Source organism: Streptomyces sp. NPDC020780, from assembly GCF_044334475.1.
Taxonomy (GTDB): Bacteria; Actinomycetota; Actinomycetes; order Streptomycetales; family Streptomycetaceae; genus Streptomyces.
In genome coordinates this window covers 55357-167771 of sequence record NZ_JBIRTB010000009.1, presented here as the reverse complement: position 1 = coordinate 167771, position 112415 = coordinate 55357, and the positions used below count along the sequence as shown (strand labels likewise).

Below are 112415 nucleotides of genomic sequence, written 5' to 3'. Positions count from 1 at the left end.
GGGACACCCCCCGGCCTCCCGGCACCGCGAGTAGGGAGGCACCCGAAGTGAGTGAGCTGCGGTTTGTCCGTCTGGGGTTCGGCGAGGACGCGGTCGACTACCAAGAGGCCTGGCAGAAGCAGCGCGAGGTGCACGCCGCCCGGTTCGAGGACACCGTCCCCGACACCTGCCTGCTCCTCGAGCACCCGCCCGTCTACACGGCGGGGCGGCGCACGACCGACAGCGAGCGGCCGCTGGACGGCACCCCGGTCATCGACGTCGACCGCGGCGGGAAGATCACCTGGCACGGCCCCGGCCAGCTCGTCGGCTACCCCATCCAGAAGCTGCCGCGCCCGGTCGACGTCGTCGCGCACGTGCGGCGGCTGGAGGACGCCCTGATCCGTACGGCCGCCGACTTCGGCCTGGAGACGTCCCGGGTCGAGGGCCGCAGCGGTGTCTGGGTGCTCGGCGACCCGGTCGACGAGCGTCCCTCATTGGGCGGACTCTCCCTGGACTTCGACCCCCGGCTGCGGGACGAGGAGTTCGACCCCCGGCTGAACGGTCCGGAGTACGCGCCGTCCAACGCCGGTCAGCGCCGCGAGGACCGCAAGCTGGCCGCGATCGGCATCCGGGTCGCCAAGGGCGTGACCATGCACGGGTTCGCGCTCAACGTGAACCCGGACAACACGTGGTTCGACAGGATCGTGCCGTGCGGCATCCGGGACGCGGGGGTCACCTCGCTCTCCTACGAGCTGGGCCGTGAGATCACGATCGAGCAGGTGCTGCCGGTCGCCGAGAAGCACCTGAGGGACGTCCTGGAGAACGCCGACCTCGCCCCCCGTGTCGTCGCGCCGAAGGAGCCGGCCGCCTCGGCGTAGGGAATAGGCCCCGTCGGTCACAGGTTGGCCGGACGCAGGGCCGTTCTCACCGCGGGCGTACCCTGGTGTTCGCCGAAGAATCCAATGCAGCGAAAGCAAAGGGGTGCCGGAGTGTCCGGTGTCGCACCCGACGGGCGCAAGATGCTGCGCCTGGAGGTCCGAAACAGCCAGACCCCCATCGAGCGCAAGCCCGAGTGGATCAAAACCCGGGCGAAGATGGGCCCCGAGTACACGAAGATGCAGAAGCTCGTGAAGGGCGAGGGTCTGCACACCGTGTGCCAGGAGGCCGGCTGTCCGAACATCTACGAATGCTGGGAGGACCGCGAGGCCACCTTCCTCATCGGCGGCGACCAGTGCACCCGGCGTTGCGACTTCTGCCAGATCGACACGGGCAAGCCGCAGGCGCTGGACCGCGACGAGCCGCGCCGCGTGGGCGAGTCCGTCGTGACGATGGACCTGAACTACGCCACCATCACCGGCGTCGCCCGCGACGACCTGGAGGACGGCGGCGCCTGGCTGTACGCGGAGACCGTGCGCCAGATCCACGCGCAGACCGCGGAGCGGGAGGGCGGCGCCACGAAGGTGGAGCTGCTGATCCCCGACTTCAACGCGGACCCGGCGCAGCTCGCCGAGGTCTTCTCCTCGCGCCCCCAGGTGCTCGCGCACAACGTCGAGACGGTCCCGCGGATCTTCAAGCGGATCCGCCCCGGCTTCCGTTACGAGCGGTCCCTGGACGTCATCACGCGGGCCCGCGAGGCCGGCCTGATCACGAAGTCCAACCTGATCCTCGGCATGGGCGAGACCCGCGAGGAGGTCAGCGAGGCGCTCCAGGACCTGTACGACGCGGGGTGCGAGCTCATCACGATCACCCAGTACCTGCGCCCCTCCCCGCGGCACCACCCGGTGGAACGCTGGGTCAAGCCGCACGAGTTCGTGGAGATGAAGGAGGAGGCCGAGGGCATCGGCTACTCCGGCGTGATGTCCGGTCCGCTGGTGCGGTCCTCCTACCGTGCCGGGCGCCTCTTCCAGCAGGCGATGGAGCGCCGTGGAGAGACCTCCGGCGCGCTCGCCGGAGCCCCTGCGGGCACGCCCGCCGTGTGAATCGGCGCACAAGAAGCTACCGAGCAGTAACCGAAAGTTCGACGCGGCCCGTACGCTCCCCGCAGGTCGGGGCCCCGTATGGGCCGCGTCGGCGTGCGCGGCGCCGATATCAGGGTTTCATTGGTGTTTGACCGACCGGTCATGCACTGGTAACACCGAGCAGTGACCCTAGGTACACAGACGGCAGCGGCCTTCCGGCCGCTGCGGGTCCGCTTCCCGCTACTCCGTGCGCACCGGGTGCGCGCATCCGCTCCGAGGGGGAACATCCACATGCAGGCCGCACCGGTTCGCGCCCACGCGATCCCGTCCGTCACCACCGCACTCCGCGCCGTCGAGTCACTGCTGCTGAGCAGTGGCCAGCGCACCGCCCGCCGGAACGCCTGGACGGCCGTCCTGGAGGACCGCCGCCGGGCGAAGGACCGTGTGGAGGCCGAGCACGTGCTGGACGCCGTGGCCGCCCACCGTTCCTAGGTCGCTCCGGGGCCACGTAAACTTCGCTGCATGGCGAGGAAGGCACACACTGAAGGCGCGGACAGCGCCGAGAACGCGGGGCGGCTCAAGCAGATCGCCCTGACCTACAAGATGACCAGGCGGACCGACCCCAAGATCGGTCTTGTCGTCGCGGGTGTGGGAATCGTCACCTTCGGCGTCCTCCTCGGGATCGGTTTCCTGATCGGGCACCCGGTCTACGCGGGCATCCTGGGCTTCGTCCTGGCTTTCCTCGCAATGGCGATCATCTTCGGGCGGCGTGCCGAGCGCGCGGCCTTCGGGCAGATGGAGGGGCAGCCGGGCGCCGCCGCGGCCGTGCTGGACCGGGTGGGCCGCGGCTGGACCACGACGCCGGCGGTGGCGATGAACCGCAGCCAGGACGTCGTCCACCGGGCCGTCGGCAAGGCGGGCATCGTGCTGGTGGCCGAGGGCAACCCCAACCGGGTGAAGAGCCTGCTCGCCGCCGAGAAGAAGCGGATGGCCCGCATCGTGGTGGACGTGCCGGTGCACGACATCATCGTCGGTGACGGCGAGGGCCAGGTGCCGCTGAAGAAGGTGCGCACCACGATGCTGAAGCTCCCCCGGGTCCTGACCGGCCCGCAGGTCACGGCGGCCAACGACCGGCTGCGGGCGATGGGTGACCTGATGAGCAACATGCCGCTGCCGAAGGGGCCGATGCCGAAGGGCATGCGGATGCCGCGCGGCGGAAAGATGCGCTGAGGCGGGCACCCCTCTCAGATGCGTGAGGGCGGCCCCGGACGATCTGTCCGGGGCCGCCCTCACGTATGTGTGCCGTCGGGGGCAGCCGTCGTGCGTGGGGCGCCGGTTCCACCGCCCGTGAGGAGGCCGCCGACGGCGCCGCGTGTACCGGCCCGGTCCGCGTACGCCGCGGCGCGTGCGGCCGTCCGGTGCGTCCGCCCCGCGTGTCCGGGGCGTCCGCCGCAGCCGGCGGACGCGGCCCCGTACGTCAGATGCGCACCTGGACGGCGTGGGCCAGCCGGTCGTGCAGGCCGCGGCTGTCGCGGTCCCAGACCAGGGCCGGGATCACCAGGAGCAGCAGTACGGTCCGCAGGAGGACCCGCACCGTGCCGAGCCGTCCGCCGTCCTCGGCGACGACCCGCAGGCCCATGATCCGCTTGCCCGGGGTGGACCCGATGGTTCCTACCGTGAGCAGGCTCAGGACGAGGAAGACGCCGAGCGCCCAGTTCCCGGCCGACTGCTGGTCACCCCGAGCGATCAGCCCGTATGCGATCAGCATGCAGGCGGCCCAGTCGATGAAGAGGGCCCCGAAGCGCCGGCCGAGCGGAGCGATCGAGCCCGGGCCTTCCCGGGGCAGACCGAGACGCTCGCCCCGGTAACCGAAGTCGGCGCCCATGTCCTCGGCCGCCGCGCGCGGGCCCGAGAGCCACGATCCGATTGCTTGCCTGTTGTCCACCCGTCCACGGTACTGCGCCCACGTTTGCGCCCGGACGCGCGGGGCACCGGAGACGTCGCTGAGGTGCCACCGAACCCCGGCCCGGTTAACTTGGGCGAAACAAATGGGTCACGCCGGAGAAATCCTGGCTGCCTATGGTCGGGGCCGGTGTGCCACCGCACTGGCCGCACAACGAGCTGCAACCCCGCCCTTTCCCGGGTCGGGAGTAGGAGGAGTTGGATGTTCCAGAACGCCGACGAAGTGCAGAAGTACATCGCCGACAACGACGTCAAGTTCATCGACGTCCGTTTCTGCGACCTGCCGGGTGTGATGCAGCACTTCACGATCCCGGCTGCGACCTTCGACCCGGCCGAGGAACTGGCTTTCGACGGCTCGTCGATCCGCGGCTTCCAGGCCATCCACGAGTCCGACATGGCGCTTCGTGCCGACCTGTCGACGGCCCGTGTCGACCCCTTCCGCCGCGACAAGACGGTCAACGTCAACTTCTTCATCCACGACCCGATCACCGGCGAGCAGTACAGCCGTGACCCGCGGAACGTGGCCAAGAAGGCCGAGGCCTACCTCGCCTCGACGGGCATCGCGGACACCGCCTACTTCGGCCCCGAGGCCGAGTTCTACGTCTTCGACAACGTCCGCTTCCAGACGTCGGCGAACGAGAGCTTCTACCACATCGACTCCGAGGCCGGCGCCTGGAACACCGGTGCGGTCGAGAACAACCGGGGTTACAAGGTCCGCTACAAGGGCGGGTACTTCCCGACCCCGCCGGTCGACCACTTCGCCGACCTGCGCGCGGAGATCTCCATGGAGCTGGACAAGAACGGCCTCCAGGTCGAGCGCCAGCACCACGAGGTCGGCACGGCCGGTCAGGCCGAGATCAACTACAAGTTCAACACGCTGCTCGCCGCGGCCGACGACCTGATGCTCTTCAAGTACATCGTGAAGAACGTCGCCTGGCGCAACGGCAAGACCGCGACCTTCATGCCGAAGCCGATCTTCGGCGACAACGGCTCGGGCATGCACGTCCACCAGTCCCTGTGGGCCGGCGGCTCCCCGCTGTTCTACGACGAGCAGGGCTACGCGGGCCTGTCGGACATGGCGCGCTACTACATCGGCGGCATCCTGAAGCACGCCCCGTCGCTGCTGGCCTTCACCAACCCGACGGTGAACTCCTACCACCGCCTGGTCCCGGGCTTCGAGGCGCCGGTCAACATGGTGTACTCGCAGCGCAACCGCTCCGCCGCGATGCGCATCCCGATCACGGGCTCCAACCCGAAGGCCAAGCGCGTCGAGTTCCGCGCCCCGGACCCGTCGTCCAACCCGTACCTGGCGTTCTCGGCCCTGCTGATGGCCGGCCTGGACGGCGTGAAGAACAAGATCGAGCCGCCGGAGCCGATCGACAAGGACCTCTACGAGCTGGCTCCCGAGGAGCACGCCGGCGTCCAGCAGGTCCCGACCTCCCTCCCGGCCGTTCTCGACGCCCTGGAGCAGGACCACGAGTACCTCCAGGCCGGCGGCGTGTTCACGCCCGACCTGATCGAGACGTGGATCGACTACAAGCGCACGAACGAGATCGCCCCGATCCAGCTGCGCCCGCACCCCCACGAGTTCGAGCTGTACTTCGACCTCTAGGAATCCCTGTGAGGGCCGCTGTCCCGAGCCGGGGCAGCGGCCCTCATGCGTTGTCCGGGCGGCCCTCTCCGGGCCCCGTGCCCGGAGAGGGCCGCCCTCAGGCGCGGGTGGGCCGCCTGCCTCGTGCCTGTCCGCCCCTCACGCCGGGGCCGCGCCGACACAGAACTCGTTGCCCTCCGGATCGGCCATCAGGACATGGTGTCCGTCGAAACTCTCCAGGACGGTCCCGCCCGCCCGCACCAGGCGTTCGGACTCCGCCCGGATCCGTGCCCACCGCTCGTCGGGACTGCCGTGTCCCGGCACCCGGACGTCGATGTGAAGCCGGTTCTTCGCCGTCCTGGGCTCGGGGACCTTGAGGATGCACAGACGCGGGCCGACGCCGTCGGGATCACAGAGCCACGCGCCGTCGTCCACGGAGTCGCCCTCCGGCAGGTCGAACTGCGCGAACCACTCCTCACGGGTGGCGAAGGGGGCGGGCGGGGGCTCGTCGACATAGCCCAGAGCCGTCTTCCAGAAAGCGGCGAGAACCTGCGTGTCCGCGCTGTCGAGTGTCAGGTCGATCATGGCTGCCATCGGGCGACCGTACTGCGCGCCTCTGACAGTCGGGGTACGGCCGAGGGAGCGACAGGTTCCCGGTGGGGTGGTCGCGGCGTCGTGACGCGTCCCGGGCGGACCGCCTCACGGGTGCGGGCGCCGTCGTGCGGAGCGTGGAGGGACCCGGGCCGACGGCCCCCGGGCGCCCCGTACCGGCAGTGAGCACCGCGCGGGCGCCGGCACACCGAGTCCGCACACCAGCGTGACTGCCGAGCCGCTGCACGACGGCGCCGCGTGGGACCACCGCGAGGGTGCCGACCCCGCCGGCCCGGTGGTGCCGGACGAATCGGTGAGCACGGCCTTCCTCGTCGTCCGGAAGTCGATGACGCCCCGTTCCCGCGGCGGTGACGGCGGCGCGTTCTACCATCGGCGGATGCCGCGCTCACAGTCGTTCACGCGTCGGGCCCTGCGCCGTGCCGGGCGGGTGGTGGCCGTCCTCGTCAGTTGCTGCGCCGTCCTCGGGACGGTGCGGCTCGTCGTGCCCGCGACCGCCGGTCCCGAGGGCGACCCGCCCGGGGTGGCGCGTCAACTGGCCTTCGTACGGCAGGCGCTGGACGCCGGGGCCGGGGACGAGGCGCAGGAGCTCTTTCCCGAGGGGTACTTCTTCCTGCACGTCCTGTACGGGCTGGGCCGGGCCGAGTCCGGGATGCGGCTGCCCGAGGGGGAGGCACGGGGCGAGGCGCTGCTCGAAGCGCGCTGGGCGCTGGGGCGGTTGGAGTCCGGGGCCGGGCGGGCACCGTTCAGCCCCGCGCTCGTCCCGGAGTACGGGGTCTTCTACCGCGGGTGGACCAACTGGCTGCGGGGCACCGTACTCGCGCTGCAGCCCGCCGGGGCGAGGGACCCCGCCGAGGTGCGCCGCTTCGACGAGGACTCCGCCGCACTCGGGGCCGCCTTCGACGCGTCCCGGACGCCCTTCCTGGCGGCCTACCCCGGGCAGGCGTGGCCGGTCGACTCGACCGTGGCCGTGGCCTCGCTGCGGCTGCACGACACCCTGCGGCCGCAGCGGTTCGCCGGGACCGCCGCACGATGGCTCGACGCCGTGCGGGAGCGGCTGGATCCCCGTACGGGGCTGCTCCCGCACCGCGTGGACGTGATGACGGGTGAGCCGGTGGAGGTGGCCCGCGGGACCTCGCAGAGCATGATCCAGCGGTTCCTGGTGGACATCGACCCGGCGTTCGCCCGCGAACAGTACCTGCGCTTCCGGGGGTTGTACGTCACCACCCCGCTGGGCCTCGGGCCGGCCGTACGGGAGTACCCGAAGGGCGTGGACGGCCCGGCGGACGTCGACTCCGGGCCGCTGCCGCTCGGGGTGAGCCTGTCGGCAACCGTCGTCACGCTCGGGGCGGCACAGGTGGAGGGGGACGCGCCGCTGGCCGGCGCGCTGGCGAACCACAGCGAGCTGCTGGGGCTGCCGGTCGGTACACCCTGGACCAAGCGGTACGCCTTCGGGCTGCTGCCGGTCGGCGACGCGTTCCTGGCCTGGTCGAAGACGGCGCGGCCCTGGGTCGCCCCGGCGCCGTCCCCACCGCCCGCGGGCGTGCCGGGCTGGTGGCGGGTGCCGTGGGCCTCGCTGCTCCTCCTCCTTGCCGTCGCCCCCTGGGGGCCGGCGGTGGTGCGGTGGTGGCGGCGCAGGGGCCACGCGGAGCCGGGACCGCCTGTGCCCCCGGCGGTCCCGGGGGCACAGGCGGGCGTGGGTCAGCGGCCGTAGCGGATCAGGGCGCGGACCATGCGGCAGGTGGTGTCGGACGGCGGGTGGATGGCGAGGCGGTCGGCGGTCGCGCGGATCCTGGCGTTGTCGGCGGTCGAGGGCTGGTAGACGCCCGTGTCGAGCAGGGCGATCGCCAGGCGCATGGCCTTGAGACGGCGGTTGTGGGAGACGTACCACTCGCGGGGCCGGCCCGCGGGGAGCCTCTTCTTCTTCAGGGGCGTGTTGAGCGGCTCGGTCGTGACTGCGGCAACGGCCATCGGCAACCTCCTGGCACGGTGGTGGAACCCTCACGAACTGCCTCCATTCTACTGCCCACCACTGACAATCACCCCTGGCCAGAGGCCATTTCGGGAGTCCCTCCCGTACCCTGGGCCCCATGGAGATCTGGATCAATCCCGCCTGCTCGAAGTGCCGCAGCGCGGTGGACCTGCTGGACGCCGAGGGCGCCGAGTACACCGTCCGCCGCTACCTGGAGGACGTGCCGTCCGCCGACGAGATCCGCGCCGTCCTGGACCGGTTGGGCCTCGAGCCGTGGGACATCACCCGGACCCAGGAGGCGGAGGCGAAGGAACTGGGGATCAAGGAGTGGCCGAAGGACGACGGTGCGCGTGAGCGGTGGATCACGGCGCTGTCCGAGCACCCGAAGCTGATCCAGCGCCCGATCATCACCGCGCAGGACGGGAGCGCCGTGGTCGCGCGGACGGACGAGGCGGTCCGGGACGCACTGGGGCGGTGAGGAAGTCCTCCATGTGACGGGCGAGTTCGTCCGCCTCCGGGGAGTGCAGCGGCAGTGAGTGGTGCGTGGCGTCCAGTGTCGCGGCCTCGGCGGACGGGAGCAGCCGTTCCGCCGTGGCGGCGACGCGGGTGGCGTCGTGCGCCCGGCCGCGCCGCGCCGTCAGGACGAGCGTGGGTACGTCGAGTCCTCGCAGCGCCTCGGCAGAGGGGCGCGGGCCGGTGACCGGGCGGGCGGCGGGGAAGCGCACAGCGGCGTCCCGCAGGCGGGCCCAGGCCGGGTCGAACTCCGCGCCGCCCGTCTCCCAGGCCAGGAAGGCGCGGGTCCGCCGCTCCGTCGGGCGCAGAAGCACGGGCAGCGCGTGCAGCAGGTAGCCGGGTCGGAAACCGGCGAAGCATCCGGTCGGGTCCACCAGGACCAGCCGTCCGACGCGCCGGGGGGCGTGCAGGGCGTACCGGAGGGCGATCCACGCGCCGTACGAGTGGCCGCAGAGGGCGGCGCTCCCGGCGCCCAGCGCGTCCAGAACCGCGTCGAGCCAGTCCGTGAGGTCGGCCGCCGTGCGGATCGGACGGTCCCCCACCGTGCTGCGGCCCGGTTCGCCGACGAGGTCGACGGCGTGGACGCGGTGGGTACGGGCGAGGCGGGCGGCCTGGGCGAACCACACCGTGGAGGTGGCGCCGCTGCCGGGCAGCAGGAGCAGTGGCGGGGCGTCCTCGGGGCCGCAGCTGTTGAGGTGGGTGGTGCCGTACGGGGTGGGGATGTCGGTGGGGATGGTCGCGGCGGGCCAGTGGCCGGTCAGGACGGCGTCGTAGGCAGCGAAGAACCGGTGTAGGTCCTCGGGATCCGGTGTGCGCATGTGTACCTCCCGCCCCCATATTATCTCGCTGGGCGAGGTAATATGGGGGCGTGAACACAGCGGGCGGTTCCCCGGCGGACCGGGGCGCGGAGATGGACACCGTTCATCTCCTGCGCCGGGTGACGATCGAATTCGGTCTGCGTCAGGCGGAGTTCGCTGCCCGCCACGGGATGCACCCCACGGACGTGCGGGCCTTGATCTGTCTGCTCGACGCCGCCCGCGCGGGCACCCCGGCGACCGCCGGCCGGCTAGGGGCGCAGCTCGGTCTCAACAGTGCGGGGACGACGGCTCTCATCGACCGGCTGGAGCGCCTGGGCCATGTCACCCGCAGCCGCGACGAGCGTGACCGCCGCCAGGTGCTGCTCACGGTGGACGCTCGGGCCGTGGAGCTGGGGCAGGAGTTCTTCGGTCCCACCCTGGCCGCGATGGTGGAGCTGCTGAGGACCTTCGACGACCGGGAGGCGGCGGCCGTACGGCGGTTCCTGCGGGGGGCGTACACGGCGCTCGCCGGGGCGACCGCGGAATGAAGCCCCGGCGGGAACCGCCCGCCCCGGCGAGCACCTCGGTGACCCGCAGCCCGAACCGCACGTCGCAGGGATGCGCCACCCCGGACTGCGGGCCGGCCGGAGCTCCCGCCACGGCCGACCCGGCGGACGGCCGGGCGCCCTGCCCCGGCGGCAGTGCGGCGGCGGGGAAGCGTGGGTCAGGCGGCCGTCACCGGTCCCAGTTGCGCCTCGGCCCCGACGAGCACCTCGGTGACCCGCAGCCCGAACCGTACGTCGCAGGGGTGCGCCACCCCCGTACGCGCCGCGTCGATCAGCGCGTCCACGGCCGCCCCGAACGCCCCGAGCGCGTCCCCGCCACCCTCGGGCAGGGCCGTCGTCCCCCGCTCCCCCCGGAATTCGACCTCCGTGCCCACCGCGCCCACCGGCGCGTCCAGGGCGAGCGTCACCGTGCTGGAGGCCCCGGAGGTGTGCCGGAGCAGCAGATGCGTCGCGTCGGCCGGTCCGCGAGCGGCCACCACCTCCGTCACCTCGCCCAGGACCGGGATCAGGACGGAGAGCGCGTGCGGGCCCACGTCCCACAGGCCGCCCTTCTCGCGGCGCCAGGGCGACGCGGCGAACTCACTGCTCGTACCGGGGGCGTACAGCGCTCCGAGCCACAGGGCGCGGGCGGTGAACCAGCCGCCCGCTGCCGCCTGTTCGGCGATCCACCCGGCCGTGCCCCCGGCGAACCGAAGCGTGCAGAAGACCACGGAGGCGACCGACGCCCGCTCGGCGGCCTCGGCGACCTCGCGGGCCGCCGCCACCGTCGTGGCGACCGGTTTGTCCATCAGCAGGTGGCACCCGGCGGCCGCGGCACGCGCGGCCAGGGGTGCCTGGACGTCCGGCGGCACCGCGAAGGCCACCGCGTCGCTCGCGTCCAGGAGCGCGCCGATGCCCGCGTCGCCCGTGTAGGCGCGGGTACCGTGGGCGGCGGCCAGTGCGTCCGCCGCTTCGGGCCGGCGGCCCCAGACCCCGCTCAGTACGACGCCCGGGTGGGCGGCGAGCGCGGGGGCCTGGGTCATGCGCGCCCAGGGGCCCGCGCCGAGGAGTCCGATCCGCATCTGCGTACGGGGGCACGGTCCGGGCGTGGGTGCGGCAGGTGTGGTCATGGCGCCAGTGTGCCCGCTCCCCGTCGGCGGCACGGGTCCCGGCGGGTACGCGCCCGCGGCCGTGCCGCGCGCCGGACCGTATCCAGTGCGCCGCGTGGTGAGAGGCCTGCGGGCGGTGGGCACATGTGGTCGGACACCCCGGGGAAACAGCGGTAACACGGGGTTCACACCAGGGCAACGGACGGGAAATCGCGTCTTGCCAAGCTGCGCACCATAGACCGCAGCACCCGCAAAGGATGGCTTCCGTGACGTTCAAGGCTGAGTACATCTGGATCGACGGCACCGAGCCGACCGCCAAGCTCCGTTCCAAGACGAAGATCATGGCCGGGAGCCCCTCGCAGGGCGTGGCGGAGCTGCCCATCTGGGGCTTCGACGGTTCGAGCACCAACCAGGCCGAGGGCCACGCCTCCGACCGGGTCCTGAAGCCGGTCTTCTCCTGTCCGGACCCCATCCGCGGCGGTGACGACGTCCTCGTCCTGTGCGAGGTCTTCAACATCGACATGACGCCGCACGAGTCCAACACCCGTGCCGGACTGCGCCCGGTCGCCGAGCGGTTCGAGGGCCAGGAAGCGATCTTCGGCATCGAGCAGGAGTACACCTTCTTCGACGGCCACCGCCCGCTGGGCTTCCCCGAGGGCGGCTTCCCCGCCGCGCAGGGCGGCTACTACTGCGGGGTGGGCTCCGACGAGATCTTCGGCCGTCAGATCGTCGAGAAGCACCTGGACAACTGCCTGAAGGCGGGTCTGGGCATCTCCGGCATCAACGCCGAGGTCATGCCCGGCCAGTGGGAGTTCCAGGTGGGCCCGCTGTCCCCGCTGGAGGTCTCCGACCAGCTGTGGATCGCCCGCTGGCTGCTGTACCGCACCGCCGAGGACTTCGACGTCTCCGCGACGCTGGACCCGAAGCCCGTCAAGGGCGACTGGAACGGCGCGGGCGCGCACACCAACTTCTCCACGAAGGCGATGCGCGAGGGTTACGACGCGATCATCACGGCGTGCGAGTCGCTCGGCGAGGGCTCGAAGCCGATGGACCACGTCAAGCACTACGGCGCCGGCATCGACGACCGCCTGACCGGCCTGCACGAGACCGCCCCCTGGAACGAGTACAGCTACGGCGTCTCCGACCGCGGCGCCTCCGTCCGCATCCCGTGGCAGGTCGAGCAGGACGGCAAGGGCTACATCGAGGACCGCCGCCCGAACGCCAACGTCGACCCGTACGTCGTCACGCGGCTGATCGTCGACACCTGCTGCACCGCGCTGGAGAAGGCCGGCCAGGTCTGATCCCGCCCGAGGACCGACGGGGTGCCCACCGGAAGACGTTCCGGCGGGCACCCCGCCGCCGTTGACGGGGAGTTCCGGCGCCGGCCTGCCGTACCGACAGGTGGGAGAAGGCTGCTGCCGGGCCGCGTTGTCTGCTTCAATGGGCCCATGGTCGGCTTCCAGTACACCGCATCGGGTCGCAGCGACCTCGAGCCGTTCTGGCCCTCTCGTCAGCACCACGACTTCGACCGGGTGTGTTGCCGCGCGTGGAACGCGCAGGCCCTCTAAAGCCGCTCACCCCGGTCTTCGGCCCGCGCGTACGACGTACGTCCTCGACGACTCCTCGCGCGAAAGAGCTGACTCCCATGGCGAACAGCCGTACCCTTCCCGCCGCGTCCGCCGCGGCCACCACCTCCCGTACCTCCCTCTCCGCCCATCGCCACCGGCTGCGGGCCGTCGACCGTGACGACGTCCTGGAGCCCGCCGGCGGGCAGGCAGCCCTCGGCTTCCTGCCGCCGGGGGCGACCTGGCTGCCCGCACCGCAGCACACGCTGCCGGCGCTGCCGGGCCGGCCGCCGATGGTCGGCTACCTGGTCCTCGTCCCGGCCGACCAGCAGCCGGCCCTCGCCGGGGCCGCCGCCTCCTCCGCGTACGGGCAGCCGGTGCCGGAGCAGACCGCGGACACTGCGGCGGACGGCCCCGTACGCATCGACACCACCCGGCGCACCGCCGCCGTCGACGGCGTCACGCTCGACCTCACGTATCTCGAATTCGAGCTGCTGGCGCACCTGGTGGCGCATCCGCACCGGGTACACACCCGGGACCAGCTGGTCACGACCGTGTGGGGGTACGGGCACGTGGGCGACGGACGCACCGTCGACGTCCATGTCGCCCGGCTGCGCCGCAAGCTGGGCGCCGAGCACCGGCGGTCGATCCAGACCGTACGGCGCGTGGGCTACAAGTACACGCCCTGACGTAGGCACAGCGGGAGGCCCGGGGTCCCGGGGCCTCCCGCCGCAGCCACCCGGGACGCGGGGAGAGTCCGCGGGGGTGGTGCCAGGTACACCCCGGCCGGGTGGTGAACCGGCTGCCGGCCGGACGGTCCCGCGGGTCAGACTGGGGGCCGGACGGGATCCGCCGGATCCTGGTGAGGGAAGAAGACAACATGACCGCGACACGCGCGATACGGGGCCGCGTAAGGGCCTCGTTGCTGGACGCCTGGCGGGCGTTCGGCCTCTCCTTCGTGAGCCTCGCGGGGTCGGTCACCCTCTTCGTCCTGTCGCTGCTCTCGATCACCTTCGTCCTGCTGGGCGTGGGGCTGGTCACCACTCCGAAGGTCCTGGGGGCGGTCCGCGACCACGCGGACCGGCGCCGGAGACTGGCGGCCGCCTGGTCGGACGTCCGTATCCCGGCCGCCTACCGGCCGTTCCCGCCGGATCTGCGCACCGGGTTCACCGGGCAGGTGGAGCGCACGACGCTGCTGCTGAAGGACCCGGCGACGTGGCGGGACCTGCGGTGGCTGCTGGTCGACATGACGGCCGGCTACGCACTGCTGGCCCTGGCCTTCGCGCTGGTGGTGTATCCGGTGGAGGCGCTGGCCCTGACGGCGGGGCTCTGGCGGGCCTTCGGCGACGACACGTACTGGTACGGCTTCGTCCCGGTCACCGGCCAGGCGTCCGCACTGGCAGCGGGGGCCCTCGGTCTCGTACTCCTCGTCCTCGTCCCGTGGACGACCCGGCCGCTGCTGAGGCTGCACTTCGTACTCGCCCGGGCGGTACTCGCCCCCACCCACGAACAGGAGCTCGCCCAGCGCATCGACCGGCTCACCGAGACCCGGCACGAGGCCGTGGACACGGCGGCCTCCGAACTCCGGCGCATCGAACGGGACCTGCACGACGGTGCGCAGGCCCGGCTGGTCGCCATGGGCATGAACCTGGGCACCATCGAGGCCCTGGTCGAGAAGGACCCGGCGCAGGCGAAGAAGCTGCTGGCCATGGCCCGGGAGTCGTCCGCCGAGGCCCTCACCGAGCTGCGCGACCTCGTGCGGGGCATCCACCCGCCGGTCCTCGCCGAGCGCGGGCTCGGAGACGCGGTGCGGGCCCTGGCGCTGCGGCTGCCGCTCGCCACGGAGGTGTCGGTGGACCTCCCGGGACGGGCCGAGGCACCCGTCGAGTCGGCCGCGTACTTCGCCGTCAGCGAGGCCCTGACGAACGCCGTGAAGCACGCCGGCGCCGACCGCGTCTGGGTGGACATGCACCACGCCGAGGGCATGCTGCGGGTCTCCGTCACGGACAACGGCAAGGGCGGTGCGGCGGTCGGGGCCGGCTCGGGGCTGAGCGGAATCGAACGCCGACTGGGTACATTCGACGGCGTACTGGCCGTCAGCAGCCCTGCCGGCGGCCCCACGATGGTGACCATGGAGATCCCTTGCGCGTTGTCCTAGCCGAAGATCTCTTCCTGCTCCGCGACGGCCTGGTGCGCATGCTCGAGGCCTACGACTTCGAGATCGCGGCAGCGGTGGAGACCGGGCCCGAACTGACCAGGGCCCTGGCCGATCTGGAGCCGGACGTCGCCGTCGTCGACGTCCGGCTCCCGCCGTCCCACACGGACGAGGGTCTGCAGTGCGCGCTGGCCGCCCGGCGCGCCCGGCCCGGCCTCCCCGTGCTCGTGCTCTCCCAGCACGTGGAGCAGTTGTACGCGCGCGAGCTGCTGGCCGACGGCAACGGCGGCATCGGCTACCTGCTGAAGGACCGGGTGTTCGACGCGGACCAGTTCATCGACGCGGTGCGCCGGGTGGCGGCGGGCGGTACGGCGATGGATCCGCAGGTCATCTCGCAACTGCTCTCCCGGAGGTCGCAGGACAGGCCGATGGCCGGGCTGACCCCCCGGGAGCGCGAGGTCATGGAGCTGATGGCCCAGGGCCGCTCGAACGGGGCGATCGCCTCGCAGATGGTCATCACGGAGCGGGCGGTGGCCAAGCACACCTCGAACATCTTCGGGAAGCTCGGCCTGCCGCCCTCGGACGACGACAACCGCCGCGTGCTCGCGGTACTCGCCTACCTCGACCGGGGCTGACCGGCCGGACGTTCCGGAGGCACGGGCCCGAGGGCACGGGGGGCGGGACTCCCCGGGCAGGGAGCCGGTCGTGCGGGGTGCGCCGGGGTGACCATCGCACCATTCGCTCGTTCAGCTGAATGTGCCCTCACTGCGAGCAGTACCGTCATCAGCCGGACGCCCCCGTGCGGACCGGGCCGGTGCGGAGCGGGCCGAGGCCGCGCTCATGGAGCACTACGCGCGGCTGGTCAGGATCGGATACCTCATCCTGCCTCCCTCCCTCGGGCGCAACCGCCGGGTCCTGACCGCCCACTGGCTCGTCCAGCGGTCCCTGCGCGGGGCGCACCGCCTGGAGCAGGGGGCCCTCGGCCCGGCCTCGGTGGCGCCGGGGGTTCGGGACACCCCGGGCGCCTCCGCCGCCCCTGAAGCCTCTAAAGCCCCCGGGGTTTCGTCCCTCTCGGTGGACGGCGGGCGGGCCTATGCCTGTGCGCGGCTACGGGTGGTGCGTGCCGCCCTGGAGGCGGGGCTTCCGCTGCGCCGGTTCGCCCGGCCCCGCCGGGCGCAGCTGCCCCCCTCGCTGCCCCAGGTGTGGGGGCTGCGGCTGTTCCCGCACTCCTGCGGGGCGGAGGAGCTGGCCCTGGAGCAGGCCCTGGCCGAGGTCTCGGGCCCCTGCCGGGCCGCGCAGGTGCTGCGGGGGCTCGAAGGGCTCGGGGACCCGGAGGTGTGCCGGATCCTGGGCGCGGCAGGGGTGGCCGGGCCGGAGGCGGCGCTGCGGGAGGCCGACGCGCTCCCGGTCCCGTACCGGCTCCTGTCGTCGCCGGAGTTCGACGCGTGTTCGCTGCAGGTCAGGCCGGCCGATCCGGCGCGCCGCCGACGGGTCGCGCGCACCCTCGCCGCCGGGTGCGCCGCGCTTCTGGTCTGCGGGACGCTGCTCCTGACGCCGGGCGACGGCCTGGGCGGCCCGCAGGCTGCCTCCGCGCCTCTCTACTCCCGTCATCCCGCCGCCGAACAGGCCCTGGAACCGGAGGCGCTGCTCCGGGTTCCGGCCGGTTTCTGGCGCAGCTCGGCCCGTACCGACTTCACCGTCTGGCCCACGCGGGGCGACCGGGCCGGGGACACCCGGCTGCTGGGCCGCGCCCTCGCCACGTGGGCCCGCCCCGGCCCGGCGGTGGACTCCTCGGCGGCCCCCGGGACACCCGTCGGACCGCCGATGGGCCCCCCGCAGCTGCTGTTCGCGGGTGAGGTCGGCGGTGCGGCGGTGGTCCTGTTCCACGACGGGCTGCGCGTCGTGCGCTACGCGGAGCCGCGCAACGCGGATCCGGCCGGGAGCGTCGCCCTCGACTTCGCCCGCGTGGACGGCGCGGACGAGGTGACCGCGAGCGCCCTGGTGGTCCAGCGACGCGGCGGGATCCGCTTTCTCACCGCCCCCTGGGTGCGCGGGGCCGCCGTACGCGACCTGCTGGCGCCGCAGGCCCCGGCGCGGCCGTTGCGCCGGGACGCGCACGGGGTGACCGAGGCGTCGACCGGGCCGGGGAGTTCCGGCGGCTGCCGCTCCTGGCCGGCCCTGGAGGTACGTGACGCCTCGGGGGCCCGGCTGCTGACGGACCTGGGCGAGCTCACGCCCGCCCGCCTCACCTCGGGCCCGCCGTCCGCCCCGCACGACGTGTCGGGCCCGGCCGACCGGGCGAGCTGGGCGCGTACCGCCTGTCTCCTTCCGGCGGTGCGTGCGCACGGGGTCCGGTCGGTGAACTCCTGGGCGTACGCGAAGCAGCGGCTCCCCGAGGGCGAGGGTGCCGCACTGTGGCTGTGCACCCGGGCCGAGACGTGGCGGGGTACGGGGAGCAGGGTGCTGGCGCAGTTCCAGGCGCCGCCCGAGGTGTCGGGCGGCGTGCGGGCCCCGGCGGCGGTCGCGGCCCGCGCCGAGGACTCCCCCGACTGCGGGAGACGCCGGCCGCGGGTCCTGGCGGGCGTGCTGTGGAGGTCGGACGGCGGGCGGTGGTACGTACTCGCCGCAGGATCACGGCAGTTCGCGTCTCTCTCGGCGACCGGCGGGGTCCGCGGCCGGGCGGACGGACGGCTGCTCGCGGTGCCGGCCCGGGCAGGCGACCGGGCCCGGCTGGAGGGGGTCCTGGCGGACGGCAGACGGGTCCGGGCCCTGCGCTGACCTGGGCCCGGATGCCTGGCCCGTCCCGTTAGGCTGTCGGTATGACGACCGGTGCGCGGCGGAGGATGGGCGTCGACGAGCGCAGGCAGCAGTTGCTCGCCGTGGCGCTGGAGTTGTTCAGCCGCCGCTCGCCCGACGACGTGTCGATCGACGAGATAGCGGCCGCCGCCGGTATCTCGCGTCCGCTCGTCTACCACTACTTCCCGGGGAAGCAGAGCCTGTACGAGGCGGCGCTGGCGCGGGCCGCCGACGAGCTGGCCGGCAGCTTCCTGGAGCCGCACGAAGGGCCTCTGGGGGCACGGCTGTTGCGGGTGATGGGCCGGTTCTTCGGCTTCGTGGAGGAGCACGGACCGGGCTTCGCGGCGCTGCTGCGGGGCGGTCCGGCCGGCGGCTCCTCGACGGCCGACGCGTTGATCGACGGGGTGCGGCAGGCGGCGTACGCGCAGATCGTCGCGCACCTCGGGGTGGAGTCGCCGCCCGCCCGGCTGGAGCTGGTCGTGCGGTCCTGGGTGTCGCTGGCGGAGTCGACGGCCCTGCTGTGGCTGGACGGGAAGCGCGTTCCGCGCGCCGAGCTGGAACTGCAGCTGGTCCACGACTTCGCGGCGCTGGCCGCCGTGAGTGCCGCGTACGACCAGGAGATGGCGGAGATCGTGCTGCGGGTTCTCGCGCAGGAGCCGGCGGACGGGCCGTTCGGCGATCTGCTGGCGCGGCTCTCCGTGCTGGCGCCCGCCGTCGGGGCCGTCCCGCCGCAGTGACGTACGCGAGCTCGTCAGCTCTTGCGGTAGGACGGGTCGAGGTCGCGGGTCTCGGCCGAGGCGTGGACGGCGAGTCCGCCGGTGGGCTTCAGGTGTCCGGCCAGCAGCTCCAGCACGGACTCGGTGAGCCGCTCCTTGATCTCGGGGGTGCGGCCCGCCAGGAGGCCGATGGAGACGTGCACGATCGCGTCGCCGGCCGGGGCGTCCCCGACGACGGACTCCTCGACCCGGCGGAAGCGGGTCTTGCAGCTGGGGACCTTCGTGGTGACGGTCTCGGCGACCAGCGGGTGCAGGGCGAGGGCGAAGCCGCGGCGGTCGAAGGCGTCGTCGAGCTCGGCGGAGTAGTCGACGGTGATCTGCGGCATCATGCGCTCCTGGGTGCGGGGTGACGTCGGTCGGGCCGACGCCTGTGGGACGGACGCCGGCGGGGCCGACGCCGGTCGGGTGTCGCGCTCAGCTTTACGTGATCGGCACCGGCCGCACAAGGGAGTCCCGCCGTACGGACCGGCCGGCCCCGGCTCCGTCCCCCGGTGGGGGTGCGGAGCCGGGGCCGGCCGGTGGACGGTGCCTCAGCGCCGGGTGAAGACGGCGACCGTGCGGCCCGGGACGGTGAAGCCGCCCGTGGCGGCGTCGTACGACGCCGTGCGCACGACCGGGTCGGAGCCCGCCGCCTGCACGGGGTGCAGCGCGTACGCCGTGCCCGCCAGCTCCGGGACGCGCTGGCTCTCGGCCCGCGGGGTGGCGTTCATGACCACGACCAGCTTGCCCAGGCGCATCGTGATGACCCCCGGTGTCTCCTTCGTGCCCGAGAGCGGGAAGGACAGCGTCTTCTGCACCTGCTCCGCCGTGGCGAGGGAGAAGTCCTTCTCGCCGGTCCGGAGGGTGAGCAGGTCCTGGTACGCGGCGGACGCGCCGGTGATGTCGGCGCACCCGGGGGTGAGGGCCGGTGCGGTGAGCAGCGGCTTGCCGTAGGACCACTTGGCCTGGTTGTCGGCGGCGGGCGGCAGCCCGCGGCCGAAGCCGTTGCCGTCGCGGCAGTCCCAGTGCAGCGCGTTGAACCAGTCGCCGCTGTCGTAGGAGTTGCGGTCGAGCGACTTGGAACGCAGCAGGTCGGAGCCCGCCTGGGAGAGCGAGGGTCCCTGCGAGAGGGCCGCGGTGGCCATCGCGAGTACCTGCATGCGGGCCCGGTCCGCCGCCGGGGTGCCGGCGGGCAGTTTGAAGGCGAGGGCGTCGTACAGGGACTCGTTGTCGTGCGCGTCGGCGTACGCGAGGGCGTCACCGGGGGCGGCCGCGTATCCGGCGGGGGCACCGTTGTAGTCGACGGCCGATCCTTTGACCGTACGGCCCTGGGTGTCGGTGAAGGTGTAGTCGGCGAGGTTGCCGGTGAGGCCGACCTTGATCAGGTCCTGGTAGTGGAGCAGCCGGGCCTTCTGTTCGGCCTCGGTGCCGTTGGCGGGTGAGCTGTTGGGGTCGGTGTACAGGCCGGAGGCGAAGCCCTGGACGCGGGGGTCCTCGTCGAAGGGGCCGCCGCCGCGCACGGCGTCGCGGGCCCGGTCGGAGAAGGTGGCGATGCCGGTGCCGGCCATGTTCTTCTGGGTGGCCTGGACGAAGCGGGCGTCGTCGGCGATCTCACCGAAGTTCCAGCCCTCGCCGTACAGGATGATCTTCTTCCCGTCGACGCCGTCCTCGGCGAGGGTCAGCTCGTCCAGTGCCGTGCGGACCGCGAGGATGTTGGCCTTGGGGTGGTGTCCCATCAGGTCGAAGCGGAAGCCGTCGACCTTGTACTCCTTGGCCCAGGTGACGACCGAGTCCACGACGAGCTTGCCCATCATGGTGTTCTCTGGCGCGGTGTTGGCGCAGCAGGTGGAGGTGGCGACGGTGCCGTCCTCCAGGAGGCGCTGGTAGTAGCCGGGGACGATCCGGTCGAGGACGGACTTGTCGTCCTGGCCGGAGGCGACGGTGTGGTTGTAGACGACGTCCATGACGGTCCGCAGGCCCGCCCCGTTGAGCCCCTGGACCATCTGCCGGAACTCGACGGTGCGCTGAGTGCCGTCGGGGTCGGAGGCGTAGGAGCCCTCGGGAACCGTGTAGTGCAGCGGGTCGTAGCCCCAGTTGAAGGCGTCCTTGCCGGCCGCCTTCGCCACGCAGGCCTGCTGCTCCTCGGAGTCGGGGGCGTACACGGACAGGTCGCAGGCCGGCTTCCGCTGGTCGGACTTCTTCTCCGGGATCGTGCCGATGTCGAAGGCGGGCAGCAGGTGCACGTAACCGGTGCCGGAGTCCGCCAGCTCCTTGAGGTGCTTCATGCCGTCGGAACGGGTGTCGGTGAAGGCGAGGTACCCGCCGGGGTGCTTGGCCGTGGGGTCCGCGATCGAGAAGTCGCGGATGTGCAGCTCCTGGATCTGCGCGTCGCGCAGCGGGACGGCCGCCGGCTTCTTCAGTCCGGACCAGCCGCGCGGCGCCAGCTCCGGGTCGTCGAGGTCGACGACGAGGCTGCGGGCGGAGTCGGTGGTCAGGGCGGTGGAGTAGGGGTCGGTGACCTTGTTGGTGACCATCTTCTGGACACTGGGCGCCCAGACCGTCACCTGGTAGCGGTACGGCTTGCCGTTCCAGCCCCGGTCGCCCGTGGCGGACCACACGCCGGTGCGGTCGTCGCGGCGCATGGGGACGGTCCTCCCGCCGAGTTCGAGCGAGACCGTGCGGGCGGTGGGCGCCCAGACGGAGAGGGTGGGCCGGCCGTGGCGGAAGACCGGTCCGAGGGCGGTGCCGGCGGCCTTCGACCCGTACAGGTCGTCCAGCACGCCCGCGGTCTGCACCCCGGTCGCGGCGAGCAGGGCGCCGTTGGCGGCGCGCTGGGTGGCGATCAGCTGGCCGCGCAGGGACGCGCGGACCCTGTCCCGGTCACGGGGGTCGACGGTGAACGCCGGGTAGCTGCTGAGGTGCGGGTACTTCGCCTTCTGGGCGGCGGTGAGTTCCGTCGCGCCGAGCCGCAGCCACTGCCCCTCGTCGGACAGGGCGCCGTCGACGACGGAGATGCCGCCGTCCCTGGCGTACACCAACTGCTGGCTGGTGGCGTCGGTGGCCTTCACCTTCCAGACGACGGTGTCCGCGTCGATCCACTGGGCCTCGGCCTTGGTCAGGTCGGGGGTGGGTACGCCGCCCGCCTGCGGAAGCAGGTATCCGGGCTTTCCGCCGAGCATCCAGACCTCGTGCCCGTAGGTGGCGATGTCCAGGGACTGGTCGCTGGGCAGGTCCTTCTCGTCACCCTTGTGGAGGATGTAGCTGAGCGAGGTGGCGCCCTCGGTGAGCGGGACCTCGAAGGTGGCGCCGTAGGCGTCGGTCTTCACGGGCTGCAGCGGCTTCGCCCAGTCCGTGGGCGAAGCGGCCCCGGTCCAGGTGTGCAGGCCCCAGCCGTCGTAGTTCCCGTCGGCCCGGTGGTAGTGCAGGACGGCCTTCGACGTGTCCTGCGGCGGTTCGGCACCCTCGGGCGCCTCGGTGGCCTGGCCCTCCTTGCCCTGTTCGACCCAGACCTGTCCGGTCCGCGCGAGGTCGATCGTGCGCTGCGGGCCGTCGGCGGTACCGGCCTTCTCGACCGTGTACGGGACGGTGGAGGCACCCTCGTCGAGGTCGATCCAGGCGAACGCGCCGTAGGCGTCCCGGCCGATGAAGTCGGCGCTCTTCCCGCCGGACTTCAGCTGCCAGCCCGCGTAGTCGCCGTCCGCGCGCCTGTAGTGGACGAGGGCGTGGTCGCGTGCGACGGCGACGGGCTTGGGCGCCGGCAGGGCCTGCCCTGCGGTCGTGGAGGCGAGGGCGCTCGCGGTGCGTCCGGCCCGGTCGACGACGACGGCCTTGTAGCGCAGTACGGTGCCGGCCGCCACGGAGTCGTCCAGGTGCTGGGTGACCTTGTACGGGGCGTGGTCGGCGGAGCCGAGGGTGCGCCACTTCCCGTTGCCGGTCTGGGCGGCGAAGACGACGCGGTCGAGCCCGCCGCCGTCCACGTCGGCGGTGAGCTCGACGGTGCCGGTCGCTCCGGCTGCCGGGGCCTTCAGGGTGAGCGACGGCTCGGTGGCCGGTGTGCCGAGCGGCTTGTCGGCGCGGAGCACGATGCTGGAGAGCGCGGGCACGGTGACGCTGACCGTGCGGTCGGCGGCGCTGCGGACGTTTCCGGAACCGCCGTACACGGTACGGAAGTCCATGCCGGCGGACTCGGTGGCCAGCTCGACGGTCCGCGCCTGCGCGGAGTTGTTGGCGGCGACGACGTACTCGTACGGGCGCTTCGGGTCCGTACGCGAGAAGGCGTAGACGGAGTCCTTGGCGTAGCGCTCGGTCTGCACGCCGTCGCGCAGGGCCGGGTGCTCCTCGGTGAGCTTCGAGAGGGCCGCGATGGAGCGGTAGAGCGGGTGCTCCGTGTCGTACGCGTCGACGGCGTGCGTGCGGTCGGTGCCGAGCTGGTCGTCGTCGAGGTAGTCGGCGGTCTTCGAGGCGAAGAGCGGCTGGCGGGCGTCCTTGTCGCCGCCGGCCCCGGTGTAGCCCTGCTCGTCGCCGTAGTAGATCACCGGGTTGCCGCGGCCGAGGAACATCAGCTCGTCGGCGAGGCGGGCGCGGGCGAGGAGTTCGGCGTCGTCGGCCTTCGGGTTGTCCTGCTTCAGGAAGGTGCCGATCCGGCCCATGTCGTGGTTGCCGAGGAAGGTCACCTGCTCGTAGGCGTTGGCCTTGTCGGTGGTGTAGCGGTAGTCGTCACCGTAGACGGCCGCGAGCTTGGAGGCGGGCGCGCCCTGGGAGGCGTACTGGCGGGCGGCTTCCTGGAAGGGGAAGTCGAGCGTGGCGTCGAGCCGGCCCCGTGTCACGTAGGGCGAGGTGATCGCGGTGTCGGCGGAGTAGACCTCGCCGAACATGAAGAAGTCGTCGCGGCCGTGCCGGGCGGCGTAGGCGTCCAGGGTGGTGGCCCACTGCGTCCAGAAGTCGAGGTCGACGTGTTTGACGGTGTCGATGCGGAAGCCGTCGATGTCGAAGTCGCGGACCCACTTCTCGTAGATCTTCTCCATGCCGGAGACGACCTCGGGGCGCTCGGTCCACAGGTCGTCGAGGCCGGAGAAGTCGCCGTACTCGGTGGACTCGCCGGCATAGGTCGAGTCGCCGCGGTTGTGGTACATCGTGGGGTCGTCGAGCCAGGCGGGGACCTTCTTCCCCGTGGTGACGGGGGTGTACGGGAACGAGCCGGCGTCCACCTCCGCCATGCCCGCGCTGTCGTCGAACGGCCTGCCGTCCTTGTCGAGGTACGGGAAGGCGCCCTTGGGCTTGTAGCCGTACTTCTTCTCGGCGTAGTCGACGGTGTCGGCGGTGTGGTTGGTGATGACGTCGAAGAAGACCTTCATGCCCTTGCCGTGGGCCTTGTCGATCAGCTTCGACAGGTCGGCGTTGGTGCCGAAGTGCGGGTCGACCTGGGTGAAGTCGGTGATCCAGTAGCCGTGGTAGCCGGCCGACGCGTTCTCCCCGGTCCCCTGGACGGGGCGGTTCTTGAAGATCGGCGCGAGCCAGATCGCGGTGGTGCCGAGGCCCTTGATGTAGTCGAGCCGCTGAGTGAGGCCCTTGAGGTCGCCGCCCTGGTAGAAGCCCTTGTCCGTGGGGTCGTAGCCGGTCTCCGACCGTGACCCGGTCAGGCCGCCCCGGTCGTTGGAGGTGTCGCCGTTGGCGAACCGGTCGGGCAGCACGAAGTAGAACTGCTCACGGGTCAGGTCGTGCCTGGCCGGCTCCCGGGCCAGCTTCGCGTCCGAGGGCGGGGCCGGAGGTCTGGGCGCGGCGGCCGCTGTGGCCGCCGGGACGACGGGCAGCAGCGCCGCGCACAGGGCGGCGACGGCTCCCCGCCGGAGGGTGGTTCGGGGCACGGGCGGGTTCTCCTCGGCTTTCGGGGGTCTGGCGGTGTGGAGCGGTGTGGGCCGGGGACGCGTGTCCCGCGTCCCCGGCCCACACGGTGGTGTGTTGTCAGCTGCGCCAGACGTCGCTGGTCAGCGCGATCTTTCCGGAGGACGGCACGGTCCCGGTGCGGTTGGCGCCGCTCTCCCAGGTGACGTTGCCGCTCGCGTCCTTGCGGAGGTACTTGTACTCGAAGGAGGTCCCGGCGGGCAGGGCCACGTCGAGCTTCCAGACGGGGTACGCCGCCGGGTCGAGCTTGAGCGCACTGCCGGCGGACCAGTTGCCGAGCGCGGCCTGGTTGCCGGTGACGTAGATGTTCTGGCCGGGCTGCGTGGTGGCGTTGACGCCGAAGGAGGCGCCGGAGGAGGTCCCGGGGTCGGGGGTCGTGCCGCCGCCCGTGCAGGTCCGGGCGCCGACGTGCAGGGCGACGGCGGTGCCGGCGCCGACGGTGGCGGTGAACTGTCCCGAGCCGTTGACCGTGACGCCCTTGCCGGACTGGACGTCGCAGTAGTCACCGGCGGGCAGTGCCGTCTGGAACGTACGGGTCAGCGAGGAGCCGGCGCGGTTGATGGCGACGTACGCCTTGGAGCCCCGGCCGAAGGCGATCTGGCTGCCGCCGTTGTCCCACCAGTTCGAGACGGCCTGGCCCCGGGCGGCGTTGCGGAAGCCGACCATGGAGGAGATCTCGCGCCAGGCGTGCTGGCACTTCCAGCCGTCGGTGTAACAGGCGTTCACCTGACCGCCGTTGGGCGGGCCGGCGTCCTTGTCGGTCCACTCGTAACCGGAGTGGACGTCCGGGGAGCCGTAGGGGTAGGCCAGCATGAAGACGCTCGCCAGGGTGTAGTTGGCGCCGTCCTTGTAGTTCAGGGTGTCGCCGCCGCGCTCGGTGTCGTGGTTGTCGACGAAGACCGCCGACTTCCCCGACTCCATGAAGCCCCAGCCCTCGCCGAAGTTCTTGAGGCTCGCGAGGTTCCCGCCGGTGAAGGCCTGCTTGAGACCGCGTCCGTAGCGGAACTCCTGGACGTCACCGCTCCCGAGGTACTCGGAGGGAGAGACGGCTTCGCCCGCCCCGTAGATGGCCTCGTGCTTCCAGTACACGCCCGGGTTGCTCAGCCGGGACTTGATGTTCGCGAGGTCGGCTGCCGGCATGTGCTTGGCGGCGTCGATGCGGAAGCCGTCGACGCCGAGGGAGAGCAGGTCGTTGAGGTAGCCGGCTATCCGGCCGCGCACGTACTCCTCGCCGGTGTCCAGGTCGGCGAGGCCGACGAGTTCGCAGTTCTGGACGTTGGCGCGGTCGCCGTAGTTGCTGATCTGCGCCTGGCAGTCGTTCATGTCGCTGACCGAGTAGGTGCCCGGGTAGTCGTACTTCGTGTACGAGGAGCCCCCGGTGCCGGTGCCGGATCCGGCAGACATGTGGTTGATGACCGAGTCGGCGATGACCTTCACGCCGGCGCCGTGGCACGTGCTGACCATGTTCGCGAAAGCAGCACGGTCACCGAGGCGGCCGGCGATCTTGTAGCTGACGGGCTGGTACGAGGTCCACCACTGGCCGCCCTGGATGTGCTCCTGGGGCGGCGAGACCTGGACGAAACCGTAACCGGCCGGGCCGAGGCTGTCCGTACAGGCCTTGGCGACGGAGGCGAACTTCCACTCGAACATCACGGCCGTGACGTCCTTCTCGCCGGGCGGCGCGGCCTGGGCGGTTCCCGCGGCGCCGAGCCCGGTGGGGACGGCCAGGACGGCGGCGCCCGTGGCCATGGCGAGCGTGGCGGACAGGGATCTGCGTGCCATGTCTGTTCCTCCTGCGTGGGGGAAAGTGCGGGGGGTGGCGGAGCAGCCTCACCTGGCAACGCGCCGTGCCGTCAAGGCTCATGAAGGTTCTTGCAGCAAGAATGCAAAACCTCGATGCGCAGCGACGGTACGAGCCTGACCTGCCCCGGTCAACCCCCTGGACATGACGCGATAACATCCCGATCACATCCGCGAAATCTCGCAGATTTCTCCCTGCAAGGACTTACGCAAGATATTGCGGTGCTGTTACGTTCATCCCGACTCCGGTCCGGCCGGCCGGGGGTCCGGTGCGCCGGGTCCCACGCGCCCGGCCGGCCGGGCCGGTCACGCCACGGAGAGGTCCGGACGTCGCTTCCCCGCCGGCCCACCCTGGGCCGACCTCCGGACCTCTCCTGGGCGGGCCACCCTCGTCGCGTCCAGCTCGCCGCATCCGGTCGGCGTGAGGTTACGGACCGTAGTCCGGGCGACATGCCAGGTTTCCCCGTCTCTCGGCTCACGATGACCGCAGTCGGCCGACGGCTCAGTAGGTGTGCCCCGGCCAGTGGGGGTCCTCCCAGCGGGCGGGTCCGGTGAGACCGAGGAGCCGGACCGCGTGGTGCAGCTCTTCGGAGGCGCCCTGGGCCGTCAGACGCGCGGGGGCGTTGCGGGCCAGCCAGATGCTGAGCCCACCGACCCTCTCCTTGTCGTTTTCCCAGGCGTACCACGGGAGTTCGTCACCCAGCAGGTCGTACTCCCAGCGGTCCACGGCCTCCACCAGCCGCCGGGCGGCCTCCGGGTGGTCCGTCGCGCCCCATACCGCGAGCCAGGGAGCCACCGTGCCCGAGGCCTCGGCGCACGCCGCGAAGACCTGGTACGCCGGCACGGGGGCGTCGGGCGCCGTGAGGCTGTCGGCCCACCACGCGTGCAGGAACTCCCGTACGGAAGCGGTCTGCGCGGCGGGCCACTGCTGCCATCTGCCACGTGCGAAGGACTGGCCTACGTCCCCCATGTCGAAGAGCGGTTCCACCCGCCCCCCGACGAGCGCTGTCGCGAACTGAGGCAGGATGCGGCGCAGTACGGCCCCGTGGTCGCGCCAGTCGACCGCCTGCCACGTGCGCCGCAGGAGGTCGGGGTCGAGTTCGACGTCGGGTGTCTTGAGCTGCTCGAGGTCCTCGGCGCTGCCCCAGTGGCACGCGCAGTTGTCCTCGTCCGGGACGGCCGTCATCCCGCCGAAGGTGACGGCGAGGTCGTGCAGCGCGGCGTCGAGGCGCGGTGCCGGAGTCCGGTCCGGGCGCGGTACGGGTATGGGCATTGGCTGCCGCCTTCGTGACTCCGGAAGGTCGCGCCGACCGAAGAACGCAACGTTACCGGTAGCCGGCGCACCGCGTCGCCGGGGGCGGAGTCACCGTGCAAGCGGGTGCGACCGGGCCCTCCGAGGTGGCCGGTTACGCTCGTGCCGTACAGCGATGAGACCGAGGAGTACAGAGTGCGCGACGCCACCGTCACCCCGGGGGGAGACCGGATCCGCTGGGTGGAGCTGCCCGGGCAGGAGCCTGCCCGTGTCTACGTGCACGGCCTCGGTGCCACCTCCCCCGCCTACTTCGCGCAAGCCGCCGCGCACCCGCTGCTCACCGGCCGCAGGTCCTTGCTCGTCGACCTTCTGGGCCACGGCATCAGCGACCGGCCGACCGATTTCGACTACCGCCTCGCATCGCACGCCGACGCGCTGGCCTCGGCCCTGACGGACGCGGGCGTCACCGGCGCGGAGCTGGTGGCGCACAGTATGGGTGGTTCCGTCGCCGTCGTCCTGGCGGCCCGTCACCCCCGACTGGTGTCGCGCCTGGTCCTGGTGGACGCGAACCTCGATCCTCTGACACCGGTGCCGGGAGCTCCGGGCAGCAGCGGGATCGCCGCGCTCTCCGAGCCCGAGTTCCTGGCGGGCGGCTGGCAGCGGATCCGCGACCTGGCGGGTCCCCACTGGTGGTCCACGATGCGCCTGGCCGGCCTGGAGGCCCTCCACCGCAGCGCCGTGCACCTGACCCGCGGGACCACGCCCACGATGCGTGAGCTGCTGCTGGAGCTGAGCATCCCGCGGACGTTCCTGTACCCGCAGGCCGACGGTGCGCCCGCCGGGACCGAGGCGCTCACCGAAGCCGGTGTGCGCGTGGTCCCGGTCCCGGACTGCGGGCACAACATCATGCTGGACAACCCGGACGCGTTCGCCCGGGAGACTGCCGCCGCGCTCTCGGCGGACGGCTGAGGATCAGCGGCCGACGGGCTCGTCATCGCCGAAGATCTCCTCGGCAGTGGTGGCGAGGACCGCGCGCCTGAGCCACTGGCGCATGAGCTCCGGGTCGCCGCAGGTGCTGACCTTCTCGCGGGTGGCGTCCATGACGTCGATGCCGCGTTCATCGAGGATGAACAGGATGGTCTCGGCGCGGCCCTGCAAACGGCCCTGCACGCGGCCCTCTTCCCGGATTTCCTCGGAGAGGGGCGAGATGTAGAAGGAGAGATCGGCCACCAGGTTCCTCTGCTGTTGTGCGGGCGGGGCCGGCGCCGGTACGCCACGCAGGGCAACCGGCACCGGGACGACTCGTCACCGATCGGCGGAGGTCTCCTCGCCGAAGACCTCCTCGGCCGTGGTGGCTACGAGTGCGCGAGCCAGCCACCGGCGGAGGAGTTCGGGGTCACCGCAGGTGGTGACCTTCTTCCGGGTGGCATCGGTGATGCCGATGCCACGCACGTCGAGGGTGAGCAGGAGATCCTCGGCGCGGCCCTGCGCGGTGCCCTGCACGCGGCCCTGCGCCAGGCCCTGCACGAGGCCCTGCACGAGGCCCTGTTCACGGCCCTGCGCGCGGCCTTCGTCCCGGATTTCTTCGGAGAGCGGCGAGGTGTAGAAGGAGAGATCCACGGCCACCAGGTTCCTCCACTGTTGTGCGACCGGGCGGTTGCCCAGGCCTTGTGCGATGAGTTCGACGAAGGGTTCGGCGATCGATTCCGGCGTGTCGCGCAGAGCGGCCGACATCGTCTTCAGTATCGCATCGACGTCCGGATTGTCAGCGTGTGTGATCGCCGAGAGTGTGGCGAGCGCGAGGTCCTTGCGCGCTTCGGCCACGTCGGTGATGACGGGCATGTTGTGGGGGCCCGCCACCAGAGGGCGGGTCGTGACGGTCGGCCATTGGGGCAGGCCGATGGTGAGGGGGCGGGCGGCCCACGCGGCGGTGGCGTGGTCCTGGCAAATCACGAGGAGCAGGACGGGCAGCCGGTACTTGTTGTTGAGATACGTGACGTAGTACGGCCAGCTGGCTGTCTTTCCGGGGTCCTTCTTGCCCTGGGCCTCGACGACGAGGAGGTAGGGCCCGTCGTTCCGCGTCTCGATCCGCAGGAGGGTGTCGACACGCCGTTCGAGCGGCTCGTTCTCGGTGAGGTCGACCGTCAGAGGCTCTGCCGACACCGGGGGCGGAATCTCGAGCCCGAGGACTTCGGGAAGCCGGGAGAACAGGCCCGGGTCTTTCTGGAAGATGCGGTGCATCGCTTCGTGCGGTGCGCTGACCATGGGTTTCCCATCGGAATCAGGCTGCTGTGGACAGGTCGGTGCGGCGGTCACGGCAGTGGCCGCAATGCCGCGGGCGGAAGGTGTAGCGACGGCGGTCGCAGTCGAGGGCGGAATGACGACCGGACGGGACGGGCGGCGGGTGATGCGTGATCCCGGGTGCCGGGCGGGAAACGGGGACACAGCCGAGCTGCCACGTCCCACTCGTTCAGGGCGGCGGCTCTGCGTGTCTCGCCCTCAGGGACCCTCGGCCGGAATGTCCGCCCCGGCGGCGCGTCTCGTCTCCGTGGAAGTCGGGGCAATTATATTCCCGACAACCCATGTGATATCCGGCTTAGTTGCTCTAAGTCACCTGAATGAGTGACGAAATATGCCTGACGGCGAGTGGAGCGCGGAGGACTGATGCCCCAGCGGCCAGGTGGCGGCCCTCACCGTGCGAGGGCGAGTTCGGCCCAGACCGTCTTGCATGAGGCCGGCTCGACGTCGATCCCCCAGCGGTCCGCGAGCGCCTCCACGATCAGCAGACCGTGTCCCGACTCGCCGTCAACGGCCGCCACGACGGTTCCGGGCGACGGGGGCAGCCGTTCGCCCCGGGCGTCGGTCACCTCGATCCGGAGGACGGCATCGCGATGGACCGAGAGGCGCAGCCGGAAGTCCCGCCCCGGCACCCGGCCGTGCAGAACGGCGTTCGCGGCAAGCTCGGCCACGATGTGCGCGGCCGGCCCCGTGGGCAGTCCCCAGTCCCCCAGGTGCGCCGTGGTGAGCAGGCGGGCGAGCCTGGCGCCCCGACGGGTGGGCGAGAGCAGAACGGTGAACTGCCGGGTGGGAGCGGAATGTTCGGTTCGGGTGATTTCTTGGGTCACGTCCCTCAGCGTGACCCCTCCTGCGTACCGTGAGAAGCAATCGGGCGGTTACGTACGGTGATTGTCCCGCCCCTGTCCGATGCTGTCCCGACTGTCCGGGGTGACTGGCCGGCGAGGACAGCGGTTGGTACGGGAACGGCAGGCGCGTGGGAAGTGGGGTACGGATGAGCGTGGATGAGGTCGTCGCGGCACGCGGTGACGACGGCGGAGCCGACGAGCCCGGCTGGGAGGTCGATCCCGATGACGAGTCGGGTGTCGCCATGGCCGCGACGGTGGGTCGTCAGATCAAGGCCTGGCGGGAGGCGGCAGGCATGCGGGCCGGAGAGTTCGGGGCCGCGATCGGGTACGGGGAGGACCTGGTCTACAAGGTCGAGGGCGGCCGCCGCATCCCCCGCCCGGAGTTCCTGGACAGGGCGGACGAGGTGCTGCGAGCAGGCGGCAAGCTCGCCTTGCTGAAACGGGAGTTGGCGGAGGTCCGGTACCCGAAGAAGGTACGGGACCTGGCAAGGGTGGAGGCTCGGGCCGTCGAGCTCATGGCCTACGGGGACCACAACCTGCACGGCCTGTTGCAGACCGCCGAGTACGCGCGAGCGCTCTTCGAGATGCGACTGCCGGCATACGAGCCCGATGCGATCGAGCACGCAGTCGCCGCGCGGATGGCCAGGCAGGCGATCTTCGAGCGCACTCCGGCTCCCGCTCTCAGTTTCGTACAGGAGGAAGCAACCCTGAGGCGCCCGCTCGGGGGCACAATGGTTCTACGCCGCCAGCTCGAACGCCTCTTGTCCATCGGCCAGTTGCGGCAAGTCTCCATCCAGGTCATGCCGACCGCCCGCGAGGAACACGCTGGAATGCAGGGAGAGACGCAGGTGCTGAAGTTCAGGGACGGAACGGCTCTCGGACGCTCGGAAGGGGCGTTCAACGGCCGGGCGGTATCCGACCCGAAACAGCTTCGAATCCTTGAGCTGCGGTATGGCATGATCCGGGCGCAGGCGCTCCCCCCTCGGGAGTCGCTGGCCTTCATCGAGCACCTTCTGGGAGAAACATGATCAGCAAGCTGCCCGCCGAGGGCGATCACGAACTGAAGTGGTACAAGAGCAGCTACAGCAGCAACAGCAGCGAGGCCGACTGCGTCGAGGTCGCCACCATCCGCGGCGCGGTGCACGTCCGCGACTCCAAGCACGTCGCCGGCCCCCGCCTCGGCTTCACGCCCACGACCTGGGAAGCGTTCGTCCCGTACGCCTCGGAGAGCTGACGACGGGGATGACCGGCAGGGCGAGCGCAGCGGTGACGTACGTACGCTTCCAGTCTCCGCACCGGAACCGGCGAGGTCACTTCACCGGCGTCTTCGGGCTCGTCAACAACCTGGCCCGCGAGGGGCGGCTGTCGGACGAGCAGGAGTCCCTCCGCCGCAGCCACAACCAGTGGTACGACGCTGCGTACACCGACCCTTCGACGGTCGACCCGACCGTGTACGACGACGCGATCAACCCCGGCGCGGCCGCATGGTTCAAGCCGTCGGCCGCGCATCTGCTCACGCGGGTCCCTGACTACCTGGAGATCCTGGCCGCCCACGGCGTCGATTGCCGGATGCTGTGTTCCGCGGATCCGGGGCGGGTCGTCTACGAGGACGACGTACAGGTCGTGGTCGTGCCGTACGCCTGAGGGCTGTCGGGCGGCACGATCGAGGGCAGGGCGCCGAACCACTGCTCGGCGCTCCTCGAACCGTTCGACCTCCGTGAAGCCGAGCGTGGCCGCGAAGGCGCATCGAACGGTCGTTGGCGGTCTGGGTGCAGAGCACCACCGGTTCGCCGGGACGTACGTCGGCGAACCAGGCGAGCACTGCCCTACACGCCTCGGCGGCGTACCCGCGGATGCAGGTGCTGAAATTCGGGGGCGGATCCGCCGTGGGACGCTCAGAGGGAGACTTCGGAAGCCGCCCGGTCGCAGACCCGAAACACCTCCGGATCATCGAACTGCGGTGTGGCATCATCCGGGCCCAGGCTCTCACACCCAGGGAGTCTCTGGCCTTCATCGAGGAAGTGCTAGGAGAGACATGACCTACCAGCCACCTGCCGGGGAACCCATGGAACCGGAGTGGTTCAGGAGCAGCTACAGCGACAGCAGCAACAGCAACGAGTGCGTCGAGGTCGCCACCACCCGCGGCGCGGTGCACGTCCGCGACTCCAAGAACGTCCCCGGCCCCCGCCTCGGCTTTGCGCCCACGACCTGGGAAGCCTTCCTCACGTACGCCTCGGAGAGCTGACGCCGGGGTGACCGGCAGTACGCGGCGATGTGACAGCCGAAAGGGCCGGATCCCCCCTCCGGACCCGGCCCGTCGACTTCCGCTGCCACGCCGGCTCAGGCGCCCCGCACCGCCGCCGTGGACCCCCGTACCACCAGCTCAGGCTGGAACACGTACTCCGTGCGCTGGACGGGGCTTCCGCCGATCTCCTCCAGCAGTGCCCCCACCGCCGCCGCCGCCATCGCCTGGACCGGCTGGCGGACCGTGGTGAGCGGCGGGTCGGTGAAGGCGATGAGCTGGGAGTCGTCGAAGCCGACGACGGAGACGTCGCGCGGCACGTCCAGCCCTCTGCCCCGGGCCGTCCGGACGACGCCCAGCGCCATCAGGTCGCTGCCGCAGACGATGCCGGTGCAGCCCCGGTCGAGCAGGGCGTCCGCCGCGACCTGGCCGCCCTCCACGCCGAACAGGGTCGAGCACACCATGAGTTCGGCTTCCTCCCGGGTCATGCCCAGGACGGACACGGCCGCCTGGACGAAACCGTCCCGCTTACGGCGCGAGGGCACGTAGCGCTGCGGCCCGATCGCCAGACCGATCCGCCGGTGGCCGAGCTCGGCGAGGTGCCCGACGGCCATGCGGACGGCGGCCGTGTCGTCGGGCGAGACGAACGGGGCGCTGATGCGCTCGTTGTAGCCGTTGATCAGGACGAACGGCACGCCGCGGTCGGTGAGCGCGGCGTACCGCCCCGGGTCCGCCGAGGTGTCGGCGTGCAGCCCGGAGAGGAAGACGATCCCGCCGACGCCACGCTCGACGAGCTGTTCGACGAGCTCGTCCTCGGTGGCGCCGCCGGGCAGCTGGGTGCAGAGCACGGGCGTGTAGCCGTGCCCGGCGAGCACCTGCTCCACGGACTGCGCGAACGCCGGGAAGATCGGGTTGGTGAGCTCGGGGGTCACCAGACCGATCAGCCCGGCGCTGCGCTGCCGCAGCCGTACGGGACGTTCGTAGCCGAGAATGTCGAGCGCCGCGAGCACCCGCTGGCGCGTGGTGTCCGCGACGCCCGGCTTCCCGTTGAGCACCCGGCTGACGGTGGCCTCGCTGACCGAGGCCTGCCCGGCGATGTCGGAGAGCCGCAGCGCCGGTCCGGTCCTGGGTGCGGGGACGGTCACACCGTCCACCACACCGTGGTGTCGGCGGGCAGCTCGAAGGTGTCGCCGTCGGCGGTGACCGGGGTGCTGGAGAGCAGCGGGGTGCCGGGGACCGCCATCCGTACCGGTGCGCCGGTCGTGTTGACGGTGCAGACGAAGCCGGGGCGGCCGAGGACGAGCACGCCCTCGGGGGCGTCCAGCCACTCCACGTCCGTGCCGGCGCCGAGGCCCGGGTGCTCGCGTCGGGCGGCGATCGCCGCGCGGTACAGCTCCAGGGTGGAGCCGTCCCTGCCGGTCTGCGCCTCGACGGAGAGCTCGCCCCAGCCCGTGGGCTGCGGCAGCCAGCTGCCGCCGTCGCCGAAGCCGTACGAGCTGCCCTCGCGGGTCCACGGGATCGGCACCCGGCAGCCGTCACGGAAGCCGTCCTGGCCCTCGGCGCGGAAGAACGACGGGTCCTGGCGGGCCTCGTCGGGCAGGTCGGTGACGTCCGGCAGGCCGAGCTCCTCGCCCTGGTAGACGTAGGCGGAGCCGGGCAGGGCCAGCATCAGCAGGGTCGCCGCGCGGGCCCTGCGCAGCCCGAGCTCGCGGTCGCCCGCGGTACGGATCTGGGTGCCCAGGCCCGGGGGGTTGGCGAAGCGGGTGCTGTGCCGGGTGACGTCGTGGTTGGAGAGCACCCAGGTGGCGGGCGCGCCCACCGGACGCATCGCGGCGAGCGAGGTGTCGATGACCTCGCGCAGCTCGGCCGCGTCCCAGTAGGTGGAGAGGTACTGGAAGTTGAAGGCCTGGTGCATCTCGTCGGGGCGCACGTAGTTGGCGGTGCGCTCGACGGTGGGCGTCCACGCCTCGGCGACGAGGACGCGGTCGCCGGGATACTCGTCGAGGATGGTGCGCCAGCTGCGGTAGATCGCGTGGACGCCGTCCTGGTCGAAGAACGGCATGACATCGTTGCCCAGCAGCTTCAGCTGGTCGTGGGCGCCCAGGTCGGGCAGGCCCTCGGCCTTGACGAGGCCGTGGGCGACGTCGACGCGGAAGCCGTCGACGCCCATGTCGAGCCAGAAGCGCAGGATCGAGCGGAACTCGTCGGCGACGGCCGGGTGTTCCCAGTTGAAGTCGGGCTGCTCCGGCGCGAAGAGGTGCAGGTACCAATCGCCGGGCGTGCCGTCCGGGTCGGTGGTCCGCGTCCAGGCGGGGCCGCCGAAGATGGACTCCCAGTCGTTGGGCGGGAGTTCGCCGTCGGCGCCCTTGCCGGGGCGGAAGTGGTAACGCTCGCGCAGGGGGCTTCCCGGCCCCTCGGCGAGGGCGCGCTTGAACCACTCGTGCTGGTCGGAGGAGTGGTTGGGCACCAGGTCGACGATGATGCGCAGGCCCAGGCCGTGGGCTTCGCGGATCAGCGCGTCGGCGTCCAGGAGGGTGCCGAACATCGGGTCGATGGCCCGGTAGTCGGCGACGTCGTAGCCGGCGTCGGCCTGGGGTGAGGCGTAGAAGGGGCTGAGCCAGACGGCGTCGACACCGAGGTCCCTGAGGTACGGGAGCCGCGCGGTGACGCCCGCGAGATCGCCCATGCCGTCGCCGTTGGCGTCGGCGAAGCTGCGCGGATAGACCTGGTAGATCACCGCGTCCTGCCACCAGCCGGTGCGGTGTCCCGGGTTGTTGTCGGACGTGCCGGTGGAGGGGGCAGCGAGGTGCTGGGTCATGTCGTCCCTGGGGTGTCTGGGTGGGGAGCGGCGCCGGGACCGGGTCGGGGATCCGGCGCCGCCGTGACGGGTGCGTTCAGTCGTACGGGACTGGGGTCCTGGGCGGGTCAGCCCTTGACGGCTCCGGCGGACATGCCGGTGACCAGGTGCTTCTGCGCGAACAGGAAGACCAGGGCGGCCGGGATCGCGATCAGTACGGACGCCGCGGTCATCGGGCCCCACTGGGCTCCGTACTGGTTGACGAACTTCTGCAGTCCGCCGGCCAGCGTGAGGTTCTCGTCCCCGACCATGAAGGCGGAGGCGTACGCCACCTCGCCCCAGGCGGTGATGAAGGAGTAGAAGGCGGTGACGGCGAGGCCGGGCTTGGCCAGCGGCAGGATCAGCCGCCAGAACGTGCCGAACGGGGTGAGGCCGTCGACCTGTCCCGACTCGTCGATCTCGCGCGGGATCGTGTCGAAGAAGCCCTTCATCATCCAGGCGCAGAACGGCACGGAGATGGTGAGGTAGGTGATCACGAGGCCGGCCGGCTGGTTGAGCAGCCCGATGCTCGACATGATGTTGTAGATCGGCACGATGAGGACGGCGACCGGGAACATCTGGGTGATCAGCAGCGTCCACATCAGGCCGCGCTTGCCGGGGAAGCGGAAGCGGCTGACGGCGTAGCCGGTGGTGGCGGAGACGAAGACGCCGATGACGGTGGAGAGCCCCGCGACGACGACGGAGTTCCCGAACCAGCTCAGGAACTCGGTGTCCTTGATCAGGTTCGTGTAGTTCTCGAACGTCGTCTCCCTGAAGAAGTCCGTCGTGGTGGCGAACTTGGCGGGCTTCAGCGAGGTGAGCAGGACCCACAGCACCGGGAAGACCGCGATCACCGAGGCGATGACCAGGGTGAGGTGCAGGGCCACGGAGGCGGCCGGGGAACGGTCGCCGCGCAGCCGGGGCTTGGGCTTGCGGGCGCTGTGGCGGGCGGTGGTCGCCGTTGCGGTGGTCACCATTTGTCTCCCTGCGTGCGGAGCACTCGCCGGTACACCATGGCGAAGAGCATCAGGAGTACGAGGATCAGCACGCCCCAGGTGGAGGACTGCGCGAAGTCGCGCGGGCTGATCTCGAAGGAGAATTTGTACGCCTGGGTGACCAGGATCTGGGTGGCCTCGCCGGGTCCGCCGCGGGTCAGCAGGAAGATCACCGGGAACATGTTGAAGGTCCAGATGGTGGAGAGCAGGATCACCGTGGTGGACACCGGGCGCAGTCCGGGGAGCGTGATGTGGCGGAAGCGCTGCCAGGCGGTGGCGCCGTCCATCTCCGCGGCCTCGTACTGCTCCGAGGGGATCGACTGCAGGCCGCCGAGCAGGGCGACCATCATGAACGGGACGCCGAGCCAGACGTTGACGGCGATGACGGAGAACTTGGCCCACGTCGGGTCGTTCAGCCACGGTATGCCGTCGATGCCGGCGCCGCCGAGGATCTTGTTGAGCAGGCCGCGGTCCTCGTTGTAGAGGAAGCGCCAGGCGAAGACCGAGACGAAGCCGGGGATGGCCCAGGGCAGGATGAGGGCCATGCGGTAGGCGGAGCGTCCGGCGATGCGGCGGTTGAGGATGTTGGCGAGGCCCATGCCCAGGCAGAACGTGATGCCCACGCAGGAGACCGTCCACACCAGGGTCCAGCCGAGCGTGCCGAGGAACTGGGTACCCGTCAGCGCGTCGACGTAGTTGTCGACGCCCACGAACGTGTAGGTGGCGGGCAGTTCATTGACGCCGATGGACCGTGCGACGTTGCGCTCGTTGGCGTCGGTGAGCGACAGGTAGATGCCGCGGACCAGCGGATAGCCGATGATCACGCCGATCACGATCACGACCGGGGCGACCATGACCCAGGCGTACCAGTGCACCGACATGGCTCGCCGGAGCCTGCTCGGCGGCGGGGGGTTGCCAGTACCGCGGCTGGGGCCGCGGGCGACGTCGTCGCCCGCGGCCTTCGCCACCGACTGGCTGGTGTGGACAGCCATCAGTCGGCCTGCCTTCCTGAGTTACTTCCAGCCCTTGAGGAGCTTGCGGTAGGAGTCGCCGGTCGCCGAGGCGGCCTTCTCCGGCGTGGTCTGGCCGGTGAGGACCTTGGTGTACTCGGTGACGAGCGGCGCGAAGAGGCTGCCGGTCTCCGGGATCCAGGGGCGCTCGACGGCGGTCTCGACGACGGGCTTGAAGAACTGGACGATCTCGCTGTCCACGGCCGCCTGCTTGGAGTAGACCGAGGTGCGGGTCGGGAGCAGGTTCAGCTCACCGGCGGTCTGCGCCTGGGTCTCCACCGACGTCATGTAGTCGACGAAGGCGTAGGAGGCCTCGAGGTTCTTGGAGCCCGCGTAGACGGCGAGGTTGTGGCCGCCCTGCGGGGCGCCCTGCCCGGCGGAACCGGCCGGCACCGGGGAGATGCCCAGGTTCGCCTTGTCGGCGAACTCCTTGCCGGCCAGGGTGTCGGCGACGGCCCACGGGCCGTTGATCATCATGGCGACCTTGCCGTCCTTGAACGACGACTGCATGTTCTCCCAGCCGTCGGTGGCGTCGGTCTTGGCGGCGCCGGAGTCGACGAGGTCCTTGACGGTCTTGAAGGCCTTGACGCCCTCGGGCTTGTCCACCGTGACGGTCTTGGAGGAGGCGTCGACCAGGTCGCCGCCCTCGCCGTACAGGAAGGAGAGGAACCAGTAGGCGTCGTCGCCGCGGAGGTAGAGACCGGTCTTGCCGGTCTTCTCCTTGATCGTCTTGGAGACGGTCTTCAGGTCACCGATGTTCTTGGGGACCTCGACACCGGCGTCCTTGAAAATCTTCTTGTTGTAGAAGATGCCCATGGAGTCGATGACCTGCGGGACCGCGTAGGTCTTGCCGTTGTACTTCGTCGAGGCGGCGGCCTGCTTCAGGAAGTCGTCCTGGTCCTTCAGCGCCGAGGTGCCGTCCAGCGGCGCGAGGTAGCCGAGGTCCGCGAACTCGGGGGTCCAGGCGACCTCGGAGCGGATGACGTCGGGGGCGCCGGCGCCGGCCTGGGCGGCGTTCTTGAACTTGTTCTGCGCCTCACCGAAGGGCACGTTGACGTACTTGACGTCGACCTTCGGGTGCTTCTTCTCGAAGCCCTCGGCGATCTTCTTGAAGACCTTGTCCTCGCTGCCGACCGTCGAGGTGTCCCACCAGGTCACCGTGCCGGAGAGCTCACCCGAGCTCTTACCGCCGCCGGACTCGTCGTCGCTGCCGCAGGCGGTCGCCGCGAGCGCCAGGGCCGCGACCAGGGCGGTGGCCGTTATGCCACGTCGCATCTGAACTCCTTCAACTGCCGTACCGCTCCGTCGCGGCGCCGGGTCGACGTGAACGTAACAAGGATGAAAGACGACCGAAAGACCTTGCGGAAGATTTCTGCAAGCACCGCTGATCGTTACATTGGCGTGTCCTCAAGGTTGCCGTCAAGCCTCTTGACGAAGACGCTGCGACCCTGTCCACAGCAGGCCAGGCGCCTTTTTTCGGCAGTACGACGATCCGAAGAGCAAGGACGGGAAGCACCCGCAAGGTATTGCAAGATGTTGCCGCCGGGGTTGCGGCGGCCTCCGGGATTCGGGCCGTGAGCCACGGATACAGCGCGTGGTGGGCAATCCGACAGGCGCCCGGTACAGTCCACTCCCATGACCGCACGGCTTGCCGATATCGCAACTCAGGCGGGGGTCAGCGAAGCGACGGTCAGCCGTGTACTGAACGGCAAGCCCGGTGTCGCGGCGGCCACCCGCGAATCCGTCCTCGCGGCGCTCGACGTCCTCGGCTACGAACGTCCGGTGCGGCTGCGCAGGCGCAGCGCCGGACTCGTCGGACTGATCACGCCCGAGCTGGAGAACCCGATCTTCCCCGCCCTCGCCCAGGTCATCGGCCAGGCGCTGACGCGGCAGGGCTACACACCGGTGCTGGCGACACAGACGCCCGGGGGCTCCACGGAGGACGAGCTCACGGAGATGCTCGTGGACCGCGGCGTCTCGGGCATCATCTTCGTCTCGGGTCTGCACGCCGACACCTCCGCCGACATGCAGCGCTACGAGCAACTGCGTGCCCAGGGTGTGCCCTTCGTGCTGGTCAACGGCTTCTCCTCCAAGGTGCAGGCGCCGTTCATCTCCCCCGACGACCGGGCCGCGATGCGGCTCGCGGTGACGCACCTGGTGGCGCTCGGGCACCAGCGCATCGGACTCGCGGTCGGCCCCAAACGCTTCGTACCGGTACTGCGCAAGATAGAGGGCTTCCACGCCACGATGCGGGAGCAGCTGGGTCTCACCGCGGACGCGGTGGAGGAGCTGATCCAGCACTCGCTGTACACGCTGGAGGGTGGCCAGGCGGCGGCCTCGGCGCTGATGGAGCGCGGCTGCACGGCGGTGGTGTGCGCGAGCGACATGATGGCGCTCGGGGCGATCCGGGCGGCCCGCCGGCTGTCGAGGGACGTGCCGCGCGACCTCTCGGTGGTCGGGTACGACGACTCCCCGCTCATAGCGTTCACCGATCCGCCGCTGACCACGATCCGGCAGCCGGTGACGGCCATGGGGCAGGCCGCGGTGCGCACCCTGCTGGAGGAGATCGGCGGCACGCCCGCCCCGCACAGCGAGTTCGTCTTCATGCCCGAACTGGTCGTGCGCGGCTCGACGGCCGCCGGGCCGGGCACGTCTCCTGGGCCCGGGTCACGCCGGTAAGGTACAGAACGTGCGGCCGGAACCCGACCGGAGGATCATCGGGCACACGGACACGAATCTGGCAGACTCTGCGCCTATGGGTGAATCGCTTGTGACTACACAGGATGACCGTACGGCGGTCACCCCGTCACCCCGCACGGACGAAGCGGTGGCGGCCGACCGTCCCGCGTCCAGCCCCCGGTGGTCCGCACGGCTCGGCGCCCTGCGCTCCCCGCGCCGCCCGCGTCTGTGGTTCGAGATCCTGCTCATCGCGGTCAGTTACTGGCTCTACTCGCTGGTGCGCAACGCCGTTCCCGAGCAGAAGACGGCGGCCCTGCGCAACGCCGACCTCATCTGGTCCCTGGAGCACGGCATGGGGCTGGCCTTCGAGGAGTCGGTCAACCACGCGGTCAACTCGGTGACATGGCTGATCGTGTCCATGAACTACTACTACGCGACCCTGCACTTCGTCGTCACCATCGGTGTGCTCGTCTGGCTGTTCCGCCGTCACCCGGGCCGTTACGCGCCGGCCCGGCTGATCCTCTTCGCGACCACGGCGGTGGCCCTGCTCGGCTACTACCTGTTCCCGCTGGCCCCTCCCCGCCTGATGAGGGGGGAGAGCTTCGTCGACACGGTCATGCTGCACCAGACCTGGGGGTCGATGGCCTCGGGCAACTTCAAGCACATGTCCAACCAGTACGCGGCGATGCCGTCGATGCATATCGGCTGGTCCCTGTGGTGCGGTCTGACCATATGCGCCCTGGCGACCGCCCCCTGGGCGCGGATCCTGGGCCTGCTGTACCCGTTCGCCACGCTGATCGTGATCGTGTCGACCGCGAACCACTTCTGGCTGGACGCGGTGGGCGGTATGGCCTGCCTGGCGTTCGGCTACGTACTGTCGTACGCCTGGTACGGCTCGCTGCCGCACCGCCTGCCGAAGGTGGTGCCGCGCTCCGGCCGGCCGGGCCGTGCGCGCGCCCTGCTCCCGGGCCGGACCTCCCCCGCCGGGCGCCCGGCGCCGGACCGGACCGCCCCTGCTCCCGCCGCGGCCTCGGAACCGGACCGGACCGGATCTGCCGTGGCCTCCGAACCGGAGCGGCCGGTCCCCGCCGCGGCCTCCGAACCGGGCCGGCCGCCCGCCGCCTGAGCGGCGTCCCGGGTCACCTCACCCCGCGGCCCCGTAGAACCGCTCCTCCACCACCGCCCGCGCCCGCCGGGTGATCCGCCGGTAGTCGTCCAGCATGTCCCCGACGTGCCCCGGCTCGTACCCGAGGTAGCGCCCCACCGCCGTCAGCTCGCGCGGGTTCGAGGGGAACGTGTCCCCCGGCCGCCCCCGTACCAGCATCACCGCGTTCCGCACGCGGGTGGCCAGCACCCACGCCTCGTCCAGCGTCTGGGCCTCGTCCGCCGGGATGAGCTCCGCCGCGCAGGCCGCGGCAAGCGCCTCACGCGTACGCGTGGTCCGCAGCCCCGGCTCCGCCCAGCCGTGCTGCATCTGCATCAGCTGTACCGTCCACTCGACGTCGCTCAGGCCGCCCCGCCCGAGCTTGGTGTGGAGCGTGGGGTCCGCGCCCCGCGGCATCCGCTCGGACTCCATCCGCGCCTTGAGCCGCCGGATCTCGCGTACCGCGTCCTCCGGCAGCCCCTCCACCGGGTACCGCAGCGGGTCGATCAGCTCGACGAACGCCCGTCCGAGCTCCTCGTCCCCTGCCATCGGCTCCGCCCGCAGGAGCGCCTGGCTCTCCCACACCAGCGCCCAGCGCCGGTAGTACGCCGCGTACGAGTTCAGCGTCCGCACCAGCGGCCCGCTCCTGCCCTCCGGCCGCAGATCGGCGTCGATCAGGAGCGGCGGGTCGGCCGACGGCAGCTCCAGCAGCCTGCGCATCTCCGTGATGACCGTGTTCGCGGCCCGGGCCGCCTCCTCGTCGCTCACGCCCTCACGGGGCGCGTGCACGAACAGGACGTCCGCGTCGGAGCCGTAGCTCAGCTCGTGCCCGCCGAAGCGGCCCATGCCGATGACGGCGAACCGGGTCGGCAGGGTGTCGCCCCAGCGGGCGCGTACGGCCGCGCGCAGCGCCCCCGAGAGGGTGGCGGCGTTCAGGTCGGTGACCGCGGAGCCGACCCGGTCCACCAGCGCCCCCGGATCGGACTCGGCCGGGCTCTCCTCGGTGCCGTACGAGCCGATCAGGTCGGCCGCAGCCGTACGGAAGAGCTCCCGCCGCCGCACCCCGCGTGCCACCGTGACGGCCGCCTCGGCGCCCGGCGCCCGGCTCACCGCGGCCAGTACCTCCTGCTCCAGGTGCGCGCGGTCCCGGGGCCGCAGCCCCTCCGGGGCTCCGAGGATGGCCACGGCCTCCGGGGCGCGCATGAGCAGGTCGGGGGCGAGCCGGCCGGCGGACAGGACGCGGGCGAGGTTCTCCGCCGCCGCGCCCTCGTCGCGCAGCAGCCGCAGGTACCAGGGGGTCTTGCCGAGCGCGTCGGAGACCTGCCGGAAGCCGAGGAGTCCCGCGTCCGGGTCGGCGGAGTCCGCGAACCAGCCGAGCAGCACCGGCAGCAGCGTGCGCTGGATGGCCGCCTTGCGGGACACCCCCGAGGACAGGGCCTCCAGGTGCCGCAGCGCGGCGGCGGGGTCGGCGTAGCCCAGTGCCTCCAGCCGGACGACGGCGGCCTTCGGGCTGAGCCGGGTCTCACCGGGGGCCAGCTGCGCCACGGCGTCCAGCAGCGGCCGGTAGAACAGCTTCTCGTGCAGCCTCCGCACGACGGAGGCGTGCCGCCGCCACGCCCTGTTGAGCTCGGCGACCGGCTCGGTGCGCAGCCCGAGGGAGCGTCCCAGGCGCCGCAGGTCAGGCTCGTCCTCGGGCACCAGGTGGGTGCGGCGCAGCCGGTAGAGCTGGATGCGGTGCTCCATGGCGCGCAGGAAGCGGTAGGCCTCGTCCAGCTGCGCCGCGTCGGCCCGCCCGATGTATCCGCCGTCGGCGAGCGCCCGCAGGGCGTCCAGCGTCGAGCCGGAGTGCAGCGTGCTGTCGCTGCGCCCGTGGACGAGCTGGAGGAGCTGTACGGCGAACTCGACGTCCCGGAGCCCGCCGGGGCCGAGCTTGAGCTCCCGGTCGACGCGGTCGACGGGGATGTTGTCCACGACGCGCCGCCGCATCTTCTGCACGTCGCCGACGAAGTTCTCCCGGTCGGCGGCCTGCCAGACGAGGGGGGCGACGGCCTCGGCGTACTCCGCGCCCAGCGCCCGGTCACCCGCGACCGGGCGGGCCTTGAGCAGGGCCTGGAACTCCCAGGTCTTGGCCCAGCGCTGGTAGTAGGCGAGGTGCGAGGACAGGGTCCGCACGAGCGGCCCGTTGCGGCCCTCGGGGCGGAGGTTGGCGTCGACGGGCCAGATCGTGCCCTCGACGGTGGTGTCGGAGCAGATCCGCATCATGTGGGCGGCGAGCCGGGTGGCGGCCTGCAGTGCGGCGCTCTCCTCCGCCCCCTCGGCGGGCTCGCCCACGAAGATCACGTCGACGTCGGAGACGTAGTTCAGCTCGTGCCCGCCGCACTTGCCCATGGCGATGACGGCGAGCCGGCACCGCGCCGCGTCGGCGGGGGCGGCGGCGCACGCGATCGCGAGCGCCGAGCGCAGCGTGGCCGTCGCCAGGTCGGCCAGTTCCGCGGCGACCTGGGCGACATCGGTCGTCCCGCACACGTCCCGGGCCGCGATCGACAACAGGGACCTGCGGTACGCGACCCGCAACGCGTCCGGATCGGTGGCGCCGGCGAGCATGTGCTCGAATTCCGCGACCCCGGGGTGGAGGTCGGTGGCCTCGTACGTGACGAGTGCCTGCCAGTCGCGCGGGTGCCGCGCCAGATGGTCCCCGAGGGCCTCGGAGGCACCGAGGACGCCGAGGAGCCGGTCGCGCAGCGGCTTGGCGGTGACGAGGGTGTCCAGCAGCACCTGCCGTTCGGCGGCCTCCTCGGCCTCGACGAGCCGGACCAGCCCGCCCAGGGCGAGGTCGGGGTCGGCGGTCGCCCCGAGCGCGTCGAGGAGGACGGAGTCGGACCGTACGGACGACAGCGCGGGCAGCTCCAGCAGCCGCTCGGCGGCGGACGGGTCGGTGAAGCCGTGCCGCAGCAGGCGGGTGAACGTACTGCTCCTGCGTCCCGGCACCGTCGTCATCCCACGCTCTCCTGCCCGCCGACCTCGTCCATCCGGTCTCCGAAGCTTAAGGGGCCGCGATGAATTCGGAGCGGCGGCGAAGTCCCCCCTTCCCGGGCACGATGGCCTGGACGCACACGCAGACGCACCGCAGCACGAGGAGGCCCGTCATGCCGGACGAGGACCGGGGCACCGCACCCGACACCGCTCTGGACCCGCACTACAGCGGCGTGGACGCCACCGCCCGCCCGTGGGCGGAGGGGGTCGCGCTGCTGGAGGGAGCGGAGCTGTACTGGCTGTCCACGGTCCGCCCCGACGGCCGCCCCCACGTCACGCCGCTGATCGGGCTGTGGTCCCAGGGCGCGCTGCACTTCTGCACGGGCCCGGCCGAACGCAAGGCGCGGAATCTGGCCGCCAACCCGGAGGTCGTCCTGACCACCGGCGCCAACAGGCTGAACAAGGGACTCGACGTGGTGGTGGAGGGCCGGGCGGTCCGGGTGACGGACGAGGAGCGGCTGATCGCGCTGGCCGAGGGCTGGGAGGCCAAGTACGGAAGTGACTGGCACTTCGGCGTCACCGACGGCATGTTCTCCAACGGGGCGGGAGGCCGTGCGCTGGTCTTCGCGGTGGCCCCGCGCACGGCCTTCGGCTTCGCCAAGGGCGACCCGTTCGGTCAGACCCGCTGGCGTTTCACGGACGCCGGGGACGGGTCCCGATGACGACGGTCGCGTACAGCTCCGGCGAGACGACGACGCGCGCATCGAGTCCGCTGCCGCCCACCGTCTCCCGGGCGATGCCCGCCTGACGTTCGCTCGTCTCGACGAGCAGGCTGCCGCCGGGGGCCAGCCAGCCGGGCGCCTCGGCGGCCACTCTGCGCAGGACGTCGAGCCCGTCGCCGCCGCCGTCGAGCGCCACCCGGGGCTCGTGGACGCGCGCCTCGGCGGGCAGCAGTCCGACGTCCTCGGTGGGTACGTAGGGCACGTTGGCGAGCAGGACGTCGACGCGGCCGCGGAGCGCGGCGGGCAGCGGCGTGAAGAGGTCGCCCTCGTACACCGTCCCGAGCGCGCCCACGTTGCGCCGCGCGCACCGCACGGCGGCGGGTTCGACGTCGGCGGCGTGGAGTTCGGCCCGGGGCAGCACCGACGCCAGGGCCACTCCCAGCGCCCCGGACCCGCAGCACAGGTCGACGACCACCGCACCGGCGGGGGCGAGCGCTGCGGCCTGCGCGACGAGGAATTCGGTACGGCGCCGCGGAACGAACACACCCGGGTCCACCGCGATGCGCATGCCGCTGAACTCCGCCCATCCCAGGACGTGTTCGAGCGGAAGTCCGGCGGCGCGGCGTTCGACCATGGCGGCGAGCCCGGCGGGGCCCGAGGCGGTCGACAGGAGGAGCCGCGCCTCCTCCTCGGCGAACACGCAGCCGGCGGCGCGGAGGGTGGTGACGATCGAGGCGGCGGTGAGCGGTGGGGTCGACGGTGTCATGCGGCGGAGCCTTTCGGGGAAACCGAGGGCGCTCCGCGGTCGCTTACGCCGTGTCGGCCACGCGACGGCGAGGGGTGAGCACCCGTGCTGATACAGCGGTAATGGGTCTCACCTCCTGGGTCGGTCCCGGTCTCGGGAAGCGGCACATTACCAGAGCGGCACGGGGAGCTCCCCGCCCATGCCGCCCACCACGAACGGGGCGGTGCCGGGCCGTGCGGAACGGTGCGCTCGCGAGCACCGCGGCGCGTGCGCACGGTGGTCGACCCCGACACACCGGTCTCCACACGGCGTCAGCTCGCCTGCTCGCAGGGCCGTTTCCGGTAGTTCTGTCACATCCGGGACGGCTGTCCCGTCCTGAGGGGTGAGGGCGCTCCGCCCGGGAGTGCCCGCCGTACGGAGGGAAAGAACGATCATGAGCACGATCCTGGTCACCGGCGGTACCGGAACGCTCGGCCGTCTCGTCACCGAGCGGTTGCGGGCACAGGGGCACGAGGTCCGGGTGCTCAGCAGGCACGCGCAGCCGTACGCCGTCGATCTGCGGGAGGGCGGCCCGGTCCTGGAGGCAGCCGTCGAAGGCGTGGACACGGTCGTGCACTGTGCGAGCGGGCCGCGCGGGGGCGACGAGAAGGCGGCCGTCCGCCTGATCGCGGCGGCACGGCGGGCCGGGGTGGGGCATCTCGTCTACATCTCCATCGTCGGCGTCGACCGGGTGCCGTTCGGCTACTACCGGTCGAAGTTCGCCGTGGAGCGGATGGTCGAGGAGTCGGGGCTCGGCTGGACGGTGCTACGGGCCACCCAGTTCCACGACCTGGTCGCCACGGTCCTGCGGAGCCTGGCCAAGCTACCGGTACTCCTTCTGCCGGCGGGCGTCAGCGACCAGCCCGTGGAGGTGTCCGAGGTCGCCGACCGCCTGGCCGTGCTGGCGACGGGCGCACCCGCGGGCCGGGTGGAGGACATGGGCGGCCCGGAGGTGCGGACCTTCCCTGAGCTGGCCCACGCCTACCTCGCCGCCACCGGGCGCCGGCGCCGCGTGGTGAGCGTGCCCTTGTTCGGCGGGGCGTACCGGAGCTTCCGCGCCGGAAACCACCTCACCCCGCAACACGCGGTCGGCACGGGCACGTTCGAGGAGTACCTGACGGCCCGTACCGGCTCCGGTACGGGCGGTGGGAGCGGCGGCGGGGCCGCCGGGCGCGGGCGGTAGGAGGAGGGGAGGGGCTGCCTCCGGGCGCGGGCTGAAGGACGGAGGGGCGGCGGTCTCCGGGCGCGGTGGTAGGACGACGAAGGGGGTGGCCCCCCGGCGCGGCGGTAGGACGACGGATGGTGGCGGCCTCCGGGCGCAGGCGGCAGACGGACGGAAGGAGCGGCGGCCTTCCGGCGCGGTCACCACCTCCCCCGCCACTTCGGTCACCACCACCGCCCTCTCACGGTCACCACCTCCCCCGCCGCGTCGGTCACCGCCACTGCCCCCTCACGGTCACCGTCATCGACTCCCCCGCCACTTCGGTCACGGTCACCGTCACCGCGTCAGCACGTAGCAGGTCACGACGGGCTCGGCGCCGACTCCCCACCGGTCCTCGCCCGGCCAGGTGTACCAATAGTGGTCCTTCTTCGCGCCCTCGGCGGTCCAGGCGGCGGGGGCCGATCCGTACGCCTCGTCGCAGGCCGTCCTCGCCATCCGCTTCGCCTTCCTGTCCCCCGGATAGCGGGCCCCGAAGGTCTCGTGGGCGAAGACGCGTGCCTCGTGGGGCCCGGCGCAGGGTACGGAGACGACCATGTCGAGGATGCGGGTGCCCGTCGTGAGGTCGGCGCACTCGCCCTCCTCGACCTCGCCGACGGCCGTGGTGACCTTCTTGGCGTCGAGCGTCCGCTCCGAGGGCGCCGGCATGGCCGGTTCCGAGGCCCCGAAGCCGCCCAGTGTCAGAACAGCGCGCAGCCCCGTCGTCCCGGCGAGGGCGCTGTCCTTCCTGTCGAGCAGGGCGGAGAAGTCCGCCTCCGCCCGCGTGATGCGGCCTTCGGCGTCCGTCGACAGCGCGAGCGTCACGGGAGTAGCCGTGCCGTTCGGATCGATGTCGCTGGTTAGCTCCGCGCGCAGGTCCTTGGAGAACATGCGCAGGGCGTTGAACGCGGTGAGTTTCGCCCGGTAGGTCCGGCCGCCGTCACCGGCCGCGGACTCCTTCGCGTCCTCCTTCGCGTCCTCCTTCACCTCCCTCACCTCCTTCACGTCCTGGACTCCGCTCACCGTCTCCAAGAGCGTGCCACCGAAGGCGGATTCGGCCCCTCGCAGCGCATCGATGGCGTCGTCACTGCCGAAGGCCGCCGACGCCCCTGCGTAGCTCAGCCAGTACCCGGCCTCCCCGGCGCGCAGCCGGATGGTGTCCGGCTCGACCGCCACGCGTACCTGGGCCGGGGACCGGTCGGCGCCGAGCCGCGTACCGAGCAGTGCGTCCTTGGCTTCCTCCGGGAGGCCCTCGGCCAGTGTCCAGCCGATCGAGCCGACGGCACGGCCGCCGGGAAAGTCGACGCGTCCCGTCGACGTCTGCACCGTGTCCCCGGCCGGCGAGGTGAACGTCAGGTGCTGCGTGAAGCGCGCGGTGCGCGTGGCCTGGGTCGCGAGTAGCGCCTGGCGGGGCTGCTGTTCTGTCGGTACGTCAAAGACCGGGTGCGCGGGCTTCTTGTCGGCCGGGTCTCCCGAACAGCCGGTCAGTAGCAGAGCGGCGGCGGCAACGGCGCAGAGGGGGTGGAGGTGGCTTCTGATCACGCCGGTTCGACGGCGCACCCCTCCGATCGGTTGCCCCCCACCCGATAACGAAATAACACACCCCCCACCGCCGCCCCGAGCGCACCCGACCCGCTCGCTGAGAGGACAGGGACGCACGCAGGTCCGGTTTGCGATAGTTCGGCGGTCCCCACCCTCCCAGCCAGCCTCCGCGGGCCCTGCGGGAGGGGGCGGGGCGCCCCCGCTTACGCGGGCCCAAGGCTTTGAGGTCTAGCCTCATCCTTATCAGGTAGGTCACGGCATGGTTGCAACGCCAACCAACCGGCCCTGCGCTTTGGTCGATCGTCCTCTGAGGTCCGGCGCCGTCCGTCGCTGTTTCGCGCTTGTTGGTGTCAGCCGCTGATGTCAGTCGCTATATGCCGTCATGACAGATCGCAGAGGTTGAGATGAAGCTACTCGGGTGCGCTCACAGGCACCGGGGCGCTGAAATTTTTGAGCGTCACGACGTTGTGTGCTGAGGAACCGGATGCCTTCATCCACTGCTCGAAGCGCACTACTCGGCCGACCTCGTTGACCCACACGTCGCAGTCGAACTCCTCGGTGCCCGTGGAACGCATCCTGTCGTACAGCCGACGGTCCACCGCGCGGAGGTGATCCTGAGTTAGTTTCCCTGAAAGGCGGTACGTCGGGGCTCCGTCCATCTCCTCCGAGCCCTTTTGGGCCTTCGGCCCGAGGTCCAAGAGCAGCTGTGCATATGCTCCGTAGTCTGCTACGCCCGCACCTGCAGAATCCAGCCCCGCACGCTGCCACTCCCCAGCTGTTCCATCGTCATCAAGTGTTCGTGTGTAGGTGGCGTTCTCCAGCAGGATCGTCTCCGCATTGACCGCTTGGCCCTCCGGGGCGCTATCAGAAGTCTTCAGAGTCATTTTTCCCGTAGGGGCTGATCCGTTGAGATTCATCCGGCCAGTCATAACGAGTCCCAGCGTGGAACCCAGATAGCTTTCTGACGTGATATGAGCCGAGTAAGGCGCTGGATCGGCATTTTTGAGCGCCGCCTCGACCTCGAATGCACCAACTGATTTTGGGGTGACCGCTGTTCCGCTCTTCGACTTCGGTGCAGGTCTTTGTCCTGCGTCCCCCGCTCCACAGCCGGTGAGCAAGACAGTGACCGCGATACCGGCCGCCACGATGGCCAAGTGACGCATGACAGGGGACCTCCACAAGCGTGACTGACAAGTCGCTGAGTCTCTCATGGGCACGGCGTGAGCAGCTCCACTGCCCTCAACCCGCCACTCTCCCCCGTCTCCCGTCCCGTCCGCCTTCGAGCCACAGTCCGTGGAACTCCCTCCCGGAGCGCTACAGGCCCATCGTCGACCTGGGCGGCGGCTGCGGGCTCCGGCGCACGGGCTTCAACTCCCGCGTCTGGAAGCCCGCACTCGTGGAGGCCTGCGTCCTGCCGCAGCCGCGGCCCGGCGAGCGCCACCAGGCCGCCCGCGAGCACGGCATGCACGCGCTGCGGCACTTCTACGCGTCGGTGCTTCTGGACGCCGGCGAGGACATCAAGGCGCTGAGGCGTACCTCGGCCACAGCGACCCGGGCTCCACCCTGCGGGTCTACACGCACCTCATGCCGAGCAGCGAAGGACGTACCCGGAAGGCCGTGGACAGCATGTACGAAGCCGTCGCCGCGACAGCGGACGGCCCACAGACGGCCCCACGCCGAAATTCCCCGGCAACTCGCTTGCGGGTTGCAACATCTTGAATCTGACCCAGTTGGCGACCACCGCTGGCCCAGGCGGGTGGTGGGCTGGTGGGGCCGGTGGGGCCGTCGAGTCGGATGACGGCGTGGAAGTGGTCCTGGCCGCGTTTTTGGTACTCGGCGACCTTGGCGTAGGAGAGGGTGGGCCCCGCGCGTCGAGCGCGGGGCCCGGGCCCTCGGTGGTACAGCCGGGTCCGCTGCGTGAGCCCGGCGGCTTTGGCGATTTCGCGGCGTAGGTGGGTGGTGAAGCGGGCCCACAGGGCTGGGGCGTGCGCGTTCCAGAGGACCGCCCCGGTGTAGTCGTACCGCTCGGGGTCGAGCGGGGTGCCCAGCAACCGGTCGTCGTCGGGGTGGACTTGGCCGCAGTGGCAGCGGCCGGTCTCGGGCTGGTTGTGGACGGGGCCGAAGCCGGGAGCGGTGAGGGTGGCGAAGACTCGGGGGTGTGCGGCGACGCTGGTGGGGACGGTCTGCCGCCGCGGAATCCGGCGGCGATGAGCTGATAGGTGTCGTAGCGGTAGACGGTGGAGCAGGCGGGGCAGCGGGTGGCGCGGCGGTTGCCGCAGCAGACCAGCAGTTCGCCCGCCGGGAGTTGGCCGGAGTCGAAGTGGTCGAGGATCTCGCCGGTCGCGCTGTCGAGTCGGGTGTGGTGCCCGGTGAGGCGGATCGGGTGCGCGCAGCCACCGAGTCCGGTTATCTGCCGTGCGAGGGGTGCGAGTTGGCCGGTGGCGGCGAGCTTCGCCAGCCTGGCGGTGAGCCTGGCGCGGCGCTCCAGCGCCGACCGCCCTGCCGTCGAGACGGTGACGTCCGCCGGGCAGGTCGGCGTCGTGAACGCCAACGACGGGAGCGAGGTGGCTGGAATGGTCGTGGGGTACGGGAGTTGGAGCTGTGCGGGCATGCGGGAAGGGGCCTTTCGGCGGGAGCGCGGAAGCGGTACGGCGCGGGGCGGCGTGGGCAGGCCGAAGTGATCGGCTCACAGAGGAATGGGGCGCCTCGAAGTTGGGCGCTGGGGCCAACCAGGGGGCCTGGTCGGCGGGGCGCGGTGGTGATCACCGGCGGGTGCGTGACGTTAACATCGCCTCACGTGCGCATTCAAGTGCATCCCTCCTGATTCCTTTCTTGCGGGTGGTGGGGCCCGGGTAGTGTGGGTCCGGTTTCCCGGTTTGGCCGGGCCGGATTGTGCTGGTAGAGGGCGTGGAAAGCAGGGGTGACCGGCGTGGTGGTGGGACGGCGCGGGCGCAGGCCGGCGGGCAGCGGGGTGCAGCTGACGTTCGAGGTCATCGCCGAGGCCCTGCGCGAGCGGATCCGCTCAGGCAGGCTGCAGCCGGGGGACGCGCTGCCGACGCAGGCCGTGCTGATGCGGGAGTTCGGGGCGTCGAGCCTGACCGTGCAGAAGGCCATGACCCTGCTGAAGCAGGAAGGATGGGCGGTCTCCCGCCCCGGCAAGGGAGCCTTCGTCGCCCACCGCGACCACGTCGCCGACGATGCCGATGACCTCGACGGTCCGGAGGTGACCGTACCTGTCGGCGGGACGACGGCCCGCGTCGAGGCGCTGGAACGGGCACTGGCCGACGCCGTCGAGCAGCTGGCCGATCTCCGTGGCCGCGTCGAGGCCCTGGAGACGGGCAGCGGCGAGCGGGGCCGCTAACCCGCCGTGCCGGGTGGCCCGGGCATGCGTTCAGATTTTCTCTACGAGGTTCAAGGCGGGCACCGCCCGCCTGAGCGGGCCGCCGTCGCCGACAAGCCCCACCGTCCACTCCTGCGATCACGCGCTACTGGAGGCACCGAGCCGACGCAGCAGCCGGGCTGCGAAAGCGGCAATCGGCCAGATTGCCGGATGACCGGAGCCGGGCTCCTGGCAGAGCAAGCTATCGCCTACGACCGTCCTACGGCCGTATCGCAGGCAAGGGCCGACCAGGGGGCCGACCCTCAATATCCCTCGCAGGGCTCACCCGAAGGCGGTGGCCGGCGTCGCCTCCGGCGGGGAGTGAGCTCCCGGCCGCCCGTGGCAGACCGACCCCTCCCGCCCCGGTCCCCGCGCCGCGCCGCCAGACTGGGCAATGCATCAGCCCGGCCGTACGCTGTCTCTCCCGCTCGGGCCCGATCCCGCCGGAAGAAGCCGACCCTGCGCCGCCCTGGCCGGTTGCCGCTGGTTTGCGGCACCGCCGCCGCATCAGGATGAGGGGGACCGTTGGGGCGTGCGATACCGGAGTGGTTGCGATCGCGGCAACTAACTCGACCTGAACTACGAGGCGCGCTCTTGCCCCCCGTGCCATATATCATCGGCGTTATGGACGGCGGGCGCTACTCGACGAGATCGAGCCGGAGTTACGGCTGTGGCTGGAGAACATTCCAGCCCATCACTACAAGCAGGCCGAACGCATCGCCGACCTGCTCGCCGAGCAGCCCACCACGCTCGACGAACCGCACTCCCGCCATCTGGGCGGCAAGCTCCGCGAGCTGCGCTTCCGCCTCGGCGATGCCCATCAGCGGATCACCTACTGGCTCGCGCCCGGCAAACGTGTCGTGCTGCTCACCGTGTTCCGCAAGACCAAGATGCGCGAGCAGGCCGAAGTGGACCGCGCCCACGCCGCACAGCGATTGTGCGAGGCAGAGCATGAAGCCGCCGCCGAGCACGACCTCTACAGTCGCAACCTCAAGGAGAACCGATGAGCCACAGCGAATGGAGGACCCGTCGCCACCGCCAGCTGCTGGGCGAACACCTGGACGCTGACCCCGAGTACGACCGGGTCTACGAAGAGGCCGGCCTCGCCATGACATTGGGTAAAGCCGTCTACAACCGGCGTAAGCAGCTGGGCCTGAGCGAGGCCGACCTCGCCGAGCGCATGCACGTCGATGTCGATGACATCGAAAGCATCGAGACGGCCACCGAGCTGCCGCCCATCGCGGTCATCATGCGCCTGGCCCGCGCACTGGATCTCACAGTGGACGTGCACCTCGCCGGCGGAGACGAGCCCACCGTCACCATTGTCGCCCCAGCGGCCTGAGGCGGGTAGGAACCATGCAGGACCCGCCTTCCGCGCTCGCCCGTGAGCTCGGGCAACTCGTCCACGACCGGCGCATCGAGCTCGGGCTGTCCCAGGCCGAGCTGGCCAAGCGGTGCGGGATGAAACAGCCGCAGATCTCCCGCTTCGAAGGTGGCGGGACCGTGCCCACGCTTCCCCTCCTGCGCCGCCTGGCTCAGGCTCTCGGCGCCGACCTGACCATCAGCCTCACCCCGCTCGACAAAGCCGCTTGACACGCATTCGGAATTCCTGGAATTCCCCAGGCGGTGTAGACCACTGACGGCAGTAGTGACGGCAACGCCGGCGGACTTCAGTGCACACGCACGGACGTGTAACGGCTGTCAAAACGGAGCCTGACCAGCGAATTTGCAGCTGACGGCGACCCCGCTTGCGCACGTACTATGTGCTAGCGGGCGAGACGCCGGTACTTGGTCACAACAGCAGCTGTTCTCCATTCACCGACGGAGATATCTGGGACGGTTCATTCGATGCTGGAGGGCAAACGGTTGAGGCTATGGCGACCGTCAGAGCGGCCGGAGACACCGTGCATCTGGACGGATTGGTGGTCTTTCCGAAGGGGACTCAGGGGCTGAGTCGCCTTCGATTGGGCCAGATGCAATCCGGCAGATGAAGAGCTCCATCGCCGAGCAGGCGAGATCCCAGGGGTATAGCACCGTCGTGTTGAACTATGAGCGGCATATCCCGAAACCGGACAGCAGCATCTACAAGCGTCCAAGGTCGATGACCTTGGACGTCGCAAAGATCCTAGGAGATTAGAGAATGGATCGGTCTCGACTGGATGGGTTGGTATCGAGCATCGCGGGTCGAGGGCAAGTGGAGCGGGAACCGGTATTCCGGGAACTGCGAGAACTGGGCCTATCGCCGATCGAAGCAATCTACGTAGCTTCTCGTGTACTTGGCCTGTCTTTGCCCGAGGCGAAGACCGCGATCTATGCGAGCGCCGCCTGGCGTGATCAGCAGGAGGATTGGCGGCGGCTTCAGTCTGGCCTTGCGGAGTGAGGATACTCGCCAGCCTAAAGTCGCGGTAGCAAATTCGAAGCCCCGTCAGGTGTCTCCTGGCGGGGCTTCAGCGTGCTCTGACGGCAGTAGTTGACGGCAACGTCAACGGACGGGTGCCGCACACAATGGTGGGCCATCGCCGTCGTCGGGCTGGCTGGTGGTCTCTGCGGAGTGACGGAGGCCGATGTGGGCGTGGCCGAGAAGTTTCTTGATCACGACGAGTTCGACGCCCTGCTCCAGGAGCAGGGTGGCGGTGGAGTGGCCGAGGTCGTGGAAGCGGATGCGGCGGAGGCCGGCCTTGCGGAGGAGTGCGGTGAAGGTGCGGGTGAGGTTGGTCGGGTCGATCGGTCTGCCCTGTGAAGTGGTGAATACGTGCCCCTTGTGCTGCCACTCGGCGCCTGCCGCGTCACGTTCCCGCTGCTGCTCTTCGTGGTGGCGCTTCAGCGACTGGAGGCAGCGGGCGGGGAGGGCGATGCGGCGTTCGGAGGCCCGGGTCTTGGTGGGCAGCGTGGTGAGCCCGCCTGAGCTGGTGCGCTGCAATGTGCGGCGTACGGCAGCGGTGCCCCGGTCGAGGTCGAGGTCTTCCCAGCGGAGGCCGAGGAGTTCGCCCTTGCGGAGTCCGGTGTGGAGAGCGAGTTCGAACAGGGCGTGCAGCCGGTGACCGCGCACGGCGGTGAGGAACTGGCGGGCTTCGTCGGCGGTGAGGGGTTCGAAGCGGCGGGGCCGTGGGGTGCCCGTGCGGACGTTGCGGGCGACGTTGCGCGGGATCTCCTCCTCACGCACGGCGTGCTCCAGGGCGGACTTGAGCACGGAGTGGATGTAGGTCAGCGTCAGCGAAGAGAGCCGCTTGGAACAGCACGCTCCGATGGCGCAGCAACGGGGCTCATCACGCCGGACATCGATGCTGCGCGAGCAGCACTGGCAGGTGGGGGACTGTAAAACGTTCGGCTCTGGCCCGTAATCGGTGGTGACGAAGTGTGACTGCCTTCGTTGGCATGGCATGCGTGATGCCAACGAGCTTGTGGGTACGGTGTTTTCGGGGCTGTCGGCCCTCGTCGTCGAGGGCGTGACGGACGAGGACGAGGTCATCCGGGTGTCTGCGCGAACCCGGGACGATCCGGTGCCGTGCCCGGCGTGCGGGCAGCCGACGAGGCGGGTGCACGGCTTCCATGGGCGGGTGGTCGCGGACGTGCCGGTGGACGGACGGCGGGTCGTGGTGTCGGTGCGAGTCCGGCGCCTGGTCTGTCCGGTTCTCGGCTGCCCGCGGCAGACGTTCCGCGAGCAGATTCCCGGCGTCGTGGAGCGCTACCAGCGCCGCACCAACCGCCTGACCAGCCACCTGGACTCGGTAGGCCGCAAGTTAGCGGGAGGGGCGGGCGCCCGTCTCTCCCTCGTTCCGGCCTGCCTGATCTCCCGCTCGACCGCCCTGCGCATGCTCATGTGCCAGGTGGTGACACCGCTGCGCGTCCCGCGCGTGCTCGGCGTCGACGACTTCGCACTCAAACGCCGGCACCGCTACGCCACCGTGATCATCGACGCAGAGACCGGCGAGCGGATCGACGTCCTGCCCGACCGCACCGCCCAGACCTCGACCACGTGGCTGCGCGAGCACCCCGGGGCCCAGTACGTCTGCCGCGACGGCTCCGCCACCTACGCCGAAGCGATCCGCCAAGCCCTGCCCGAAGCGGTGCAGGTCAGCGACCGGTGGCATCTCTGGTCCAACCTGTGCGGCAAGGTCCTGGCCGAAGTCCGCTCCCACGCCGCCTGCTGAGCCACCGCCGTGAACCCCACCCGACCTGGGGGCGTGCGCGAGCAGACCACCCGCGAGCGCCGGCAGCGGGTCCACCATCTGCTCGACCAGGGCGTCGGCCTCCTCGAATGTGCCCGCCGCCTCGATGCCGCCCTGAACACCGTCAAGCGGTACGCCCGGATGAAGGAGCCCACCGGCGACCGCCGCGCACCCCGCTACAAGCCCACACTCGTCGACCCCTACCGCGACCACCTGCGCCGGCGCCGAAGCGAAGACCCCGCGGTGCCCGTCACTCACCTCCTGCGGGAAATCACGGAGCCGGGCTACACCGGCAGCGCCAACCTCCTGGTCCGTTACCTCACCCAAGGCCGCGCCGAGGGCGACAAGCCAGTCACCACCCCGCAGCGTTTCGCCCGCCTCCTGCTCACCCGCCCCGAGAACCTGCGCGACAAGGACACCGCACTACTGGGGGAACTCGTCGCAGCCTGCCCCGAGATGACCGAACTCGCCGGCCGCACCGGCGAATTCGCTCAGCTACTGACCCCAGCAGAGGGAAACAACGCCAAACTCACCGACTGGATCACCACGGCCCGCGCAGTCGACCTGCCCCACCTGCACTCCTTCACGAACGGCCTCGAACTCGACCGCACCGCCGTCGACGCCGGCCTCACCCACCCCTACCACAACGCCGCACCGAGGGCGTCAACACCCGAACCAAACGAATCACGAGACAGATGCACGGCCGAGCCGAGCCGGGTTCCCCTACACGCCACCGCATCCTCCTCCAGTGATCACTACACGGCGCTACCACCGATTACGGGCCAGAGCCGCTCGTTTGACAGACCCGGATGGGAGCCCAACACGCTCACCACGCTCCGGCCGGCACCCGCGAACGGCGCCCCTGCCATCCCGGAGTCTGATCGCCCCCGCCGGAGGCATGTCTTGAAGCCGCGGGCTTGGTTCTCGTCTCATGCCCTCCGGGCCTATCCACTGCGGGCGCGCGTCGGCGGCGGCAGCGCCGGGCGGGCCGAAGGCAGGAGCTCGGGCGCAGCCAGAGCCGGGAAGCGCGCCCGGCGGAGCGGAGCCGGGTGCCTTGATGCGGCAGAGAAATCTGTAACGCAGTAGTAGTTAAGCCTCGGTTGCCGCGAGACGGCTCGTGAACCCCGCCCTACACAAGCGCGCATACGCATCAGCTACCGAGCCTGGAACGGCATCGAGTCGGGGAAGTACTCAAACAACACCGGGAGAAGTTCCCTCCCGTACCCGTGACACTGCCGTGGCTGCGGCCGGACGGCCCGCTCGTCACCAAGCAGCTGCTGTTCACTCGTGCCGATGGCGGCGGGGCGGTCCGGCGCACGGGCTTCAGGAACCCGCGTCTGGAAGCCCGCACTCGTGGAGGCCGGCGTCCTGCCGCAGCCGCGGCCCGGCGAGCGCCACCAGGCCGCCCGCGAGCACGGCGTGCACGCGCTGCGGCACTTCTACGCGTCGGTGCTTCTGGACGCCGGCGAGGACATCAAGGCGCTGAGCACGTACCTCGGCCACAGCGACCGGGGCTTCACCCTGCGGGTCTACACGCACCTCATGCCAAGCAGCGAAGGACGTACCCGGAAGGCCGTGGACAGCATGTACGAGGCCCTCGCTGGGACAGCAGACGGCCCACAGACGGCCCAGGGTGCCCAGAGTGGCTTCGGGCCGACAGCAAGACACCGTCGGCCCGAAGCCACGCACATGCGCTGTACAAGCACTGACCTGCGCTTACAGCACCGGCAGGAGGTTCTTCAGCTCGAAGGCCGTGACCTCGCTGCGGTACTCCTCCCACTCCTGCTTCTTGTTGCGCAGGAAGAAGTCGAAGACGTGCTCGCCCAGCGTCTCGGCGACCAGCTCACTCTTCTCCATCAGGGAGATGGCCTCGCCGAGGTTCTGGGGCAGCGGCTCGATGCCCATCGCGCGGCGTTCCGCGTCGGAGAGCGCCCAGACGTCGTCGTCGGCGCCGGCCGGGAGTTCGTAGCCCTCCTCGATGCCCTTGAGGCCCGCCGCCAGGAGCACCGCGTACGTCAGATAGGGGTTGGCGCCGGAGTCGATGGAGCGGACCTCGACGCGGGCGGAGCCGGTCTTGCCGGGCTTGTACATCGGGACGCGGATCAGCGCGGAGCGGTTGTTGTGGCCCCAGCAGATGTACGAGGGGGCCTCGCCGCCGGCGCCGGCGGAGCGGCTGGAGCCGCCCCAGATGCGCTTGTAGGAGTTGACCCACTGGTTGGTCACGGCGGAGATCTCCGCCGCGTGCGTCAGCAGGCCCGCGATGAAGGAGCGGCCGACCTTGGAGAGCTGGTACTCGGCACCCGACTCGTAGAACGCGTTGCGGTCACCCTCGAAGAGGGAGAGGTGGGTGTGCATGCCCGAACCCGGGTACTCCGAGAACGGCTTCGGCATGAAGGTGGCCTGGACACCCTGCTCCAGCGCGACCTGCTTCATGACGAGGCGGAAGGTCATGATGTTGTCGGCGGTGGAGAGCGCGTCCGCGTAGCGGAGGTCGATCTCCTGCTGGCCGGGGGCGCCCTCGTGATGGCTGAACTCGACCGAGATGCCCATGGATTCGAGCATGGTGATCGCCTGACGGCGGAAGTCCATGCCGACGTTCTGCGGGGTGTGGTCGAAGTAGCCCGAGCTGTCGGCCGGGGTGGGGCGGCTGCCGTCGACGGGCTTGTTCTTCAGCAGGAAGAACTCGATCTCCGGGTGGGTGTAGAAGGTGAATCCCAGGTCGGAGGTCTTGGCGAGGATCCGCTTGAGCACGAACCGGGGGTCCGCGAAGGAGGGCGAGCCGTCCGGCATGAGGATGTCGCAGAACATCCGCGCGGTGCCGGGGGCCTCCGCGCGCCAGGGCAGGATCTGGAACGTGCCCGGGTCGGGCTTGGCGATCATGTCGGATTCGTACACCCGGGCGAAGCCCTCGATGGCCGAGCCGTCGAAGCCGATGCCCTCGTCGAAAGCCTGCTCGAGTTCGGCCGGGGCCACGGCGACGGACTTGAGGTACCCGAGAACATCGGTGAACCACAGCCGTACGAAGCGGATGTCGCGCTCCTCAAGCGTCCTGAGGACGAATTCCTGCTGCTTGTCCATAGCCACATCCTTGCAGTTCAGACGGTCCGTGCACCACCGCCCGGGGTAGGGGGGACACTCCAGTATCACGACCCGGGATTTCCCCCAGATTACGCACTCGGTGTGAGAGAGAGCACTCGGCCACCCACTACGATCGGCGCCCGTGGTGTGCATGGGCTGCCAGGACTCCCCCATGGCCGTGTGCCCACCCGTTTTCCGTCCGTTTCCCCCGTCCCTTCCCATCCCTTGGCCAGAAGGACCGACGACATGAGCTTCGACCCCAGGACCCGCCAGGAGCACCCGCGCGACGACCGCGCCGGCGACCGCCGCAACCGCGTCGTCGCCATAGGCCTGAGTGCTGTCGTGGTCGCCGGCCTGCTGGGGTTCGGTACGTACACCCTGCTGGAGAAGTCGGAGGCGACGGAGAGGAGTGGGGGCAGCCGGGCCGAGGACCGGTCCCAGGACGGCAAGCAGGCCGAGCCGGAGGGGCGGGAGAAGGGGCAGGAGAGCGGGCAGCCCGCCGCCGGTGCGATTCCGGGCGAGAGGAGCTGGGGCGCGAAGAAGCTGACCCGCAACCACGTCGCGACCGACGTGACGTACCCGATGGAGCCGCCGGTCGGCGGGGACCACGCTCCGGCCTGGCTGAACTGCGACGGCGTCGTATACGAAAAGGCCGTCCCGAACGTCAACGCCGTCCACGCGCTGGAGCACGGCGCGGTCTGGGTGACCTACGACGACAAGGCCGCCGAGGCCGATATCGCGAAGCTCGCCTCCCGGGTCGGGAGCACCCCGTACACCCTCATGAGCCCGTACGAGGGCCAGGCCGGGACGATCATGCTGAGCGCCTGGGGCAAGCAGCTCACGGTGGACGGCGCGGACGACCGGCGGGTGGCGCAGTTCCTCGCGCAGTACGTCCAGGGCGCGCAGACCCCCGAGCCGGGTGCGCCGTGCACGGGCGGGGTCGACGGGTGAGCCCGGCGGGAAACCGGCGTACGCGGTGGGCGGCCGGTTCCGCCGTGGCGCTCGCGCTGCTTCTCGCGGGCGCCGCGACGGTCGCCTCCGCGCGGGGCGACCGGGCGGCCCCGGTCGAGCGCACGCCCACGGCCGAGTCGGCGGACGCGGGGTTCGCCCGGGACATGGCCGTGCACCATCAGCAGGCCGTGGAGATGTCGTTCGTGGTGCGGGACCGTACCCGGGACGAGGACGTACGGCGCCTCGCGTACGACATCGCCAACACGCAGGCCAACCAGCGGGGGATGTTGTTGGGGTGGCTGGACCTGTGGGGGCTGCCGAAGACGGCCCCGGACGGGCAGGGGCCCATGGCGTGGATGTCCGGCGGCCACACCGGCCACCCCGGCCGGCCGTCCGGGCAGGGCACGGACCACAGCTCGGGCCACAGCTCGGGCCACGGCTCCGGGCACGGTCCGGGTCCTCAGACGGGTGCCGGGGCGGGCGGCGGTGCTCCGATGCCCGGTATGGCGACCCGGGCGGAACTGAGACGGCTCGGTGAGGCCGACGGCGAGGACGCAGAGATCCTCTTCCTCCGGCTGATGACCGCCCACCACAAGGGCGGCGTCGCCATGGCCGAGGGCTGCGCCGAGCGGTGCGCGGTACCGGCGGAGAGGCGGCTCGCCCAGGGGATGGTCGAGGCGCAGCGCTCCGAGCTGGACCTGATGGCGGACATGCTCGCCGCGCGGGGGGCCGTCACCCTTCCGTGAACGCCTGCCGGTACGGCGTTCACCTGTGCGGGTGATCTCGGCTCCGGCGTACTGCTGCCGGGCCTCCCGGGCCAGCGGTGGCGTGCGCCGGACGGGCACACCACAATGAATGTGGCTCGGGGGTGTACGGCATGCCCATAGGCACCCAGGAGGAACCCATGACCACCGCGAAGGACATCATGCACACCGGGGCCCACTGGATCCCCGCCCACGAGACGCTCGACCGCGCCGCGCAGATGATGCGCGACCACAAGGTGGGCGCCCTGCCCGTTTCCGGCGACGGCGAGCAGGACAAGATGGTCGGCATCATCACCGACCGGGACATCGTGATCAAGTGTGTGGCGGCGGGGCACGACCCGTCCCAGGTGACCGCGGGCGCGCTCTGCGACGGCACCCCGCGCTGGATCGACTCGGCCGCCGATGTCGACACGGTGCTGGAAGAGATGCAGAGCCACAAGATCCGCCGGCTCCCGGTGATCGAGAACAAGAAGCTCATCGGCATGATCAGCGAGGCCGACCTGGCCCGGCACCTCTCCGACGAACAGGTCGCCGGCTGGGCGGAGAAGGTCTACTCCCACTCCTGACGACACTCCCGGCCTCACACCGGCACCGCAGTCCGCACCCGCCACCGAAGGCCCGGCACCCCGCGCAGACCCGCGCGGGGTGCCGGGCCTTCGCATATCGAGCCGGCAGGTGCCCTTCGCATATCAGGCGGGCAGGTGCCGGCGCCTGCGGGTGTCGTGGCCGCTCGCTGTAGCAGACGCGAGTACGGTGCGCAATATGTCTGAAATGCCCAACCGTCGCGCCGTGCTCGGCGCCGGTATCGCCCTGGCGGGAACGACGGCCCTCGCCTCCCCTGTCCACGCCGCCTCCCCGGCCCGCACGCCGTCGGCTGCGCGCGCCGCCGACCGGTACGTCACCCCCGACGGTCCGGAGGTCAGGGAGGCGGAGGCCCGCCGGGGTGCGGGCCCACTTCGGAGGGTCTCGCTCACCGCCACCGCCTCCCGCCTCGAACTCGGCGGCGGACTCACCGTCCCCACCTGGTCCTACGGGGACCGGCTGCCCGGGCGGACGGTCCGCGTCACGGCGGGCGACAGGCTCGCACTCACCCTCGCCAACCACCTGCCGCAGTCGACGACGGTGCACTGGCACGGTCTCTCCGTACGCAACGACATGGACGGGGTGCCCGGGCTGACCCAGCGGCCGATCGAACCGGGCGCGGAGTTCGCGTACAGGTTTGCCGTCACGCAGCCGGGCACCTACTGGCTCCACTCGCACTCGGGCGTCCAGCTGGACCGGGGACTGTACGCGCCGCTGATCGTCGACGACCCGAGGGAACCGCTCGCGTACGACAGGGAGTGGGTGGTCGTCCTGGACGACTGGCTCGACGGGATCGACGGCTCCACCCCCGACGCGGTGTTCGACGAACTCACGGACGGCCGGGGCGGCGGCCACGGAACGGCTCCGGAACACGGCACGGCGGCGGGGCGCGGCACGGCGCCGGAGCACGGCACAGCGGCCACCGGGGGCGACGCGCCTTCGCGTCTGCCGGCGGACGCGGACAGCGACCTGCTCGGCGGCCACGCCGGCAATGTCGCCTACCCGCACTACCTGGTGAACGGCCGCAGGGCGAGCGCCCCTTCGGTGTTCGAGGCCCGGCCGGGCGACCGCATCCGGCTGCGCGTCATCAACGCCGGCGGGGACACCCCCTTCCGGCTGGCCCTGGGCGGCCACCGGATGACCGTGACGCACTCGGACGGCTTCCCCGTACAGCACACCGAGACCGGCGCCCTGCTGCTGGGCATGGGTGAGCGGTACGACGTGCTGGTGACGGCCGGGGACGGGGTCTTCCCGCTGACCGCGCTCGCCGAGGGCAAGGGCGCGTCGGCGCTGGCCGTGCTGCGGACGGCGCCGGGAGCGCTGCCCCCGGCCGGCGTGCGCCCGAAGGAGCTGGACGGCCCGGTACTCACGGCCGGCCGGCTGGCCGCGGACGAGTCGGTGGCGCTGCCGGCACGCGAACCGGACCGGACGGTGCGGTTCTCGCTCACGGGCTCCATGAAGAGGTACGACTGGGCCTTCGACGGCAGGCCGTACGATCCGGCGGTGCGGCGGCCCGTCCGCGCCGGGGAACGGGTGCGGCTGGTCTTCGAGAACCGCACCTCCATGTGGCATCCGCTGCACCTGCACGGCCACACGTTCGCCCTGACCGGGGCGGACGGCAGGCGGTCCCCCGGCGCCCGCAAGGACACCGCGGCGATCCTGCCGAGGCGCTCGCTCACGGTCGACCTCGACGCGGACAACCCGGGCCTGTGGATGCTGCACTGCCACAACCTGTACCACGCGGAGTCCGGGATGATGACGGTCCTCGGCTACCTGCGCTGACGCGCTCCCGCCCGCTCCCGGCGGCGCCCCTCCGGTGGTTCCGGCGGGCCCGCCAGGACATCGCGTCAGAAAGACGATTACACTCGGCGGCGTGCCTCAACTACGTCTCGCACTGAATCAGATCGACGCGACCGTCGGTGATCTCGCCGGCAACAGCGAGTCGATCGTCCACTGGACCCGGCACGCCGCCGAGCAGGGCGCCCATCTGGTGGCGTTCCCCGAGATGGTGCTGACCGGCTACCCCGTCGAGGACCTGGCCCTGAGGTCGTCCTTCGTCGAGGCCTCGCGCCGGGCGCTGCGCGCGCTCGCCGCCCGTCTCGACGACGAGGGCTTCGGCGAACTGCCGGTCGTCGTCGGCTACCTCGACCGGTCCGAGCACCCCGCCGAGCGCTACGGGCAGCCCGCAGGCTCCCCGCGCAACGCCGCGGCCGTGCTGCACCGCGGCGGGATCGCGCTCAACTTCGCCAAGCACCACCTGCCCAACTACGGGGTCTTCGACGAGTTCCGGTACTTCGTGCCGGGCGACTCGATGCCCGTCGTCCGCGTGCACGGCGTCGATGTGGCGCTCGCGATCTGCGAGGACCTCTGGCAGGACGGCGGCCGCGTCCCCGCGGCGCGCGCCGCCGGGGCCGGGCTGCTGCTGTCGATCAACGCCTCCCCGTACGAGCGGGACAAGGACGACACCCGTCTCGAACTCGTCCGCAAGCGCGCCCAGGAAGCCGGCTGCACGACGGCCTACCTCGCGATGATCGGCGGCCAGGACGAGCTGGTCTTCGACGGCGACTCGATCGTGGTCGACCGGCACGGTGAAGTCGTAGCCCGCGCCCCGCAGTTCGCCGAGGGCAGTGTGATCCTGGACCTGGATCTGCCGGCCGCCCCGGCCGAGGTTCCGTCCGGGACGGTGAACGACGGGCTGCGGATCGACCACGTGGTCCTGTCGGGTGAGCCCCTTCCGGCGTACGAACCCGAGCTCGCCGGGGGGTACGCGGAGCGGCTGGACGACGACGAGGAGCTGTACTCCGCGCTGGTCGTGGGCCTGCGGGCGTACGCCGCGAAGAACGGTTTCCGCAGTGTCCTGGTCGGCCTCTCCGGCGGCATCGACTCCGCGCTCGTCGCCACCATCGCCTGCGACGCGCTGGGTGCCCACCACGTGTACGGCGTCTCGATGCCGTCGAAGTACTCCTCGGACCACTCCAAGGGCGACGCGGCCGAGCTGGCCCGGCGGACCGGTCTCCACTTCCGCACCGTGTCGATCGAGCCGATGTTCGACGCGTACATGGGGTCGCTGGGGCTGACGGGACTGGCGGAGGAGAACCTGCAGTCGCGGCTGCGTGGTACGACGCTGATGGCGATCTCCAACCAGGAGGGCCAGATCGTCCTCGCGCCGGGCAACAAGTCCGAACTGGCGGTGGGTTACTCCACGCTCTACGGGGACTCGGTCGGGGCCTACGGGCCGATCAAGGACGTGTACAAGACGTCGGTCTTCCGCCTCGCGAAGTGGCGCAACCGCGCCGCGGAGGAGCGCGGGCAGACCCCACCCATCCCGGAAGCGTCCATCACCAAGCCGCCGAGCGCCGAACTGCGCCCGGACCAGGTGGACACGGACTCGCTGCCGGACTACGACGTACTGGACCGGATCCTGGAGATGTACGTCGACCGGGACCAGGGCCGGGACGCCATCGTGGCGGCCGGTTTCGACGAGGCGCTGGTGACCAGGACGCTGCGGATGGTGGACACGGCGGAGTACAAGCGCCGGCAGTACCCGCCGGGCACGAAGATCTCCCCGAAGGGCTTCGGCAAGGACCGGCGGCTGCCGATCACGAACAGGTGGCGTGAGTCGGTCTGACCCGGCACGGACCGAGGGCCCGTACGGCAGTCGTCACAGGCTGCCGTACGGGCCCCGCGCCCTGTCGCCGCGTGGTGGAGGCGGGCGCCCCGCCGGCCCGCGCCGCGTCCGTCAGTGCACGCCGGCCTTCCGCTCGTGGCGGACCACCGTCCCGGCCGCCACGATGCGGGAGGTCCCCGGCGTCCGGTCCAGGACGCCGGCCGTGACCGCCACCGCGAGCCCGGCCACGGCCAGGACCGCGCCGACCAGGGCCGGTGACGTCCAGCCCCAGCCCGCCGCGATGGCCACACCGCCGAGCCAGGCGCCGCCCGCGTTGGCGAGGTTGAAGGCGGAGTGGTTGGAGGCGGAGGCGAGCGTGGGGGCGTCCTTGGCCTTGCTCATCACCAGCATCTGCAGCGGGGTGGTCGTCATGAACCCGATTCCGCCCAGCAGTACGACCATCAGCAGCGCCGCCCACCGCACATGGACGGTGAAGGGGAAGATCGTCAGAACGACGGCCAGGGCGGCCAGCGACCCGTACAGCGTGGGCCGCAGCGCACGGTCCGTCAGCGGTCCGGCCGCCAGGGCGCCCAGCGTCATCCCGATGCCGAAGAGGGCCAGGACCAGGGTGACCGAGGACTCCCCGAAGCCCATCGCCTCGGTCGTCATGGACGAGAGGTAGGAGTAGACGGCGAAGACACCCGCGAAGCCGAGGACGGCGGTGAGCAGGCCGAGCAGTACCTGCCGGTTGCCGAGCGCGCTCAGTTCGCGGCGTACGTTCTGGTGCGCGTCGACGGGGATCTGCGGGACGAGACGGGCCAGCGCGGCCATGGCGGCCAGCCCGATCACCGCGACCACCATGAAGGTGGCACGCCAGCCGAGGTGCTGCCCCAGCAGGGTGGCCGCCGGGACGCCGACGATGTTGGCGACGGTCAGGCCGAGGAACATCGTCGCGACGGCCCGGGCCTGACGCCCGTCGGGTACGAGGCGGGCGGCGACGACCGCGCCGACGCCGAAGAAGGCCCCGTGCGGCAGCCCGGCCAGGAACCGGCCCGCGAGGAGCCAGCCGAAGTCGGGGGCGAAGGCCGAGGCGAGGTTGCCGACGGTGAACAGGGCCATCAGCAGCAGGAGCATCCGCTTGCGCGGGATCCTGGAGCCGAGACCGGTGAGCAGCGGAGCACCGAGGACCACGCCGATGGCGTACGCCGAGACGAGGTAACCGGCGGTGGGTACGGACGTTCCCAGGTCGTCCGCGACGTTGGGCAGCAGGCCCATCATCACGAACTCGGTGGTGCCGATGCCGAAGGCGCTCACAGCGAGGGCGAGCAGGGCCAGGGGCATGGGTGTGAACCTCTTTCGGGGTGGGTGCCGCACGGCCCGCAGAGGGGCGGGCGGCAGGAGTACGGGAGTGGGAGCGTCGGCTTCGTTGCCGGTCCGGCCGTGGGGTGCCGGGTTAAGTATCACTACGGAACAAAGTGTCTCAGACGTTTTATGCCCGGAGGTGAACGGCCCGTTGCGGCGGCACGGCGGAACGGTGCCGCCGGCGCCGCCCGGTGACGGCTGTGTTGCTGGTCAGAGCCCTACGGTGGGCCGACAGGACCGGGGCACGCGGCCGTCGGCCGCCGGCGCCCTGTGCAGAAGATCACCGGAAGGCACCGCGCCGAGGCCGTCCGTGGGAGGGCGGGACGGCCTCGGCGCGCGCAGAAAGCGGTGGGCCCGGCAGCCGCCGGGCCCTGCGGATCAGCTCCCCGTCCCGGCCGCGCCCTCCCCCGCGGGCAGCCGGGCCGGTTCCGGAGCACGGGCCGCGAGGACACCCGCCCCGGCCAGCGCCAGGCACATCAGCAGCACGCTCACCCACAGCGGCGCCCGAAAGCCGAACCCCGCGTCGAGGGCCAGGCCGCCCAGCCAAGGGCCCAGCGCCGCACCCACGTTGAAGGCGGCCGTGGCGTAGGAGCCCGCGAGGGTGGGGGCGTCGGGGGCCAGGTGGAGGACCCGGGTGAGGAGCACCGTGCCCGTACCGAAGGCCAGTGCCCCCTGGAGGAGGACCAGGGTGAGCGCCGCCGCCGGGTTCGCCGCGCTCAGGGCGAGCGCCGCCCACCCGAGGGCCAGCGCGCCCGTACCCGCCGTGACGGTGGCGGCGGGCCGGAGGTCCGCGAGCCGGCCGGCCGCGGTGACGCCGAGGAACGAGCCCACGCCGAAGAGGGCGAGGACCGCGGGCACCCAGCCCGTCCCCAAGCCGGTGACCTGGGTGACCAGCGGTTGCAGGTACGAGAACGAACAGAAGGTCGCCCCCTGCACCAGGGCCGTCACCAGCAGGGTCAGCAGCAGTCGGGGACGGGTCAGGGCCCGCAGTTCTGTGCGCGCGGCGGCCGGCGGCGCCTCGTCGGCGCGGCCGGCCGGCACGGCGTACAGCAGCGCGAGGCACGCCGGTACGGTGACGAGGGCCACCGCCCAGAACGCGGAGCGCCAGCCCCACAGGTCGCCGAGCACCGCCCCGGCCGGCACGCCCACCACACAGGCGAGGGTCACCCCCGCGACGACGACGGCCGTCGCGCGGGCCCGGAGACGCGGTCCGGCCAGGGAGGTCGCGGTGACCAGCGCGACCGCCCAGAAGCCGGCGTTGGCCAGCGCCCCGGCGACGCGCGTCGCGAGCAGCACCCCGTAGCTGCCGGTCAGCGCGCCGGCCACATGGACGGCGACGAAGACGCCCAGGAAGAGGAGCAGCGCCCGGCGCCGTGGCCAGGTGCGGCCGGCCAGGGCGGTGAGCGGCGCGCCGGCCACCATCCCGACGGCGAAGGCCGAGGTCAGGAGGCCGGCGGCGGACAGCGAGACGTGGAGGTCGTCGGCGATGCCCGACACCAGCCCGGACAGCATGAACTCCGATGTGCCCTGGGCGAAGACCGCGAGCCCGAGCACGTACACAGCGAATGGCATGAGAAGGGAACCCCTTGTACGGAACCGTCGGAGGAGTGACGAACGGTGCGCGGGGGGTGCGGGCCGCGCCCGTCCGGCCGCGCCGGGGCGCGGGGACGGCAACGCGGTGGAAGGTCCGGTCTGTTCACGGACCTGGTCTGTTCACGAACCCGGTCTGTTCACGAACCCGGAAGGTGACGTCCTGACAGCCCGCACCGCCGTGACGGTCCGGCGGCGGTCAACCGTGCGGCGGGGGCCTCCGGTCAGAGGCCCCGGGCGCTGCGGATCGGCCACCGGCGGACCGGTGGCCGGAGTCTGTCGGACTCGGGGCTGGACATGGGAGTCAGCCTACTCCGCGGGGAGTTCGACGCGGGCGGCGATCGGGAGGTGGTCGCTGTCCGTGGCGGGCAGGGTCCAGGAGGAGACGGGTTCGGCGCCCTTCACCATGATCTGGTCGATCCGCGCCATCGGGAACGACGCGGGCCAGCTGAAGCCGAAGCCGTCGCCCGCCGCGCCCTGGGTGGAGCGCATCTGCGCGGTGACGGCGTTCAGCGAGCGGTCGTTCATCGTGCCGTTGAGGTCGCCCAGCAGGATCACCCGGGCGAGCCGCTCGTCGCCGATCGCCTCGCCCAGCGCGTCCGCGCTCCTGTCCCGCTGGCTGGCGGTGAAGCCCGCGTTCAGCTTCACCCGTACGGAGGGCAGGTGCGCCACGTACACGGCGACGGGGCCCTCGGGGGTGGTGACCGTGACGCGCATCGCGCGGGTCCAGCCGAGCTTGATGTCGACGGGGCGGGCGTCGGTCAGCGGGTAGGTGCTCCACAGGCCCACGGTGCCCTGCACCGAGTGGTGCGGGTAGCGGTCGGCGAGCGCCTTCTCGTACGCCGCCACCTTGCCGGTGGGAAGTTCCTGCAGGGCGACGACGTCCGCGCCGGAGCCCGCGACCTGCTGGGCGGTTCCCGCCGGGTCGGGGTTGCCCGCGTTGACGTTGTGCGTCGCGACGGTGAGGCCGCCACCGGCACCGGACTTGTCGGCGAAGAGCAGCCCGCCGAAGAGGTTGAACCAGACGGCGGCAGGCAGGACCAGCGCGATCAGGGCGGTCGCCGAACGCCGGACGAGCCCGAGGAGCAGCAGCACCGGCACGAGGAGCCCGAACCAGGGCAGGAACGTCTCGATGAGGCTGCCCGTGTTGCCGATGGTGTTCGGGATCTCCGCGTGGAAGACCATCACGAGGGTCAGGAGGACCGAGCAGAGCGCAAGGAGAATGCCGCGCCGCCACAGGCCCCTGTCCGTGGCGAGTCTGCGGCGCAGGTCCCTGAGGCGGGATCCGGGCCGCCGCGGGCCCGTACCGGCGTTCTCGGTGTCCGCCCTGTACGCCTGCACCATTGCGCTGTCCTCACTGCCTTGCCGTACACATCGCCCGCGCCCCCGACCCTAGGGGATGGACGACGCCGTTCCTGCCGTCGACGACGGCTGTACTGCCATCAGGACGTCACGAGTGGTGTCGCGGGTTCCGGCCGGCCGGGTCTCACACGTGCTTGTGACGGAACGCTCACCCGCGCGCCGGCGTCGGCTTCCCGGCTGTGACCGGGGACTTCGGCGCGAGGCCTTCGAGCAGGGTCTGGACGATGCGCTGCGTGAGGTCCTCGGGCAGGGGCGCTTCGGGACGGTGGACGGTGCGGACGAGCATCGGGCCGAGGAACAGGTCGTCCATCAGTTCCACGTCGAGGTCGCTCCGCAGCTCCCCGGCGTCCACCGCCCGCCGGACCGCCGCCACCATCGCGGCACGGCGTGGCGCGATGACGGTGCGCTGGTACTCGGCCCACAGCCTGGGATGGCTCTTCATCTGCGCGAACACGTTGTGCAGGAGGACGGAGGAGCGCTGGGCGAGCCCCCGGGTGCGCATGGACTCCAGCAGGGCGCGCAGGTCGTCCAGGCCCGCGGTGCCCGAGACGGTGGGGTCGGCGGGCTCGATGTCCCGCAGGACGTCGACGAAGAGCTCCTCCTTGCCGCTCCAGCGGCGGTAGATGGTCGCCTTGCCGACGCCCGCGGTCCGGGCGATGCGCTCGATGGACAGGCCGGCCAGGGGCTCGCCGGCCTCCAGGAGCTCCACGACGGCGTCGAGGATCGCCCGCTCGGCGGCAGCGCTGCGGGGGCGGCCCCGGCGGGGCTCGGAGCCGCCGTCCCCGGCCGGGTCGTGCGCCTGGTCCTGTGCCGCCTGCACGTGGTCACCTCTCGCCGTACTCGTACGCTCCCGGTGCTCACCGCTCACCGTTCACCTCACCGTTCCCCCCTGATTCTGGCGGACCGGCGCGTCGCGGGGCGAGCGGTCCGGCAGGTGCCGCCGGGCGCCCCGGTCTCAGTCCTGCGAGGGGCCCGGGGCGCTCCGGGCCGGCTCGCGCTCCGGACGGTCCGTACGTGCGGCGCCCACCGCCCTGCCGGGCAGGAACACACCGACGACCAGCGCGCCGATCAGGGCCACCGCCGCCGAGCCCAGGGCCGTGACGTGCATCGCCCCGATGAACGCGTCGTCGGCCGCGGCGATCAGGGGCCTGCCCGCCGGGCCGAGTCGGGACGCCACACCGAGCGTCGCCTCGATCGACTCGCCCGCGACGTCCCGGGCCGCGGCGGGCACGCCGTCGAGGTGGCCCTCGATGCGTCCCCGGTACACCGTCGAGAGCACCGAGCCGAGTACGGCGACCCCGAGCGCCCCGCCGACCTGGCGGAAGGTGTTGTTGATGGCCGAACCGGAGCCGGCCCGTTCACGGGGCAGCGCCTGCATCACCGTGACGGTGACCGGCGGCATGATGTGCGCCATGCCCGTGCCCTGGACGAAGAAGACCAGGCACAGCACCCAGACGGGTGTACCGGCGTCGAAGAACGCGAACGCCGCGAGGCCGCCCGCGACCAGCAGCATGCCGGCGGTGCAGACCGCGCGGGCGCCGAACCGGTCCACGACCAGCCGGGCGCGTGGCGCGAAGATCATCTGGGCGGCGGCGAGCGGGAGGATCAGCAGCCCGGACTGCAGGGCGCTGTAGCCGCGCACGCTCTGCAGGTAGAAGGCGGAGAAGAACGTGACGCCCATCAGCGCGAAGAACACCAGCGCGATGGCGGAGACGGCGGCGGAGAAGGCCGGCTTGCGGAAGTACGCGATGTCGAGGGACGGGTGGCTGCTGCGCTTCTCGTGCCGGACGAAGACCGCCAGCACCACCAGCCCGCCGAGCAGCGGCGCGAGGACCGTGAGGTCAGTGAAGGAGGCGAGTTCACCGCCGCGGATGATGCCGTACACGAGCAGCACCAGGCCGACGACGGACAGGACGACACCGAGCGGGTCGACACGGCCCGGCTCCGGGTCCCGCGAGTCGGGGACGAGAAGCACCATGGCGATCAGCGCCACGACCGCCACGGGGACGTTGACCAGGAAGATCGAGCCCCACCAGAAGTGCTCCAGGAGCACTCCGCCGGTGATCGGGCCGATGGCGATGCCGAGACCGACGCCGCCGGCCCAGATGCCGATGGCCTTGGGCTGTTCGTCGCGCTCGAAGACGTTCATCAGGACAGCGAGGGTGGCGGGCATCACGAACGCCGCCCCGAAGCCCATCAGCGCGCGCCAGGTGATGAGTTGGCCGGGCGAGGCCGAGAGCGCGGCCAGGCCGGAACCGAGACCGAAGACGAGGATGCCGGCCAGGAGGACCTTCTTGCGGCCGATGCGGTCGCCGAGCAGTCCGGCGGTGAAGAGGAAGCCGGCGAAGACCAGCGTGTAGGAGTTGATCGCCCACTCGAGCTCGCTCTGGGTGGCGCCGATGCCGGTCGGTGCCGGGCTGGCGATCGTCTTGACCGCGACGTTCAGGATCGAGTTGTCCAGGACCACGATGAGCAGGCTGAACATGAGGACGGCGAGGATCGCCCAGCGGCGGCGGTGAACCGCCTCCGGGACTCGGGATGCGGCGGCAGGTGCGCCGGACGGTATGGACATGCGCCACACCCTAGGCGCTTTTCGATACGATACCGTCTCGTATTGTGAAGTCTTTACCCGGTCGCCGCGCACCGTTCACGCAGGACGCCCCCGGCGGGGCCCACTTCCCGGGAACCGCCCCGGGATGCCACCATGGAGGGGATCCGGGGACGCCGTCAGGGCGCCTCGAGATGACGAAGGAGCCGTTGGCCATGTCGCTGCAGGCTGCGCAGAACCAGTCCGCACCACCCGCAGGTCCCTCCCCCGCCGCCGGAAAGGCGCTGTACGGCGGGAAGAGCACCCGCCGCATCACCGTCCACGACATCGCCGCCGCCAGTGAGCGCGGCGAGAAGTGGCCCATGCTCACCGCCTACGACGCGATGACCGCGTCCGTCTTCGACGAGGCCGGCATCCCGGTCATGCTCGTGGGCGACTCCATGGGCAACTGCCACCTGGGTTACGAGACCACCGTGCCCGTCACGATGGACGAGATGGCGATCCTCTCCGCCGCCGTCGTGCGGGGCACCAGGCGCGCGCTCATCGTCGCCGACCTGCCCTTCGGCGCGTACCAGGAGGGCCCGGTCCAGGCCCTGCGCAACGCCACCCGGCTGATCAAGGACTCCGGCGTCGGGGCCGTGAAGCTGGAGGGCGGCGAGCGCTCGCACGAGCAGATCCGGCTGCTCGTCGAGGCCGGCATCCCGGTCATGGGCCACATCGGCCTGACCCCGCAGTCCGTCAACGCCATGGGCTACCGGGTGCAGGGCCGCGGCGAGGAGGCCGCCCAGCAGCTGCTGCGCGACGCCAAGGCGGTGCAGGACGCGGGCGCGTTCGCCGTCGTCCTCGAACTCGTACCGGCCGAGCTGGCCGCCGAGGTGACCCGCACGCTGCACATCCCGACCGTCGGCATCGGCGCCGGGCCGGACACGGACGCCCAGGTGCTGGTCTGGACCGACATGGCCGGGCTGACCGGCGGCAAGGTGCCGCGCTTCACCAAGCAGTACGCCGACCTGCGCCAGGTCCTCGGCAACGCGGCGAAGGAGTTCGCCGACGAGGTCGTCGGCGGTGTGTTCCCGCAGCCGGAGCACACCTTCCACTGACGCACCACCGACCACTGCCGGCACCACCGACAGCCCGCCGACTTCCCCCCATCGGCGGGCTGTCGGCCGTACGGGCCCGGTGTGGGGTCCGTACGGCGGTCCCGCAACACCCTGGCGCGCAGGGCCCGCAGGGGTTCGTCGAGCGGGTGACCGGCACCGCGCGCGGGCCCCGGGGCCGGGCACGAGGGCGGTCCGCGATACGTTCCCGCCCTGTGGCCCCTCTGCAGGGGCCCGCCGTATGCCGTCCAGCGATCAGGAGTCCCGATGACCACCGCAGTCCGCCGCAGTGACCGGCGGATCAGTCCCATCTTCCTGGGCATCGTCGCCGTCATGGCCGTCGCGGGCTGGGCGGTGTGGACGGGCTTCGCCGAACAGACCGGCTTCGCGGTCTTCCTCTTCGTCACGGCGGCCTGGATCGTCTCGCTCTGCCTGCACGAGTACGCGCACGCGCGGACCGCCCTGCACAGCGGGGACATCTCGATCGGGGCGAAGGGCTATCTGACCCTCAACCCGCTGAAGTACACCCACGCCCTGCTGAGCATCGTGCTGCCCGTGCTCTTCGTGATCATGGGCGGCATCGGCCTGCCGGGCGGCGCGGTCTACATCGAGCGGGGGCGGATCCGCGGGCGGTGGAAGCACAGCCTGATCTCGGCCGCCGGACCGCTGACGAACGTGCTGTTCGCCATCGTCTGCACGGCTCCGTTCTGGCTGCACGCGCTCGACGGTGTGCCGGTCCCCTTCCGCCTCGCGCTGGCGTTCCTGGCCCTGCTCCAGGTCACGGCCGCGATCCTGAACTTCCTGCCGGTCCCGGGACTCGACGGCTACGGCGTGATCGAGCCGTGGCTCTCGTACGGGGTCCGGCGCCAGGTGGAGCCGTTCGCGCCCTTCGGGCTGATCGCGGTGTTCGCGCTGCTGTGGATCCCGGAAGTGAACGGCGCCTTCTTCGACGCGGTCGACGCCCTGCTGCGGGGCCTGGGCGTCAGCAACTTCGAGACGTACTGCGGTCTGGACACGTACCGCTTCTGGCGGGAGTGGTTCGGCGACCAGGACCCGCGCTGCGCGGTGGGCGGCTGACGGACGGGCGGCCGGCGGCCGGGTGAGCCCTCAGCGGGCGTCAGTGGCCGCCTGCGCCCGGTACCGGCGTACGTAGAACCACGCCATGTTCGACGAGAGACCGGCCAGCAGCACCCAGACGATCCCCAGGAAGCTGCCCTGGACGAAGGAGACCACGGCGGCGGTGACGGCGAGGACGCAGACGACGAGGGCGTAGAGCGCGAGGCGGGGCATGAGGGCGTTGCTCCTGTCGGGGGATGGTGCGCGGTTCCCACCAGTGTCCCTCATGCCCGTTTCGGCTCCGGGCAGGGGCTCGCTCAGACGTCGGTCGTACGCAGGCCCGCGTGCGCCTTGTAGCGGCGGTTGACCGAGATCAGGTTCGCGACCAGCGACTCGACCTGGTGCGCGTTGCGCAGCCGGCCCGCGAAGATCCCCCGCATGCCGGGAATCCGGTTCGCGAGTGCCTGCACGGTGTCGGTGTCGGCGCGCGCCTCGCCCAGGACCATCACGTCGGTGTCGATCTCCTCGATCGACTCGTCCTGGAGCAGCACCGCCGACAGGTGGTGGAAGGCGGCGGTGACCCGGGAGTCCGGCAGGAGGGCGGCGGCCTGCTCGGCGGCGCTGCCCTCCTCGGGCTTCAGGGCGTAGGCGCCCTTCTTGTCGAAGCCGAGGGGATTCACGCAGTCCACGACGAGCTTCCCGGCGAGCTCCTCGCGCAGGGACTCCAGGGTCTCGGCGTGTCCTTCCCACGGCACGGCGACGATCACGACGTCGCTGCGGCGCGCGCATTCCGCGTTGCCGGCGCCCTCGACGCCATGACCCAGCTCCGCCGCGGCCGCCCCGGCACGGTCGGCGGCCCGGGAGCCGATGACGACCTTCTGCCCGGCCCGGGCGAGACGGTAGGCGAGGCCCCGGCCCTGGGGGCCCGTCCCGCCGAGTACGCCGACGGTCAGCCCGGAGACGTCGGGGAGGTCCCAGGGGTCCTTGGCGGGGGGCTTCGGTGCGCTGCCGCTGTCGTTCGTAGTCATGGCGCCGACCCTACTGCGAGGTAGCGAAGGAGGGGACGGCGGTCGCCCCGGCGCCGGGAGCGGTCCCCGTTCGGGTGGACCCGGGCGATCGGGCTGTCCCCGGGGGGCCGCCGGGGGCATGATCCCGGGCCATGGATGCCGTACGTGTCGCCCTGCTGCGCGAGGTGCTCGCCGGGACCGAGTGGCCCTCGGCGGCCCGGCGGTTCGCCCGCACCCTCCGGTCGTCCGTCGTGCCGCGGGGCGGCGGACTGCTGCTGGTCGGCACGGAGATGTACGAGCCGTGGCACCTGGCGGCGCACCTGGTGGACGAGTCGACGTGGTCGGGACTCCCCCAGCTCAGGCCCACCCTCGTACGCCACCGGGTGGAGCCCGGCGATCCGGTCCACCTGGCCGTCGGCCTCGGCCGGATCGGGACGGCCGGTCGGGGCGAGACCCTGCTCGTCGTCGCCCCGGAGCGGGCGGAGGCCGGCCTGCTCGAACGGGTGCACGATGCGCGCCGGGCCGGGGCGACGGTGCTCTCGCTGGACGGCGGCGACCCGGAGGTCCGCGGCCTGGCCCACGAGGCGCTCACGGTGACCGGCCGCGACGAGGTGGACCTGGACACCGTGCAGCACCTGGTGAGCGCGGCGGCCGGCGAGAACGGCGCACCGGCGCCACGCGGCCGCCGCTCCTTCCGCGACCGCCTCTCCCGCCTGGCCGACCAGCTCACCGCCCCACCGCCCCCGCGGTGGTAGCGGAGCGGCCTCGACCTTCGGTCACTGTGAGGTGACGGACCACAAAGCTGGCCACCTGTCCGACTTCCCTCTCCGCCACCTCCCCACGACGGGCCTCAGCCTCGCGGGGCGGCGGGGCAGGGGCGGGTCAGGCCGGGGGGTCGGTGGGGCGGTCGTGCCACTTGGGGTCGTTCTCCCATGCGAGGTTCCGTTCACGCGCCGTGTCCATCGCGTGCTGCGCCGCCTCACGGGAGGTGTACGGGCCGAAGCGGTCCTTACCCGGGCACTCCGGGCCCTCCTCGACCTTCTTGTGTTCCAGGCAGTAGTACCACTCGCCCGGTTTGCCCACCGTGCGCTTCTTGAACAGGGCCATCATCGGATCCTTTCCTCGTTGCCATGCTGCCCCGAGCACGCTGGTTAGACTCGCTCGCATGTCTGGCCAGTCGCTCCTCGCACCAGGGGAGATCACTCCCGTCCGTTCCGTGCCCGGAAACATCCGGCGCCCCGAGTACGTGGGGAAGCCCGCCCCCGCCCCGTACACCGGCCCGGAGGTCCAGGACTCCGACACCGTGGAGCGCATGCGGATCGCGGGCCGTATCGCCGCGCAGGCGATGGAAGAGGCCGCGAAGCACATCGCCCCCGGCGTCACCACCGACGAACTCGACCGGGTGGCCCACGAGTTCATGGTCGATCACGGGGCCTACCCGTCGACACTCGGCTACCGGGGCTTCCCGAAGTCCCTGTGCTCCTCGCTCAACGAGGTCATCTGCCACGGCATCCCCGACTCCACGGTGCTGCGGGACGGCGACATCGTGAACCTCGACGTCACCGCGTACATCAACGGCGTGCACGGCGACAACAACGCCACCTATCTCTGTGGCGACGTGGACGAGGAGTCGAAGCTCCTCGTGGAGCGCACCCGGGAGTCGCTGAACCGGGCCATCAAGGCCGTACGGCCCGGGCGGCAGATCAACGTCATCGGGCGGGTCATCGAGTCGTACGCCAAGCGGTTCGGGTACGGGGTGGTGCGGGACTTCACCGGGCACGGGATCAGCTCCTCCTTCCACTCCGGCCTCATCGTCCCCCATTACGACAGCCCGCACGCGACCACCGTGATGCAGCCGGGCATGACGTTCACGATCGAGCCGATGCTGACGCTCGGGACCCACGAGTACGACATGTGGGACGACGGCTGGACGGTGGTGACCAGGGACCGCAAGCGGACCGCCCAGTTCGAGCACACCCTCGTCGTGACCGAGACCGGGGCGGACATCCTGACGCTGCCCTGAGCACGGGCAGGGCAGGGCGGCACGGGCAGGGCAGGGTGTACAGGGCGGGGCGTACCGGTCGGGGCCGGGCCCGGGAGGCCGGACCGGGGCCGGCCGCGCCCGGCGATGCGGCCTTTTGCCGACAAGCGGTCGGGAAGCTTTTGACTCGGGAGGCCCTCACCAGGAGGATCGCCGTATCGGTGCGCGCCGCCGCGCACCGGTCTCGCGGCCGGTGTCACCCCTCCCGTCCGGACCGTCCCGCTTCCCTCGCCCCCCGGAGGCCCGCCTTGAACACCGCCGCCCCCACGCCCTTCTCGGCGCTCATCCGCACCGCTTCGCAGGAGCAGCACACCGAGGCGGAATCCTCGGCCTTCATGAGCGGCCTGCTCGGCGGACGGCTCGGCGTGGAGGCGTACACGCGCTACACCGAGCAGCTGTGGTTCGTCTACCGGGCCCTGGAGGACGGCGCCGAGGCCCTGCGCGAGGATCCGGTCGCGGGTCCGTTCATACAGGCGGAGCTGATGCGCGCCGACGAGCTGGAGCGCGATCTGGCCCATCTCCGGGGCGCCGGGTGGCGTACGGGCCTGGCGCCACTGCCGGCCACCGCCGCGTACGCCGAGCGGGTCGCCGCGTGCGCGCGGAACTGGCCCGCCGGCTACGTAGCGCACCACTACACCCGCTACCTCGGAGACCTCTCCGGGGGCCAGATCATCCGCGGCACCGCGGAGAGGACCTGGGGGTTCGCGCGCAAGGGCGACGGGGTGCGGTTCTACGTCTTCGAGCACATAGCCAACCCGGCCGCCTTCAAGCGGCGGTACCGGGAGCTGCTGGACGCCGTGGACGCCGACGACGTGGAGAAGCGGCGCATCGTGGACGAGTGCGGACGGGCCTTCGCGCTCAACACCGCCGTCCTCCGGGAGCTGGGAGAGGCGTTCTCCCTCAGCGCCTGACGCCCGCGGCGGCCGACCGCGCCCGGCCCGGGGCGGCCGTCGGCACGACGCCCGCGGCGGCCAGCAGGACGCGGCCGCCGATCTCCACCGCGCCGTCCGGCGCGGGGGCGGTGAGGATCTGGGAACCGCGCCCCTGCGTGATGTTCAGGGCCCGGCCGAGCTCAGCGCTCAGCAGCATGGCCGCGGCGCCCGTCGCCTCGTCCTCGTCGACGGCGTCGCCGCGGCGCGGGAACGCCCGCGCCCGTACGCGGCCCGCCGCCTCGTCCTCCCAGGCCCAGACGTAGAGCCACCCCTCCCCCGGCGGCGGCCCCGTCAGCGCCTCGACGTCCGCGGCCGACGCGTACCGCTCCAGCGTCCGGGGCGGCGCCCACTCGGGGCGGGCCGTGATCCAGGTGAACTCGCCGTCCTGGCGGGCGTACACGTCCCCGACGGGCAGCTCCAGGACCTCCAGGTCGAGCAGCCAGGCCACGCCGACGAGCGGGTGCCCGGCGAACGGCAGCCGCAGCCCCGGCGTCCGGATGTCGACGGTGCCGCGTTCCGGGTCGTCGACGAAGACGGTCTCGCTGAAGCCGAGCTGCCGGGCGAGCGCCTGCCGGGACCCGCTGTCGGGGTAGCCGCGTCCGTCCCGCACGACGCCGAGCGGATTGCCGTGGCGGCCGTCGGGGCCGCAGAACACGCGCAGTACGTCGATGCCGTCGGGTACGCCGAAGTCGTTCACGTGGGCATTCAAGCACCGCCGGAGCGGTTTCCGGCGCCGAAGGGCGGTAACGGCAGCCCTGTCGACTTGGACGCCGCCCGCCCCGCACGGAAGCACGCTTGACCTGCCCTTTACCTTTCCATGGGCGACCCATGACGATGCCGTGACCGGACCGTTCCCCGGACCGCGAGGTGAGAGCTGAATCACTGACGGGGTGGGTAGCAAGGAGGTTAGGCACGGTTAAGTTAGGTCTGCCTCACTACCTTTTGTCCGCACCACCCTCCGTCCCTCATCGCTTCCGTGGAGCCCGCATGCGAGCCGTTCGTCTCTCCGTCGTCACCGCTGCCACCACACTGGCCGCCCTGACCGCCGTCACGGGCTGCGCCGAGAAGAGCGACGGCAAGGCGGAGGGTGCGGTCAAGGTCGTCGCCAAGGACGACGCCTGCGAGGTCTCGGAGACCAAGATCCCCGCCGGCCACGTGGAGCTCGCCGTGGAGAACAAGGGATCCAAGGTCACCGAGGTCTACGTCCTGTTCCCGGACGACCGCATCGTCACCGAGCGGGAGAACATCGGCCCCGGCACCAAGGCGAAGATCACCGCCGAGATCAAGGCCGGTACGTACGAGATCGCCTGCAAGCCCGGCATGAAGGGCAAGGGCATCCGGCAGACCGTCGAGGTCACCGGCGGGACGGCCGCGGCCCCGCGCAGCCCGGAGATGGACAAGGCCGTCGCGGGTTACCGCACCTACGTGCAGGCGCAGGCCGACGAGACGCTGCCCAAGGTGAAGGTCTTCACCGACGCCGTCGCGGCGGGCGACATCGAGGCGGCGAAGAAGGCGTACGCCGACTCCCGCATCGGCTGGGAGCGCACCGAGCCGGTCGCCGAGTCGTTCGGCGACATCGACCCGAAGGTCGACGTCCGTGAGGACGGCCTGGAGGACGGCCAGAAGTGGACCGGCTGGCACCGCCTGGAGAAGGCGCTGTGGCAGGACAAGAAGCTGGGCGCCGAGGAGAAGGCCCTCGCGCCCGTCCTCTACAAGGACCTCGTCGACTGGCAGAAGCGGGTCGGCAAGGCCGACATCACCCCGACCTCGATGGCGAACGGCGCCAAGGAGCTCCTCGACGAGGTCGCCACCGGCAAGGTCACCGGTGAGGAGGAGCGTTACAGCCACACCGACCTCGTCGACTTCAAGGCGAACGTCGAGGGCGCGGAGCAGTCGTACACCCTCCTCAGGCCGGTCGCCTCGAAGAACGACGCGGCACTGACCGCGGCCCTGGACAAGCGGTTCGCGGCGCTGAACACGCTGCTGGACACGTACCGCGCGGACAAGGCCTCCTACGACTTCACCCCGTACGACAAGGTCGGTGACGCGGACCGCAAGGAGCTGTCCGACGCGGTCAACGCGCTCGCCGAGCCGCTGTCCAAGCTGGCCGCCGCGGTGACCAAGTGATGACCGGGGACGGAGCGAGGGCCGGGGACGACGTCAGGCCCGGGGACGACGGGGCTGACCCGCGGCCGGGCGGTGAGCGGGACGGCGCCCGGGCGCCGTCGCGGCGCGCGCTGCTCGGCTGGGGCGGGGCCGGACTCGCGCTCGGTGCGGTGGCGGCGGGCGGCGCGGTCGCCGCGGTGCGGTCCGACGGCGCGGAGCCGGCCGCGGACAGCGGCGCGGCCGTGCCCTTCCACGGTGCGCATCAGGCGGGTATCGCCACCGCCGTCCAGGACCGGCTGCACTTCGCCTCCTTCGGCGTGACGACGACGGACCGGGCCGAACTGGTCGCCCTGCTCAAGGAGTGGACCCGGGCCGCCGAGCGGATGACCGCCGGGCACACGGTGGGCGACGGGGCTTACGGCGGCCTGGCGGAGGCGCCGCCGGACGACACCGGCGAGGCGCTCGGCCTGCGGCCGTCCCGGCTGACGCTCACCCTCGGTTTCGGGCCGTCCCTGTTCGCCAGGGGCAGGTTCGGGCTGGAGGGACGGCGGCCCGAGGCACTGGTGGATCTACCGAAGTTCCCCGGGGACAACCTCGACGCCACCCGCAGCGGCGGCGACCTGTGCGTGCAGGCGTGCGCGGACGACCCGCAGGTCGCCGTGCACGCGATCCGCAACCTCGCCAGGATCGGCATGGGGCGCACCGCGATCCGCTGGTCGCAGCTGGGGTTCGGCAAGACGTCCTCGACGACGCCGGACGCCCAGACGCCCCGCAACATGATGGGCTTCAAGGACGGCACCCGGAACGTCTCCGGCACGGACGCCGCCGCCCTGGACGCGCACGTGTGGGTCGGCGCGAAGGACGGCGCCGGCTGGATGACCGGGGGCTCGTACCTGGTGGCCCGGCGCATCCGGATGCACATCGAGACCTGGGACCGCGCCCCCCTGCAGGAGCAGGAGGACGTCTTCGGCCGCGACAAGGGCGAAGGCGCCCCGGTCGGGAAGCCGAAGGAGCACGACGAGCCGTTCCTGAAGGCGATGAAGCCGACGGCCCACGTACGGCTCGCCCACCCCGACACCAACGGCGGGGCGACGATCCTGCGCCGCGGCTACTCCTTCACCGACGGTACGGACGGTCTGGGCAGGCTCGACGCGGGACTGTTCTTCCTGGCCTACCAGCGGGACGTCCGCAAGGGCTTCATCCCGGTGCAGCGGAGCCTCGCGGCCGCCGACGCGCTCAACGAGTACATCCAGCACGTGGGTTCGGCGGTCTTCGCCGTTCCACCGGGCGTACGTGACAGGGACGACTGGTGGGGCCGGGCGCTGTTCTCATGACCGACACCACCGGACGCATGACCGACACCGTGGAAGGACCCGCATGTTCGGCAACTATCTGATCGGCCTGCGCGAGGGTCTCGAGGCCAGCCTCGTCGTCTGCATCCTCGTCGCGTACCTGGTCAAGACCGGGCGGCGTGACGCGCTGCGCCCGGTGTGGACCGGCATCGCCATCGCCTGCGCCATCTCGCTGGCCTTCGGGGCGGCGCTCGAATTCGGCTCGCAGGAGCTGACGTTCGAGGCGCAGGAGATGCTCGGCGGATCGCTCTCGATCCTCGCCGTCGGGCTGGTGACCTGGATGGTCTTCTGGATGCGGCGCACGGCGCGGCACCTGAAGAAGGAGCTGCACGGCAAACTGGACGCGGCGCTGGCGATGGGCACCGGCGCCCTGGTCGCCACCGCGTTCCTGGCGGTGGGCCGGGAGGGCCTGGAGACCGCGCTGTTCGTGTGGGCCTCGGTACGGGCGAGCGGTGAGGGTTCCTCGTCGCCGCTGATCGGGGTACTGCTGGGCATCGCGACCGCGGTGGTCCTGGGCTGGCTGTTCTACCGGGGCGCGCTGAAGATCAACCTGTCGAAGTTCTTCACCTGGACCGGCGGCATGCTCGTCGTCGTGGCGGCCGGGGTGCTCGCCTACGGGGTGCACGACCTCCAGGAGGCCCGCTTCCTGGGCGGCCTGGGGAGCAAGGCGTTCGACGTCTCCGCCACGATCCCGCCGGACAGCTGGTACGGCACCCTGCTCAAGGGAGTGTTCAACTTCCAGCCCGATCCGACCGTGCTCCAGGTCACGGTGTGGGCGCTCTATCTCATCCCCACGCTCGTGCTGTTCCTCGCCCCGGTAGGGTTCAGGCGGTCAGTGCGGACGACGGATCAGAAGGCGCAGAAGACAACGGATGAGAAGGCTGGGTCGACTGGCGGCGGGGCTCGCGACGGCGACGGTGCTGAGCGTGACGGCGAGCGGCTGCGTGACGGTGCACGGCGAACGGGAAGTCGTGCCGGGGGCGACGAAGGCTGAGGCCGCCAAGGCCCTGGAGGACTTCACCCTCGCGTACAACAAGGCGGACGAGGCGTACGATCCGGCGCTGGACGCGGACCGGGTGACCGGGTCGCTGGGCGCCATCAACCAGGCCGGCCTGACCGCCCGCCAGAAGAACAGTCCGAACGGCAACGCGGCGCACCGGCCGCTGGAGCTGTCCGACGCCTCGTTCACCATCCCCAAGAAGGCGGGCTGGCCGCGCTGGTTCCTCGCGGACACCGATTCCAACCGCGACCAGGACGGCGGGAAGCTGGACACCCGCTGGCTGCTCGCGTTCGTCCGCACCGGGCCGAAGGAGCCGTGGAAGGCCGCGTACCTCGCCGTGGTCGCCCCGTCCGAGGTGCCGAAGTTCCGCGCCGACGCGGACGGCCTCGCGCAGCCCGTGCCCTCGGCGGACACGGACGAGGCCCTGGCCACCCCGCCTGGGGATCTGAGTACGGCCTACACGGGGTACCTCGAGGACGGCACTCCGGACGTCTTCGCCCCGGGTGCGACGACCTCGGGCTGGCGGGACGCGCGCAGGAACACCCGCAAGGCCGGTTTCTCGTTCCAGTACGTCGACCAGCCGCTGGCCTCCGGGGCGTTCGCCCCGTTGGGGCTGACCACCGAGGACGGCGGGGCGCTGGTCTTCTTCAGCAGCAGGCACTTCGAACGGCAGACGGCCGCGAAGGGGCTGCGGCCGGCGGTCAGTGCGGACGTGCGGGCCCTGCTGAGGGGCGAGGTGAAGAGCACGCTGACCAAGGAGCGGGTCTCCAGCCAGCTGGTGTACGTCCCCGGGCGCGGGGCCGGTGGCAAGGTGCGGGTGCTGAACCGGCTGCCGGGGCTCGTCGCGGCAGAGGGTTCGTAGACCCCTCCGGGGCTCTCCCCGGGCACGGCCCGCGACCGCGCATATGATCAGCCGCCCGCTCAGGTCCGGCAGCGTGACGGCGTCCCCGGTGGGGTTCGTCAGCGGCTCATGGGCCAGGCCACGGCGTCGTGGGCGAGGTCGCTCGCGTCGGCCGTGTCCGCGTACTGCGCACAGGCGTCGGTGAGCGTCTCCAGCAAGGTCAGCGGATCGGGCAGCGGATGCTCGGGGCCACGGACCCATTGCACGTCCTGGTCACCGGGAAGCCTCGCGGGCGGCACCAGGACATAGCTGCCGCGGCAGTGCCAGCGCATCCCCGGATGCTCGTCCATCGTCTCGGGATGGCAGTCCAGCTCGCACGGCCACCACTCGTCCTCGTCCTCGGGCGTCCCGCGCGTGGCGGTGAAGAAGAGCATCCGGTCCTCGCCGGACCGGGCGACCGGGCCGACCTCGACGCCCGCGGCGGTGAGCCGGTCCAGGGCGCTGCGCCCCGCCGTCCAGGGGACGTCGAGGACGTCGTGGACCATGCCCGTCGCGGTGATGAAGTTGGCCAGCGGCTGGCCCGCGGCCCAGCGCTCGATCTGGCCGCGGTCGGTCGTGGACTGCGTCTGCCAGGCGAAGGAGAGGGGGTGCCGGGCGGGGGTCGGGCAGCCGACGCGCTCGCACGAACACCGGTAACCGGACGGGTGCGCGGCGGGTGAGATCGGCATTCCTGCCTCCGCGACAGCGAGGAGCAGGGCCAGCCGGGCCGCTTCGTCGGCCTCCGGCTGCGGTTTGGGCCGTCGGCGCAGCCACTGGGAGATCCTGCTCTCTGTGCCGCGATAACGGCCGGAATCGGCGCCCATCTATCCCCTCACCTCAGCGGTACTCACTCCATGGTCCCACCATCCTGCTCCCCGGGTGGCCGGAGTCGCGGAGCGGGGTGCCCGCGCCGGTGCCCGGGGCCGGGTCCTGCCTACGGAATGCCGGGGAGGGGTGAGTTTATTTCAGGGCCTGGCCGCCAGGCCCCCCAGGGCGTAGTCGACGACCGCGTCGGCATAGGCGTGGGTCAGCGGAAGGGTCCGCAGCAGCCAGCGGTGGGTGAGCGGGGCGATCAGCAGTTCCAGCGCGACGCGGGGGTCGATGTCCGCCCGCACGTCCCCGGCCTCCTGGGCCGCGCGCAGCCGTGTGACGTACCACTGCGCCTGGGGTTCGAACAGCTTCTCCACGAACTGCGCGGCCAGCGCCGGATCCATGATGCCCTCGGCGGTCAGGGCGCGGGTGGGCGCCTCGCTCACGGGGTCGTTCAGCTCGTCCACGGTGGCCCGCAGGACGGCCTTCAGGTCGTCGGCCAGGTCCCCGCTGTGCGGGATGCCCGGGGAGTCGCCGTCCCCGGCGGCCTCGGCGGCCTGCCGGGCAGCCAGGTCGAGGAAGGCCTCCATCAGGACCGCGGCCTTCGACGGCCACCAGCGGTAGATGGTCTGCTTGCCGACCCCCGCGCGGGCGGCGATCGCCTCGATCGTCGTCCTGCCGTAGCCGACCTCGCCGACGAGGGTGAGCGCGGCGTCGTAGATCGACCGGCGCGAGCGTTCGCTGCGGCGGCTGGAGTCCGGGGCCTTGTGTGGTGCCATGACGCCAATCTACAAGTCGGCACTCCGGTACGTATCGTCTTGCCGCCCGGCCCGTGGCCCCCCGGGAACCACCCGTTCGGATCACTGCGCCGTCGGCGGGCGGGGGCGCACCATGAAGGCACGCACAGACCGTGCGCATCCCACCGTTCCGCAGCCCAGGCTGCCGTTCGCGAGGAGCCCGCCTTGACCCGTGACGCCACCCCTCGTCGCTACCTGATGTGTGCTCCGGCCCACTTCCAGGTCACCTACTCCATCAACCCGTGGATGGACCCCTCGAAACCCGTGGACCTGCCCCTGGCCGTCACCGAGTGGGAGACCCTGCGGGACCGCTACCGCGCGCTCGGCCACACCGTCGAGCTGCTCACACCCCGCCCCGACCTGCCCGACATGGTGTTCGCCGCCAACGGTGCGACGGTCGTCGACGGCCGCGTGCTCGGCGCGCTGTTCGCCTACCGGGAGCGGTACGCCGAGGCCGAGGCCCACCGCGAGTGGTTCCGGGCCAACGGCTTCACCGAGATCCGTGAACCGGACCACGTCAACGAGGGCGAGGGCGACTTCGCCGTCACCGCCTCCTACCTCCTGGCCGGGCGGGGCTTCCGGTCCAGTCCGCTCTCCCACGGCGAGGCGCAGGAGTTCTTCGGGCGCCCGGTGATCGGCCTGGACCTGGTGGACCCGCGCTACTACCACCTGGACACGGCGCTGTGCGTGCTCGACGACGCGGCCGACGAGATCATGTACTACCCGGGCGCCTTCTCACCGGGCAGCCGGTCCGTGCTGGCCCGGCTCTTCCCGGACGCGCTGATCGCCCAGGAGGCGGACGCCGCCGCCCTGGGCCTCAACGCGGTGAGCGACGGGCGCCACGTCCTGCTCCCGCAGGCGGCGGTGGGGCTCCTCGGTCCGCTGAGGGACCGGGGCTTCGAACCGGTGCCGGTGGATCTGGGCGAGCTGCTCAAGGGCGGCGGCAGTGTGAAGTGCTGCACCCAGGAGCTGCGGGCCTGAGGGCCACCCCCTCAGGGGTCCCCCGGGCGCGGAAGGGTCGCCTCAGCCGTCCCCGGGCGGCGGCCAGGCGTCGCCCCACGCGGTGTCCCGGGCGGCACGGTAGAGCTCGCCGTGCCGCTTGGTGACCGTGGTCCGGCTCAGGCCCTCGTCCCTGGTGCAGAGCTCCAGCAGGACCTGGCCCTTGCGGATCTGGGGCCGGCGGATGACCCGGGCGTCCGCCGGGCCGGTGGGGAAGCGGGTCGCCACCACGTAGCTGAACTTCTCGTCCTCGTGGCTGAGCGAGCCGCCCTTCACCTGGCGGTGCAGCGACGAGCGGCTGACCCGCGCCGAGAAGTGGCACCAGTCCGTGCCCTGCTCGATGGGGCAGGCACCGCTGTGCGGGCACGGCGCCGCGACGGTCAGCCCGGCGGCGATCAGACGGTCGCGGGCCTCGATGACGCGGGCGTACCCGTCCGGGGTGCCGGGCTCGACGATCACCACGGCCTGGGCGGACGCGGCGCAGGAGTCCACCAGCGCGGTCCGGTCCCCGGGTGTGAGCTCCTTGAGTACGTAACTGACGGTGACCAGGTCCGTGGGGGCGGACTCCGGGGACGCACCGATCCTGGCCCGCTGCCAGGAGACCGCGCGCAGCGCGGGGATGCCGGAGGCGTCGGCGAGCTCACGGCCGAGGGCGAGGGCCGGCTCGGCCCAGTCCAGGACGGTCGTACGGGGCCCCTGTTCCCAGGCGCCGGCGACGGCCCAGGTCGCCGCGCCCGTACCCCCACCGATGTCGGTGTGCGTGGCGGGCACCCAGTCCGGCGCGGCCGCGCGGAGTGCGGCGAGGCAGGCCCGTACGGCCTCGAAGGTCGCGGGCATCCGGTACGCGGCGTACGCGGCCACGTCCGAGCGGTCGCGCAGGACCGGGGCGTCGGTGGGGGTGGTTCCGCGGTAGCTGGCGATCAGCCGGTCGACGGCCTGCGCGGCCTGCGTCGGCGGCAGCCCGTCGAGGAGTTCGGCCAGGGCGGAGCGCAGGGCTTCCGCGGTGGGGAGGGTGGCGTTCACCGCCGAATTGTAGGCGCAGCGGGCCGCCTCTCCGCAGGCCGGCGGTCGGCCGCGGCACCGGGAGGGAGCAGAACCCCCGCGTGGCGCCGGCCTGTGGCCACGCTGACCGGCGCCGGACCGTACGGGAGGCGGCCGATGCGCTGGAAGGCGGCGGCAGGCCCGTCGGGAGGGCTCCCGGCCCGGGGTGCCGAGGTGCTGCCGCCTGACACGCGGCGGCCTGAGGGTGGACGCCTCCGCCACCGGCCTGTATTGCCGGACCGGCCGGGAGGGCGGGGAGGCCCGGGCGGGCCAGGAGCGCCAGGAGAACCGGGAGGGCGGGCCGAGGTGACCGGTCCTCCACGCACCGGCCGATCCCCCGGCGGTCCGGACCCGCGGATCGCCGTACCGCTCCCGTGCGTCTACGCGGCCATCGGCCCGTCCTGCGGAGCGCGCTGCCACGGCCGGCACAGCAGCAGGAAGCACGCCACGGCGGACAGCGCGCACACCACCTGCACCACGGCCATGGGCACGGCCGTTTCCTCCCCCGCGATGCCGACGAGCGGCGAGGCGACGGCGCCGATGAGGAACGACGACGTGCCGAGCAGCGCCGAGGCCGACCCGGCGGCGTGCTTGGTGCGCATCAGCGCCTGGGTGTTGGTGTTCGGCATCGCGAGCCCCATGGCGGACATGAGGACGAAGAGCCCCGCGGCGACGGGCAGCAGGCCCACGTCGCCGAACACACCGGCCGTCATCAGCAGCAGGGCGATCGCGGCGAGGGAGATGACGGCGAGTCCGAATCCGAGCGCCTTGTCCAGGCTGATCCGGCCGACCAGCACCTTGCCGTTGATCTGGCCGACGGTGATCAGCCCGATCGAGTTGATCCCGAAGAGGAGACTGAACGTCTGCGGCGAAGCCCCGTAGATCTCCTGCATGACGAAGGGGGAGGCACTCACATAGGCGAAGAGCGCGGCGAAGGCGAGGCTGCCCGCGACCATGTAGCCGGTGAACACCCGGTCGGCCAGCAGACCGCGCATGGTCCGCAGGGCCTCGCCGATCCCGCCGGTGTGCCGCTCCGCCTCGGGCAGCGTCTCGTGGAGCCACTTCCAGACGACGAAGGTGAGGAGCAGCCCGACGCCGGTGAGCACGACGAAGATGCCGCGCCAGTCGGTGAACCGCAGCACCTGCCCGCCGATCACGGGCGCGATGACAGGGGCGACTCCGGAGATCAGCATCAGGGTGGAGAAGAACCTGGCCATCTCCATCCCGTCGTAGAGGTCACGCACCACGGCCCGGGAGATGACGATGCCGGCGGCACCGGCCAGCCCCTGCAACAGGCGGAATCCGATGAGCAGTTCGGCGGAGGGCGCGAAGGCGCAGATCACGGTGGCGAGGACGTAGACGGCCATGCCGAGGAGCAGCGGCCTGCGGCGTCCCCACCGGTCGCTCATCGGTCCGACGACCAGCTGACCGAGCGCCATACCGGTGAGGCACGCGGTCAGGGTGAGCTGGACGGTGGCCGCCGGGGCGTGGAGCGAGTCGGTGACGGCCGGCAGCGCCGGGAGGTACATGTCCATCGAGAGGGGTGGCAGGGCGGTGAGTCCGCCGAGTACCAGGGTGACCAGGATTCCGGCCCGCCGTGCGGCGGCCGGGGCGGGGCCGGTCGGTGTGGGTAGGGATCGTTGCTCTTCGTGTGTTCGCTGGGCCCGGCTCACGCCGCTGTCCGGCATCCTCGTCTCCGCTTCGTTGAATCCGCATCTATGCTCTCAGGTCAGTCGTAGTGGTCGGTACCTTTTTGCGTGAGGGCGTGCGGGCATGAGCGGGACGGTGCGTTGGGGTGTTCTGGCGACGGGCGGCATAGCCGCGACGTTCACGGCGGACCTGCTGGCGGTGAAGGACGCGGGCGCCGAGGTCGTGGCGGTCGCCTCCCGCACGCAGGCCTCCGCCAAGGCGTTCGCCGAACGGTTCGGGATCGAGCGGGCCTACGGCAGCTGGGCGGAGCTCGTCGCCGACGACGACATCGACGTCGTGTACGTGGCCACCCCGCACTCCGCGCACCGGGAGGCGGCCGCCCTCGCCCTGGAGGCCGGCAAGCACGTGCTGTGCGAGAAGCCGTTCACGCTCAACGCGCGGGAGGCGCAGGAGCTCGTGGCCCTGGCCCGGAAGCACGGCCTCTTCCTGATGGAGGCCATGTGGACGTACTGCAATCCGGTCATCCGCCGGATGACCGAGCTGGTGCGGAACGGGGCCATCGGCGAGATCCGCACGGTGCAGGCCGACTTCGGCTTCGCGGGCACCTTCGGTGCCGGGCACCGGCTGCGCGATCCCGCGCTGGGCGGCGGTGCGCTGCTGGACCTCGGGGTCTACCCGGTGTCGTTCGCCCAGCTGCTGCTCGGTGAGCCGGACCGCGTACAGGCGGACGCGCTGCTGTCCCCGGAGGGCGTCGACCTCAACACCGGGATGCTGCTGGGCTGGGACTCGGGTGCCACGGCGTTGCTGAGCTGCTCGATCGTCGGCGATCTGCCGAGCATCGCCTCGGTGACGGGCACAGCGGGGCGGATCGACTTCCCGCAGGGCTTCTTCCACCCCGAGCGCCTCGTCCTGCACCGGCCGGGCCGGGAGCCCGAGGAGGTCACCACGGGCCCGGGCCCGCAGGGGCTGTCGGGCATGCAGTACGAGGCGGTCGAGGTGATGCGGTCCGTCCTGGCGGGCGAGACGGAGTCCCCGCTGGTGCCGCTGGACGGCTCGCTCGCCGTGATGCGGACGCTCGACGCGGTCCGTGACCGCATCGGCGTCCGCTACCCGGCGGACGGGCGCTGACACCCGGCCGGTACCGGGGCCGGGTTCACCGCCCGCGGAGACGACGCGCAGGGTGCGCCGGCAACGTCACGTGCACACCGGCCCACCCCGGCAGGCCCGCGGGAGCGGCGGCCATGGGATCGCTCCCTGCGGTCCGAACACGCCGGAGCCGGAGCCGGGTCACGCCGGGACGAGTCCCGGGTTCCCCGCCTCGGTGACGAAGGATCCGGCCGTCGTGAGGGGCGCGCCGGGCGTGGTGACCGCCGCCACCGTGCGGAAGTCGGCGCGCGCCCGGTCCTCGCGGAGTTCGACGACGGCGTACCCGCGGCGGCCGTTGTAGAACTTCATGTGCGGGTTGGCACGGGTCAGGTTGTCCCAGTTGGCCGGCTTCTCGGAGCCGTTCTTACCGCTGGAGACCGAGGTGGCGACGATCTCCGTGCCCACGGTCCGGGAGGCCGGGTCGTCGAAGTCCTTCTTCAGGTCGAAGCCGTAGCCGACGTGCACGTCTCCGGTGAGCACCATCAGGTTCTCGATCCCGGCGGCCTCGGCCCCGTCCATGATCCGCTGCCGGGAGGCCGGGTAGCCGTCCCACGAGTCCATGGAGAGCTTGTAGGCGCCGGTCGGCACGTCCCGCCGCTGGGCGAAGGTGACCTGCTGGGGTACGACGTTCCACTGCGCGCGGGACGTCTTCCAGCCGTCGAGCAGCCAGCGCTCCTGGGCGGCGCCCGTCATGGTGCGCGCCGGGTCCTCGGACTCCGGTCCGGGGACCTTCCAGCCGTCGCCGTACGCCTGGTTGCTGCGGTACTGGCGGGTGTCGAGGATGTCGAACTGGGCGAGCCGGCCGAACCGCAGCCGGCGGTAGAGCCGCATGTCGGGGCCGGTGGGCCGCTGCGGGGCGCGCAGCGGCTGGTTCTCCCAGTACGCGCGGTAGGCGGCGGCCCGGCGCAGCAGGAACTCCTCGGGCGGGACGTTGTTCTCGGGGGTGTCGCCCGCGTAGTTGTTCTCGGTCTCGTGGTCGTCCCAGGTGACGACGAAGGGGTGCGCGGCGTGGGCGGCGCGCAGGTCCGGGTCGGACTTGTAGAGGCCGTAGCGCATCCGGTAGTCGTCCAGCGTGACCGTCTCGCGGTCGAAGTGGGCCGGCAGGACGCGGTCGGTGTAGCCGCGGGCGCCGCCGGTGGCGGTGACCGCGTACTCGTAGAGGTAGTCGCCGAGGTGGAAGACCACGTCGACGTCCTCGGACGCGAGGTGTCCGTAGGCGGTGAAGTAGCCGTCGTGGTAGGCCTGGCAGGAGACGGCGGCCAGGGTCATGGAGCTGTTGCGGGCGCCGGGGGAGGGCGCGGTGCGGGTGCGGCCGGTGGGGCTGATCCAGCTGCCGGCGCGGAAGCGGTAGTAGAAGGTCCGGTCGGGGTCCAGGCCGTCGACGTCGACGTGGACGCTGTGGGCGAATTCGGGGTGGGCGGTGGCGGAGCCGCGCCGGACGACGCGCCGGAAGCGCTCGTCGCGGGCGATCTCCCAGCGGACCTGGACGCGGTCGGCGGGCAGTCCGCCGTCCGCCTCGTAGGGGCGGGGGGCGAGTCTCGTCCACAGGAGGACCGAGTCGGGCAGCGGGTCCCCGGAGGCCACGCCCAGGGTGAAGGGGTCCTCGGTGATCCTGCGGGCGTCGAGTTCGGCGGCGCTCGCGCTGCCCGCGGCCGGCAGGCCGGCGGCGAAGGCCAGGGCCGCTGCGGCGCCGGTGACCGTGAGGAAACCACGGCGGCCCACGCCGGACCCGAGGCGCCGGGCAGCCTCGCGGAACTCGGCGGAGTGCCCGTGCCGGTCGCCGGGCGTGCGGGTGTTCTGTGCGGGTGTCATGTGCCCCTCCCCTGCCGGATGTTGTCAGAGGCATTGGAATGTGCGGCGACGACGTACCGTTGGCGGGTACACATCGCCCTCATGGCGGTGCGATGAGCACCGGGTGCCGGTGGCCGCCCGGCCTCGCGTACGCTGCCGGGCCATGGACTCCGAGCAGTCGATCGCTGTGGTGACAGGTGCGGGATCGGGCATCGGCAGGGCCGTCGCCCTCACTCTCTCGGGCGCGGGCTGGACGGTGGTCCTGGCGGGGCGGCGGGCCCTGCCGCTGGAGGAGACCGCCGCCGCGGCCGGGCCGGGCACCGCGGTGTGCGTCCCCGCCGACGTGACCGACCCGGACCAGGTGGCGACCCTCTTCTCCGGGGTACGGGAGCGCTTCGGGCGGCTGGACCTGCTCTTCAACAACGCGGGTACGTTCGGCCCGGCCGGCACGCCCGTGGAGGACCTCGCCCACGAGGACTGGCGCACGGTGGTGGACGTCAACCTGACGGGGGCATTCCTCTGCGCGCAGGGGGCCTACCGCCTGATGAAGAATCAGGACCCGCAGGGCGGACGGATCATCAACAACGGGTCCGTCTCGGCGCACGCGCCCCGCCCGCACTCGGTGGCGTACACGGCGACGAAGCACGCCCTGACGGGCCTGACGAAGTCGTTGTCCCTGGACGGGCGTCCGTACCGGATCGCCTGCGGGCAGATCGACATCGGCAACGCGGCGACCGACATGACGGAGCGGATGCGGAGCGGGACCCTCCAGGCGAATGGTGAGACGGCTGTCGAGCCGGTGATGGCGGCGGACGACGTGGCCCGCACGGTCCTGCACATGGCGCAGCTGCCGCTGGAGGCCAACGTGCAGTTCGCGACGGTCATGGCGACGGCCATGCCGTACATCGGCCGGGGCTGACTCCCGCCACGCCCGCCGAGCGTACGTATCTGTCCCCGAACGCGCCGCCGGATGAGGGAGTTTGCCGATTTCCGGCCTTGCGGCCCGGCGCGCGCGTACTCCCCGTATGCTGCTGACCTTCACCAGTTACACACAGAAGGACCACGCCGCATGCACATACGCACCGCCGCACCCCTTGCCCTGGCCGCCGCCGCACTGGCGGGCTCGCTCCTCGCCACGGCCCCCGCCTCCGCCGCCTCGCACCAGGGCGGGCTGCACCTCGGGAAGATCCAGTACGACAGCCCCGGCAAGGACACCAGGACGAACGCGTCCCTCGTGGCCGAGTACGTGGACATCCACAACAACGGCAGGTCCACGCTGCAGCTCAAGGGCTACAAGCTGAAGGACAACACCGGCTACACGTACACCTTCGGCAGCTACAGGATCGCCGCCGGCAAGACGGTCCGCGTCCACACCGGCAAGGGCAGGAACGCCGGGGCCCACGTCTACTGGGGCCGCGGCTCGTACGTCTGGAACAACACCGGGGACAAGGCGCGGCTCATCAAGCCCAGCGGCGCGCTGCTCGACTCCTGCTCCTGGACCAAGGGCAGCGGCGTCAAGTCCTGCCACTGACCGCAGTGACGGGCCGCCGCGCGCACGGGGGGCATGCGGCGGCCCGGGGTGGTCCGCGCCCCCGGGGTGGTCCGGGCCCCGGACCACCCCGGGGCGCGGACGGGCGCGACGGGGCAACGGGCGGGCCGGGTTCGGGGGAACGGGCCGGGGCGAGTCAGCGGGAATGCGCCGTCGCGGCCCTCGGTTGTCCTGCGACATGAGCCGACCCGACAGCACGCACGCCCTTCGCTACACCGCCTTCTCCGCCGACCCGGCCGGTGGCAACCCGGCCGGTGTCGTCCTCGACGCCTCGGGGCTCGACGAGGCGGCGATGCTCTCGATCGCCGCGGAGCTCGGCTACAGCGAGTCGGCGTTCCTCACCGAGCCGGACGGCCGGGGCGGCCACACGGTCCGCTACTTCAGCCCGAAGGCCGAGGTCCCCTTCTGCGGGCACGCCACGGTCGCGGCGGCCCTCGCCCTGGCCGAACGCGACGGCCCGGGCGACCTGCTGTTCCGCACCCCCGCCGGTACGGTCCCGGTCACGGTGGCCCGTACGGGCGACGAACTCCGCGCGACGCTCACCAGCGTCGAGCCCCGGGTCATGGACGTGGCACCGGACGAGGTGACGGAGGCCCTGGCCGCCCTGGGCTGGCCGGCCTCCGATCTGGACCCGGACCTGCCGCCCCGCATCGCCTACGCGGGCGCACGCCACCTGGTGCTGGCGGCGGCGACCCGGGAGCGGCTGGCGGACCTGTCCTACGACTTCGCCCGCCTCGAAGCCCTCATGCACCGGCTCGACCTGACGACGGTGCAGTTGGTCCGGCGCGCGTCCGCCTCGGTCTTCCACGTCCGCGACCCGTTCCCGGTCGGCGGTGTGGTCGAGGATCCGGCGACGGGCGCGGCGGCGGCCGCCTTCGGAGCGTACGCACGCGAGCTGGGGCTCGTCGCGGACGACGCCGTCCTCACCCTGCACCAGGGTGAGGACATGGGCCGCCCGGGAACCCTCACCGTCGAACTGCGCCCGGGTGACGCCCGGATCAGGGTGAGCGGTACGGGTACCCGGATCGGCTGACCCGCCCCGCGCCTATGGTGCGAGCAGGTCGGCGATCTCCGTCAGCTGACCAGGCCGCAGCGGGCCGCGGGAGAGGGCTGCGGCGTTCTCCTCGACCTGGGCGACCGTCCGGAATCCGGGGATCGGCACCGCCCGGCCGCTGCGGGCCCACAGCCAGCCGAGGGCGCCCTGGGCGAGGGTGCGGCCGTCCGCGGTCAGCACGTCCCGGATCGCCTCGACCCGTGCGGCCCAGTGCGCCGACGGGACGCCGCCCGCCTCGAACCAGTGCAGCCACGCGGGCGGGGCGGACCGGATGTCCCCGGCCGCCGCCCGCCGGCCCGGATCGCGTGCGCCGGTCAGCAGGCCCATCGCCAGCGGGCTCCGGATGATGCCGAGCAGACCCCGCTCCTCGCAGAGGTCCGGCATCCCGGGAGCGTCCTCCAGCACGTTGCACGCGTACTGGACGGCGGCGCAGTGCGCGCCCTCGGCGAACAGCGCCGCGCGCTCCGGGTCGTCGGTGCTCCATCCGTAGGCCCGGATCAGCCCTTCGGCGACGAAGCCCTCGCAGGCCTCGCGCAGTTCGGCCGCCTCCTCGGGCGGGGTGTCGCCCAGGTGCAGCTGGAAGAGGTCGATCCGGTCGGTCCGCAGCCTGCGCAGGGAGGCGACGAGTGCCTCACGGGCGTAGGCGGGCGACCGGTCGGCCCCGTCCATCACCCGGGTCCGCTCGTCGAACAGGTTGCCCCACTTGGTGGCGATGACGGCCTCGTCCCGCCGTCCCGCGAGCGCCCGGCCCATCACGCGTTCGCTGTGCCCGGCGCCGTACACGTCCGCCGTGTCGAAGAAGCGCACGCCCAGGTCCAGTGCCCGGCGGACCGCCGCCACCGACTCCTCGTCGTCCACCCTGCCCCAGCCGAGGGGGCTGCCGTCCGGCGCCGACCACTCGCCGCCGATCGCCCAGCACCCGAGGCCCAGCGCACCGGCCTCGATCCCGCTGCCGCCCAGTACTCTCGTCCGCCAGTTCGTCTGTGTGTCCATGAGCGCAGAAGCTACGAGTTGGAGTGCACGAGAGGTCAACCCCTTCCGGCCGGCCGATCCTCCGGATCACGTGCTCACCGTCAGATCACGTGCACGCCGGCCCGTGCCGCCACCGCGGCGGCCCGCGCGGCGCGGTCGGCGGCCGCGTCGTCGAGGGGGTCGCCGCTGGCGAGGAGCCGGTAGTACAGGGGCGCGGAGACGGCCCGGATCACCTCGCCGGCGTCGGTACCCGCGGGCAGCTCGCCGCGCTCGACCGCAGCCTCGACGCAGCCCGCCCACTCCGTGATGCGCACCGCGTAGAAGTGGTGCAGCGCCTGGGCGGTGCGGGTGTCGCAGGTGGCCGCGGCGATCACGGCGGCGAACAGGGCCCCCTGGCGCGGGTCGGTCAGCGTCCGCACGACCAGCCGGGCGTTGGCCCGGAGGTCCTCGTCCAGCGAGCCCGTGTCCGTACGCGGTACGGACTGCTCCGCCAGGTCCGTGAGCAGGTCGGCGACCAGGCCCGCGGGGGTCGACCAGCGCCGGTAGACGGTCGTCTTGCCGACCTCGGCGCGGCGGGCGACGTCGGCGAGGTCGAGGCGGTCGAAACCGTGCTCGACCAGCGCGTCACCGGCCGCCCGCAGGACGGCCTCCCGCACGCGGGCCGTGCGCCCGCCGGGGCGGACCATGCCCGGCTCCACTCCTTCGGCGTCCGCTGTCCCGCCCATGCCCTCAACCTTCATAACGGTTCTCCAGTTCCATTAGCCGCTCACCCCCTGCTACGGTGACACCCACCTTAACGGAACCGCAGGCCCGTTAAAGCGTTCACCTCAGGAAAGGGCATCCATGTCCGCGTCCAGCACCGCCTCCACCGGGGCGCCCCTCGCACCCCCGGCCTCCCCCCGCATGACCGGCCGCCAGAAGCTCGTCCTCGTCCTCCTCCTCGGCGCACAGTTCATGATCGCCGTGGACTTCTCCATCCTGAACGTCGCCCTGCCCGCCGTCGGCAAGGGTCTCGGCTTCTCCCTCGCCCACCTCCAGTGGATCGCCACCTCCTTCGCCCTCGCCGCCGCCGGCTTCACGCTGCTGTTCGGCCGGATCGCCGACCTTCTCGGGCGCAAGCGCCTGTTCATCGGCGGCATGGTCGTCCTCGGCCTCTCCTCCGTACTGGGCGGGCTCGCCACCACACCGGGCATGCTGCTCACCGCCCGCGTCCTCCAGGGGCTCGCCACCGCGGCCGTCACCCCGGCCGGACTCGCCCTGCTCACCACGGCGTTCAAGGAGGGACCGCTGCGCGAGCGAGCCCTCGGCCTCAACGGTGCCCTCATGTCGGCGGGTTTCACGGCGGGGGCCGTCCTCGGGGGACTGCTGACCGATCTGCTCTCCTGGCGCTGGGCCTTCCTCATCAACGTCCCCGTCGCCGCGCTCGTGGTCGCGCTCGCCCCGTCCGTGATCGCCGACTCGCGGCCGGCCGTACGGGCGAAGCTCGACGTGCCCGGCGCCGTGACCGTCACCGGCGGCCTGCTGCTGCTGGTGTTCGGCCTGACGCAGGCGGGCGAGAGCGGCTGGACCTCGCCCACCGCTCCGGCCGCACTGCTCGCCGGCGCGGCGCTCCTCGCCGCCTTCCTCCTGGTCGAGAAGCGTGCGGCGGCGCCCCTGGTTCCGCTGCGCATCCTGAAGCGGCCGACCGTGGTCTGGGGCAACGCCACCGGGCTGATCGCCTTCGTCACCGAGACGTCCCTGGTCTTCCTGCTCACTCTCTACCTCCAGGAGGTCCTCGGCTACTCCCCGCTCGCCACCGGACTCGCCTTCGGGGTCCTCGGCATCGGCACCGTGGCCGGCGGCATGCTCGGCGGCCGGGCGGTCGGCCGGTTCGGCACCCGGCGCACGATCGTCCTGGGCGGCGTCGTACAGGCCGCCGCCACCCTCTCCCTGGTGGCGCTCGGCAGCTCCGGCGGCTGGATCGCACTCCTGCTGGCCGCGACCTTCGTCGGCGGTGTCGGCAACATGCTGGTGATCGTGGGCTTCATGGTCACCGCGACCTCCGGACTCCCCGACGAGGAGCAGGGCCTGGCCACCGGGCTCGCCACGATGACGCAGCAGGTCGGCATCACGATGGGCATCCCGGTCATGAGCGCGATCGTCACCGCCCGGACGGGCGGCGCCACCGGTCCGGACGCGGTGCTGTCCGGGGTCTCGACGGCGGTCCTCGTCAACGCGGCGATCGTCCTGGCCGGCGCCCTGCTCGCCGGCGCGTTCCTGGGCCGGCGAGGTGCGCGGACCTCCGCCGGGTGAGCCGGGTGCGGCCAGGTGGGTTCGGGTGCGGCGCGGAAGCGGCCCCGGTACGGCCGGAAGCGGCCCGGTGCGCCGGCCCGGAGCCGGCACGACCGGACACGAGCCGGAGCGAGTCGCGCCCGGGCCCCGGGCCGGGCGCCCGGCAGGATGGCGCTCAGGGCACCACCGCCCGTCCGCCCCGGCGCGAATCGAACGGGGACCGGCCTTCCGGTGGACGGGTCACCACCGGAGGGTGAACAGCGGGACGTTACGATCGCGGGCACCGCGGACCGGTCGAAACCGCTGCCGCCGAACCTCAGGAGTACCGCACCTTGTCCCCACCACGCATCGGCGTATCCGTCGTCACCATGGGAGACCGCCCGCAGCAGGTCGAGGCGCTGCTGGCGTCCGTGGCCATGCAGGACGTACGCCCCGCCCGCGTCGTCATCGTCGGCAACGGCTCACCGCTCCCCGACTACAGCGCCTTCCCCGGCCTGACCGGCCTGGCCGGCGGGGTGACGACGATCGAGCTCGACGAGAACCTCGGCTGCCCCGGCGGCCGCAACGCCGCCCTGGCCCGGCTCGCCGAACTCGGTGACGTGGACGTCGTCATCGAGCTGGACGACGACGGACTCCTGGTGGACAAGGGCGTCTTCCGCGCGGTGCGGGACCTGTACGCCGCCGACCCCCGCCTCGGCATCGTCGGTTTCCGCATCGCCGACGAGCACGGCGAGACCCAGCGCCGCCACGTCCCCCGCCTGCGCGCCGGTGACCCGATGCGCGGAGGGCCGGTCACCGCCTTCCTCGGCGGCGGCCACGCCCTCTCCATGAAGATGCTCGCCGAGACCGGGCCGTGGCCCGCCGAGTTCTTCTTCACCCACGAGGAGACGGACCTGTCCTGGCGTGCCCTCGACGCGGGCTGGAAGATCGTGTACGAACCCGGTCTGCTGCTCCAGCACCCGAAGACGTCCCCCGCCCGGCACGCGGTCTACTACCGGATGACGGCCCGCAACCGCGTCTGGCTGGCCCGCCGCAACCTGCCGCTGCCCCTGATCCCCGCCTACCTCGGCACCTGGATCCTGCTCACCGCCGCCCGCACCCGGTCGGCCACCGGCCTGCGCGCCTGGGCGGGCGGCTTCGCCGAGGGAGTCCGCACCCCGTGCGGCGTGCGCAGCCCGATGCGCTGGCGCACGGTCTGGCGGATGACCCGCCTCGGCCGCCCCCCGGTCATCTGACGGTCGGGGGCGGCCCGGCGCGGAAGAGGAGCGGCGGACCGCGGGCTCGGCCAGGGGCCGCCCGGAACGGATCGGCTCAGGCACCGGCCTCACGGGAGTCCGGCCTGATCCGAACGACAGATCCCGAGGTGGGAAACACGTGCGACGGACCGATCGATCCCCGTCGAAAGGGGCATGCCCGGTCGTCGAGCGCGCGTCGGCGTCGCAGTGGCCCCTCCCCGCACACCACCGCGAGCGCCCCGTCATCGCGTGCTGCGCGGCAGCCGTACCCCGGCTGCCGCACCCGGCGCGTCAGCGGTCCTGGGGCGTGTGTCGAAAGTAGCGCCGTCCGCCCGAAGGGCAGGCTCGGCGGTGTCCGGTGCGTGCAATCCCGACAACGCGGCGAGTGTGCGTGCCGGACACCGCCGGCAGGCGGGACTTTCGATACACGCCCCTAGCTAGTTCTTGCGCCGCAGGACCAGCCAGGTGACCAGCAACGCCGCACCACCGGCGATCAGTGCACCGCGGTGGTTCCGCACGGACGCGGGCGCCTTGTCCTGCCACAGCTGGTCCGCCCGAGCCGCCTTGTCCTTGACGGGACCGGGCAGCTTCTCCTGAAGCGCCTGCGTGGCCCGGGCCGTCTTCGCCTTGGCCTGCCCGCCCATCTCCGCCGCCTTGAGGGCCGCCTGGTCCTTCAACACGGCCGCCTTCGCCTGGGCGACGGCCGCCTTCTCCTGCGCCCGTGCCGTGACGTCCGTCTTGTCGGCCAGCGCCTGGACCGTCTCCCCCAGCTCGTGGCGCGTGTGCTCCACTCGCTGACGCAGTTCTTCGGGCGTGGGGGCGTTGTGCTCGTCCTGAGGCTGCTGGGTCATCGGTGGGCACTCTCCTTGATTTCGGCCACATCGGCCTTGACGCTGTCCACAGTCCGTTCAGGGGTGAGTGGTGCCGCCTGACTGACCTGCTTCTTCCCGGCCAGTGCGAGTACGGCGGCGACGGCACCGAGCACGGCGGTGACGATCAGCGCGGCCGCCCACACGGGCAGCGGCACCGCGAGCGCGGCGACGGCGGTGCCGACGAGCGCCTGGAGGGCGAGAACGCCGAACAGTCCGGCACCGCCGAACAGTCCCCCGCCCTTGCCGTAGCGCTTGCCCTTCTCCTTCATCTCCGCCTGCGCCAAGAGCATCTCTCCGCGCACCAGCTCCGTCAGCTGATGCGAGGCGCGCTGCACCAGCTCGCCCACCGGTTCGGCGTCGGCGGACGTGTCACGGCCGGGCTCTGCGGAGCGCGGGTACTGACTGGTCACGTCCTCCACCTCCTGTCGTATCGCGGTTCATCACGTTGTCGCGTGCTTCGCCCCACCTGGGGCCTGTATGGAGCTGTCCCGCGGGACAGCTCCATACAGGGCAATACACCTAGGTCGGATGTGAAGCCGGGTACCCGAACTGAGCGCATCAACGCACCTCGGACGGCACCTCGTCACCTGTCCCCCGCATGACGGGAAGCGAGCAGGGCATTCGTCGCGCATGGCGCTACGACGAGAACCAGTAAGGACAGCTGCCGCACATCGCGGAACCGAGGACACGACCGGCCCCCCGGCCGACGCCGAAGCCGAGGACGACGTGAAGCGCTTCGGCCCCGACGAACAGGCGGAGCGGCGGGCGCCGGACACGCCGACCGACCTGCCGAAGCGTTCCTGGGCGGCGGCGCTGAAGGGAAGCCTGCGCGAGTTCAAGGACGACGAACTCGCCGACCGGGCCGCGGCCTTGACCTACTACGGAGTGCTCTCCCTGTTCCCCGCACTGCTGGTGCTCGTCTCGCTGCTCGGCATCACCGGCAAGTCCGCCACGGACAAGGTGCTGACCAATCTCCAGCAGCTCGCGCCCGGCTCGGCCAGAGACATCATCACGCGCGCGGTCGAGCAGTTGCAGGGCAACGGCGGAACCGGCTCGGTGATGGCGATCGTGGGCCTGGTGCTGGCCGTGTGGTCGGCCTCGGGGTACGTGGCGGGCTTCATCCGCTCCGCGAACGCCGTCTACGACGTGCCCGAAGGCCGCCCGGTATGGAAGGTCCTTCCCGTACGGGTCGGGGTGACCGTGGTCCTGATGGTACTGGCCGTGGTCAGCGCCCTGATCGTGGTCTTCACCGGCGGAATCGCCCGACAGGCCGGAGCAGCGCTGGGCATCGGTGACAGCGCGCTGACGGTGTGGTCGATCGCCAAGTGGCCGGTGCTGGTCGTCCTGGTCACGGCCATGATCGCGATTCTGTACTGGGCTACCCCGAACGCCAAGGTCAAGGGCTTCAAGTGGATCACCCCGGGCAGTCTCCTCGCCCTGGTGATCTGGTTGATCGCTTCCGCCGGATTCGCTTTCTACGTGGCGCACTTCTCGTCGTACAACAAGACGTACGGCACGATGGCCGGCGTGGTCGTCTTCCTCGTCTGGCTGTGGATCAGCAACCTGGCCATCCTGCTCGGCCTGGAGTTCGACGCGGAGACCGCACGTCAGCGCGCCATCGCGGGCGGCCACCCGCCGGAGGCCGAGCCGTACGTCGAACCCCGGGACACCCGTGCATGGGACGAGCAGGACGTGCAGCGCATGGACGAGACCCGATGACCCCGAAAGGGCCCTGTCACGCATGCGGGGCGGACATGAACGGACATACACCTAGATCATGCTGAACATGCAGACGATACGCGCGGCGGACCGGCGGCTGACCATGCGGGCGGCCGCCTGGGACACCCGCACCATCGGCACTCCTCTGTCACTCGTGGAAGAGGCCGCGGAACACACCAAGCTGTGGTGCGGCACCGCCGCGGCCCTGGCCGTCCTCGGCGGCCGGCGCGGCCGCAGGGCCGCCCTTTCGGGCCTGGCCTCCATGGCCCTGGCACAGCTGCTCTCCAACGCGGCCTGCAAGCAGCTGGTGGAGCGACCTCGGCCCCCCAAGGAGTGGATTCCCCACGACGAAGTGGACGACCGCCCCGACTCCTCGTCCTTCCCTTCGGGACACACCGCCGCCGCTACGGCCTTCACCACGGCGGTGGCCCTCACGTGGCCCGCCGTAGGAGCGGTCTGCGCGATCCCGGCCGCGATGGTGGCCGTCGAGCGCGTCCACAGCGGCGCCCACTACCCCAGCGACGTCACCGCCGGGGCCGCGATCGGCCTGGCCGGCACCTGGATCATCCGGCACCTTCGCGGCCCGGTGCGCCGTTACGTACGCCGCCTCGCCTAAGGGCTGTCCCGCGACCGGCCATGTACGTCCCCTGAGGAGCGTCGTCCGGCGCATGCGCTCACAAGGCGGCCGGAAGTCCTGCCGGCGGAGCCACCCGGACTTCCGGCCACGCCGCGAGCGTGTGTGCTGGGCGACGCCAGGGGGCGAGTTCGCCGGGAGGGGCATGAGCGGCAGACGAGTCGGGCTGTACGCCGGGTTCTGTCGCCCGGTCGCCTCGCGGCGGCCGGGGAGACGGCCATCCATCTAGGACCGGCATTGCTGCCGGCCTCGTGCGGTCTACCCGCGAACTCGGGCGGGCCGCCCTCGGACGTTCGCGCAGGACCGTCTTGCGACGGCCCCTCTTGACCTTGCTCCGGGTGGGGTTTACCTAGCCGCCTGAGTCACCTCAGGCGCTGGTGGTCTCTTACACCACCGTTTCACCCTTACCCGGGACCGAGGTCCCGGGCGGTCTGTTTTCTGTGGCACTGTCCCGCGAGTCACCCCGGGTGGCCGTTAGCCACCACCCTGCCCTGTGGAGCCCGGACGTTCCTCGGGAGGATCCGGAGATCCCCACGCGGCCGTCCGCCCGGCTCGTCTGCCGTGCGGCCCATGGTACCCGGCGGGCCGGGCGGCCCGGACTGCCGCCGGACGTCCGGCCACCTGACCAGCCGGTCCCCGTACCCTTGCCGGGGGCCTCCTTGACGCGAGGCCCCGTTCCGCGTGTGAAGGAGAACCCCCGTGCTCGTGCTGTTGCCGCCCTCCGAAGGAAAGGCCGCACCGGGGCGCGGAGCACCCCTGAAGCTCGAGACCCTGTCCCTGCCGGGCCTCGCCGGGGCCCGCGCCACCGTCCTGGACGAGCTGGTCGAGCTGTGCCTGGCCGACGGGGACAAGGCCCGCGAGGTGCTCGGACTGAGCGAGGGGCTGCGCGGCGAGATCGCGAAGAACGCGGAGCTGCGCACGGCCGCGACCCGGCCGGCCGGGGAGATCTACACGGGGGTGCTGTACGACGCCCTCGGTCTGGCCACGCTGGACGCGGCGGCCCGGCGCCGGGCGGGGAAGTCGCTACTGGTCTTCTCCGGGCTGTGGGGTGCCGTCCGGGTGGGCGACCGGATCCCGTCCTACCGCTGCTCGATGGGCGTGAAGCTCCCCGGACTGGGCGCCCTCGGCGCGTACTGGCGGGGCCCGATGGCCTCCGTCATGCCGGAGGCGGCCGGGGGCGGGCTCGTCCTGGATCTGCGGTCGTCCGCGTACGCCGGGGCGTGGAAGCCGGCGGGCGAGGTGGCGGAGCGCACCGCGAGCGTGCGGGTGCTCCAGTCCCAGGTGGTGGACGGGGTCGAGAAACGGTCGGTGGTCAGCCACTTCAACAAGGCGACCAAGGGCCGGATGGTCCGCGATCTGCTGACCTCCGGGGCACGGCCGAAGGGGCCGGCGGAGCTGGTGGACGTGCTGCGCGGTCTCGGTTACGTGGTGGAGGCGCAGGCTCCGGAACGGGCCGGGCGAGCATGGGCGCTCGACGTGGTGGTCACCGAGATCCACTGACCGCCATTGCAGCATGCGCAACGCTCATTGCGTACCGTGTCGTCCGCGCGGCAGGATGAGCCCCATGACCTCCTCCGCGCCCGCCGCCCTGTCCGCTTCCGTACTGGACCTCGCCCCCGTCGTCCCCGTCGTGGTCCTGGAGGACGCGGCCGACGCGGTACCGCTGGCCCGCGCGCTCGTCGCGGGCGGGCTGCCGGCGATCGAGGTGACGCTGCGGACGGCCGCCGCGCTGGAGGCGATCCGGGCGATCGCCACCGAGGTGCCGGACGCCGTCGTGGGCGCCGGCACGGTGATATCCGTACGGAACGTGCGCGAGACGGTCGGGGCCGGGGCGCGCTTCCTGGTCAGCCCGGGCTGGACGGACACCCTGCTGGACGCGATGAAGGCGGCCGGTGTGCCGTTCCTGCCGGGGGTCTCGACGACGTCGGAGGTCGTCGCGCTGCTGGAACGCGGCGTCACGGAGATGAAGTTCTTCCCGGCCGAGGCGGCGGGCGGCACGGCCTATCTCAGGGCCCTGTCCGCACCGCTCCCCCAGGCCCGGTTCTGCCCGACGGGCGGGATCTCGCTCGCCTCCGCGCCCTCGTACCTCGCCCTGCCGAACGTCGGCTGCGTGGGCGGCAGCTGGATGGTGCCGGGCGACGCGGTGGCGGCGAAGGACTGGCCCAGGGTGGAGCGGCTGGCCGCCGAGGCGTCGGCCCTGCGCGGCTGACGGCGCCCGCCTGTCAGCGCAGGTGCGAGGTGTCGTTGAGGAGCCTGAGGGAGGCGTTGCCGTCCGCGTAGTACGCCACCGTCGAGACGGAGGCGGGCAGCAGCTCCATGCGGAACAGCGACTCCGGTGGTGCGCCCAGCGCCAGCCTGACCAGGGTCTTGATGGGGGTGACGTGGGTGACCAGCAGCGCCGTGCGCCCCGCGTAGCGGGAGACCAGCCGGTCGCGGGTGGCCGACACCCGCTCGGCCACCTCGGCGAAGCTCTCGCCTCCACCCGTGGGAGCCGCGTCGGCGGACGCGAGCCAGGCGGTCAGATCGGGGCCGTAGCGCTCGCGCACCTCGGCGAAGGTGAGGCCCTCCCACGCTCCGAAGTCGGTCTCGCGCAGGCCGTCCTCGACACGGACCTCCAGGCCGAGCGACTCCGCCACGACCGCGGCCGTCTCGCGGCAGCGGCGCAGCGGGGAACTGACGATCTCCTGGACCGTGCCGCGGGCGGCGAAGGCCTCCGCCGCGCAGGCGGCCTGGTGCCGGCCGACGGGCGAGAGTGCGGGGTCGCCGCCGCCGCTGCCGGAGAACCGCTTCTCGGGGGTCAGTGCCGTCTCGCCGTGCCGGAGCAGGAGGAAGGTGGCTGGCGCGCCCAGGTCGGGTGCGCTCGCCCAGCCCACCTGCGGAGTGGCCACCGCCGGGCGGGCCGCCGCCATCGCGGCCCGGACCTTCGCGGCACCCGCGACGGCGTCCCCGGGCGGCCCTGCGGGCGGCTCGGGGAGCGCCGGCGTACGCGGTGTCTCCAGGTCGGCCGCCGAGGAGGCCGGGTCCCACCGCTCGCCCCGCCTGCCCGCGTCCATCGCCTCGTTGGCCAGCCGGTCGGCGTGCTTGTTGCTCTCGCGCGGGATCCACTCGTACGTGACGGCGGAGGCGGGCAGGATGCGCGCGGCCTCCGCCGCGAGCGGCTTCATGTCGGGGTGCTTGATCTTCCAACGGCCCGACATCTGTTCGACCACCAGCTTGGAGTCCATCCGGACACGGACCTGTACGGGCGTGTTCGGGAAGAGCTCCTTCACCGCCCTGAGACCGGCGATCAGGCCCCTGTACTCGGCGACGTTGTTCGACGCGAAGCCGATGTACTCGGCGGTCTCGGCGAGGGTCACGGCGTCGGCCGGGTCGATGACGACCGCGCCGTAGCCGGCGGGTCCCGGGTTGCCCCGGGAGCCGCCGTCGGCCTCGACGACCAGCTGGCGCGGAGCCGTCATTACAGGCCCGACTCCGAGGTCCGAACGAGGATGCGGTGGCAGTTCTCGCAGCGCAGGACGGTGTCGGGGGACGCGGCCTTCACGTCGTTGACCTCCGTGATGTTCAGCTCGAGGCGGCAGCCCTCGCAGCGCCGCTGGTAGAGCCGGGCCGCGCCGACGCCGCCCTGCTGGGCGCGCAGCTTGTCGTACAGCTTGAGCAGATCGGCGGGAACGGCCCCGGCGACGACCTCGCGGTCCTTGGCGACGGTGGCGGCCTCGGCGTCGAGTTCGGCGGTCGCCGCGTCCCGGCGGGCGGTGGCGTCGTCGACCTTGGCCTGGACGGCGCTGACGCGCTCGGTCAGTTCGGCGACGCGCTCCTGCGCGGACTCGCGGCGCTCCATGATCTCGAGGACCACGTCCTCCAGGTCGCCCTGGCGCTTGGCGAGCGAGGTGATCTCGCGCTGCAGGCTCTCCAGATCCTTGGGCGAGGAGACGGCGCCGGAGTCGAGCCGCTGCTGGTCGCGTACGGCGCGCTGGCGCACCTGGTCGACGTCCTGCTCCGCCTTCGTCTGCTCGCGGGTGGTGTCGCTCTCCTCGGTCTGGGAGGCGACCAGCAGGTCGCGCAGCTGCGCGAGGTCGCTGTTGAGCGAGTCGATCTCGGCGTGCTCGGGCAGGGACGTGCGCTTGTGGGAGAGCTGCGACAGACGTACGTCGAGGGCCTGGACTTCGAGGAGTCGGATCTGGTCGGCGGGCGCGGCGTTCAGTTGGGGGCTCCAGAAGAGTGGTGGGTGGTCCAGGGGTCGGTGACCTGCTTCGAGACGTGGACCCGCAGGTCCCATCCGTGGCGGTCGGAAATCGCGTCGAGCTCCGCGGCGGCCTGCTCGCACCAGGGCCATTCGGTGGCCCAGTGGGCGGCGTCGACCAGGCCGAGCGCCGAGTGCTGGACGGCCTCGGAGGCCGGGTGGTGGCGCAGGTCCGCGGTGAGGAAGGCGTCGACGCCCGCGGCGCGTACGGCGTCGAAGAGGCTGTCGCCGGAGCCGCCGCTCACCGCGACGCGCCGCACGACGGCGTCCGGGTCGCCCGCGAGGCGGATGCCCTGCGCGGTGGCGGGCAGCCGGTCGGCGGCGCGGGCGGCGAACGCGCGGAGCGTCTCGGGGTGGTCGAGCTCGCAGATCCTGCCCAGTCCGCGGCGGCCTTCGGTGTCGCCCGGGTCCGGCACGAGCGGGCCGGTGACCCGCAGGTCCAGCGCGGCGGCGAGGGCGTCGGAGACCCCGGGGTCGGCGGTGTCGGCGTTGGTGTGCGCGACGTGCAGGGCGATGCCGTGCCGGATGAGGTCGTGCACGACCCGGCCCTTGAAGGTGGTGGCCGCGACCGTCGTCGTACCGCGCAGGTAGAGCGGGTGGTGGGTGACGATCAGCTGGGCGCCGAGCGTGCGGGCCTCGTCGGCGATCTGCCGGACGGGGTCGACGGCGAAGAGGACCCGATCGATCTCCGCCTCGGGGTCGCCGCAGACCGTGCCGACCGCGTCCCAGCCTTCGGCCCGCTCGGGAGGCCAGAGGGCGTCGAGCTCGGCGATGACTTCAGACAGACGGGGCACGGGGGAAAGGCTACCTGTCCGCCGTGCCCCGCCGCCCCTGCCGGCCGGAGCCCGTACGGGCGGGCTCCGGCCGGTCACGAACCGTTACTTCACGAGGTCGGCCCGGAGGTCGTCCAGTACGAGGTCGGCCGAGGTGACCCCGAGGCCGAGGTACCAGGTCTCGTCCGGGACGTCCTTGGCCCGGCCGGCCTTGACCGCGTCGAGGTTCTTCCACAGCGGGTTGGCCTGGGCGGTGTCGCGCTCGGTGGCCTTCGCGTCGCCGTAGACGCCCGTGAAGATCCAGTCGGCGTCGGCCTGGTCGATGTTCTCCGGGCTGATCTCCGTGGCGAGGTCGTCGATCTGCTGGTTCTTGGGCCGGGGCAGACCGGCGTCCTCCAGGATGGTGCCGATGAAGGAGGCCTTCGCGTACAGGCGGATCCGGTCCGGGAGGTAGCGGACCATGGAGATCGTCGGCTTGTCCGGGCCGATGTCCTCGCCGAGCTTCTTGGCCTTCGCCTCGTACGCGGCGAGCTCGGCCTCGGCCTTCGCCGTCCTGTCGAGCGCGGCCGCGTTGAGGAGGTAGTTCTCCTTCCAGGTGAAGCCCGGGCGGATGGAGAAGACGGTCGGCGCGATCTTGGAGAGTTCGTCGTACTTGTCGGCGGCGCGCAGCTGGCTGCCGAGGATCAGGTCGGGCTTCAGGCCGGCGATCGCTTCCAGGTTCAGGCTGTTGATCGTGCCGACGCTCTTGGGCTCACCGGCGTCCTTCTCCAGGTACGACGGGATGGCAGCGTCGCCCTCGGACGGTGCGTAGCCCACGGGCTTCACACCAAGCGAGACCACGTTGTCGAACTCACCGACGTCCAGGACGACGACGCGCCGGGGCGCGGCCTTGATCTCGGTGCTGCCCATGGCGTGGGTGACCGTACGGGGGAATTCGCCGGCCTCGGCGTCCGTGCCGTACCCCGCGGTCTTCTTCGCGGCGTCACCGAAGTCCTTGCCGCCCGTGGCGACGGACGCCTTCTTGTCGCCCCCGGCGCTGGCCGACGCGGAGTCCCCCGACGTGTCGTCACCACCGCACGCCGAGAGGGAAAGGGCGGCAGCCACCGCCAGGCCGACTGCGGCGGTACCGCGGCGTCGAAGGGACATCATTCGCTCCAGTTCGGGACTCTCACCAGAAAATCTTAGGGAAGGCTAACCTTTCACACGTGTCACCGTCAGCACAGCCACCCCCTCCCCTTCAGGCAAACCGGGACACCGCCACCCGTATGTGTGAAGTGCGATGTCTCGTGTTGTCCGGCAGGACGTGCGAAAACTAGCTTCGGTGGCCGGAGGTGACCGCACCATGACTGTCTGTACTGCCGGGAACGAGACCACAGGGCCCGCGAAGGCTGCCACGACGGTGGACCTCGCGCCCGGGCCCGCGGGAACGGACGCACCCGCCGAGTCCGGGAAACCCCTCGTCTACGGAAGCGGGGGGCCGGACCTGTCCGGCGGGAAGTCGAACCTGTCCGGCGGGGGCGCGGTCTCCGGGACCGCCGGGGTGCGCGGCAGGGCGCGCGGAGGCGGCTGGTCCCGCGCGGCCACGATGCCCGCCGGAGCGGCCGCGTATATCGGGACGGCAGGAGCGCAGCCCGTCGGCGGCGGCGCGGGGACCGCCACGGCGGTCGCTGCGGCCACCTCGGCCGGCGCCGCCAGGACCGCCGGCGCCGGTGCGGCACCGTTGCGCAGCAAGGCCGTTGCGTCGCCAGGTGCCTTCGGGGTGCGGGAAACCGTTGAGGCCCGGGAAGCCGTCGGAGTCGGAGGTGCCGTGGAGGTCCGGGGTGCCGTGGAGGCCCGGGGTGCCGTGGAGGTCCGGGGTGCCGCTGAGGTCCGGGGTGCCGTCGGAGCCGGCGCGTCCTCCGCGCCCGGTGACCACCAGGAGCACGGCCCGCTCGACAGGCCGGGCCCCCGGGGGCCGGACGGCGCCCCGGCCAGCACGACGGCCCGGAACGGCCCCCCGGCAGAGCCCGCACCCCAGGCCCGGCCCACACCCCTGAACGCCCCCACACCCACACCCACGCCCCAGGACGCACCCGCATCCCCGGCCAGGACGACGGCCCAGGACAGCCCCCCGGCAGAGCCCGCACCCCGGGCCCGGCCCACGCCCCGGAACGCCACGGCACCCCGGGCGGCCGGAACCGGCGCCCACGCCCGGCCTGTCCCGCCCCCGCGTCTCGTGCCGCCGGCGCTCACCATCGCCGCCGACCACTCGTACGCCGCCCGGCTCACGGCTGCGGCCGGGGGCGGTACCGACGGGGAGAGCGGCGATCCGGCCTGGTTCACCGAGCGGTGGACCCTCGACGGCCCCGAGCCCTACGCCGTCCCCCTCCCTCTCGACCAGCCTGAGGAAGCCGACTCCGACGTGCTGCCCCTCTCCGACGGACGGGTCCTGATCCGGCGGCGGGTGGCCGACCGGCACGCGTTCTCACTCCTCTACCCGACCGGGCCGGGGACGGGCGAACTCCCCCTCGGCTCCCTCGCAGGCGAAGCGCCGGTCCTCCTGCCCCCGTCCCCCGACGGCATGAGCGCCTACGCCCTGCTCCCTGGTCACCGCTCCACCGCCGTCTGGCTCGTGGCCGGTGGCGCCTACGGGCCCGAACACATCGCCGACGTACCGGGCTTCTGTTCGGGCGGCTCATGGCTGGACCGGGAGGGCCGACTGCTCGCCCTGGACCGGCGGCTGCCGGGCGGGGGACCGGTGAAGGCCGTCGCCGTGGACCTGGGCCGGGGCGGTGTGGTGACACCGCTGCTGCAGATCGCGCCGGACAGCAACGACCGGCTGCTGCTGGCCGACCCGGACAGCGGACTGCTGCTGATCCGCTCGGACGCTCCGGGATCCGACCGCCTCGGCTGGGGGGTGCTCGGCAGCTGCCTGCCGGTGCGCTTCCCCGAGTGCCTGCACCCCCCGGACGTGACCGTGACGCCGTTCGCCGTGCAGCCGGGCCGGATGCTGATGCCCGAGAGCTGCGCGGTGGCGCTGCGGATGGACGGACCGGCGGGCAGCTGGGTCGGGCTCTGGCGCCCGCAGGGGCGCCGGCTCCACCTGTGTGCCGCACCGGAGGGATGGCTGGCCGGGACGGGGTTCTGGTCCCGGGAAGGGGTCCTGCACCTCCCGTACGCGCAGGAGGGTGTGCCGTGCGCCGTGGCCCTGGTCGAGGCACCGGCGGAAGAGACGTGCCGGACGTCCGCGCACGGCACGGAACCGCCGGGGGCGGGCTCGCCCGCCGTATGCAGACCGGTCCCGCTCGGCCAGGCGCCGCTGACCGGCCGCACGGCGACTGGATAAACTCCGGGCCGGGCTACGCGGCCGTTCCGTGCGGTACCGACGGTGACCGCGTCGGTTGGCGGTGGCGGGCCCGGTGCACACATGTAGGCGATTGCAACGGGGAGACTTTCCACATGTCTGAGGTCCGAACCGACACGACCCGCACGCGCCCGCCGACGGCGGACGCGGAACGGGCCGACGCCGGCGGCTCCGGAAAACACAGAGGGGGCGCGTCGGCGGAGAACACCGCCGCGCAGCCGCACGGACGCCATCGCCGCCCCTCCCAGGGGAGCGGCAGCGCGGCGGCCTGAACCGCGTCGCAGGGGACACCGGGCCGCCACGGCCGAACGGCCGTGGCGGCCCTCGGCGTTCACGGTCCGCCCGGCGCTCGGCCTCTGTCGTCGCGCGGTCCCTGCACCCCTGCCGCTGGGGCGTCCCGGCGAACCCGTGGGAAACGGCTCCGACCCGGTCACGGAGAGAACGTCAGCCCGCCTGTTTCCGGGGCCTGCCCGGCAGCCACACGAGCATCAGCACCACGCCCGCCAGCAGCACCCCGGTGGCCGTGCGGAAGGCCGTCGCGTAGCCGGCCGTGATGTCCGCCGCCGCCGTGGAGCCCCCGGTGCGTGCGGCGGCCACCGTCGAGAGCACCGCGAGACCCAGCGCGCCCCCCATGGTGCGGGAGGTGTTGACGAGCCCGGAGACGAGGCCGGCGTCACCGGGTGCGGCTCCCGAGGTGGCGAGCGTGGCCAGCGGGGTGGAGGCCAGTCCGGCCCCGGCCATCATCAGGACGCCGGGGAGGCAGACGGCGGTGAGGTACGAGCCGTGCACGCCCATCGTGGACTGCCAGCCGAAGCCGGCGGCGGTGACCAGGAAGCCGGTCACGGCCAGGGCCTTGGCACCGGTCCACATCATGAGGCGGGGTGCGGCCTTCGAGGCGACGACGACGGCGGCCGAGCTCGGCATGAGGGCGAGGCCGGCCTCCATCGGCGTGTATCCCAGCACGTTCTGGGAGTACACGGTCATGAAGTACCACATGCAGAAGGTGGCCGAACCCATCAGCAGCATCGACACGTTGGCCGCCGAGACGGCCCGCACCCCGAGGACGCGCAGCGGCATCAGCGGGGCCGCCGTGCGCGCCTCGACGAGGACGAAGACGCCGAGCAGGGCGAATCCGCCGAGCAGCGGCCCGAGGGTGACGGCGGCCCCCCAGCCGGCGGCCTCGGTCTGCACGATGCCGTACGCGACCGAGGCGAGGCCCGCCGTGACGAGGACCGCGCCCGGCAGGTCGACGCGGCGCCGGTCGCCCGCCCGGCCCTCGGCCAGCCACAGCGCGGCACCGGCCAGGACGAGGGCGCCGACCGGCACGTTGATGAGCAGGACCCAGCGCCAGGAGAGGGCGCCGGTGAGGACACCGCCGATCAGCCCGCCCGCGGCGCCGCCGCCCGCCCCGACCGCCATCCAGGTGCCGATCGCCCGCGATCGGGCGGGGCCCTCGGGGACGGCGGCCGTGAGGAGCGTGAGGGTCGCCGGGGAGAGGACGGCGGCGCCCAGCCCCTGCGCGGCGCGGGCGGCCAGCAGGTGCCAGCCCTCCTGGGCGAGTCCGCCGGCCAGGGAGGCGGCGGTGAAGAGGCCGAGCCCGGTCAGGAACATCCGCTTGCGGCCGTAGATGTCGGCGGCCCGCCCACCGAGCAGCATGAAGCCGGCGAAGGCGATCGAGTAGGCGTTGACGACCCACTGCAGCCCGGGAGCGCTCAGTGCGAGGTCGTCCCGCATGGAGGGCAGCGCCACATTGACGACGGACACGTCGAGGACGACCAGGAACTGGCCGGTGCAGGCCGCGACGACCACGGCCCAGGTGCGGGTTCTCGAACGGGCGGGCAGCCGCGTGGGCGTGGAGAGGTCAACCATGGGTGTCATCCTCCCAGGCGATCTGTGCCCGGTACATCGGTGTGCGGGCGGTACGGGACCGCGACCGACGACGTAGGACCCTCTGCTGCGGACCGCCCCCCGTTCGCGGTCCGTTCACCGGAATACCCCGCGTGCACGAAAGCGTTCAGTGTGCACACAGTTCGTGGCCGGCGCCGCCCGCACGCGGCGACCCGGTGCTGCCCGTGCCCCGACGCCCGGGCGGCCCGCCGGCCGCGTTCTGCCCTGTCCGGCCCCTTTCC

At 71.9% G+C, this 112415-nt stretch carries 98 protein-coding genes, 1 other RNA gene and 9 pseudogenes; 58 read left to right on the top strand and 50 right to left on the bottom strand.

The window, feature by feature from the left end; translation table 11 throughout:
• The first annotated feature begins 47 nt into the window (after nucleotides 1-47).
• From lipB to ACH4VO_RS19250, 4 genes are all read left to right on the top strand, one after another.
• On the top strand, nucleotides 48-857 hold the full coding sequence (lipB, locus tag ACH4VO_RS19265; protein WP_360992877.1) for a lipoyl(octanoyl) transferase LipB: 810 nt from the start codon (nucleotides 48-50) through the stop codon (nucleotides 855-857).
• Between the two features lie 111 nt (nucleotides 858-968).
• Complete coding sequence (lipA, locus tag ACH4VO_RS19260; RefSeq protein WP_360992880.1) at nucleotides 969-1958, top strand: lipoyl synthase; 990 nt, start codon at nucleotides 969-971, stop codon at nucleotides 1956-1958.
• 270 nt (nucleotides 1959-2228) lie between these two features.
• Nucleotides 2229-2429: a hypothetical protein gene (locus ACH4VO_RS19255; RefSeq protein WP_360992883.1), complete on the top strand. Its 201-nt coding sequence runs from the start codon at nucleotides 2229-2231 to the stop codon at nucleotides 2427-2429.
• A gap of 30 nt (nucleotides 2430-2459) precedes the next feature.
• The gene (locus ACH4VO_RS19250; protein ID WP_360992886.1) at nucleotides 2460-3167 is read left to right on the top strand and encodes a DUF4191 domain-containing protein; all 708 of its coding nucleotides are present in this window, start codon (nucleotides 2460-2462) and stop codon (nucleotides 3165-3167) included.
• Nucleotides 3168-3414: 247 nt separating this feature from the next.
• Here ACH4VO_RS19250 and ACH4VO_RS19245 read toward each other — a convergent pair whose 3' ends face one another.
• Complete coding sequence (locus ACH4VO_RS19245) at nucleotides 3415-3882, bottom strand: RDD family protein (RefSeq protein WP_360992889.1); 468 nt, start codon at nucleotides 3880-3882, stop codon at nucleotides 3415-3417.
• A gap of 219 nt (nucleotides 3883-4101) precedes the next feature.
• Between ACH4VO_RS19245 and glnA (ACH4VO_RS19240) the strand changes: the two genes are divergently transcribed.
• Nucleotides 4102-5511 carry a type I glutamate--ammonia ligase gene (glnA, locus tag ACH4VO_RS19240; protein ID WP_360992892.1) on the top strand — a complete coding sequence of 470 codons (1410 nt, stop codon included), beginning with the start codon at nucleotides 4102-4104 and terminating at the stop codon, nucleotides 5509-5511.
• Between the two features lie 138 nt (nucleotides 5512-5649).
• Here glnA (ACH4VO_RS19240) and ACH4VO_RS19235 read toward each other — a convergent pair whose 3' ends face one another.
• A complete protein-coding gene (locus tag ACH4VO_RS19235) occupies nucleotides 5650-6084 on the bottom strand; it encodes a VOC family protein (RefSeq protein ID WP_360992895.1) in 435 nt (144 codons plus the stop codon).
• 223 nt (nucleotides 6085-6307) lie between these two features.
• On the opposite strand from ACH4VO_RS19235, the gene ACH4VO_RS19230 reads away from it, so the two are divergent.
• Complete coding sequence (locus tag ACH4VO_RS19230) at nucleotides 6308-7813, top strand: hypothetical protein (RefSeq protein ID WP_360992898.1); 1506 nt, start codon at nucleotides 6308-6310, stop codon at nucleotides 7811-7813.
• Here the strand turns inward: ACH4VO_RS19230 and ACH4VO_RS19225 are convergent.
• A complete protein-coding gene (locus ACH4VO_RS19225; RefSeq protein WP_360992901.1) occupies nucleotides 7801-8070 on the bottom strand; it encodes a hypothetical protein in 270 nt (89 codons plus the stop codon). The two genes, ACH4VO_RS19230 and ACH4VO_RS19225, sit on opposite strands and share 13 nt — an antisense overlap.
• A gap of 119 nt (nucleotides 8071-8189) precedes the next feature.
• Here ACH4VO_RS19225 and ACH4VO_RS19220 point away from each other — a divergent pair, with 119 nt between their 5' ends.
• Nucleotides 8190-8549, top strand: a complete 360-nt coding sequence (locus tag ACH4VO_RS19220) for an arsenate reductase family protein (RefSeq protein ID WP_360992904.1) — start codon at nucleotides 8190-8192, stop codon at nucleotides 8547-8549.
• Here the strand turns inward: ACH4VO_RS19220 and ACH4VO_RS19215 are convergent.
• Nucleotides 8479-9402, bottom strand: coding sequence for an alpha/beta hydrolase (locus tag ACH4VO_RS19215; protein ID WP_360992907.1), 924 nt, complete (start codon nucleotides 9400-9402; stop codon nucleotides 8479-8481). The two genes, ACH4VO_RS19220 and ACH4VO_RS19215, sit on opposite strands and share 71 nt — an antisense overlap.
• Nucleotides 9403-9494: 92 nt before the next feature.
• Between ACH4VO_RS19215 and ACH4VO_RS19210 the strand changes: the two genes are divergently transcribed.
• On the top strand, nucleotides 9495-9929 hold the full coding sequence (locus ACH4VO_RS19210) for a MarR family transcriptional regulator (protein WP_360992951.1): 435 nt from the start codon (nucleotides 9495-9497) through the stop codon (nucleotides 9927-9929).
• 176 nt (nucleotides 9930-10105) lie between these two features.
• Here the strand turns inward: ACH4VO_RS19210 and ACH4VO_RS19205 are convergent, their stop codons facing one another.
• A complete protein-coding gene (locus ACH4VO_RS19205) occupies nucleotides 10106-11056 on the bottom strand; it encodes a Gfo/Idh/MocA family protein (protein WP_398441020.1) in 951 nt (316 codons plus the stop codon).
• A gap of 245 nt (nucleotides 11057-11301) precedes the next feature.
• On the opposite strand from ACH4VO_RS19205, the gene glnII reads away from it, so the two are divergent.
• The 6 genes from glnII (at nucleotide 11302) to ACH4VO_RS19175 (ending at nucleotide 18288) form a co-directional block, all read left to right on the top strand.
• A complete protein-coding gene (gene glnII, locus ACH4VO_RS19200) occupies nucleotides 11302-12336 on the top strand; it encodes a glutamine synthetase (protein WP_360992910.1) in 1035 nt (344 codons plus the stop codon).
• Nucleotides 12337-12680: 344 nt separating this feature from the next.
• Nucleotides 12681-13289: a winged helix-turn-helix domain-containing protein gene (locus ACH4VO_RS19195; protein ID WP_360992913.1), complete on the top strand. Its 609-nt coding sequence runs from the start codon at nucleotides 12681-12683 to the stop codon at nucleotides 13287-13289.
• Nucleotides 13290-13480: 191 nt separating this feature from the next.
• Complete coding sequence (locus ACH4VO_RS19190) at nucleotides 13481-14758, top strand: sensor domain-containing protein (protein WP_360992916.1); 1278 nt, start codon at nucleotides 13481-13483, stop codon at nucleotides 14756-14758.
• Entirely contained in the window at nucleotides 14743-15390 is a 648-nt protein-coding gene (locus tag ACH4VO_RS19185) for a response regulator transcription factor (protein ID WP_360992920.1), read from the top strand. Before ACH4VO_RS19190 ends, ACH4VO_RS19185 begins: the two co-directional genes overlap by 16 nt.
• Before the next feature lie 121 nt (nucleotides 15391-15511).
• On the top strand, nucleotides 15512-17533 hold the full coding sequence (locus ACH4VO_RS19180) for a hypothetical protein (RefSeq protein ID WP_398441017.1): 2022 nt from the start codon (nucleotides 15512-15514) through the stop codon (nucleotides 17531-17533).
• Between the two features lie 41 nt (nucleotides 17534-17574).
• The gene (locus tag ACH4VO_RS19175) at nucleotides 17575-18288 is read left to right on the top strand and encodes a TetR/AcrR family transcriptional regulator (RefSeq protein ID WP_360992926.1); all 714 of its coding nucleotides are present in this window, start codon (nucleotides 17575-17577) and stop codon (nucleotides 18286-18288) included.
• A gap of 14 nt (nucleotides 18289-18302) precedes the next feature.
• On the opposite strand, the gene ACH4VO_RS19170 is transcribed toward ACH4VO_RS19175, so the two are convergent.
• The 4 genes from ACH4VO_RS19170 to ACH4VO_RS19155 form a co-directional block, all read right to left on the bottom strand.
• Nucleotides 18303-18653 (bottom strand): 5-carboxymethyl-2-hydroxymuconate Delta-isomerase, encoded by a 351-nt coding sequence (locus ACH4VO_RS19170; protein ID WP_360992929.1) that lies wholly within the window; start codon nucleotides 18651-18653, stop codon nucleotides 18303-18305.
• Nucleotides 18654-18857: 204 nt separating this feature from the next.
• Nucleotides 18858-24170 carry a pullulanase-type alpha-1,6-glucosidase gene (gene pulA / locus ACH4VO_RS19165; RefSeq protein WP_360992932.1) on the bottom strand — a complete coding sequence of 1771 codons (5313 nt, stop codon included), beginning with the start codon at nucleotides 24168-24170 and terminating at the stop codon, nucleotides 18858-18860.
• 97 nt (nucleotides 24171-24267) lie between these two features.
• On the bottom strand, nucleotides 24268-25989 hold the full coding sequence (locus ACH4VO_RS19160) for a carbohydrate-binding module family 20 domain-containing protein (RefSeq protein ID WP_360990062.1): 1722 nt from the start codon (nucleotides 25987-25989) through the stop codon (nucleotides 24268-24270).
• A 520-nt stretch (nucleotides 25990-26509) separates the two neighbouring features.
• A complete protein-coding gene (locus ACH4VO_RS19155) occupies nucleotides 26510-27280 on the bottom strand; it encodes a hypothetical protein (protein WP_360990059.1) in 771 nt (256 codons plus the stop codon).
• 174 nt (nucleotides 27281-27454) lie between these two features.
• Between ACH4VO_RS19155 and ACH4VO_RS19150 the strand changes: the two genes are divergently transcribed.
• A complete protein-coding gene (locus ACH4VO_RS19150; RefSeq protein ID WP_360990056.1) occupies nucleotides 27455-28228 on the top strand; it encodes an alpha/beta hydrolase in 774 nt (257 codons plus the stop codon).
• Between the two features lie 3 nt (nucleotides 28229-28231).
• Here ACH4VO_RS19150 and ACH4VO_RS19145 read toward each other — a convergent pair whose 3' ends face one another.
• The 3 genes from ACH4VO_RS19145 to ACH4VO_RS19135 all read right to left on the bottom strand — a co-directional run bounded on the left by ACH4VO_RS19145 (nucleotide 28232) and on the right by ACH4VO_RS19135 (nucleotide 30384).
• Complete coding sequence (locus tag ACH4VO_RS19145) at nucleotides 28232-28489, bottom strand: hypothetical protein (RefSeq protein ID WP_360990053.1); 258 nt, start codon at nucleotides 28487-28489, stop codon at nucleotides 28232-28234.
• A gap of 75 nt (nucleotides 28490-28564) precedes the next feature.
• Complete coding sequence (locus ACH4VO_RS19140; RefSeq protein ID WP_360990092.1) at nucleotides 28565-29524, bottom strand: hypothetical protein; 960 nt, start codon at nucleotides 29522-29524, stop codon at nucleotides 28565-28567.
• A 425-nt stretch (nucleotides 29525-29949) separates the two neighbouring features.
• Entirely contained in the window at nucleotides 29950-30384 is a 435-nt protein-coding gene (locus ACH4VO_RS19135; RefSeq protein WP_360990050.1) for an ATP-binding protein, read from the bottom strand.
• A 164-nt stretch (nucleotides 30385-30548) separates the two neighbouring features.
• Here ACH4VO_RS19135 and ACH4VO_RS19130 point away from each other — a divergent pair, with 164 nt between their 5' ends.
• The 3 genes from ACH4VO_RS19130 to ACH4VO_RS19120 are packed head-to-tail and all read left to right on the top strand — an operon-like array spanning nucleotide 30549 to nucleotide 32046.
• A complete protein-coding gene (locus ACH4VO_RS19130; protein ID WP_360990048.1) occupies nucleotides 30549-31430 on the top strand; it encodes a helix-turn-helix transcriptional regulator in 882 nt (293 codons plus the stop codon).
• On the top strand, nucleotides 31427-31636 hold the full coding sequence (locus ACH4VO_RS19125; RefSeq protein WP_360990045.1) for a DUF397 domain-containing protein: 210 nt from the start codon (nucleotides 31427-31429) through the stop codon (nucleotides 31634-31636). Before ACH4VO_RS19130 ends, ACH4VO_RS19125 begins: the two co-directional genes overlap by 4 nt.
• A gap of 8 nt (nucleotides 31637-31644) precedes the next feature.
• Complete coding sequence (locus ACH4VO_RS19120) at nucleotides 31645-32046, top strand: hypothetical protein (protein ID WP_360990042.1); 402 nt, start codon at nucleotides 31645-31647, stop codon at nucleotides 32044-32046.
• Here the strand turns inward: ACH4VO_RS19120 and ACH4VO_RS19115 are convergent.
• Nucleotides 32004-32251 (bottom strand): annotated as a pseudogene (locus ACH4VO_RS19115) (GNAT family N-acetyltransferase); the annotation flags it as partial. The gene ACH4VO_RS19120 and the pseudogene ACH4VO_RS19115 overlap by 43 nt on opposite strands.
• A 4-nt stretch (nucleotides 32252-32255) precedes the next feature.
• On the opposite strand from ACH4VO_RS19115, the pseudogene ACH4VO_RS19110 reads away from it, so the two are divergent.
• Nucleotides 32256-32441: pseudogene (locus tag ACH4VO_RS19110) on the top strand (Scr1 family TA system antitoxin-like transcriptional regulator); the annotation flags it as partial.
• The gene (locus ACH4VO_RS19105) at nucleotides 32438-32647 is read left to right on the top strand and encodes a DUF397 domain-containing protein (protein ID WP_360990040.1); all 210 of its coding nucleotides are present in this window, start codon (nucleotides 32438-32440) and stop codon (nucleotides 32645-32647) included. The pseudogene ACH4VO_RS19110 and the gene ACH4VO_RS19105, both read left to right, overlap by 4 nt.
• 95 nt (nucleotides 32648-32742) lie before the next feature.
• Here the strand turns inward: ACH4VO_RS19105 and ACH4VO_RS19100 are convergent, their stop codons facing one another.
• The 5 genes from ACH4VO_RS19100 to ACH4VO_RS19080 all read right to left on the bottom strand — a co-directional run bounded on the left by ACH4VO_RS19100 (nucleotide 32743) and on the right by ACH4VO_RS19080 (nucleotide 38760).
• Nucleotides 32743-33801, bottom strand: a complete 1059-nt coding sequence (locus tag ACH4VO_RS19100; protein ID WP_360990037.1) for a LacI family DNA-binding transcriptional regulator — start codon at nucleotides 33799-33801, stop codon at nucleotides 32743-32745.
• Nucleotides 33786-35462 carry a glycoside hydrolase family 13 protein gene (locus ACH4VO_RS19095; RefSeq protein WP_360990034.1) on the bottom strand — a complete coding sequence of 559 codons (1677 nt, stop codon included), beginning with the start codon at nucleotides 35460-35462 and terminating at the stop codon, nucleotides 33786-33788. The genes ACH4VO_RS19100 and ACH4VO_RS19095 overlap by 16 nt, the downstream gene beginning before the upstream one ends.
• A 107-nt stretch (nucleotides 35463-35569) precedes the next feature.
• Nucleotides 35570-36454 (bottom strand): sugar ABC transporter permease, encoded by an 885-nt coding sequence (locus ACH4VO_RS19090; RefSeq protein WP_398441088.1) that lies wholly within the window; start codon nucleotides 36452-36454, stop codon nucleotides 35570-35572.
• The gene (locus ACH4VO_RS19085) at nucleotides 36451-37467 is read right to left on the bottom strand and encodes a sugar ABC transporter permease (protein ID WP_360990028.1); all 1017 of its coding nucleotides are present in this window, start codon (nucleotides 37465-37467) and stop codon (nucleotides 36451-36453) included. The genes ACH4VO_RS19090 and ACH4VO_RS19085 overlap by 4 nt, the downstream gene beginning before the upstream one ends.
• Nucleotides 37468-37488: 21 nt before the next feature.
• Nucleotides 37489-38760 carry an extracellular solute-binding protein gene (locus ACH4VO_RS19080; protein WP_360990025.1) on the bottom strand — a complete coding sequence of 424 codons (1272 nt, stop codon included), beginning with the start codon at nucleotides 38758-38760 and terminating at the stop codon, nucleotides 37489-37491.
• 360 nt (nucleotides 38761-39120) lie between these two features.
• Here ACH4VO_RS19080 and ACH4VO_RS19075 point away from each other — a divergent pair, with 360 nt between their 5' ends.
• Together ACH4VO_RS19075 and ACH4VO_RS19070 are read left to right on the top strand one after the other, a co-directional pair.
• Nucleotides 39121-40164, top strand: coding sequence for a LacI family DNA-binding transcriptional regulator (locus ACH4VO_RS19075; protein ID WP_360990022.1), 1044 nt, complete (start codon nucleotides 39121-39123; stop codon nucleotides 40162-40164).
• Between the two features lie 76 nt (nucleotides 40165-40240).
• Nucleotides 40241-41290, top strand: a complete 1050-nt coding sequence (locus ACH4VO_RS19070) for a phosphatase PAP2 family protein (protein WP_360990019.1) — start codon at nucleotides 40241-40243, stop codon at nucleotides 41288-41290.
• An 18-nt stretch (nucleotides 41291-41308) separates the two neighbouring features.
• Here the strand turns inward: ACH4VO_RS19070 and ACH4VO_RS19065 are convergent, their stop codons facing one another.
• The gene (locus ACH4VO_RS19065; protein WP_360990016.1) at nucleotides 41309-44305 is read right to left on the bottom strand and encodes a bifunctional [glutamine synthetase] adenylyltransferase/[glutamine synthetase]-adenylyl-L-tyrosine phosphorylase; all 2997 of its coding nucleotides are present in this window, start codon (nucleotides 44303-44305) and stop codon (nucleotides 41309-41311) included.
• A gap of 149 nt (nucleotides 44306-44454) precedes the next feature.
• On the opposite strand from ACH4VO_RS19065, the gene ACH4VO_RS19060 reads away from it, so the two are divergent.
• Entirely contained in the window at nucleotides 44455-45003 is a 549-nt protein-coding gene (locus tag ACH4VO_RS19060) for a pyridoxamine 5'-phosphate oxidase family protein (RefSeq protein ID WP_360990013.1), read from the top strand.
• Here the strand turns inward: ACH4VO_RS19060 and ACH4VO_RS19055 are convergent.
• Nucleotides 44975-45769, bottom strand: a complete 795-nt coding sequence (locus ACH4VO_RS19055; protein WP_360990010.1) for a putative protein N(5)-glutamine methyltransferase — start codon at nucleotides 45767-45769, stop codon at nucleotides 44975-44977. The genes ACH4VO_RS19060 and ACH4VO_RS19055 overlap by 29 nt on opposite strands.
• A 412-nt stretch (nucleotides 45770-46181) precedes the next feature.
• Here ACH4VO_RS19055 and ACH4VO_RS19050 point away from each other — a divergent pair, with 412 nt between their 5' ends.
• Complete coding sequence (locus tag ACH4VO_RS19050; protein WP_360990008.1) at nucleotides 46182-46970, top strand: NAD(P)H-binding protein; 789 nt, start codon at nucleotides 46182-46184, stop codon at nucleotides 46968-46970.
• A 315-nt stretch (nucleotides 46971-47285) separates the two neighbouring features.
• Here ACH4VO_RS19050 and ACH4VO_RS19045 read toward each other — a convergent pair whose 3' ends face one another.
• A complete protein-coding gene (locus tag ACH4VO_RS19045) occupies nucleotides 47286-48527 on the bottom strand; it encodes a hypothetical protein (protein WP_398441009.1) in 1242 nt (413 codons plus the stop codon).
• 410 nt (nucleotides 48528-48937) lie between these two features.
• Nucleotides 48938-49672, bottom strand: coding sequence for an LppX_LprAFG lipoprotein (locus ACH4VO_RS19040; RefSeq protein ID WP_360990089.1), 735 nt, complete (start codon nucleotides 49670-49672; stop codon nucleotides 48938-48940).
• A 197-nt stretch (nucleotides 49673-49869) separates the two neighbouring features.
• Between ACH4VO_RS19040 and ACH4VO_RS19035 the strand changes: the two are divergent.
• Nucleotides 49870-50246 (top strand): annotated as a pseudogene (locus ACH4VO_RS19035) (tyrosine-type recombinase/integrase); the annotation flags it as partial.
• Here the strand turns inward: ACH4VO_RS19035 and ACH4VO_RS19030 are convergent.
• Nucleotides 50213-51078, bottom strand: a pseudogene (locus ACH4VO_RS19030) (replication initiator); the annotation flags it as partial. The pseudogenes ACH4VO_RS19035 and ACH4VO_RS19030 sit on opposite strands and share 34 nt — an antisense overlap.
• Here ACH4VO_RS19030 and ACH4VO_RS19025 point away from each other — a divergent pair.
• From ACH4VO_RS19025 to ACH4VO_RS19005, 5 genes and pseudogenes are all read left to right on the top strand, one after another.
• Complete coding sequence (locus ACH4VO_RS19025) at nucleotides 50966-51208, top strand: hypothetical protein (protein WP_360990095.1); 243 nt, start codon at nucleotides 50966-50968, stop codon at nucleotides 51206-51208. The pseudogene ACH4VO_RS19030 and the gene ACH4VO_RS19025 sit on opposite strands and share 113 nt — an antisense overlap.
• A gap of 239 nt (nucleotides 51209-51447) precedes the next feature.
• Complete coding sequence (locus tag ACH4VO_RS19020; RefSeq protein WP_360990002.1) at nucleotides 51448-51888, top strand: winged helix-turn-helix domain-containing protein; 441 nt, start codon at nucleotides 51448-51450, stop codon at nucleotides 51886-51888.
• Nucleotides 51889-52530: 642 nt separating this feature from the next.
• A pseudogene (locus ACH4VO_RS19015) lies at nucleotides 52531-52913 on the top strand (type II toxin-antitoxin system RelE/ParE family toxin).
• Nucleotides 52910-53248 (top strand): helix-turn-helix transcriptional regulator, encoded by a 339-nt coding sequence (locus tag ACH4VO_RS19010; RefSeq protein ID WP_360990000.1) that lies wholly within the window; start codon nucleotides 52910-52912, stop codon nucleotides 53246-53248. Before ACH4VO_RS19015 ends, ACH4VO_RS19010 begins: the two are co-directional and overlap by 4 nt.
• A 35-nt stretch (nucleotides 53249-53283) precedes the next feature.
• Nucleotides 53284-53499: pseudogene (locus ACH4VO_RS19005) on the top strand (helix-turn-helix domain-containing protein); the annotation flags it as partial.
• Nucleotides 53500-54388: 889 nt separating this feature from the next.
• Here the strand turns inward: ACH4VO_RS19005 and ACH4VO_RS19000 are convergent.
• A pseudogene (locus tag ACH4VO_RS19000) lies at nucleotides 54389-55213 on the bottom strand (tyrosine-type recombinase/integrase); the annotation flags it as partial.
• Nucleotides 55214-55316: 103 nt separating this feature from the next.
• Between ACH4VO_RS19000 and ACH4VO_RS18995 the strand changes: the two are divergent.
• Nucleotides 55317-56827 (top strand): annotated as a pseudogene (locus tag ACH4VO_RS18995) (ISL3 family transposase).
• Nucleotides 56828-57398: 571 nt separating this feature from the next.
• On the opposite strand, the gene ACH4VO_RS18990 reads toward ACH4VO_RS18995, so the two are convergent.
• Nucleotides 57399-57578, bottom strand: coding sequence for a hypothetical protein (locus ACH4VO_RS18990; protein ID WP_398441007.1), 180 nt, complete (start codon nucleotides 57576-57578; stop codon nucleotides 57399-57401).
• Nucleotides 57579-57791: 213 nt separating this feature from the next.
• Nucleotides 57792-59153, bottom strand: coding sequence for a type I glutamate--ammonia ligase (gene glnA, locus ACH4VO_RS18985; RefSeq protein ID WP_069172561.1), 1362 nt, complete (start codon nucleotides 59151-59153; stop codon nucleotides 57792-57794).
• Nucleotides 59154-59399: 246 nt separating this feature from the next.
• On the opposite strand from glnA (ACH4VO_RS18985), the gene ACH4VO_RS18980 reads away from it, so the two are divergent.
• The 5 genes from ACH4VO_RS18980 to ACH4VO_RS18960 all read left to right on the top strand — a co-directional run bounded on the left by ACH4VO_RS18980 (nucleotide 59400) and on the right by ACH4VO_RS18960 (nucleotide 65078).
• Nucleotides 59400-60104 carry a DUF3105 domain-containing protein gene (locus ACH4VO_RS18980; protein ID WP_360989996.1) on the top strand — a complete coding sequence of 235 codons (705 nt, stop codon included), beginning with the start codon at nucleotides 59400-59402 and terminating at the stop codon, nucleotides 60102-60104.
• The gene (locus tag ACH4VO_RS18975; protein WP_360989993.1) at nucleotides 60101-60850 is read left to right on the top strand and encodes a DUF305 domain-containing protein; all 750 of its coding nucleotides are present in this window, start codon (nucleotides 60101-60103) and stop codon (nucleotides 60848-60850) included. The genes ACH4VO_RS18980 and ACH4VO_RS18975 overlap by 4 nt, the downstream gene beginning before the upstream one ends.
• A gap of 158 nt (nucleotides 60851-61008) precedes the next feature.
• The gene (locus ACH4VO_RS18970) at nucleotides 61009-61434 is read left to right on the top strand and encodes a CBS domain-containing protein (RefSeq protein WP_360989990.1); all 426 of its coding nucleotides are present in this window, start codon (nucleotides 61009-61011) and stop codon (nucleotides 61432-61434) included.
• A 196-nt stretch (nucleotides 61435-61630) separates the two neighbouring features.
• Nucleotides 61631-63232, top strand: coding sequence for a multicopper oxidase family protein (locus ACH4VO_RS18965; protein ID WP_360989987.1), 1602 nt, complete (start codon nucleotides 61631-61633; stop codon nucleotides 63230-63232).
• 91 nt (nucleotides 63233-63323) lie between these two features.
• Nucleotides 63324-65078, top strand: a complete 1755-nt coding sequence (locus ACH4VO_RS18960; RefSeq protein WP_360989984.1) for an NAD+ synthase — start codon at nucleotides 63324-63326, stop codon at nucleotides 65076-65078.
• A gap of 111 nt (nucleotides 65079-65189) precedes the next feature.
• Here the strand turns inward: ACH4VO_RS18960 and ACH4VO_RS18955 are convergent, their stop codons facing one another.
• The 5 genes from ACH4VO_RS18955 to ACH4VO_RS18935 form a co-directional block, all read right to left on the bottom strand.
• A complete protein-coding gene (locus ACH4VO_RS18955) occupies nucleotides 65190-66398 on the bottom strand; it encodes an MFS transporter (protein WP_360989982.1) in 1209 nt (402 codons plus the stop codon).
• A 399-nt stretch (nucleotides 66399-66797) separates the two neighbouring features.
• Nucleotides 66798-67991, bottom strand: coding sequence for a Cmx/CmrA family chloramphenicol efflux MFS transporter (locus tag ACH4VO_RS18950; RefSeq protein WP_360989979.1), 1194 nt, complete (start codon nucleotides 67989-67991; stop codon nucleotides 66798-66800).
• A gap of 327 nt (nucleotides 67992-68318) precedes the next feature.
• On the bottom strand, nucleotides 68319-69278 hold the full coding sequence (locus ACH4VO_RS18945; RefSeq protein ID WP_398441085.1) for an endonuclease/exonuclease/phosphatase family protein: 960 nt from the start codon (nucleotides 69276-69278) through the stop codon (nucleotides 68319-68321).
• Between the two features lie 241 nt (nucleotides 69279-69519).
• Complete coding sequence (locus ACH4VO_RS18940) at nucleotides 69520-70191, bottom strand: TetR/AcrR family transcriptional regulator (protein WP_360989974.1); 672 nt, start codon at nucleotides 70189-70191, stop codon at nucleotides 69520-69522.
• 135 nt (nucleotides 70192-70326) lie between these two features.
• Complete coding sequence (locus tag ACH4VO_RS18935; RefSeq protein ID WP_360989971.1) at nucleotides 70327-71943, bottom strand: MFS transporter; 1617 nt, start codon at nucleotides 71941-71943, stop codon at nucleotides 70327-70329.
• Nucleotides 71944-72134: 191 nt separating this feature from the next.
• On the opposite strand from ACH4VO_RS18935, the gene panB reads away from it, so the two are divergent.
• Entirely contained in the window at nucleotides 72135-73019 is an 885-nt protein-coding gene (gene panB, locus ACH4VO_RS18930) for a 3-methyl-2-oxobutanoate hydroxymethyltransferase (protein WP_360989968.1), read from the top strand.
• 264 nt (nucleotides 73020-73283) lie between these two features.
• Nucleotides 73284-74093, top strand: a complete 810-nt coding sequence (locus ACH4VO_RS18925) for a site-2 protease family protein (protein WP_360989965.1) — start codon at nucleotides 73284-73286, stop codon at nucleotides 74091-74093.
• Nucleotides 74094-74123: 30 nt separating this feature from the next.
• Here ACH4VO_RS18925 and ACH4VO_RS18920 read toward each other — a convergent pair whose 3' ends face one another.
• Together ACH4VO_RS18920 and npdG are read right to left on the bottom strand one after the other, a co-directional pair.
• Nucleotides 74124-74306, bottom strand: coding sequence for a hypothetical protein (locus ACH4VO_RS18920; protein ID WP_360989962.1), 183 nt, complete (start codon nucleotides 74304-74306; stop codon nucleotides 74124-74126).
• Between the two features lie 83 nt (nucleotides 74307-74389).
• Nucleotides 74390-75100: an NADPH-dependent F420 reductase gene (gene npdG, locus ACH4VO_RS18915; protein ID WP_360989959.1), complete on the bottom strand. Its 711-nt coding sequence runs from the start codon at nucleotides 75098-75100 to the stop codon at nucleotides 74390-74392.
• A gap of 131 nt (nucleotides 75101-75231) precedes the next feature.
• Between npdG and ACH4VO_RS18910 the strand changes: the two genes are divergently transcribed.
• Nucleotides 75232-75834: a hypothetical protein gene (locus ACH4VO_RS18910; protein WP_360989957.1), complete on the top strand. Its 603-nt coding sequence runs from the start codon at nucleotides 75232-75234 to the stop codon at nucleotides 75832-75834.
• A 127-nt stretch (nucleotides 75835-75961) separates the two neighbouring features.
• Here ACH4VO_RS18910 and ACH4VO_RS18905 read toward each other — a convergent pair whose 3' ends face one another.
• Nucleotides 75962-76186 carry a hypothetical protein gene (locus tag ACH4VO_RS18905; RefSeq protein ID WP_360989954.1) on the bottom strand — a complete coding sequence of 75 codons (225 nt, stop codon included), beginning with the start codon at nucleotides 76184-76186 and terminating at the stop codon, nucleotides 75962-75964.
• A gap of 58 nt (nucleotides 76187-76244) precedes the next feature.
• Here ACH4VO_RS18905 and map point away from each other — a divergent pair, with 58 nt between their 5' ends.
• Nucleotides 76245-77102, top strand: coding sequence for a type I methionyl aminopeptidase (gene map / locus ACH4VO_RS18900; RefSeq protein WP_360989951.1), 858 nt, complete (start codon nucleotides 76245-76247; stop codon nucleotides 77100-77102).
• Nucleotides 77103-77368: 266 nt separating this feature from the next.
• Entirely contained in the window at nucleotides 77369-78031 is a 663-nt protein-coding gene (locus tag ACH4VO_RS18895; RefSeq protein ID WP_360989948.1) for a biliverdin-producing heme oxygenase, read from the top strand.
• On the opposite strand, the gene ACH4VO_RS18890 is transcribed toward ACH4VO_RS18895, so the two are convergent.
• Complete coding sequence (locus tag ACH4VO_RS18890; RefSeq protein ID WP_360989945.1) at nucleotides 78021-78749, bottom strand: PhzF family phenazine biosynthesis protein; 729 nt, start codon at nucleotides 78747-78749, stop codon at nucleotides 78021-78023. The two genes, ACH4VO_RS18895 and ACH4VO_RS18890, sit on opposite strands and share 11 nt — an antisense overlap.
• A gap of 290 nt (nucleotides 78750-79039) precedes the next feature.
• On the opposite strand from ACH4VO_RS18890, the gene efeO reads away from it, so the two are divergent.
• From efeO to ACH4VO_RS18870, 4 genes are read left to right on the top strand one after another with little or no spacing between them, the layout of a single operon-like run.
• Nucleotides 79040-80179, top strand: coding sequence for an iron uptake system protein EfeO (gene efeO / locus ACH4VO_RS18885; protein ID WP_360989942.1), 1140 nt, complete (start codon nucleotides 79040-79042; stop codon nucleotides 80177-80179).
• Complete coding sequence (gene efeB / locus ACH4VO_RS18880; RefSeq protein WP_360989940.1) at nucleotides 80179-81492, top strand: iron uptake transporter deferrochelatase/peroxidase subunit; 1314 nt, start codon at nucleotides 80179-80181, stop codon at nucleotides 81490-81492. Before efeO ends, efeB begins: the two co-directional genes overlap by 1 nt.
• A gap of 43 nt (nucleotides 81493-81535) precedes the next feature.
• Nucleotides 81536-82504, top strand: coding sequence for an iron uptake transporter permease EfeU (efeU, locus tag ACH4VO_RS18875; RefSeq protein WP_360989938.1), 969 nt, complete (start codon nucleotides 81536-81538; stop codon nucleotides 82502-82504).
• On the top strand, nucleotides 82392-83372 hold the full coding sequence (locus ACH4VO_RS18870; RefSeq protein WP_360990083.1) for a hypothetical protein: 981 nt from the start codon (nucleotides 82392-82394) through the stop codon (nucleotides 83370-83372). Before efeU ends, ACH4VO_RS18870 begins: the two co-directional genes overlap by 113 nt.
• A 98-nt stretch (nucleotides 83373-83470) precedes the next feature.
• On the opposite strand, the gene ACH4VO_RS18865 is transcribed toward ACH4VO_RS18870, so the two are convergent.
• Together ACH4VO_RS18865 and ACH4VO_RS18860 are read right to left on the bottom strand one after the other, a co-directional pair.
• Nucleotides 83471-84214, bottom strand: a complete 744-nt coding sequence (locus ACH4VO_RS18865) for a bifunctional DNA primase/polymerase (RefSeq protein ID WP_360989935.1) — start codon at nucleotides 84212-84214, stop codon at nucleotides 83471-83473.
• 141 nt (nucleotides 84215-84355) lie between these two features.
• Nucleotides 84356-84979 carry a TetR/AcrR family transcriptional regulator gene (locus ACH4VO_RS18860; RefSeq protein ID WP_360989932.1) on the bottom strand — a complete coding sequence of 208 codons (624 nt, stop codon included), beginning with the start codon at nucleotides 84977-84979 and terminating at the stop codon, nucleotides 84356-84358.
• A 162-nt stretch (nucleotides 84980-85141) separates the two neighbouring features.
• Between ACH4VO_RS18860 and ddaH the strand changes: the two are divergent.
• A pseudogene (gene ddaH / locus ACH4VO_RS18855) lies at nucleotides 85142-85978 on the top strand (dimethylargininase); the annotation flags it as partial.
• Between the two features lie 42 nt (nucleotides 85979-86020).
• Here the strand turns inward: ddaH and ACH4VO_RS18850 are convergent.
• Nucleotides 86021-87019: a small ribosomal subunit Rsm22 family protein gene (locus ACH4VO_RS18850; RefSeq protein WP_360989926.1), complete on the bottom strand. Its 999-nt coding sequence runs from the start codon at nucleotides 87017-87019 to the stop codon at nucleotides 86021-86023.
• Between the two features lie 398 nt (nucleotides 87020-87417).
• On the bottom strand, nucleotides 87418-88725 hold the full coding sequence (locus ACH4VO_RS18845) for a multidrug effflux MFS transporter (RefSeq protein ID WP_360989924.1): 1308 nt from the start codon (nucleotides 88723-88725) through the stop codon (nucleotides 87418-87420).
• 85 nt (nucleotides 88726-88810) lie between these two features.
• Here ACH4VO_RS18845 and ACH4VO_RS18840 point away from each other — a divergent pair, with 85 nt between their 5' ends.
• Complete coding sequence (locus ACH4VO_RS18840) at nucleotides 88811-89815, top strand: Gfo/Idh/MocA family oxidoreductase (protein WP_360989922.1); 1005 nt, start codon at nucleotides 88811-88813, stop codon at nucleotides 89813-89815.
• A 159-nt stretch (nucleotides 89816-89974) separates the two neighbouring features.
• Here the strand turns inward: ACH4VO_RS18840 and ACH4VO_RS18835 are convergent, their stop codons facing one another.
• Complete coding sequence (locus ACH4VO_RS18835; RefSeq protein WP_360989919.1) at nucleotides 89975-91645, bottom strand: alkaline phosphatase D family protein; 1671 nt, start codon at nucleotides 91643-91645, stop codon at nucleotides 89975-89977.
• Nucleotides 91646-91787: 142 nt separating this feature from the next.
• Between ACH4VO_RS18835 and ACH4VO_RS18830 the strand changes: the two genes are divergently transcribed.
• The 3 genes from ACH4VO_RS18830 to ACH4VO_RS18820 all read left to right on the top strand — a co-directional run bounded on the left by ACH4VO_RS18830 (nucleotide 91788) and on the right by ACH4VO_RS18820 (nucleotide 94206).
• Entirely contained in the window at nucleotides 91788-92543 is a 756-nt protein-coding gene (locus tag ACH4VO_RS18830; RefSeq protein ID WP_360989916.1) for an SDR family oxidoreductase, read from the top strand.
• A gap of 150 nt (nucleotides 92544-92693) precedes the next feature.
• Entirely contained in the window at nucleotides 92694-93155 is a 462-nt protein-coding gene (locus ACH4VO_RS18825) for a lamin tail domain-containing protein (RefSeq protein ID WP_360989913.1), read from the top strand.
• A gap of 196 nt (nucleotides 93156-93351) precedes the next feature.
• On the top strand, nucleotides 93352-94206 hold the full coding sequence (locus ACH4VO_RS18820) for a PhzF family phenazine biosynthesis isomerase (RefSeq protein ID WP_360989910.1): 855 nt from the start codon (nucleotides 93352-93354) through the stop codon (nucleotides 94204-94206).
• 12 nt (nucleotides 94207-94218) lie between these two features.
• Here the strand turns inward: ACH4VO_RS18820 and ACH4VO_RS18815 are convergent, their stop codons facing one another.
• Both ACH4VO_RS18815 and ACH4VO_RS18810 read right to left on the bottom strand, forming a co-directional pair.
• Nucleotides 94219-95220 carry an aldo/keto reductase gene (locus ACH4VO_RS18815; protein WP_360989907.1) on the bottom strand — a complete coding sequence of 334 codons (1002 nt, stop codon included), beginning with the start codon at nucleotides 95218-95220 and terminating at the stop codon, nucleotides 94219-94221.
• A gap of 80 nt (nucleotides 95221-95300) precedes the next feature.
• Nucleotides 95301-95939: a TetR/AcrR family transcriptional regulator gene (locus ACH4VO_RS18810; protein ID WP_398440996.1), complete on the bottom strand. Its 639-nt coding sequence runs from the start codon at nucleotides 95937-95939 to the stop codon at nucleotides 95301-95303.
• Between the two features lie 103 nt (nucleotides 95940-96042).
• Between ACH4VO_RS18810 and ACH4VO_RS18805 the strand changes: the two genes are divergently transcribed.
• Both ACH4VO_RS18805 and ACH4VO_RS18800 read left to right on the top strand, forming a co-directional pair.
• Nucleotides 96043-97491 carry an MFS transporter gene (locus tag ACH4VO_RS18805; RefSeq protein WP_360989903.1) on the top strand — a complete coding sequence of 483 codons (1449 nt, stop codon included), beginning with the start codon at nucleotides 96043-96045 and terminating at the stop codon, nucleotides 97489-97491.
• Between the two features lie 311 nt (nucleotides 97492-97802).
• Nucleotides 97803-98705 (top strand): glycosyltransferase, encoded by a 903-nt coding sequence (locus tag ACH4VO_RS18800; protein WP_360989900.1) that lies wholly within the window; start codon nucleotides 97803-97805, stop codon nucleotides 98703-98705.
• A 437-nt stretch (nucleotides 98706-99142) separates the two neighbouring features.
• On the opposite strand, the gene ACH4VO_RS18795 is transcribed toward ACH4VO_RS18800, so the two are convergent.
• Together ACH4VO_RS18795 and ACH4VO_RS18790 are read right to left on the bottom strand one after the other, a co-directional pair.
• Nucleotides 99143-99556 (bottom strand): DUF3618 domain-containing protein, encoded by a 414-nt coding sequence (locus ACH4VO_RS18795; RefSeq protein ID WP_360989897.1) that lies wholly within the window; start codon nucleotides 99554-99556, stop codon nucleotides 99143-99145.
• On the bottom strand, nucleotides 99553-99987 hold the full coding sequence (locus ACH4VO_RS18790) for a phage holin family protein (RefSeq protein WP_398440993.1): 435 nt from the start codon (nucleotides 99985-99987) through the stop codon (nucleotides 99553-99555). The genes ACH4VO_RS18795 and ACH4VO_RS18790 overlap by 4 nt, the downstream gene beginning before the upstream one ends.
• A 220-nt stretch (nucleotides 99988-100207) precedes the next feature.
• Here ACH4VO_RS18790 and ACH4VO_RS18785 point away from each other — a divergent pair, with 220 nt between their 5' ends.
• On the top strand, nucleotides 100208-101296 hold the full coding sequence (locus ACH4VO_RS18785; protein ID WP_360989895.1) for a YihY/virulence factor BrkB family protein: 1089 nt from the start codon (nucleotides 100208-100210) through the stop codon (nucleotides 101294-101296).
• A 67-nt stretch (nucleotides 101297-101363) separates the two neighbouring features.
• A complete protein-coding gene (locus tag ACH4VO_RS18780; protein WP_360989893.1) occupies nucleotides 101364-101912 on the top strand; it encodes a phosphatase PAP2 family protein in 549 nt (182 codons plus the stop codon).
• A gap of 171 nt (nucleotides 101913-102083) precedes the next feature.
• On the opposite strand, the gene rnpB is transcribed toward ACH4VO_RS18780, so the two are convergent.
• Nucleotides 102084-102485: RNase P RNA component class A (gene rnpB / locus ACH4VO_RS18775), an RNA gene on the bottom strand.
• Between the two features lie 144 nt (nucleotides 102486-102629).
• On the opposite strand from rnpB, the gene yaaA reads away from it, so the two are divergent.
• Together yaaA and eda are read left to right on the top strand one after the other, a co-directional pair.
• Nucleotides 102630-103430, top strand: coding sequence for a peroxide stress protein YaaA (gene yaaA / locus ACH4VO_RS18770; RefSeq protein ID WP_360989890.1), 801 nt, complete (start codon nucleotides 102630-102632; stop codon nucleotides 103428-103430).
• Between the two features lie 64 nt (nucleotides 103431-103494).
• Nucleotides 103495-104139: a bifunctional 4-hydroxy-2-oxoglutarate aldolase/2-dehydro-3-deoxy-phosphogluconate aldolase gene (eda, locus tag ACH4VO_RS18765; protein ID WP_360989887.1), complete on the top strand. Its 645-nt coding sequence runs from the start codon at nucleotides 103495-103497 to the stop codon at nucleotides 104137-104139.
• 13 nt (nucleotides 104140-104152) lie between these two features.
• Here eda and ACH4VO_RS18760 read toward each other — a convergent pair whose 3' ends face one another.
• The 4 genes from ACH4VO_RS18760 to ACH4VO_RS18745 form a co-directional block, all read right to left on the bottom strand.
• The gene (locus ACH4VO_RS18760) at nucleotides 104153-105388 is read right to left on the bottom strand and encodes a bifunctional RNase H/acid phosphatase (RefSeq protein WP_360989885.1); all 1236 of its coding nucleotides are present in this window, start codon (nucleotides 105386-105388) and stop codon (nucleotides 104153-104155) included.
• The gene (locus ACH4VO_RS18755) at nucleotides 105388-106131 is read right to left on the bottom strand and encodes a C4-type zinc ribbon domain-containing protein (RefSeq protein ID WP_360990077.1); all 744 of its coding nucleotides are present in this window, start codon (nucleotides 106129-106131) and stop codon (nucleotides 105388-105390) included. Before ACH4VO_RS18755 ends, ACH4VO_RS18760 begins: the two co-directional genes overlap by 1 nt.
• Nucleotides 106128-106964, bottom strand: coding sequence for a Nif3-like dinuclear metal center hexameric protein (locus ACH4VO_RS18750; RefSeq protein ID WP_360989881.1), 837 nt, complete (start codon nucleotides 106962-106964; stop codon nucleotides 106128-106130). The genes ACH4VO_RS18755 and ACH4VO_RS18750 overlap by 4 nt, the downstream gene beginning before the upstream one ends.
• An 84-nt stretch (nucleotides 106965-107048) precedes the next feature.
• Nucleotides 107049-108089, bottom strand: a complete 1041-nt coding sequence (locus ACH4VO_RS18745; RefSeq protein ID WP_360989879.1) for an iron-siderophore ABC transporter substrate-binding protein — start codon at nucleotides 108087-108089, stop codon at nucleotides 107049-107051.
• A gap of 886 nt (nucleotides 108090-108975) precedes the next feature.
• Here ACH4VO_RS18745 and ACH4VO_RS18740 point away from each other — a divergent pair.
• On the top strand, nucleotides 108976-110268 hold the full coding sequence (locus tag ACH4VO_RS18740) for a hypothetical protein (protein ID WP_360990074.1): 1293 nt from the start codon (nucleotides 108976-108978) through the stop codon (nucleotides 110266-110268).
• Between the two features lie 113 nt (nucleotides 110269-110381).
• Nucleotides 110382-110558: a hypothetical protein gene (locus ACH4VO_RS18735; RefSeq protein WP_360989877.1), complete on the top strand. Its 177-nt coding sequence runs from the start codon at nucleotides 110382-110384 to the stop codon at nucleotides 110556-110558.
• Nucleotides 110559-110730: 172 nt separating this feature from the next.
• Here the strand turns inward: ACH4VO_RS18735 and ACH4VO_RS18730 are convergent, their stop codons facing one another.
• Complete coding sequence (locus ACH4VO_RS18730) at nucleotides 110731-112164, bottom strand: MFS transporter (protein ID WP_360989874.1); 1434 nt, start codon at nucleotides 112162-112164, stop codon at nucleotides 110731-110733.
• Nucleotides 112165-112415 lie beyond the last annotated feature (251 nt).

Coding starts and splice junctions, on each gene's coding strand:
- ACH4VO_RS19080 (WP_360990025.1), bottom strand. CDS start 38,760: ATGCGACGTGGCATAACGGCCACCGCCCTGGTCGCGGCCCTGGCGCTC.
- ACH4VO_RS19140 (WP_360990092.1), bottom strand. CDS start 29,524: ATGGTCAGCGCACCGCACGAAGCGATGCACCGCATCTTCCAGAAAGAC.
- ACH4VO_RS18735 (WP_360989877.1), top strand. CDS start 110,382: ATGTCTGAGGTCCGAACCGACACGACCCGCACGCGCCCGCCGACGGCG.
- ACH4VO_RS19195 (WP_360992913.1), top strand. CDS start 12,681: ATGGCGAACAGCCGTACCCTTCCCGCCGCGTCCGCCGCGGCCACCACC.
- ACH4VO_RS18810 (WP_398440996.1), bottom strand. CDS start 95,939: ATGAAGGTTGAGGGCATGGGCGGGACAGCGGACGCCGAAGGAGTGGAG.
- ACH4VO_RS18835 (WP_360989919.1), bottom strand. CDS start 91,645: ATGACACCCGCACAGAACACCCGCACGCCCGGCGACCGGCACGGGCAC.
- ACH4VO_RS18785 (WP_360989895.1), top strand. CDS start 100,208: ATGGCGCTACGACGAGAACCAGTAAGGACAGCTGCCGCACATCGCGGA.
- ACH4VO_RS18820 (WP_360989910.1), top strand. CDS start 93,352: ATGAGCCGACCCGACAGCACGCACGCCCTTCGCTACACCGCCTTCTCC.
- ACH4VO_RS18925 (WP_360989965.1), top strand. CDS start 73,284: ATGACCACCGCAGTCCGCCGCAGTGACCGGCGGATCAGTCCCATCTTC.
- npdG (WP_360989959.1), bottom strand. CDS start 75,100: ATGACTACGAACGACAGCGGCAGCGCACCGAAGCCCCCCGCCAAGGAC.
- ACH4VO_RS19120 (WP_360990042.1), top strand. CDS start 31,645: ATGACCGGCAGGGCGAGCGCAGCGGTGACGTACGTACGCTTCCAGTCT.
- ACH4VO_RS18860 (WP_360989932.1), bottom strand. CDS start 84,979: ATGGCACCACACAAGGCCCCGGACTCCAGCCGCCGCAGCGAACGCTCG.
- glnA (WP_360992892.1), top strand. CDS start 4,102: ATGTTCCAGAACGCCGACGAAGTGCAGAAGTACATCGCCGACAACGAC.
- ACH4VO_RS19255 (WP_360992883.1), top strand. CDS start 2,229: ATGCAGGCCGCACCGGTTCGCGCCCACGCGATCCCGTCCGTCACCACC.
- ACH4VO_RS18910 (WP_360989957.1), top strand. CDS start 75,232: ATGGATGCCGTACGTGTCGCCCTGCTGCGCGAGGTGCTCGCCGGGACC.
- ACH4VO_RS19010 (WP_360990000.1), top strand. CDS start 52,910: ATGAGCCACAGCGAATGGAGGACCCGTCGCCACCGCCAGCTGCTGGGC.
- ACH4VO_RS19130 (WP_360990048.1), top strand. CDS start 30,549: ATGAGCGTGGATGAGGTCGTCGCGGCACGCGGTGACGACGGCGGAGCC.
- ACH4VO_RS19190 (WP_360992916.1), top strand. CDS start 13,481: ATGACCGCGACACGCGCGATACGGGGCCGCGTAAGGGCCTCGTTGCTG.
- ACH4VO_RS18955 (WP_360989982.1), bottom strand. CDS start 66,398: ATGCCCCTGGCCCTGCTCGCCCTCGCTGTGAGCGCCTTCGGCATCGGC.
- ACH4VO_RS18920 (WP_360989962.1), bottom strand. CDS start 74,306: ATGCCCCGCCTCGCGCTCTACGCCCTCGTCGTCTGCGTCCTCGCCGTC.
- glnA (WP_069172561.1), bottom strand. CDS start 59,153: ATGGACAAGCAGCAGGAATTCGTCCTCAGGACGCTTGAGGAGCGCGAC.
- ACH4VO_RS19235 (WP_360992895.1), bottom strand. CDS start 6,084: ATGGCAGCCATGATCGACCTGACACTCGACAGCGCGGACACGCAGGTT.
- efeB (WP_360989940.1), top strand. CDS start 80,179: ATGACCGGGGACGGAGCGAGGGCCGGGGACGACGTCAGGCCCGGGGAC.
- ACH4VO_RS19250 (WP_360992886.1), top strand. CDS start 2,460: ATGGCGAGGAAGGCACACACTGAAGGCGCGGACAGCGCCGAGAACGCG.
- panB (WP_360989968.1), top strand. CDS start 72,135: ATGTCGCTGCAGGCTGCGCAGAACCAGTCCGCACCACCCGCAGGTCCC.
- ACH4VO_RS19155 (WP_360990059.1), bottom strand. CDS start 27,280: ATGCCCATACCCGTACCGCGCCCGGACCGGACTCCGGCACCGCGCCTC.
- ACH4VO_RS19220 (WP_360992904.1), top strand. CDS start 8,190: ATGGAGATCTGGATCAATCCCGCCTGCTCGAAGTGCCGCAGCGCGGTG.
- ACH4VO_RS18795 (WP_360989897.1), bottom strand. CDS start 99,556: ATGACCCAGCAGCCTCAGGACGAGCACAACGCCCCCACGCCCGAAGAA.
- ACH4VO_RS19210 (WP_360992951.1), top strand. CDS start 9,495: ATGGACACCGTTCATCTCCTGCGCCGGGTGACGATCGAATTCGGTCTG.
- ACH4VO_RS18865 (WP_360989935.1), bottom strand. CDS start 84,214: ATGGGCGCCGATTCCGGCCGTTATCGCGGCACAGAGAGCAGGATCTCC.
- ACH4VO_RS18965 (WP_360989987.1), top strand. CDS start 61,631: ATGTCTGAAATGCCCAACCGTCGCGCCGTGCTCGGCGCCGGTATCGCC.
- ACH4VO_RS18730 (WP_360989874.1), bottom strand. CDS start 112,164: ATGACACCCATGGTTGACCTCTCCACGCCCACGCGGCTGCCCGCCCGT.
- ACH4VO_RS18780 (WP_360989893.1), top strand. CDS start 101,364: ATGCAGACGATACGCGCGGCGGACCGGCGGCTGACCATGCGGGCGGCC.
- ACH4VO_RS19160 (WP_360990062.1), bottom strand. CDS start 25,989: ATGGCACGCAGATCCCTGTCCGCCACGCTCGCCATGGCCACGGGCGCC.
- efeO (WP_360989942.1), top strand. CDS start 79,040: ATGCGAGCCGTTCGTCTCTCCGTCGTCACCGCTGCCACCACACTGGCC.
- eda (WP_360989887.1), top strand. CDS start 103,495: ATGACCTCCTCCGCGCCCGCCGCCCTGTCCGCTTCCGTACTGGACCTC.
- ACH4VO_RS19095 (WP_360990034.1), bottom strand. CDS start 35,462: ATGACCCAGCACCTCGCTGCCCCCTCCACCGGCACGTCCGACAACAAC.
- efeU (WP_360989938.1), top strand. CDS start 81,536: ATGTTCGGCAACTATCTGATCGGCCTGCGCGAGGGTCTCGAGGCCAGC.
- ACH4VO_RS19060 (WP_360990013.1), top strand. CDS start 44,455: ATGCCGGACGAGGACCGGGGCACCGCACCCGACACCGCTCTGGACCCG.
- ACH4VO_RS18825 (WP_360989913.1), top strand. CDS start 92,694: ATGCACATACGCACCGCCGCACCCCTTGCCCTGGCCGCCGCCGCACTG.
- ACH4VO_RS19170 (WP_360992929.1), bottom strand. CDS start 18,653: ATGCCGCAGATCACCGTCGACTACTCCGCCGAGCTCGACGACGCCTTC.
- ACH4VO_RS19085 (WP_360990028.1), bottom strand. CDS start 37,467: ATGGCTGTCCACACCAGCCAGTCGGTGGCGAAGGCCGCGGGCGACGAC.
- ACH4VO_RS18805 (WP_360989903.1), top strand. CDS start 96,043: ATGTCCGCGTCCAGCACCGCCTCCACCGGGGCGCCCCTCGCACCCCCG.
- ACH4VO_RS19225 (WP_360992901.1), bottom strand. CDS start 8,070: ATGGCCGTTGCCGCAGTCACGACCGAGCCGCTCAACACGCCCCTGAAG.
- ACH4VO_RS18905 (WP_360989954.1), bottom strand. CDS start 76,186: ATGGCCCTGTTCAAGAAGCGCACGGTGGGCAAACCGGGCGAGTGGTAC.
- ACH4VO_RS19205 (WP_398441020.1), bottom strand. CDS start 11,056: ATGACCACACCTGCCGCACCCACGCCCGGACCGTGCCCCCGTACGCAG.
- ACH4VO_RS18840 (WP_360989922.1), top strand. CDS start 88,811: ATGAGCGGGACGGTGCGTTGGGGTGTTCTGGCGACGGGCGGCATAGCC.
- ACH4VO_RS18830 (WP_360989916.1), top strand. CDS start 91,788: ATGGACTCCGAGCAGTCGATCGCTGTGGTGACAGGTGCGGGATCGGGC.
- ACH4VO_RS19175 (WP_360992926.1), top strand. CDS start 17,575: ATGACGACCGGTGCGCGGCGGAGGATGGGCGTCGACGAGCGCAGGCAG.
- ACH4VO_RS18935 (WP_360989971.1), bottom strand. CDS start 71,943: ATGTCCATACCGTCCGGCGCACCTGCCGCCGCATCCCGAGTCCCGGAG.
- ACH4VO_RS19105 (WP_360990040.1), top strand. CDS start 32,438: ATGACCTACCAGCCACCTGCCGGGGAACCCATGGAACCGGAGTGGTTC.
- ACH4VO_RS19125 (WP_360990045.1), top strand. CDS start 31,427: ATGATCAGCAAGCTGCCCGCCGAGGGCGATCACGAACTGAAGTGGTAC.
- ACH4VO_RS18980 (WP_360989996.1), top strand. CDS start 59,400: ATGAGCTTCGACCCCAGGACCCGCCAGGAGCACCCGCGCGACGACCGC.
- ACH4VO_RS18970 (WP_360989990.1), top strand. CDS start 61,009: ATGACCACCGCGAAGGACATCATGCACACCGGGGCCCACTGGATCCCC.
- ACH4VO_RS18950 (WP_360989979.1), bottom strand. CDS start 67,991: ATGCCATTCGCTGTGTACGTGCTCGGGCTCGCGGTCTTCGCCCAGGGC.
- ACH4VO_RS18815 (WP_360989907.1), bottom strand. CDS start 95,220: ATGGACACACAGACGAACTGGCGGACGAGAGTACTGGGCGGCAGCGGG.
- ACH4VO_RS18745 (WP_360989879.1), bottom strand. CDS start 108,089: ATGTCCCTTCGACGCCGCGGTACCGCCGCAGTCGGCCTGGCGGTGGCT.
- ACH4VO_RS19070 (WP_360990019.1), top strand. CDS start 40,241: ATGGGTGAATCGCTTGTGACTACACAGGATGACCGTACGGCGGTCACC.
- map (WP_360989951.1), top strand. CDS start 76,245: ATGTCTGGCCAGTCGCTCCTCGCACCAGGGGAGATCACTCCCGTCCGT.
- ACH4VO_RS19065 (WP_360990016.1), bottom strand. CDS start 44,305: ATGACGACGGTGCCGGGACGCAGGAGCAGTACGTTCACCCGCCTGCTG.
- ACH4VO_RS19055 (WP_360990010.1), bottom strand. CDS start 45,769: ATGACACCGTCGACCCCACCGCTCACCGCCGCCTCGATCGTCACCACC.
- ACH4VO_RS18845 (WP_360989924.1), bottom strand. CDS start 88,725: ATGCCGGACAGCGGCGTGAGCCGGGCCCAGCGAACACACGAAGAGCAA.
- ACH4VO_RS19050 (WP_360990008.1), top strand. CDS start 46,182: ATGAGCACGATCCTGGTCACCGGCGGTACCGGAACGCTCGGCCGTCTC.
- ACH4VO_RS19075 (WP_360990022.1), top strand. CDS start 39,121: ATGACCGCACGGCTTGCCGATATCGCAACTCAGGCGGGGGTCAGCGAA.
- ACH4VO_RS19215 (WP_360992907.1), bottom strand. CDS start 9,402: ATGCGCACACCGGATCCCGAGGACCTACACCGGTTCTTCGCTGCCTAC.
- ACH4VO_RS18760 (WP_360989885.1), bottom strand. CDS start 105,388: ATGACGGCTCCGCGCCAGCTGGTCGTCGAGGCCGACGGCGGCTCCCGG.